The sequence below is a fragment of the Bacillus hominis genome, from assembly GCF_030348325.1.
GTDB lineage: Bacteria > Bacillota > Bacilli > Bacillales > Bacillaceae_G > Bacillus_A > Bacillus_A hominis.
Map to the genome: position 1 here is coordinate 2,612,780 of NZ_JAUCFS010000005.1, position 115,343 is coordinate 2,728,122.

The window sequence follows — 115,343 nt, forward strand, 5'->3', positions numbered from 1 at the left end:
ATTTTTTTATGATTAATTTACTATTTCGCTCTGTACAAAATAAAGTTTCAGATATATTTTGTATAGTTATTTCTAATTGTTCTCCCTCTGCTCTCCCTTTTCCATACTGGAGCCATAGGTGCATATATTGCTCCAAAATAGTCATAAAACGCCCCCTAAAAGATGAAAAATCTTCCTCTTTCATTCTACCCTTTTTCATTTCTAGCTTCCATCTTATCATTTCAATATAGAGAGGAGGAATTAACAATGAATCATCTTTTAAAACGTTATAATAAGCCCATCCTCATTCGGTTGTTCGGTGAATTGTTAGTCCGAACGACCGAAGCGATGTTAGCTATCATTTTTATTGTTCACGTTAATAAAGCTTTAAATGGTAATGTCATAGTTACAATGCTTCTTTTCGGATTACAGCCACTCGCTGATATTGTATTTACATTAATCGCTGGGGGTGTAACAGATAGATACGGCCGAAAGAAAATAATGTTACTCGGATTACTTTTACAAGCTTTTGCCGTAAGCGGATTCGTTTTTGCTGAAACGGTCGCCTTTTTCGCCTTATTGTATGTAGTTAATGGTATTGGCCGCTCTTTATATATTCCGGCACAGCGCGCTCAAATCGCTGACTTAACAAGAGAAGAACAACAGGCAGAAATATTTGCTGTTCTGCATACTACGGGAGCGATTGGCTCTGTAATCGGACCATTAATTGGTGCTTTTTTCTATACTAGTCACCCTGAATATTTATTTATTTTGCAAGGTGTAGCCCTTACGCTATATGCTATTCTCGTTTGGACGCAGCTTCCTGAAACGGTCCCACTCAGACAAAGCGTTAATAAAACTAAAGAAGTATATTCGCCAAAACAACTTATTTCAAAGCATTATGCTGTGTTTGGACTTATGGTTTCTACGCTACCTATTAGTTTTTTCTACGCTCAAACCGAATCGAATTATCGTATATTCGCCGAAAGTGTATTTCCAAATTTTTTATTCATACTCGTATTTATCTCAACTTGTAAAGCAGTCATGGAAGTTATTCTCCAAATTTTCCTTGTGAAATGGTCTGAACGATTTTCTATGCCTAAAATAATTGTTATTTCCTATACTTGCTATACGTTAGCTGCGATTGGCTACGGTTATTCCACAACAATATGGTCATTATTCTTCACATTGCTCTTTTTAGTAATTGGGCAAAGTATAGCTTTGAATCACTTACTACGATTCGTTTCACAAATCGCTCCAAGTCATAGACGCGGATTATATTTTTCTATATACGGTATACATTGGGATATTTCAAGAACTTGCGGGCCTTTTGTAGGTGCATTGTTATTAAGTAAATTAAGCGGTAGTACTCTATTTTATATTTGTGCCTTCTTATTAATAATTGGTGGTATCATTCAATCTGTTTTTGTTCAATCGTTAGAAAGAAACAAAGCAAAAGAGCTGTCCCTATAGGAGCAGCTCTTTCATTTAACCCGCCATTTTATTAATACTATCCTCCGGTGAAAACACAGAAATATGATGTACTTTACCAGTTGAATTTGGAATAACGAATTTCAATTCAAACTGGTTATTTACTTTATAAACGTAGATTTTGTCATTACCATTTACTTTAACCGACGTCGGTTTTCCTAAAGCCTTTTCTATTTCTTGTAACGTAATCACCTTAAGTTCTGAATGGTAAGATCGCACGTCAAAAACTTGTGATCCTTTATTAAAGCCAAATGCAACATTTTTATTTGTAAAAGTCGCATACGTCCCGTTCCCTGCTTGATCAGTTTTATCTGCTTTTCCCCACGCTTTTTCTATTTCCTCGATGTCACCTGTATGTGCTGCATATGGTACGTTAGGTACTTTACCTTCTTTCGCTTGCTCAAATAAATCTTTTACATGGTTAATTGATTTTTGATTTGTTGCTGTATTTTTCGAATTAGAATCTGCTGTAGGTTTTGCTGAATCTTGATCTTTTGGTTTTTCCACAGGTTCTTTCTCTGTTTTTGGAGCGGTGTCCTCATTTTTTTTACTCGCTTCCGGCGTATCGCTCTTTTTTTCTGTACTATTTTCTGATGTTGAATTAGTTTGTTTCTTTTCCTCAGCGTTATTACACGCGGTTAAAGCTACTACACACGTTAAAGTTAGGAACAATATAAGCACTTTCATATATATTTTCATCATTTTCAGCCTCCCTCTTCAACATATTCACTTTTGCAACCATTCCATAACACTTTCCTTTAAATTATTTTTGGTCCGTAAAGTAAGTGCTTCGGTTTCCGAAAGTTTTAAAAAGCTTGGAATTGTATTATTAATCCTCTTATTGATCTCCTTGTATACACTTTCTCACCTTAATTGTTATATCCTTCTTTTATTACTTGACATGCGCTGTCACAAAAGCTCATTTCAAGTAATAAAACAACAGTTATTGGTGTTGCAACTGAAACATAGCAGGAATAAACATCCCCCCGTAAAGATTGAATTTCCACTCTCAACTTGTTTAACCTATAGGGCTTGAGGAAACGGCACTTGAAATTATATCTTAATAAAATTAAAAAAACTGCCCTATTAAAGGACAGCTTCAATTATGTATTTTATACTTCGATAGATTTACCATCTTCAACGATATGGTAAAGTAAGTGCGCTAAATGATGAATTGGACCATTTTCTTCCTCTTCTTCATTTGTCTCACCTTGGAATTCAAGATCATTTAAGTATAGTGCTAAAAATTGATAGAACAATTTCAAATCAAATCCGTAGCAAGCACTTGGTTCTTCATGATCTCCTTCATATTGTAACATTAAGTATTGCTCGTTTCCTTCTGCATCTTCAGCGTCAAAGAATACGAAGAAACCAACGTTTGTATCTAAATCAAATAGATGACGAGTACCTTTTTCTGTTGCTTTATCAAAGTCCTCTTCACTTAATTTATGTACTGTTGTTGCCTTTGCATTATCCTCTTGATGAAAATTTACTGTAAATGATTTCAATGCTGACACCTCCTGATTGTATAAAAGTAGCATAACAGATTAAACAACATAATACAAAGGGACTGCTCACAAATGTAAACAGCCCCTTATTATTTATTTCCGTATAGCTCGTAATAAGAAGCTCACAATGAAAATTAATATTACTGCACCTATTAAAGCTGGGATAATTGCAAATCCCCCTATAACAGGACCGAATTTACCAAGTAATAACGACCCAAGCCAAGAACCGATAATACCAGCAATAATATTACCAATTACACCGCCCGGTACATCCTTTCCAGTAAGCAGACTTGCAAACCATCCTAATATACCACCGACTATTAAATACCAAATCATATCATTACCTCCTTTATTTTTGAACGATAAAAATTATAATCAGAAACAATTGCTTACCATTAGTTATGTTACATTTTTCATAAGTTATTCGCCTTATAAAAATCATTCAAGTCTACTCAACATATTAAGGACAATCTGGCTTCAATATCGTTCTCATAAATTCGTCTTTAAAAGCTTGATAATTAAAATCAACCGCAATTCTTTGTATAGGCCGATCATCAAACCTCGTCGGCTTCGCTATTTTTCTAAAATCTGCAACACTTTGACCTCTCGTTACATCATTTGTCGTACTTATCCAAACTGCTGATTTTTTATATTCAAAAATATCATCATTTATAAATGAAATGAACGGAAGTAAATCGTGAATGGGACTCCCCGCAATACCTGGATATTCTTTTTTGTAAAAGTTCTCGTAAGAAAAATCAATCATTGGTTTAATAAGTTTTGCCTGCCCTGTTCCTTCTTTGTCAATAATATCGACCATTTCAGGAGTAATAAGAGCGCGTTGCGTTACATTTAACGGGTATATAGTAGCATTCTGCGCATATTTCATAACGATATTTGCGGCAATTGGATCGCCGTAAAAATTAGCTTCTGACACAGGTATAACGTTTCCTGGAAAAAGAAAAGCACCACCCATTATATAATAGGAACATACTCGATTCATTAAATTGGGGTACAATAATAATAATGTTGCAAGTGTCGTTAATCGTCCCGTTGCTACAATAATAATATCTTCAGGACAAGGCTCAATTAATTTAATCAATTCGCAAAAATTTTCGCTGTCACAAATTCTCATTTTCGGTGGAATGATTGGACCTAAACCATGATCCCCATGAATTTCAGGGAAAAACAACGGCTCTTCAGCTGTCATTGGTCTACTGGCACCTTCGATAATTTTTACTTTCGTAGCATAGTATCTTTCTAAAAAATATACATTTTCCGTTACAATTTCTCTTGATACATTCCCATACTCTGCAACAATACCTATAATATCTAATTTGCATGTTTTATTCGCATAAATTAACGTTACTGCATCATCAATACCAAAATCTCCGAAAAAGATTATTTTTTTATTAACTTTCCTCCCCCTCCCCAGCATAATCTACTATCATTATTATGCGAAAAAGACAAGGCGGTGAAACAGAGATAATTAAAAAAGCCGCCTATTTATTGGCGACCTCAATCTTTTTATAAGATAAATATGCTAGTACACTTTTGCTTGCATCATATTTCGGATTATTCCCTTTTCTCGGTTCTCTCATATGTGTTTTTTCAAACCCAGGAATATCAGGCATTCTTTGCAAAAATTCAAGCATCTCTTCCTCAGTTCCTTCAATACGTACACGAATCATTATTGCTATTCCTCAATTCTCATTTTCTCTGTACTAAGTATATCGTACTTCAGAAAGTCTGCAAGAAATTTATCTTTTTAATGTTGAACTTTTTTTACATACGAACAGTGCCATTTCAGTATAGAACGATTCTATTTTATTGTTTTCAAATTGAATTTTGAAAAATTCCTGCATTTCATTTGATGTTTTCATCATACACTCTGTTAACTTTACACGTTTTTGCATAGGTACATCCATCATATCGCACCACCAATCAAAATCGAACTTCTTGTCAAAAGTAAGACATGACTGCATTTGCAAACCATGCTTTTCTAATAAAGTAATCCATTCTGTTTTTTTCAGAGCTCGTTCATGGCTTGGATCACGTTTCTTTTCGATAAAGTTATAAAATGTATCAAATTCATTATTTTCTGGTGAAACATTATCAATTAATATAAATAACCCTTCATCCTCTAACGTTCGATGTACTTCAAAAATAAATTGCGAAGGGTCAACAAAATGATGTGCTGCAATTCGGCATGTAATTGTATCAAAAAATTCTTCAGCAAATGGTAAATTTTCTGCATTTCCTGCTACAAAAGATACATTTTCATGTCCATTCCCCATTATAAAACCTTTTGCCTTTTCTAACATTTTTTCTGTTAAATCAAGAGCGACAACCTCTTTAAACATTGGGGCTAACAAATTGGCAACATGTCCACCACCAGTAGCAATATCAAGAAGACGAGTATTATGACGAGTTTTAACTTGCTGAACTACATATTGTAAATCCGGTCCTTTTGCATGAATTTTACTTTTCACATACTTCTCTGCATTACTACCAAATTGTTGTTTCACAAGTTCTTCTTTACTCATTTTTTATCATCTTCTTTCTATAACATATTATATTTAATTTATAAGTTCTCTTTATATAATTTCAAATCCTCTTTTAGGATCTATCCCTTATAAAAGAGGACAATTATCAATATAAAATAACTCGTGAATTTTTATTTTCAAAACAAAAAAAGGTTACGGGAACAAATCCCATAACCTCGAAAAATAACTCTTACATCGTTGTACCTATATATATATCTAAGTAATTTATATTCTCCTTTAACCTCATAAAAATTTCTACTTCGTTAGGTGTAGCCTCTCTTGCATACAATCCAAATTGATTCATGCCAACCCATATCCAGCCTGGTGAATTATAAAGCATATCAATGTTGAAATGCTCCAAATTAGTAAATTCTGACCTAATAAATTTATCCCTAATGGCGATTTGCTTATCTATCAAACCATATTCTTTTCCATTTTCGAATAGCGATATAACCTTTCCTACAAGTGGATGTTCACGAACAATAAAGTGATATTCCTTTTCATCTATATTCGCCACAATCATACGAGTATCAGATACATCAAATCTAAAATTCGGTATATTCATTTTGATCAGCTCCTTTATTGGTTTCACCAATATCATAACAAATGAATATTTAAATAATATTAATATAATGTAAAAAATATAAAAGCTGACTTCCCTTTAGAAATCAGCCTTTATACATTATTCACCTTTAAATTCTTTACAAATTTTTATAACGTTTCTTTCTCCTCTTCATTTCCGGAAACTAAATTCCCTAAAGCATCCGCAGTCACTTCAACTACAAATTCACAAATACCTGCTACAACTTCTCCAATTACTTCTTCCATCTTTATACCCCCTTGTTTTATGGAACTTATTTGTAGTATAGAAGATATTGGTTAATTTTAACTATCGGAAAAGATGACAAAAACATTACAAATTTGTAAGCTATTTCAATGCCTTTTTATGTTTATCATTTTCAACAGAAAACTCCTATCCTTTGAAACTTTAAGTATTATTAACAGTCAGATAGGCCATCATAATATAAGGTAAGTAAGAATCCTAATTTAGAGGAGGTGTGTAAAATATACTACGTAAAATTAATTAAAGGTCAATCTTTCTATGCTTTTGATCATCGTTTCTTAATATCTCAAGAAGAAGCGGTTTCGGAGAAAATTTTTAATTACTTACGCCGTAATGAATTCTTTGAAGTACGTAAAGAAGAACATTCTGCCTAAAATATAAACAGCATCAAGAAGTAATTCACACAATTGTGATTCATTTTTGATGCTTTTATATGATTTTCCTATATTCAACATTATTTTTTAATTCTAGCAATGTTTTCTATCATATGTCCAAGTTAACTCATCGTTACCTTCATTTAGCATATGAGGAGGTGACGAACATGACTCATATCATTGATTACCAAGCTACTCAGCCTATAAGTAAAACGGGTGAAACAACTTTTGCAATTCCTCATTCCCCAAACAAAGCAATTCTAGCTAATATTAAATTAAAAGAGACGTAGTATATACGTTCTTGCTTTTTTATTTTTTCTATGTTTATCTTTACTATCAATTGGTATTTAAGCATAAGTTTTTTTACATTTTGAATTGCTTATTTCAGTACTTAATAAAGAAAATTTTTTACAAATCAAAAAAATTGAAATCCACTAATGAAACACGTAATATAGACTCTGACTCTAAAAAAAGCACGTTAAAAAATAACGAATAAATAAGGAGGTTTTATATACGATTTTCAAATTATAAATGACTGTGAGGTTTTTAATTATGTGGCGTAATAAAAACGTTTGGATTGTATTAATTGGGGAGTTTATTGCCGGTCTCGGCTTATGGCTTGGTATCCTTGGTAACCTTGAATTTATGCAAAAATACGTCCCTTCTGATTTCATGAAATCAGTTATATTATTTATCGGACTGTTAGCTGGCGTTCTAGTTGGTCCAATGGCCGGTCGAGTAATTGATCAGTATGAAAAAAAGAAAGTTCTTCTTTACGCTGGATTTGGTCGTGTTATTAGTGTTATTTTTATGTTTTTCGCTATTCAATATGAAAGTATCGCTTTTATGATTGCTTTTATGATTGCACTTCAAATTTCAGCAGCTTTTTATTTCCCTGCATTACAATCTGTAATCCCACTCATCGTTAATGAACATGAGCTATTACAAATGAACGGTGTACATATGAATATCGGTACAATCGCTCGTATTGCAGGTACTTCACTAGGTGGAATTCTTTTAGTTGTAATGAGTTTACAGTATATGTATGCCTTCTCAATGGCAGCATACGCTTTATTATTCCTCTCAACTTTCTTCCTACAATTTGAAGATAAAAAGTCTACTACATCAAATAAACAATCAGCTAAAGATAATAGTTTTATGGAAGTATTTCGTATTTTAAAAGGAATCCCTATCGCTTTTAAAGCACTTATATTAAGTATTATCCCTCTTTTATTTATAGCTGGATTCAATTTAATGGTTATTAACATTAGCGAAATGCAACATGACCCCACAATTAAAGGATTCATATATACAATTGAAGGTGTAGCGTTTATGTTAGGTGCATTCGTTATTAAACGTTTATCTGATCATTTCAAGCCTGAAAAGTTACTATATTTCTTCGCATTTTGTACCGCTTTTGCACACCTTTCGTTGTTCTTTAGCGATATTAAATGGATGGCACTTGCCTCATTTGGTTTGTTTGGATTTAGTGTTGGCTGCTTCTTCCCTATTATGTCGACAATTTTCCAAACGAAAGTCGAAAAAAGCTATCACGGGCGTCTCTTCTCATTCCGTAATATGTTTGAAAGAGTTATGTTCCAAATTGTCTTACTCGGCACAGGCTTCTTCTTAGATACGATTGGATTACAGTATATGGTTCTAATTTTCGGAGTCATTTCATTGGTGATTATTTTTATTTCCCTATCTAAGCAGAAACAATTTGAAAAACAAACGTCGCAATCTGCGAATTTATAACATAAACACTTTAGGCATGGATTCAGTTTTATATTGATCCATGCCTCTTTGTTTTATAAAAAACCCATTTATTACCTTTATCGAAGTTATTTAAAGGAGTAGACCCTCTTGCTTTCGAATACATTATATAAAGGATTCTCTATAAAAAGGAGTGGTGGAAATGTCTAATGGCATGCAATTATTAATTATCCTTCTTTTTTCATTAGTTATGTTTGGCGTCCTTAATTTTTTAGCCATTTCCTTATCTCAAAATAACTTTAAAAGAAGGATTGTTGCAGGTTTCGTATTTTTATTGTTAACTCCCATTATCTTGTTGACTACTACAGCATTCGCTTCTATATTCGATAAAGGTGGAATTGGCGCAGCTAACTTAGCCTTTAGTATTGCAAATGTATATGTTGTAAATGGAATTGTCATTCTTCTTTCCGCTTCATTTATCCTCAAAAAACATAACTTAAGATAGACTGCTAAGCATGAATCTGGCATTACACTAGATTCATGCCTTTTTATTTTGAAATCCCCATCTTTCTCTAAATTTTTATGTGAAATTTAGTAATTCTTTATAAAAATTTAAACTTTATTTTTTACAATATTCCTATCTTATTCGCACGTTTATAAAAACTAATAAGAAAGGAGTACAAAATGAAAAAGTTTCTACTTATTTTTCCTATATTAATCGTTCTACTTAGTGGATGCAGTAATAATGATATATACGGCTCTTGGGAAGTCGTTGATAATAAAAATGGTGAATGCCCAGTATATTATAAATTTGAAACAGTTGTAAAAGAAGAAAAGAAAGAAAAGCTTGTTCAAAACTTAGTAGAAATGCATACAACAAATAAAAAAGAAGATCTATATAAAGGAACATTTGTGAAAAACTCTAATGTGTATCACATTGATTATGGTAATTCTTTTACATCGGATCAATCTATACAAATTGCCGATAGCAAATTAAATGTATACTTTAAAAATGCTGAGAAAATGTGTACATACAAAAAAACAAGTAACTAACTATTAGAATTCAGCAACTTCAAAATACTACAAAAGCGCAGAAAATATTTTCTGCGTTATTTCACTTTAGACGACTTCCTCTAGAAATATATTCCCCCTTTTAAATCCTTTGATTGGAATGTGAAATTATAGAATAAATCAAATCACTGTGAGGTGCTTATTTTGAGAAGCTTAAGTTCTTTAATTATATCAACAATTTGTTCAGTAACCCTTATCATATGGGACGCTATTTCATTTTATGAAAGGTTCACTACAAGAAATTCATACTATTGGATAAGCGGCGTATTAAGTATGTTTTTCGTGTTCTTTTTCATTCAAAACATGCTAGATTTTATTAACAAAAACTACAAAACCTCCTAAATGATATGGGATGAAATATGTAATAAACTTTTAAGTTAGCTAACTTATCATTTAGCCATCCTCTTCTAGAAAAATTGGAAGAATAACCACCTTGTGAAGTATGACATTTATTCCAATCCCTTCCTCTAAATTTGTCAATCGTTTTAATTTTCATAAAAAAATGATAAAATGTAAACATGTGTTTTCAGAATAATTAAAAATGCAGAAAGAAAACACTGTTTTTAGGAGGGGTTTTGATGACTTACACGTTAGCAACTAGAATGAAAGCATTCCAATCTTCTATTTTTAGTGAATTAGGGGCTTATAAAAAAGAGAAAATTGCAGCAGGTCATAAAATGATCGATTTAAGTATTGGGAATCCTGATATGCCTCCTGCTGATTTTGTAAGAGAAGAAATGGTACATACGGCAAGTGCAAAGGAAAGTTACGGATATACGTTATCTGGTATTCAAGAATTTCACGAAGCTGTAACTGAATATTACAATGAAACTCATAATGTTATATTAAATGCTGATAAAGAAGTTTTATTATTAATGGGTTCACAAGACGGACTCGTTCATTTACCTATGGTATATGCAAATCCTGGGGATATAATATTAGTTCCTGATCCAGGATATACAGCTTATGAAACAGGTATTCAAATGGCTGGCGCAACATCTTACTATATGCCATTAAAGAAAGAAAATGATTTCTTACCTGATTTAGAAGTTATTCCTGAAGAAATCGCTGTTAAAGCGAAGATGATGATTTTGAACTTCCCAGGGAACCCAGTTCCCGCAATGGCTCATGAAGATTTCTTTAAAGAGGTAATCGCATTCGCGAAAAAACATAATATTATCGTTGTCCATGATTTTGCTTATGCTGAATTTTATTTCGATGGTAATAAGCCGATAAGCTTCCTATCAATACCTGGCGCAAAAGAAGTTGGTGTTGAAATTAACTCTTTATCAAAAAGTTATAGTTTAGCAGGTAGCCGTATTGGGTATATGATTGGAAATGAAGAAATTGTTGGTGCACTTACACAGTTTAAATCCAATACAGATTACGGTGTGTTTTTACCAATTCAAAAAGCAGCATGTGCTGCACTAAGAAATGGCGCCGCATTTTGTGAAAAAAACCGTGGTATTTATCAAGAACGTAGAGATACTTTAGTCGATGGATTCCGAACATTTGGTTGGAACGTCGATAAACCAGCTGGTAGTATGTTCGTCTGGGCTGAAATTCCGAAAGGATGGACTTCTCTAGAATTCGCTTACGCATTAATGGATCGCGCAAATGTCGTTGTCACACCAGGTCATGCTTTCGGCCCTCATGGTGAAGGCTTTGTACGTATTGCACTTGTTCAAGATAAAGCAGTATTACAACAAGTCGTTGAAAATATTAAAAATAGCGGTATTTTCTCTCTTGAAAAAGTAGATGAATTAGTTAAAAATTAATTACAACTCCCCCTGCTTAACTTTTGCAGGGGTATTATTATTAACTGGAGGTACGGTATGAATATTAAAGATACTCTTCCCCATCGCTATCCATTTTTAATGATCGATAAAATCACAAACGTTAAAGAATCTCAATCAGCTACAGGATACAAACTAATCACAAATAGCGAGTGGTTTATTAATAACAATCAAAACTATATGCCTCATATGCTAATTGTAGAAGCACTGGCTCAACTTAGTGCTTTTGTAAGTACAAGTGAATCTGAAGGACTTGGTTTTCTCTCCTCTTTAGATGGGGTGGAATTTCATGAAAATGCGTATCCCGGTGATAAGCTTGACTTACATTATGAATTAACACGTAACAGACGAGGTTTTATTCTTGGGAAAGGAATTGCCTCTGTAAACGGTCAATCAATCGTTACTATTGAAAAGCTATTAATATATCAAGCTGATTAAACAGATTACATAGTAAGGAGTAGGAAAATGCGGAATGTTGTTGGTATTGATGCTGGGGGAACATTAACAAAAATTGCTTACTTTAACGAAATGCACAAATTAGTTTTTGAAAAATTTTATTCACACGAACAAGGAAAGATTATAGATTGGCTCAAGAAGAACAAGTCAATTACGAAATTATGTATCACAGGTGGGAAAGGTGAACAACTACAAAAACGCCTTTCAGATTCATACGAGACAGTAACGTTAAACGAATTTGATGCTACCATAACAGGTGTTCACCATATCCTTAACGAAGAAAAGCAATCTATTAACAATTTTGTTTTAACAAATATCGGTACAGGTACTTCCATTCACTACGTTCATGATAAACAATATGTTCGCGCCGGTGGAACTGGAGTTGGTGGCGGTACAATTATGGGACTTTCAAAACTATTAACAAATATAGATCATTTTGAAGATGTAATCCCACTTACGAAAACAGGATCAAGAAAAGGTTTAGATATTACGGTTGGAGATATTTATGGTGGTATTCTCTCTCCTATCGATAATAGTTTAACAGCTAGCAATTTCGGAAAATCAGCCATTACAGACTCAAATTATAGTAGCTCTGATATACTAGCTACCGTTCAAGGGCTTGTCGGCGAAGTTGTCACAGCATTAAGCCTTCAATTCGCCGAAGCGAAAAACATTGACCATATCATTTACATCGGTTCTACCCTATGTAATAACGTACACCTTCAAAATATTATCAGTAATTATACAGAATACGAAAACAAAGTACCAGTCTTTTTACAAGATGACGGTTATAGCGGTGCGATTGGCGCTTTGCTTCATGTTACGAATTAAAAAAGCTGACTTTTGTCAGCTTTTTTAAAGAAATACTTCAAATTCAATAATCGATTCTCCGTTCTCACCAATACGTTCCACACTAATTCTATCGATTATACCGTTTAACTTCTCATGAAAACTAGGAATATCCTTTGCTAGTTTAGTAGCTAACTGCGAGCTTTCTTTTCTTCCGACTGTTACATGGGGTATGTACGGAATGTCTTTTCTCAAAAATGGTAGTAATGGTCCTGTATATAATTTATCATGTAGCTCTTCTATTTGTTCTTTTCCTTGCTCAATTTCTAAAAATAAATAGTCTCCTATACTAGTTACACCATCAGATAAATTTTTAACAATCGCAAACACGTCGGAATTACTTCCAACGTATGTCCCCGTATATTTTTTAAAAGCCCCAGGTCCAATATGTGATATTTCCTTTATTTGTCCCCCATTAGAACAAGCAGTAACAAATAAAAAAATTGTTAGCATAACACCTGCTATTCTATTCATATACTTCATTGGATACCCCCATTTTCTATTTATACTTTAAGTAATACAATATACCCATTAATAGCCCTTCGAAATATACGCATTTTAATCAAAATTAAAAATTTTCAATTTTTATGTTTACAATTATCCATTAATTGTATATAATTACTAACGTAAGAAAAATATTCTAAAAGGAGGTCGAAGGAAATGATGAAATTACATTTACATGCTTTAACTTTAGCGTTAACTGCACCTGTGTTTTTCGGACAATTGAATATGAATTCGACCACCCTAACGGAGAATTGAAAATCGTACTTTATTTCTATTAATTCATAAATTCGCCACAGGAGGTCGTATACTTTCCTGTGGCTTTTTCACGCCCAGCCATAGGAGAACGATATCTTCCTGTGGCTTTTTTGTGCGATTTTTTAGTCTCTTACATTATTTTTTAAAGAAAGGAGCAACATTCGATGACTATTAGCGTATTGTTTTTAAGTATTACGATTCAAAGAAATACAATTTCCAAAGCTGAAATTTTTCATAATGAGCAAATTGAAAAAGCTATGAATGATGTTAAGGAGCGCCAAGTGCTGTATTGTGATCACCTGTAATTCCTTTTCGAAAGGAGGAATTCATCTATGACTTTTCATATTTTCTTTTTTACGACAGCACTTCAGAAAAAAACATTATCTGAAGCTGAAATCTTCCGTAAACAACAATTAAAACAAACTATGGATAAAATAACGGACATTAAAAGTTCGTATTATACACAAATGTATTAAAAATATTTTTTAAAGGGGTAATATCCTAATGAAATTTAAAGCTTTCTTTTTAACGATTACCATTCAAAAACGTAAACTTTCAAGAGATGAAATTTCACGTGAACAACAAATTAAAGATATTATGGACGGAGTAAAAGAGCGCCAGTCTTCTTATTACAATCGTCTTTACTAAATAAATTATAAAGGGGTAATATCCTAATGAAATTTAAAGCTTTCTTTTTAACGATTACCATTCAAAAACGTAAACTTTCAAGAGATGAAATTTCACGTGAACAACAAATTAAAGATATTATGGACGGAGTAAAAGAGCGCCAGTCCTCTTATTACAATCGTCTTTACTAAATAAATTATAAAGGGGCAATATCCTAATGAAATTTAAAGCTTTCTTTTTAACGATTACCATTCAAAAACGTAAACTTTCAAGAGATGAAATTTCACGTGAACAACAAATTAAAGATATTATGGATGATGTGAAAGAGCGTCAGTCCTCTTATTACAATCGTCTTTACTAAATAAATTATAAAGGGGTAAAAATCCAATGAAATTCAGAGTATTCTTTTTAACTATTACTATTCAAAAAAATAAATTATCTGAGTCTGATATGCTTCATGACCGACAAATTGAACAGGCTATGGACAACGTAAAAGAACGACAAAGTCATTATTGTAGTCACCTGTAATTCCTATTCGAAAGGAGGAATTCATGTATGAAGTTTCACCTTTTCTTTTTAACCATTACGATTCAAAAAGAAACTATATCTGCAAATGAAGTACAACAAGAGGAACAGTATAAAAAGATTATAGATGAAATTCGTGATCGTAGAAGCAAGTACTACACTCATCTATAATTGTTTGAACTTATATTAGAAATGAAAGGAGTCGATTATGATGTTAATGAAGCGGTGTAAAGAAATGATTTGGATAGTTCAGAGGGATTCCACATAGTTTAACAGGAATAATTTATATAAGTGTTGCAGTTAATTTGATGTGTAAAAAATATATAATAATAAGTATTTCATACACTCTAAAAAAATAAAAGATACACCACTAAGCGGTGTATCTTTCTCAACATATTCTATTTTCGTTTACTTCGTTTCGTCTTAAACAATCTCACTAAGTTCGAAACAACTGTTTTCGTTACCGCATAAACAGGCACTGCTAAAATCATTCCGATAATTCCCGCAAAATTACCTACCCCTAAAATAAGGATGATAATTGTTAACGGATGGATGTTTAATTTCGAGCTCATAATACGTGGCGATATAATGTTACTTTCAAACTGCTGTACGATTGTTACAATAATAATTACGTACAGAGCTTGCATCGGAGATACGAACAGCCCTACAATGACAGCTGGTGCTGCTCCGATAAATGGACCTAAGTTCGGAATTATATTTGTAAATGCTGCGATAATTCCTAAAACGAAAGCATATGGTAAACCGATAATTAAATAACCAGTAAATGTAAAAGCACCTATAAATAAACAAACGAGCGCTTGCCCTTGAATATATGCAGATAATGTTTCGTTCGTTTCCTTTATGATATGAAGTCCTTCTTCACGGTAAGACTCTGGTAATACACTAACAGCTTTCCCTGGAAATGCATGTCCATCTTTAAACATATAAAATAAAATGAACGGTACTGTAAAGATAACTAACGCCACGTTCGTGATAATACCAAATAAAGCCGTTGCACTCGACGTAATTGTGTTTGGTATTTCCTTTAAGTATTCAATCGCATTTTTCTCAATTGTTTCAATGGAAACGTAGTTTTGTGTAGATAACCATTCAAATAATCTATGATGGGATAGATCTTGTATGTATACTTTCCCCTCTTTTATATAAGTCGGCATGTTTTTCACTAAATCCATTAGCTGTTGTGAGATGGTTGGAACAACTACTCCAATAGCAACTCCAGTTAATGTGATGATAAAAAGATACAGTAGTAAGATCGCTAAACCTCTAGGTACTTTTTTATTCTCCAAAAAGACTAACAATGGGTTAAATATGAAGTATAAAAATAACGCGATTAAAATTGGGAAAAATAATGTTGATATGAAGATACCAATCGGTTGAAATAGAAACGATATTTTTGTGCAAATAAATATAATTCCTACAACCATTAGCACTTCTAATGTCCAAAAGTGCACTTTCGATTTCAAAAAAACGTCCTCCTTTAAACTAGCACTTCTCTTCATTGTACCAAATTAAACTTAGATTTTACATAATATTTTCCTTTACAATGTTCCAAAATCCTATTAAATACACTACAATGAGATTACAGACAAATTTGCAGGTAAAGGTGATAAATATGACACAATGCATCATTTGCAGAAAAGATACGAAAGAACTTAGTGAACAATATGTCATCCCAGAGATATTATGTGGATATTATTTCACAAACTCCATTTGTGATTCCTGTCATGAACATATGACAACAAATATTGACCGTCCTTTAATTAGGCATAAGCTAAGTCAATATAAGATTGAGCAAATGAAAAAACAAATCGACTCCCCTCTCTATACGAATGAACATGGTGAGGAGCTGGCGGCCGCTGAAACGGATGTTGTCGAAGTAAATGATGAAATACTTTATTCTAATGCATTAATTATGAAACTATGTAAAAAGCACGATATTTCATTACATAATGAAATTTGGAAAGAAGAGCGCGTAACAAAAGTAGCTAGTTCTATTCAACGTGAATTGCTTTTAGATAACCGTAAATATAAGATGAGTGTATTAAAAATGGCTTATACTTTTGCTGTACAAACAATTGATGGCTACTTTGACGATCCAGATGCGATTGATATTTCTATGATTCTATTAAATGCCGATTTCATGGAATTAAAGGAAAAGAGTATTGTTCGTGACTTAAGCAAAAGTTCTTTATGGAATACATTAAATACAACGAGCGAAAACCATTACTTTATTTTACTTAGTGATAAAGACGGTCTGTTCTGCTTCATTCGCCTATTTGATATTTTTGATGTTGTTGTTCATTTATCAGAAAAGAGATACAATCTTCCATCACCAATTGTCGGCGTAAATAATGTAGACAATAAAGGATTTTTTGTGGAAAGTTTAAAACAGTATATGGATGGGCTATTTAAAGAAACTACACCTTCTATTTAATCCACATAAGAACATACGGTCTCCTTTCTTCATGAAAAGACACTGTGTTATAATGAGTATGAAAAGAACAATACAATCACATAAAACAATTAAAAACTGTATATAAATAAAAAAGACTAGTGTGCGGCTACACACTAGTCCACGTAACTTAGCAGATTGGATTGTTCATTATCCTATTTGTTTCGTACAAACGCAACAACCCACATTCTATAGGCATAGGTGGGTTGTTATTTTTTGAGCTTGTCAATTAAGACGACAATAAACGTTAACAATGCAATGAGAAACAGTCCACCTTGCAGTAGCAACGCAATTTCACTCACTTATTATCACCCCCCTCCTACTCGGAGAAGTGATAATTGAACAACCAACCGTACCATAAGTTACCTCTTAATTTTACCATATTTTCTAATAGTTTACGATGGAAACCCGCAAGCTATTAAGTTGCGAGTTTTTTTATTTTTCATGTGAAAAAAATCTCTTTCTGTTTAAATATAGTCTCTGTTTCTAAAATCATTTGAGTTGAGACTCCCACGACTAAAGTCGCAAGCCCGAATCCTCACGGATTTACGGGTGGGATTCTTGAATGACTAAACGTTCGCAGTCCATTTCTGTTTTAAACAGCCTTCAAGATGAGGGCATCTCATTGCCCCTCCTAAACCAGACCATATAGGTGCTTAGGCTGATTGACTGTTACCATCAATCACAGTTGCGTAGCGAATATTCATCGCCCCAACGATATCACGATGTGTCCCAAACCCACATGGACACTTGTATTTTCTGTCTTGTGCCTTATTCTTTTCAGCACATTTCGGACAGCTTTGACTTGTATAAGCCGGATTTACATATTCAACCTGAATACCAACTAATGTTGCTTTATACGCAATAAATCGTGACAAACGATAGAATGACCAAGCGTGTAGGTTTTTTTCGTTTTTACGGCTTGTTCTTGCCGTCTGTCTTATATTCGTTAGTTGTTCTAAACGAATGACAGAAATATGATTAGCAATCGCAAAATCAATGATTTCACGACTTATTTTGTGATCTTTATCTTGCATCCATCTTTGTTCTTTATCATCAAATCGCCGAATCGCATTCACTTTTTTGTCTTTTCCTAACTTCTTACGAACACTACGAAACTTACGCTTCCTATATTTATTTTGCCTACCATTCCCAAAGAAGCGAACCTTGTCATCGTCTGTGATTGCTACCGCAGGGACTTTGAGACCTAGGTCTACTCCTAAAATTTTCGTCCCTGCTCTTTCATTTGTAGGAAGTGTGACAGATATTTGGGCCATCCACTTATTCGATTTCTTTGTGATACGAAGTGTACCTAACTTATGTTTTAACAAATCCAAATTGCGATTTTTTTTATCGATTAATAAAGCACGGACCTTTAAACGAGTTGACTTTCCTTTTACCTTAAACGGGATTGAAATATGAGTGGAGTCAAATGAATAATTTTGATTGTTCCATACACAAACAGGTCTCTTTAAAATCGGAATGATTTTATACTTGCTTTTCTTTACTTTTGCAGCAAATAAGCCTTTCGCGTCTTTAATTGCTTGATTCTTCACCGCACTTGGTATATTCGCTTCAATATCTTTCGTACTTTTTTTCGTACTTTCCTTTGTTTCAACCATTTCAGATATAAGTGTATTTATGAGTTTAATGTACTCTCGGCTACTTTGTTCCAATAAACGAATTTGTTCTTTTGTGGGAAGCAATTTCACTTTCACTGTTAGGGTCTGTGACATACGTTTCACCCCTTTGTTTTTGATTCTCAACATACTGTTTTATTGTCTCATTTGATACATTTCCAGCAGTAGAAACAAAATGGGAACGCGTCTATAAACTTTGCAAGTGCATGTGATGAGGGAATTCTTCTCTCAAACACTTTGATGTCACTCCTTTTATTTTTGCCATTGTATCAGCAGAACTAAGTGTTGACAGTGTATTTAAAAACAAATGAACGTGGTTGGTATCCTATTCCATTGTGATACTAACAATATCAAGATCGTTACATATCTCTTCAACCAACACTTTGAAACGTTCTTCTATAATCATTTATCATAGTTACAATGTATCATTTATTTTCGAAAAATTACAACAAACAGACCCAAAGAAACTACCTATTCTTTGGATACTTAAAGTACCACGAGCCTTACGATTTTTAGTGGTACTCCGTATCCAACCTCACTTTCATCCCATACCTAAAGGCAATGGGCTTTCTCGTTCGGAAAGGGCTGTAAGAATACATGAATTGTATCCGTTAATATGTTAAGAGCTTCTTTCACATAACCATTTTCAAATTGATCTAATAGCTCAGGTAATTCGTCTTCATCTAATATGAAGTACTCACCATTAGGAAGAACCATAATATCAATGATTAAATCTTCAAATGTTACTAACTCATTTCCTACATGTGTGTTTTTTACGATATTAAAATATGACCCTAAATAATGCCCTGCATCATCTCTCCATATGTATAAGTTATATGGACGATCTTCCCAATAATATGCGGTTGTACAACTACCTTTAGGAATAGTTACTTTTATTTTGTTTGCTGTCATTGTAAAAGGGTACTGTATCTCATGAAATAGTACGATTTTTTTCGGTTGTGCTTCTACTAATAAACAAATGTGATCTACAGTTGTAGAATCGTAACGTATTTTTCTTTCTATAATTTCAATCCTTGGTGTACGCAAACAATTCATTTTTTAGTTACCCCTTCTATCATATAATGCGTCCGTTTTAATTATATCCTTTACGCTCCTGATTAAGAAAGTATAAAAAACTCCTTCTACAATGGAAGGAGTTCATGAATCACTACTATTTTATTAACCACGATTCATATATGGCCTTTTATTTTTTTCAATACAAACTCCATATACACCAAACGCACGGTGATACTTTAGTATTTTACTCATATTTCAACTTCTCCATAACCTCATCATAAAATTTTCGTTCCTCATCCACATTTAAATGCACACGACTCACTGTTTTAGAAAATCCATATAACAACTGCGCTTTAATTGGCTCTTTTAACGTTATTTCAAAAGTTGCAGGTTCCTTTATAAATTCCATAACAGTTGCGTCAAGAACCTCTTTCTCTTCTTCTTTCGTTAAAGATTCGCCTTTATAAAACACAATGTTATCAATTTGTGTAAATGGTATAACGATTTTCTTTCCTAATCCAATTTGAATGATCAATTTTTCTTTCACAACGATAATTGGATTTTTACGCATCGCTTGTATTTCAGCTAAAAAATAAAACATCGCATATATGTTTAAGATGAGTAAAACCCAAGCTATTACTGGGTTCCATTGATGAAGTAAATAATGAAAACCGATACTTTCAATTAATGTTGCATGAATAATCATGATATAAACACCTATTGCACCGGTTTTTTTATGATATGAGTATATGGATTCACTTTCTGATACTTTTTCACGCCACGATAAAAAAGCATAATAGAGTAATTTACACTCTGTTAGAATAATATTTACAGCCTTACTTCTCTTCATATTAGCATCAAACGCTGCATCAATCGCATAAGAAAATGAAGAATACTCACTTCTATATTCTTTATATCGTTTTATTATTTTAGGAAGTACTCTTATAATTTTATATATAAGAAACAGTTCAAAACATACGAACACAATTTCTCCAGCAACTATTACATACGAAATAAATGAAAAAGCTTGTAAATAATCACTAGGAATTATAAATCTTGCGAATACGTATCCAGCTATAACTACAGGAAACATATACGTTAACGAATATCTTTTCCGTATAATAAAGAAATATGTGATGACCGGAATTATAAACATAAAATCTAATAATGAACCGAGAACTACTTCTTTCGGGGCATCTGGTACTATTGGAAGGGCATACAATAAATAGTTTGATAACATAATTAAAGATACGAGTCCAATCCAAATGCCTTTTCGCCTTCGTGAAATTGATGGATTCATTCCTTCTCTCCTCTATTTAAAGACCTCATTTAAATTATCTTTATAAAATGAGATAGCACGTTCAAATTCTTTTACCTCATCTACTTTCACAACTGTCTCTAACAGTAATTTCATCGCTTCTTCATGATCTTTCACATTGTATTTTGCTAATGATAAAAACACTTTCATCACGTCATTTTCCGGGAACTTCTTTATCCCTGCTTCTAATACAATAATCGCTTTATCATACTCCCCTATACAACGATACGTACTACCAAGACCGATATACGCACCACGAAGGGATTCCCCATCAAGTCCGTTCGCAATTGCCTGTTCATAATACGGAACAGCCTCTGTTTCAAGCCCCATTACATCATGTATCCAGGCGCATTGATATAGTACTTCTGCATCCCTTGTAAAGTTTGTTAATCCTATTAGTATCTCTCTAGACTGCGCATATTTCTTTTCATTTCTAAGTTTAATAGCTTGCTTTAATAAATGTTCCATAGAATCCACTCCTCACAAAATGTTCAATATGCATATATCATGTATTACACATTTACGAGCAGCTAATGGTCTATTCCATTGATTCGATTTAATAATTAGTGAGGGATACGTTCCCCCACTAATTTAATATTAACTCCATTACATACTATGCGACTGCATCTCTTTCTAAAAGCTTTAATTTACATAGTAATAATACGATTACATAAATGCTCTAACATATTGACAATTTCTTTTGCAGTTTCATCTTTCCCATTACATAACTTCACATTACCGTCTTGTCCAATAACGTGATGTACAGCACCGCGAGAATATAAAGAATGCGGTGAGTTCGCTACCATTACACTTGCTTTTGCACCTTCCATTCTTTTGCTTGCTCTTTCAATAAGTTCTGCTTCATTTACGTCACTTTCCAGTTTAAAACCAACGAGTATCGTTTCTGGATCCCAACTCTTTATTTGTTTTAATACTTTTGGTGCTTTTTGAAAATGAATAATTGGTGCGATATCACTTGAAATCTTTCCGTTCATATTAAGAATATTTCCATCTTGATCACAAATCTTTTCGACAACCCAATCTGAGCCAGCAGCAGCCATAATAACTGCGTCAACTTTTTCATGTGTAATAATACTTTTCATCTTATCTTGTAAATCAATAATCCCCTCAAATGGATGCAATTCTAATTGGTTATTTACATCCATTGGCTTCTCAGCAAAATAGCCATGCAAATATATAACATTTGCTCCTTTTGTCATTAGCTCTTCTGCAATAATTCTTCCAATCGTACCTTTTGCTAAATTTGTATGTCCGCGTACTTGATCCCATTTTTCTAGGCAACCGCCGCTCGTAATTAATACTTTTTTCCCCTGCATAATAACCATCCCTTACTTATTTTTCGCACGAAACCACTCTGATCCAAAGTCAACTGCATCACGTTGCCTCATAAAGCGGCACGTCGCATTCCCTATCTTCCCACGTGTAACTGTTCCTTTCCGCTCATATTCAACTCCAATTTCTACAAACGTGTCAGAATCGTAATCCATTTCAACGAATTCTTTCCATACTCTTACACCTTCTTCTATAATAGGCGCTCCTACCTTTATTAACTCGCGTGCACCTGTACGTACCTCGGATAAATGTATGGACGTATTGGAGTCATAACCGACACCAAGTAATAATATGTATCCATCTAAATCGTATATTTTTCGTAATGGCGATTCTTCCCCAAAACTTATGGAAAGTGAATGATTCGCTGTAATTTCTTCTGCGTATTTCCCCCATGCTGCAAAACTACTGAGCGGATGATTACTGCGCAATACATTCGGATATGTACGAAAACATTCAACTACTTTTCCCATTGCTCTTGTTGGTGTTATATGTGGATCAAATGCTGGGACGTTATCCCGGATAATTTGCCACCAGTCTTCTGGTACAGGTGGTCTTGCCCAGTTTTTCGGATCAGATAAATCCGAAGATTGCGTCGGCATAATAATTGTTCCCTCTTCTGTAACGACTTTCATTAATGCTTCTATTACCGCAACGCTACCACCTGATACCCAGCCAATTGAACTTAATGAAGAATGTACAATAACTGTCATTCCCTTTTCTATCCCTAATGTTTTTAAATCCTTTGTAATTGTTTCGATTGTATTTGGAAATTGTGTATTCGCCACTATTTCATTCATTTTCACGATCGTTCCCCCATTTGGCTTTAAACTAATACATACATATATTATCATATTTTTCTTAATTTTTAACATAATCATATAGATTACTATACACTTATCGTTCTTATCATATCGGAAACAGTTAAATTATGGTGTATTTTTTAAAAATTAATAAAGGAAGGTGAACACAATGAAACTGCTTTAATTAAGCTTACTTCACTCGGGCCGGTCGCATGCTTTAATACTTTCTTAATTAGATCTATTTCTATTTGCTCAACACGCTGTAACATCTTACTCCCATTCCTTCTCATAAAAAAAGACTAGCTCTTTATTAAAAAAGAGCTAATCTTTTTACGCCGTTATTTTTTCTTCTTTTTTCACAACTACAGCTACATAACTATGAAGTATCATTCCGACAATTACAAGGCTCATTCCAATCCACGATAAAGAAGACGGAATTGGAGCAGATAACCAGATAAGTTCTCCTACTAACGCAAATAAAACTTCACCAGACTGTGTCGCTTCAACGGTTGCTAATTTTTGCGGATCATCTTTTACAAGATCTGTCGCATAGAAGAATAATACTGTTGCAATTAAACCTGAACTAATCGCAACGATAAAACATTGAAAAACTTGGTTACTTGACGGTAATCCGCTTGCAGATACTTCGTAACCAGATAGTAATAACCAAAATGGTAAACTTGCTAATGTCATACCGAGAACTCGTTGGAATACATCTAATTCACCTTTACATACTTGCATCATTTTTCTATTCCCAAGTGGATACGCAAACGCAGCAATGAGTACAGGAACAACGCATAAAATGGTTTCACGAATCCCTAAAGAAGAAGCGTGTTCTACTTGCATGAGAACAACACCGAATAAAATAATACCTGACATTGCTAATTCCTTCATAGGAAGTTTTTTATGTAATGGGTCTACCGCGAAAAATGGTGTTAATAAAATCCCTGCGACTATCGTAATTTGCCAAGTTGAAGCAACGAGCCACCCCGGTCCAAACGCACCCGCAAAGCTAAGCGGTGCATAAAAGAGACCAAATCCAACAATACTCCATAACAACCATTCTTTCGGATTGTTTTTCATATATTGAAAGAGTTGTTTTAAGTTCCCTCTATACATGACAATAAGTAGTAGCATTGGAACCATAAAGTAATACCGTAAAGATGCACTCCAAATCCAACTTCCACCTTCTAAGTCCATCGATCGGTTTAACACAAAGGTAAAGGCAAAGAAAAACGATGCCAATATCCCAATTGCAATAGCTTTCATCTTAAAACCCCTTATATAGTTTCTCCTTTTACTATATAACAAAATGAATATAATTAATATTCAAAAATCTCATTATAGATGTAGTCTTTAAAGAAACAACACCATATTTTCATCATCACTATACACACCATTCATCTTTATAGCTCTTTTTTCAATTGCATACGTTTTAAAGCCCATTGATCCATACAATTTTTTTGCTGGTTGGTTTGTGGATACAACACCTAAGTTCAATTGCTCTAGTTCTATTTCTCTCGCTCTTTGAATTGCATTTGCAATTAACTCCCGTGCCAGTCCGTTCCGTCTGTTTTGTGCATCTACATACATCGCAACAATATGTCCTTTATGCTTATATGCCTGCTTCGCTTCTGTTAGTAAAGTGACAACTCCAATTAATTGATTTTCTTCATTAAAAGCACCAAATGTACAGCTCGTATTAGATGTTAAATTACTTACAACTCGCTCAATAGGATTTTCCTGACGGATCGCCTCTTCATAAGTTGTTACAAACGCCTCTGGGTTTACTTGTAGTGCTTGTAAACGTAACTCCCAATATTGTTCCGCATCCACTTTTGTAAGTAATCGAATCATTTTCCCCATCTCCTTTGAGTTTACATAATATTTTTATAGACTATTAATTAAAGATTGATAGTCTTCTTTTAACATACTATAACGATAACGATGAATGAACTTACCTTGACGTAATCGATCATTTCTCATTATTCCTTCACAAACAAATCCAGCTTTTTCATATCTCCTTCTTGCTTGTAAATTATCCTCATCTACACGTAGCCAAATTTTCTCTAATTCAAATTCAAAGAATCCCAGTTGTAACATACTATATAGGGCCGCTATTCCATATCCTTTACCCCAATATTCTTTATTACCAACCGCAATTCCTAGTTCTGCATTTTTATTTGTTTTATCAAAATTTTTAAGATCTATCCAGCCAATGTGTATACGGTTTTCTGTAACGATAGCCCTTTGTTCATAACCATTTTCTCGACTTATGCATGCTTCAATCCACCTTATCGTATCTTCACGAGTGAACGGTGGATATTGATCTGGTACGACTAAATACTTTGTCACTTCTGTATCTAATGACCATTGATATCGGTCTTCTACATCGTCTAGTGTCAATTCTCTTAATTGAACGAATGGTACATTCATTTCGCTATCCCCTCTTCATTTCCCTATAGAAAATCCTTCGAACATTCTTCCTCCGTATTGATCTAGCGTTTTTTCTACAAAAGCAACTAATTCACGTTTCTCTCCCGTTTTATAAAAATGATCAAAAGCCACTACAAACTGTTCTGCATATTTCTCATCATATCTTCTTAACACTCTAATAAACCATTTTGAATTTCCAAGCCATTGACCATTTACCCTTAATACATATTCATGTATTAAATCAGCTAATAAATTGGCGATAAATAATTCTTCTTCTCTTTTTGTTGCACCAATGAAGTCATCCAAAGTATCCGTAATAAAATAACGCTTCTGCTTCATCGTTTCTTCTGTCCATTTTTCTGGGCCTTTATTTAATAGCTCATTCGCTTCTCTTTTTAGTTCTGCTACAATTTCATCTTTTCCTTTTAATGCAATCCCTTCTGAAACTAATTGAGGTAATGAAGGTCTCCCGCGTTTGCAATCCATTTGGAAAAAAGTTTTATACGTTTCAAAATTATGTACGAATACTTCAACAGGCCAACCATTACTATAGAAAGATTCTCTATAACAAGATGACAAACTTTGGTCGAAAATTACAATATCAAGGTCAGATGTTTTCGTAGCCTCTCCTCTAGCAACACTTCCCCCTAGTAAAGCAACATCACAATTCGGAAATTTTGATGTAATTACGCTTTGTGCTGCTTCAATTGCTTTCATAGCTTTTTCCTCTTTTCTTATTTTACTTTCTTTTTTTCCGCTCTTTCCCGCGCCTTTTTAATATAGGCTTCTGCATCTGGTGTTTTACATGACGTTGCACCGTGATCAACTTCTACTTTTCCAATTTCGCGTGCAATTTCAATTGCTTGTTGTTCCAAGCTTTCATTTCGAATCCCTATCGCAATTAAAGCACTATTCATTGCTTCTCTTTTTCGATTTTTTTCATTATGTATATGAACTTTAATCTCTTCTAAATACGGTAAGAAAAACTCAACGTCTAACGTTTTACTTTTTATAGCGATATTTGCTAATAATGACCAACCTGCTCTTCCAATCCATTCATCGTCAGATCTCGTCCATTCTTCCATCCTATCTATAGCGATTGGTGAAGTGCATATAGCGGTCATAAGAACGTCCATTAAACAATAATAATCAACTTCCTCAACCCATTCATTTAGCTGTTCTGATGTTAGTTTTTTCGGATCTAAAATCATCGTTGCTAAAGTCATTGCATCCATATTTTTTGTTTCCCATAATGAAATTGCTAAATCATGATTCTTTTTTATCTTCTTTTTTAACAATTTTAAATTCGCAAAACTAACTCCAAATAATGGTTCTTTCGCCCCATGGTTTTTATACGTCTTACGAGTTTGTTCTGTTCCGTATTCCTCTAATTGTTGCATTACTTCTTCAAGTAACATATATCCACCTCTTTTATTTATTATGTTGACTTCACATAGGTATGTACGATGTATTCTACATTATTTTTTGGTTTTCCTATATTTATTTTTTAAATACGGTATGTGAAATTTTATTGATCTCTCCAAAAATATAATGTCTTCTTGATTATTTTCAATCAAACTACTCTTTCATTCACTACAAATCATTCTGTACTAGTACATACAATCAATTTCTTCTACAACAAATTTTGCGGATAATATATAATCTCTTAATTAGAAACAACATGATATCAATAATAGAAAAACCATCCAAATTTATAAACAAGCTATTCTTAAGGATCGGATTCATTTTCGATAAAATGAAAAAAGGAATAGCTATTGTAACAAATTTAAATGGCTACAAGAAAACAACGTTCTCTTATAAAAAAACGATGTATATCCTATACATGTAAAGTTAACATAACACACTTTATATAACGCTTAGAGAATAAACCTGTTTTATTACGTTGGAAAAGGAAATCTAACCGCTTCAAAGTGCATAAAATCTACGGTACCTCCAAGTGGTTCAGGAACAGTATTACCATCTGTAGTAGCTTGGGCAATAACTTGTACGTTAGATCCTGCAGATAATTTTAAGATAGTGGAAACACTTAATATATTAACAATCTCTAGTTCTTCACTTAAAAAATCATTATCAGCAACTACAGCTTCTCCGTTTATTGTGATAAATAACCTTGCGCTATAACTTGCAGGAACATTAGGGAAAAAACCAATACTTGCTATAATTAGATATACTCCATTTTGTTTTGGAGTAAAAGTTGAAGTAATGGGATTATATTCATTGTTCAAATCAAAGATTTCATTAGGATATGAAATTAAAGTTAGATCAGCGGGACCTACCTTTTGTTCCAGTTCCCTATTAATAGCTCGAAATCCTGATTGAGGTATTAATACAGATTCCGAAATAGGAAACGCACAAGGTATGAAGTTTCTTACACTATTTAAATTCAAAAATAATCAAACTCCTTTTAGTAAGATTTAATATAATATATTAGATGTAAAAAGAGTTTTTTTTCTTGTATGTTTGTCCGTTTCTTTCTATATATAATTTACAAATAGGAATATGATATACAACGCAAAAACAGCAAAAACGACTTTTGATTCAGAAGTTTTTGCTGTTTTTACATATTTGCAATTTAGCTTTTCTGATTGATGCTTCAGAACCTACAAAGCAGTAGCTACACGTTTCATTAATCTGTAACTACTCATTTTCTTTTTTCTCTTTTCTTTCTTCGGAAGGCTCTTCAGTTGGATCTGGCTCCTGTTCATCCTTTTTATTTAACTCATTATTTTTTTCTTTAGAAGGATCTTGCTGTTTATCCTTATCCTGTTCTCTTTGTTCAGAAGGTTCCTCCGTTGGATCTGGTTCCTGTTCATCCTTTGGAGCTGTATTACACCCAAATAGCAGTCCTACTGTAAATATGCTTGTCATACATATAGAAAGCATTTTTTTATACTTCAATTAAAGCACCTCCTAAAATTAATATCTTTTGTAGTGTTTCCTATTAACGATTCAAATTATCCATTTTTTTATCCCATCTATTCAAAACGCAATTATTATAAAATCTTGCATACTTTTGGACAAACTTTTTTGCGCTTGTAACAAAGTTTTTTTGCATTTACCTCTCTAAAATTGCTAATATAGTAGAGTAGAACTTTTATAGAGAGAAGGAAAATTATGCACAATGGAATTCGAATGACAACTTTAGTTAAAAGGGCTCTCTTGATTTGCGCTGGGGTATTATTTACATACGAGGCCGCTTACGGATCAACACATATTGCTCTAGCAAGTACAGAGGATGAAGCAAAATCTGTTCAACTTGTAAGTGAAATTCAAACATCTCTCGCTCCGAAAGAAGCTCCAAAGCACTATAACGGGCAAGTTAGAAAAGTCGCTTACTTAACATTTGACGATGGTCCTGGAAAATACACAGCTGAGCTTTTAGATATGTTAAAGAGTGAAAATGCAAAAGCAACATTCTTCCTAATTGGTTCAAACGTGAAAGCTTTCCCTGATCTTGTAAAACGTGAAGATGCTGAAGGCCACTATGTTGGGATGCACAGTATGACTCATAACTACAAGCAGCTCTACACAGAAGGTCATTACGTAGATGAAATGAAGGAAGACCAAGGATTAATCGCTGGAGTTCTAGGCAAATCACCAGTATTAACTCGCCCATCTTACGGCTCAATGCCAGGGTTAAATGAAGCTCTTCGAAACAAAGTTGTTGAGAATGGTTTAAAAGTATGGGATTGGACAATTGATTCATTAGACTGGAAATACAACAAAATGCCAGTTGACGCTGCTTCAGCTAAAATCGTAGAAAACGTTCTAGCTGGTGCTACAAATCCAACAGAAGTTATCCTTATGCACGATATTCATCCACAATCAGTTAAAGCAGTACCTGGAATTATTAAAGGGCTGAAAGAAAGAGGATATGAATTAGAAAGCTATCATGAGAACGAACACTTCCCATTAAACTTCTGGCACGATAATCGTATTTAATGAAAAAGACTTGATTCCCTCTAGTAGGTTATCAAGTCTTTTTTATCGTTTTGGAAATTTCCTTTGTTGTTCTTCAATAGAACGTATAATATTCTCTCTATCATCTTGCGTTACACCGATAGAAAATTCGTACTCCTCTTCCTTACACCATGAAGGATTAAGTTCCTGTGATAAGCGAATAACAATGTGAAACTCCTCTTCTTTTTCTCCCATAAATTCAAACGCTACATTTGGTTCTATGAAATCTAGTTCGTTATATGTAGGGTTCGGTAAAGATTCAAACCATTTTATCATGTACTGTAAGTCGTAAGTTTGTAAAAAAGGATCCATCGTTTTAAAAACTTTATTTTCTTCTGACAGTTTCGCTTTTACCATTAGCCAATTTCTATCACACTCGTCTTTTGCATCTTTATATTGGTAATTTACAACCTCTAAATGTAATGATATTTTTTCATTTTGAAAATTCATGCATAAGCCCCCTTTTATTTTACTCTTTTTGAAAGTTTACTTTTCTGTTTCAATATTGATCCTCAAGAAAAATCAACAAGTGTACAAACAATCAATACAATAATAACAAATGTTTTTTCAAACTAACTCCTATTTTCTATATTCAAATCCCCTTACTATCTTACACTATAATATCTACATTTAATAAAAAGACTTGAATTTATAATTAGAATTCAAGTCTTTTTATGCTCTATTATTTAGAAAATATTACCCAACAATTTCGCAATTTCACTAATTAAAATACCAACAACAGCAAAGTCAGAATCACCGAATGTTGTATTTTCAAATCCTAACCCACCTAATATAGGTAGTAATATAGCTGGTAGGAATGAGATTAATAATCCATTTACAAAAGCTCCTAATATGGCTCCTCGTCTTCCTCCAGTTGCATTTCCAAATACAGCAGCTGTTGCCCCTGTAAAGAAATGAGGGATTAGTCCTGGCACTATTACACTTAAGCCGATAAATGGAAGAATAAACATAGATAGTAATCCTGCAATAAAACTTGTTAAAAAACCAATAATAACTGCATTTGGTGCGAATGGAAAGATTGTTGGACAATCTAATGCTGGTTTGGCATTTGGGACAAGTTTATCTGCTATCCCTTTAAATGCAGGGACAATTTCTGCAATCAACATACGGACACCAGCTAGAATAATATATACACCCGCAGCAAATGTAATTGCTTGCATGAATGAATACACGAGATAATTTTGTCCGTTACTTAATTCTGTTTCGATAAAGTTTTTACCCGCAAATGGTGCAACAATAAAGAATAACACCGCCATTGTTAATGACATAGAAACTGATGTATCACGTAAAAACCCTAATGACTTCGGTACTTTAATTTGTTCTGTAGATTTTTCTTTATTTCCAAATTTACTACCAACAAACCCTGCTGCTAAATATCCAACTGAACCGAAATGGCCAATTGCGATATCATCCATTCCCGTAATTTTTCTAACATACGGTTGAAGTAGCGCTGGAAAAATGACCATAAGTAATCCTAAAATAATAGATCCAATAATAACTAGTGAAGCACCTTTCATCCCTGTAGTTGAAAATACAGCTGAAATTAAACATGCCATGAATAATGTATGATGACCAGTTAAAAATACATATTTAAATCTTGTAAATCGTGCAATTAGTAAATTAGCAATCATCCCAAATACCATAATTAATGCCGTTTCTGTCCCTAAAGTTTGCTGTGCTATCGCAACTACAGCTTCGTTATTTGGAATAATCCCTTTAATATGGAATGCTTTATCAAATATTTTACCAAAAACATCTAAAGCTCCTATTAATATAGTGGCTCCGCCTCCTAAAACGACGAAGCCCATAATTGTTTTTAATGTTCCTGAAACTGTATCTGCAACATTCTTTTTTTGCAATAGTAAACCGCACATAGCAAACAATCCAACTAATATTGCCGGTTGTCCCAAAATATCCTTCATTATTATATCAAACATAGCATTACTCCCCCTTTCACTGTTTCTACATCAGGTGTTTTTGTAATGCTTCTCTAATTTCATTTAAATCTAAAATGTTTGTTAATCCAGCAACTGTTCTAGTACCATCTTCAAGGTTGCAAATGATATCTTTCGCACCTAAATATAGATCTGCTTGTTCTGACTTACTTGATGCTAAATCCGTATGAGAAACTTCAGCTTGCAAGCCAAGTTCAGTTAATATTTTCTTCACATTCATTTCTACAATAAAACTACTTCCTAATCCATTTCCACATACAACTAATACTTTTTTCATTTCAATCTCCCCTTTAATTAGAATATTTAGCTATCATTTCTAGCATTTCATCTATTGAATTTGAATGAATTAACATTTCTACATTTTTCGGCTCAGATAACATCTCACTTAATTGTGCTAATGCTTTCAAATGTGTCTCATTATCTATCGCTGCTAATACAATAATTAAATTTGCAGCATGCTCTTGTTTTTCTGAAAATAACACACCTTCTTTTAGTTGTAATAAACTCATCCCTAATTTTTTGACACCTGCTTCCGGACGAGCGTGAGGTATTGCGATTTTAGGTGCAATTACAATATACGGTCCTAACTTCTTTACATTCGCAATCATCTCCGAAATATATTCCTCAGAAATATTTTCGTTTTGTAATAAAGGCTCAGCCGCAACACGAATTGCTTCCTCCCACGTCTCAACGTGATTCTCAAGCTGAATAAATTCTCTAGTTAATAGCTCGTTTAACATAGGCTTATATTTCTCCTCCTTATCAATATGTACCGGACCACTCATAAACTCTCTCAATTCATTTTTTAAAGATTTTTCATCTAAAATGTCTGCGTATTTTTGGATAATACCCATCATCATATCAACTGAATCATTTTGATTTTCGACATACAAAGCTACATTTACTTTTCGTAGTAACGATGCTTTTTCGGAATCAGTCAAAATTGGATTTACCATAAAGATAGGAATTTTCCCCTTCTCAAGTTCAGTTGTAGTAATGATACAATCTACATCAAATGCATTTGATTCATATTCCCGCTTTGAGATGGCTTTTAAAATATCTACACTCGAAAACAATTGCTCTAATTGGTACTGCAACATACGTGATGTACCAATACCATTTGGACAAACAAGCAGCGCAGTTTTTCTTGGACTGGGAACGATTCCCTCTTTCCTCATCCAAGCACCAAAGTGCATAGTAATATATGCCATTTCATCATCTGAAACTGGTTTTCCAACATATTCTTCAAAATGATGAATCACTTTTTTGGTAAGAGTATAAACTTCTTCATAATTTTGCTGGATTGTATAAAGTAATGGATTTTCTATTTCAATCCCGTACTTTACACGATAAAATGCCGGTTTCATATGCAGATATAGATCTGAAGCAAGTCCTTTAAAATCTTGAAATATAACACAAGCATAATGTTGAAAATCCTTTATCATATATCCGACCATTGAATGTATTCCATCAATCTCACTTTTTTCAAAGTCTTTTTGTTGAGCATTTACTTTTGCTCCTAACAAATGAGTCGTAATATAATAAATTTCGTCTATTGGAAACTCCACGAAAAATACTCTTTCAAACTGTTTTGCAATGTATTTTGCTGCTTCAAATTGTTTTGTTTCTCGTAGTACATCCTTTTCAGCATCTTCCATTTCAACACATTTTCCATTTACAATACGATTACGGAATAAATACATGTAAACGCTTAAACTTTCAAGTACCTCATCTGTATACTGAACTCCTAAAAGCTCTTCACAATTCGATAAAATATTTTTTATTATAAGTAGTTCCTCGTGATCTTTATTACCTTTTACATTTTTATTATCATTCGTAATATGTTTCACATGCGATATTAAATATTCCCATCCATGCTTTGAAATTATTTGTGAAAGATTTAAGATTAATATATTTCGTTTTCCATGTTCATTCCCATTAATATTGTAGCCATGTTTACGATCAAAGTTTAATGAGAGCTTAAACTTCACTAACTCTGCTTTTATTTTTTTCAAGTCAGCAAGAGCAGTATTACGACTGACTTGCACAAGTTCTATTAAGTCTTCTAATAGAATCCTTTTCTCCATTGTTAGTAAATAAAGAACCAGCAATATTTTTCGTTCTTGTGGAGAATATTCATATTGGCTTGTTGTAAATCCATTTAGCTTTTTTATCACTCTTTGCTTCGTTTCATTATCAAAACAGTAGCCTAAAGGGCGAATATATTCATATGAATTTAAATCCTCTGCAACTAACCAATCTTCTATTTTCTTCATATCATAATAAATTGTTCGCTTTGAAACCTGTATGGCTTCCATTAATTGAGATACAGAAACATAGCTATCTGTTTGAATAATTTGCTGTAATATACTTATACTTCGATTGTCTAATATCATATATGATGTACACCCTTTCTATACTTGTTCTTGAGTAGATTTGCAAGTATAGATACTAACTTTGCAAAATTAGAATTTGAAATCGCTTTCTATTAATATCTTATCTTATATCTTTCCTAAAATTAAGTCCAAATTCTCGTCTACGCACAGTGCAACGATTGGACTTTTGTTTAAAAATTTTATTATATACATACGATATATGAAATTATACAATACATATTTTTACTTTAAAGACATTTTGTCAATCTAAGTGCGACAATTCTTCCTGTAACGCTTCGTGGGCAGTTTTGCGTGTGAGTAAGTGAGTGGTGACTTCTACTTTATACGAAGCGAGATGGGCTTTTTTGTTTTTTCTTTAGGTGTCGCACTTAATAATACAATGCGTCAATACGTAAAATATTTTTAACTCATTACCCTTTGTACATGAAATAAATTTGATTTGCAATATAATCTGAACTAAAGTGAAGTCCATTCCTTATCCACCACATGATAATACCTACCAGCGAGGCTGTTTTAATATCAACCGCAACATAATTATCAGGTAAATCCTTTTTCGTATTCTCTCTTCTCGTTTCAATTAATTCTTTTAAAAATAAAAATAATTGCTCTTCAAATTGATTCATTTTAAATAATATAAATAAATAATTTCGGTGGATATATATATAATCAAGTAATTGTGTTAGCTTTTGTTTTTCTGATAAATCTTTTGCATGCATTAAATCAACAATTTTATTAGAAAGCTCATTTAAAATCTCATTCGTGATTTGGTCTATTAAATCTTGAATATCTTGATAATGTAAGTAAAATGTTGTTCGATTTAATCCTGCTTTAGTTGCGACTTTCTGAATCGTTAAACTTGAAATACTAGAATTCTCACATAAGAGTGAAATAACAGCATTTTTAAACATTTCTCTTGAACGTACTGTACGAGGATCTTCTTTTTTAGGTGTAGACATTTTTAAACCCCTTTATAGATTTTCTTTAACTTTATCGACATCATATACCATCTATGTCGAGTAGTGAACATTTTCAAAAAAACTGTTCATGGTCAAAGAAAATATATTTTGTTACCATTAATTTTATCGACATGATGTCGATAAATCAAGGCGATAATGAAGGAGTTTATCAATGAAAAAGGAAATATCAGAAAGAAATAAAAAAATTATATTAGTTGTGCTCATTGCCGGATGTTTTTTATCAACATTGAATCAGACGCTATTAAATGTGGCGATGAGTAATTTAATGGAAGTATTTGATGTTACGGCTGCAACAGTGCAATGGCTATCGACAGGCTTTATGCTCATAAATGGTGTTCTCGTGCCAATTACTGCATTTTTAATGAAACGATTTACAACAAGGCAGCTATTTATTAGCTCGATGCTCTCTTTATTTATTGGGACTGTTCTCTGTGCATGCGCCATGAATTTTGGTGTTTTGTTAACAGGAAGAATGATTCAAGCAGTTGGGGCAGGAATTATTATGCCGCTAATGATGACAGTTATTTTATATTTATACCCTAGTGAAAAGCGTGGAAGTATTATGGGAACCATCGGTTTCGCCATAATTTTTGCGCCAGCCATCGCTCCAACATTATCTGGCTTTATCATTGAATATGTATCATGGAGATGGTTATTTATTGGATTAGCTCCATTTGTATTAATCGTTATTATTCTCGCGCTTAAATATTTAATGAATGTTGCAGAGACAACAAAAGCAAACTTAGATATCGTAAGTGTCATTTTATCAACGATTGGCTTTGGTTGTGTTATATTCGGATTTAGTAGTGCAGGAAGCAAAGGATGGGATCATCCAGTTGTTATTACAACAATTATCATCGGTATAATCGTTACAGCTTTATTCTGTTTACGTCAAATAAAGTCTAACGATCCCTTATTAAATTTATCAGTATTTAAGTATAAAGTTTTCACTCTTACTTCAGTCATTAACGTACTCATTACGATGATTATGTATGCGGATTTAATTCTTTTACCGATTTACTTGCAAAATGGACGAGGTTTCACTGCATTTGAATCAGGTTTACTTCTATTACCTGGCGCTGTAATTAATGCCTTCTTATCACCTATCACAGGTAAAATGTTTGATAAATACGGGGCAAAACCACTCTTCATTACAGGTTTAATATGTATCATTATTTCGATGTGGGGTGTAATTCATTTGACCGAATCCACAACTTATATGTATTTAATGGTTCGTACCATTATTCTACGCATTGGACTAAGTTTCATTTCGATGCCTTTAAATACAGCTGGGTTGAATGCTTTACCAAGAGAACTGGGTTCACATGGTTCAGCAGTAAATAATACCATTCGACAATTAGCTGGTGCTATTGGAACAGCAGTTATTATCACGGTATATACAATTCAATCCACTTCACATGCTTCACAGTTATATAGCGGGAACGAAAGCATATCAGCTATGCAAGTAACAAAATTATCTTCTATCTTCAGCTCAAGTGATGCCTACGTATTTATGTTAGTTTTATCTTTTATAGCTTTGATTATTGCATGTTTTACGCCAAAAAAAGTAGCACTCCAAAAATCCGAAAGTAACTCTTAAAACAAAAAATCCTACTCGTTTTCTATACGAGTAGGATTTTTTATTATTTATTTTGTTTCCCCGTCTTCAGTCGTCTTCACCTTCGTTTTATTATTATCACGATTGTTATAGTTGTACTTAGAACGATCTACTGGAGTGAAGCCTTCTGGTGTGTAGAATCGTAATAAATCGCCGTTAACAACTTGGTCAGAGTATTTTAGTGATTTTTGAACCATTTGTTCATTTTGTTTTATTTCGTCTGTAAATTCTACTGGATTTCCAGTCGCTGTATCATAGTATTTGCCGTTCAGTGCAGTCACTGTTGGGCTTACGTAGTTACCGTTACGGAACGGAACAACTTGTTTATGATCTGGCGATAATAAATCTGATCCGAATTGGACATAATTCTTTGTATCTGTACCTAGTAAGTGTAATAACGTTGGAAGAACGTCAATTTCTCCACCGTATTGATGTTGTACGCCGCCTTCCATTCCTGGTACGCGAATGATTAAAGGTACACGTTGTAATTGAGCATTTTCAAATGAGTTCATTTCTTTACCCATTATTTGAGACATTGCTGCGCTATGATTATCTGAAATACCGTAATGGTCACCGTACATAACGATAATTGAGTTATCGTATAAACCAGATTGTTTCAAGTAATCAATAAATCCTTTTACAGACTCATCTAAATAACGTGCTGTTTGGAAGTACGTATCTACTGATGAATCACCTGTTTTAGCTGGTTCAATCGTTGCTTCCGCTTTATCAATAGGATAAGGGAAATGGTTCGATAACGTAATGAACTTCGTATAGAACGGTTGTTTCAACGTTTGTAATAACGGAATTGATTCATTAAAGAACGGTTTATCTTTTAAGCCATAGTTTACTACATCTTTTTCGTTCATATCATAGTATGACGCATCAAAGAATTTATTAAAACCAAATGATTTATAAATTTCATCACGGTTCCAGAACGTTTTGTAGTTACCGTGGAACACTGCTGATGTGTATCCTTGTTGACCTAAAATAGCTGGTGCTGATTGATACGTGTTATTAGCTTTATTTGTAAAAACAGATCCTTGCGGTAATCCAAACATTGAGTTCTCTAACATGAACTCCGCATCAGATGTTTTACCTTGTCCTGTTTGATGGAAGAAGTTATCAAAGTATAACGTATTCGCATCTTTTGTAAATGAGTTTAAGAATGGTGTAACTTCTTGGCCATTTAGCTTATAGTTTAGTAAAAAGTTTTGGAATGACTCTAAATGAATATAAATTACGTTCATTCCTTTTCCTTTACCGAAATACTCAGGATTCGGACTTGCATAAGTTGATGTAAGATAGTTTCTAACTTCTGTCATATTATCTCCATCAGCTAATGCACGTTCTGTTGATGCTTTCGCACTTTGAATACCATCATAAATCGTAAAGTTATACACTCCTAAATATTTCACAATATAATTGCGGTCAAATGTTCTAGTTAATAACTGAGGACGATCCGATTCTGCGAGTCCTAGGTTAATACTAAAGAATAAAATACCTGCTACAAATACTAGCGATAATTTATGCTTCGCAACACGGATTGGTTTAGGATTTACAAATTTCGTTGCTACTAAAACAATTAAAATGATTGTATCTAAGAAATATAGTGGATCATATAAGTGTAGCAATGCAAAAATACTACCACCTAAATCTCCAAAGTTATTCGTTTGTGTTAATGTCGGGAACGTAATAAAGTCGCTGAAAAAGCGATAATATACTACATTGGCATATAGAAGTATAGACATTAGCAAATTAATAATAATTAACCAAATGTAAGCTCGTTTCCCTCTTGCGAATAATGCAAGTCCTAAAAATAGAACTGCTGAGCTTAACGGGTTTAAAAACAGTAAGAACTTTTGGATTGTATTCGATATCCCTAAATTAAATTCCATCACATATGCTGCATATGTTTTTAACCAAAGTAAAATAACTGCAAATACGAAAAATCCAAAATGATTACTTAATACTCGTTTACTCTTTAATAAAAATTGTTGCATCTCTCCACCTCTTTTAATCATCCAAGGCTTATTTTGTATAAGTCTTTCTCTCTATTCAATTTTTCTTATTCACATAGATTTTATTTATTTAACTATATGAAGAATATTAGTAATTATAATTTGAAGTTATTATTTATTCAACTATTTCTTTCTAAACATTTTGACCTTGGTTTCTATTTAACAAAATACATTTGTAACATTTTCTGTTTTCTCCCAAGACTCATCCACTAATTATGACTCCACAAACTATAATCCTTTATTTCCTCATTTGCAAACTAATCTATCTCCAATTTTGGTATATATTTCACATAAGAAAAAGTGTAGTTTGAAGTAATTGCTCAAACTACACTTTTTCTACAATCCTATCCTTTATAACTAACTTCCCCAATTGCCCGGTAATCTTTTCCATCACGATGATCAACAATTTCCTAACTTCCTCCTACTTCAGGAGTATTTCCCGTTACTTTATTCGTCCCTTCCAATGTAAAAAACCATTCCTTCAGGTGCAACATCCAAATTTCTTATCATCGTTAATGTTATTTTTGAATAATTATTCATTTTAACTCTCCCCCACCTCATATTAAAACGAATGTTTTTTCTTGAAAATATTACACAAAACCCCCGCTCTCATAAAAGAGAGCGAGGGTTTTAATCATTCATTATTGACCTTTGTACATTGCAGCAACTTGTTTTTGAAGTTCTTCATTTTCTAAGAACTCATCATACGTTGCTTCCTTATCGACTACACCGTTTGGCGTTACTTCGATAATGCGGTTTGCAATTGTTTGTACGAACTGATGGTCATGAGATGTGAATAACATTGTACCTTTGAATGCAATTAAACCGTTGTTTAATGCAGTTATAGACTCAAGGTCTAAATGGTTCGTTGGATCGTCAAGTGTGATTACGTTCGCACCACTTAACATCATTTTAGATAGCATACAACGAACTTTTTCGCCTCCAGATAATACAGAAACGTTCTTCTTAACTTCTTCACCTGAGAATAACATACGGCCTAAGAAACCACGTAAGAAGCTTTCTGACTCATCTTGTGGAGAGAATTGGCGTAACCAATCAACTAAGTTGAAGTCACTGTTCTCAAAGTATTTAGAGTTATCTCTTGGGAAGTACGATTGAGATGTTGTAACACCCCATTTGAATGAACCGCTATCTGGCTCCATTTCACCCATAAGGATTTTAAATAATGTTGTCATCGCAATATCGTTACGACCAATAAATGCAACTTTATCACCTTTATTTAAAGTGAAGTACACATTATCTAACACTTTTTCGCCATCAATTGTTTTAGAAAGACCTTCAACAGTTAATAAGTCATTTCCTATTTCACGCTCAGGTGTGAAGCCAACGAATGGATAACGACGTGATGACGGTCTAATATCATCTAATGTAATTTTATCTAATAATTTTTTACGAGAAGTTGCTTGTTTCGCTTTAGATGCGTTTGAGCTAAAGCGTGCAATAAAGTTTTGTAACTCTTTTACTTTCTCTTCTTTTTTCTTATTAGCATCTTGTGTTAATTTTAAAGCTAATTGGCTTGACTCATACCAGAAGTCATAGTTACCAACATAAAGTTGAATTTTACCGAAATCAAGATCAGCCATGTGCGTACAAACTTTATTTAAGAAGTGACGGTCATGGGATACAACGATTACTGTATTTTCAAAGTTCATTAAGAAGTTTTCTAACCATTGAATCGCTTTTAAGTCCAAGTGGTTGGTAGGCTCATCTAGTAATAGAATGTCAGGTTTACCGAATAAAGCTTGAGCAAGTAATACTTTTACTTTCTCTGCCCCAGTTAATTCTGACAATTTCTTATCATGAAGGTCTTCACCAATACCAAGTCCTTTTAATAAGATTGCAGCTTCTGATTCAGCTTCCCAACCGTTAAGCTCAGCGAACTCACCTTCAAGTTCAGCAGCACGCATACCATCTTCATCACTAAAGTCTTCTTTCATGTAAATGGCATTTTTCTCTTGCATTACTTTGTAAAGTTGCGTGTGACCCATAATTACTGTTTCTAATACTGGGAACTCTTCATATTCGAAGTGATTCTGTTTTAATACTGCTAAACGCTCACCTGGCGTAATATGTATGTCACCTGTTGATTGGTCAACTTCTCCAGATAAAATCTTTAGAAATGTTGATTTACCAGCACCGTTTGCTCCAATTAAACCGTAGCAATTACCTGGCGTGAATTTTATGTTAACATCTTCAAATAATTTGCGATCCGCGAAACGCAAACTAACGTTACTTACTGTAATCATTTGTGTCCTCCTACTAATACCACTTATTTCAGCGTTTTCTCACCGATTGTCTTAAAAAATCGCATATTACGACTCAATTATTGTAGACTATAGCTATTATATAGTAGAAGCTGGATGAATAGCAACGGTTGATTGCTTTTATCGTGTGGTTATTACATTGATTTACTAGTTAATACAGCATTTTAAATAATACTAGTTAAATTCCATATATAGTGAATAAGGATTTCGCTATACAAATTCATATCAAAAAGATATTCACACAACCTCAAGAATATAATTGCCCCACCAAAACTTAACATACCATAAACGAATGATTTGTTTGTTACCCATAAATCCCTCCTACTACAAAAAAGGGCGTGAATATTTTCCGTATTTCCCTAACTATATTTCACCATATATTAGAAAGTATTTTTTTCGTTTATTCGCAAACGTTCTTCACTCTGTTTTCAATAAAAAACTGTAGAGAACACACTCTCTACAGTTTTTTTATTACTTCTTATCAATTATTTTCTTTTTATAACTTTGTATTTTACTCGTTAACCCTATTAAAGCTGGTAATAATATTGGCATAACAATTAAAGCTAATAATATAAGGGCAATGCCAACAACTAATGCTACTTGTATTAGCGTTAATACACCTGAAGGAATTAATGCTGCAAATGTCCCACCTAAAATAAGTGCCGCTGATAATACGACTCCTCCTATATGACGAGATGCATTTACAATTTTCGTTACTGAATCCCCTTCTATCTCATTGTATCGCATCATTACGAAGATGCTATAATCCACTCCTAAAGCGACAATCATAATGAAGCTAAAGAATGGAACATTCCAGCTTAATGATTCTACATGTAATATATGCGCACTAATTTGTTCACTTATACCAAGTGATGCGAAGTACGCTAATATTAATGATCCAATAATAAATATTGAGTTTAATAATGAACGGGTAATCACTATTAATACAATCGCAATTCCAATTAACATAATCGTAGCTGTACGTAAGAAATCTTGCCCGGTTACTTCTTTTAAATCAACGTTTCTAGCTGTTGTTCCGCCAATTGCTTTTTTCGCCGATTTTAATTCTGTACCATTTAACGTACCGTCTATCGTTTTATTAATTTCTTGAATAATAGGCATCGCTTCTTTTGAATACGGGTTTACGTCTAAAATGATTGTCATTTTAGCAGTTTCTCTATCATGTGACATATACGTATTCAATGCTTGTTGGAAGTCTTCTCCCTCCAAAACTTCTTTTGGAATATAAAACTTCTCTGAGCTTTTCGATTCATTCAGCTCACCTAAATATTTTTGAGCGTCCCCTAGACCGTTACTTACTTTTCCTAAACCTTCTGTACTTTTAGATAAGCCTGATTGTAATTGCCCCATCTTTTCTTGCAAATCTTTCAGTCCAGTTAATAATTGACCTTGCCCATCATTTATTTTCGTTAGTCCAGATTGTAACTCACCTGATTTGTTCGCAATTTGTTTTGAACCTGTAGCTCCTTCGTTCAAGCCGTTTTTCAGCTCGGTTGCCCCTTTTTGTAATTGCGTAACGCCACTGTTCATTTCTTTTAAACCACTATCTACTTTCAGTAACGATTGATTCGCTTCTTTAAATGAAATCATCGCTGCTTTGTGCTGCGTCGCTAATTGATTTAATTCATTTGAAAGGACACTTAATTGCTTCTGAGCTTCTTTTGTAATTCCTAATGTTTGCTGCACATTAGGATCATTTGCTAATTCTGGTTTTGTTTGAATGAAATTGTTCATTAACGTTTCAATTTGTTCATATCCTTTTTTCGCACCATCAATCGCTTGAGAAATACTTCCGAAATATTGATCGTACGAACTTAAACCTTTTTCTAACTGAGTATACCCAGCATGAAGCTGAGAAGTTGCATTTGAAAGGGCATTGATATTTCCGTTTAATGATGCTAGCCCATCCTCTATTTGCTTCGCCCCTTGTGCCCCATTGTTTATTCCATTCGATAATTGATTTAAAGCTGTTCCTAATGCTGTTACGCCATTTTTCGCCTCATTTGTTCCATCAATTAACTTTTGAACATTTGCGAGACTATTTGAGTCATTACCACCCATTTTGTCTTTCGCATCAGTTAATCCGTCATTAATTTCTTTTATACCACCATTTGCATCTCCTAAGCCTGTATTCAATTCTCCGGCTTGTTTATTTATATATAATTCTTTAATCTTATCTCCAGTTGGACGCGTCGGTGAATATACTTCTGAAACCCCTTTAACTTTCGAAAGTTTTTCAGTTAGTTCATCTAAAGTTTGTAGAGAAGTCGCTTCATCTAGCTTTTTGTCAGATTGAATAACTAGCGTACCCGGTGAAGAGAAACCAGGCGGGAAATGCTCTTCTATTACATTAATCCCCATTTTTGATTCATACTTATTATCTACTTCAAATAAATCATTGTAATTATGCGTGTTAGAATATTTTAATACGAAAGGAATCGATATCACAAACACAATAATTAAAGCAACAAATGGTCTTGCTACCGAGTTTTTCGCAAAGAATCCCCATAAACGACTATCCTCATGTCCTTTAAATGTTTTAACTGGATAAAACATTCCTTTTCCTAATAGCACCATGAAAAATGGATTTAAAGTTGTTAATACGAGTAGTAATACTGCGACACCAATTGCTACCGCTGAAGTAGATTGATATAATTTAAAACTCGCTAATGCAAGAGATGCAAAACCGATTAGTACTGCAATTCCGCTATATAAAACGGTTTTACCTGCTGATTTAAATGTTTCTTTCGTAGCTAAATACGCATTTTCTTGTTTACTTAATTCTTCTTTATATCTCGTATATAATAAAATGTTATAGTCTGTTCCTACTCCAAACAGGACGACAACTACAAACACTTGTGTAAAGTTTGAAAATGGAAAATTAAATTGATCAACCAAATGAGCAATAATTCCCATTGAAACTAAGTACGATACCCCAACTGTAAGAAGTGAAACGATCGGAACAATTGGTGAACGAAATACAATGATTAATACTACAAGAATGAAAATGATTGAAATAACTTCTGTCTTTTGCACTCCCTCTTGAGAGGATTTAAGAAAATCATCTCCGATTAAGTCACTTCCTGTTAAGTATGTTTTTACCCCTTTCGGTTTAACTTTTTTATGTAGCTCCTCTGCAACTTTTGATATTTCACCATGTTTTTTATCTACCGATATTTGCGTTAAAATAGTCGTATTGTCTTTAGAAATTAACTGTTTTTCCAAGTCTTTATTATCTAAATGTGAAACAACTTCCTTAATTCCTAATTGCTCTTTTTCACTTTGTAACGCATTGATCGTTTTTGTTATTTCCTCTTTTTGCTCAGTAGTTAAAGCTGCTTTATTACCACTATTAAAAACGGCTATAATTTCGTACTTTTCAACACCTTCTTTATCCATCTCTTTTATCATCTTGTCAGCAATACTACTTTGTTCTGTATTAGGAATCGTAATTTGCCCTTTTTCTTTCACTAACTTATCCATATTAGGCATCGTTACGACCATTGTAATAGTAATAACTACCCATAATAGAAAAGATAAACTTCTCCAACTTTTTAATTTGCTCATATGAATCATCTCCTACTTTTAGAATTTCATGTTGCATTCGGAATGAACGTTCATTCCTATTATTCTATTAAATTATTTTTAAATCTATTTACCTACCTCTATCGGAATGAATATTCATTCCTTTAGTTGTACGGATATATCATCTCCTGTTCTCATTTGATATATCTATTTCGGAATGAATGTTCATTCCTGTCCTTATAGAGCTATAGAATCAAATGATTCTAATAGCATTCCAAGAGCTTTCTTCCAATTCTTTTACTAATTCTTTTGAGTATTCTAATTGCCCTGTTGCCATTACTTTAGTTAATTTTTCTAGCGGTTGATATACAATAATAATTAAAGCAACTGGAGGCAATGGACGGAGCAAACCTTTTGCGATTCCATCTTCTATAATATTCATAAAGAAGCCTATAAAATCGTCAAATATTTTGTTACTCTGTTCATCAAGAAAATAACTATCACAGTGAGAATTTGTAAAAAGAAAAGCATCCACATTGTTTCTCGCAAATTCAAATAAACGGTTATAAATATGACTAAACTGTTCACGAATATTTGCTTCAACAGGAAAATCAGTTTTTAGTATTTCAGATAATTGCAACATGCTCTTTGAAAATAGTGAGTTAACGAGTGCCTCTTTATTTTCAAAATAGCGATAAATAGTACCAGCGCCAACATTTGCTTTTTCAGCAATCATCGGAATTGTCGTACCATCGTAACCACGCTCTGCGAAAAGTTTTATAGCAGCATCAAAAATATCCTCTTGTTTATTTTTAGCCATTTTGCTCACCTCAATTTCCAGGAATGAAAATTCATTCCGTTTTTAATTATAAATTACACGGATTAAAAGTCAAGTGCGTGACAAAGTAATACAGAATTTTTATAGCCCATGCTTGTGAATGAAATTACATCAGCGATTTTTAAGATATATCGACTTACCGACAAAAACTGACAAAATAAGAGGAAGCCATCCCAAAATTTTATTTTGGACAGCTCAATTTCATATATGTGAATTAAAAGAAATCATAAATGAATGCTTCTCGTACCGGTACTAAATTCTCAAATACTCGTATTTCCTCTTCGCTTCCGCTAATTAATTCAAGTTCTTTTAGCTCTAACGGACGTTTGTAGCCAAACATTATTGTAGATAACGCATTGATATCTAGTCTAATTCCTTTATGCAATGTCTCTTCGTTTATAATTGTTACTTCATGATTTGCAAGTTTCACAGTTACGTTATTCCAAGGTGCAAATGAATCTGTAATTTGTAAGATCACTTCTTGCTGCGCACTGTTCCAATTAAACTCATATTGATTTAAGAACTGCTTCACATCTACAATTCTACCCATAAAATATGGTTTCAGTTCTGCCTTCACTCGCGGTTCTTGCAATGTATATAACAACGGTTCTTTTTCACTTAATATCATTTCAAGTTCTTTAAGCATAGAATCATGCTGGCAAATAAAGTTCCATAGGCCATTTCTCGCTTCATTATGCAGTGGAACAAATTCTTCTACCGTCATTTTAGAATCCTCTATTTTATATAAAATGTAACCTGTCGCATTTTTATTTTCATCATAGTAAACTGCCAATGTTAAATCATGATACACCGCTTGTAGCCACCATTTACGTCCGCGAACTAACATACCAGAAAATCGTTCTGCAAATGTTTCATATAGCTTCTCTACGTCTTCTGGATGGTTTTCTTTATTAAAACGTTTCACAGTACCATTTACTTGTTTTTTCATAATTAAATCGCTCTTCTCCATATGACATACAAGGCGATTTGCACAAAGCTCCCAGCCATATTTGCGGTAAAATGAAACGGCAAATGGATGTAACATCGATACACTATATCCATCTCTTTTCATAGTTTGCAGTGAATGCTGAAGTAACTCTTTTACATACCCACTTCTTCTATATTCTGGATAGGTCGCTACCCCTGCAACGCCACCCATTTTAAATTTGTCTTTGCCTATGTAAATATGAAAAGGAATAAGGTGCAGTTTTGCCGCTAAATCTTTCCCTTCCATAATGCCGTATATTTCATGAATTTCTTTCATTCGAGTAAGTTGCTGCTGCAATCGTTCCTCATTTACTTTATATTGAAAAGCGTATTCTGATAAACGTAATGCTTCTCTGAACTTATCTTCTTTTAATTGTATGACGGTCATATAATTCTCCTCCATTCCTTGTTTGAATTGTATCATAATTCTTACTATTGTAGTTCGGTAAGTGAAATTACATTGACGTTTCAACAAAATATATCGATTTAACAACTATCTAACATAAAAAAGCAGATACATTACATACCTGCTTTTCATCCTACTATTTAGCTAACTTTTGAAGTTCTTCGAAGAACGTAGGATATGATACTCCTACTGCTTCTGCATCTTCAATTGTTGTTTTTCCTTCTGCTATACAGCCAGCAATCGCAAGCATCATTCCGATGCGGTGATCACCGTAACTATTTACTGTATGGCCTTTTAGAGCTGATTTTCCGTATATGATCATGCCGTCATCAGTTGCTTCTATGCGAGCTCCTAGTTTCGTTAACTCCGCAACGACTGTATCAATACGGTTTGTTTCTTTTACTTTTAATTCGTGCGCATCTTTAATAACTGTAATTCCTTCTGCTTGCGTTGCCGCTAAAGCAATAACTGGAATTTCATCGATTAATCTTGGGATAATATCTCCACCAATTTCAATTCCTTTTAATGAAGATGTTTCGATCGTAATGTTTGCAGCTGGTTCTGATGCACCTTCATGAATTGGTTCTACAGTGAACGTAGCACCCATTTTCTCTAAAACATCAATAATACCTGTACGAGTTGGATTCATTCCTACATTTTGTAATACTAGTTTACTATTTGGAATAATTGCTCCTGCTACTAAGAAAAATGCTGCTGATGATACGTCACCTGGCACTTGAACGTCTGTTGCTGTTAACTTTTGTCCACCTGCTAATTTCACTGTTTTTCCTTCGCGAGTTACCTTAACACCAAATGCTTCAAGCATTCTTTCCGTGTGATCGCGTGAAATATGTGGTTCTGTAACAGCTGTTACACCTTCTGCACGAAGACCCGCAAGTAAAATAGCTGACTTTACTTGTGCACTTGCAACAGGAGAAATATATTCAATTGCTTTTAAATCTCCGCCACGTATTGTTAGCGGTGTAAATGTTCCTTCTTCTCGGCCATCAATGTTTGCACCCATTTGTTTTAATGGGTTTGTTACACGCTTCATCGGTCTTTTTGCGATAGATTCATCACCTTGTACGCAAGAGAAAAATGGTGTGTTTGCAAGTATTCCTGACATTAATCGGATCGTTGTACCAGAATTACCAACATCTAATACAGCTTTCGGTTCTTGTAAACCTTCTAATCCTTTACCAACTACAGTAACCTCATCATCGTTTTGCGTAATTTCTACTCCCATTTCTTTAAAACATGAAATCGTACTTAAACAGTCTGCACCGGGCAAGAAACCTTTAATTGTTGTTTTCCCTTCTGCAATCGAACCGAACATAACAGCACGGTGTGAAATGGATTTATCACCTGGGATTGTAATATTGCCATTCAATCCGTTATTGACAGGTTGTATTGTTCTTTCTTTCACGTTTTTCACCTTCTCATTTAAATTGTTTCATAAGTTTGGTATTCTTCTTCTCCAAGCGCTAGCTTTGCTTTCATACGATCTTCTTCCCTTTGGAAGCTAATACGTAATACCCCAAGCAGTCCTTCACGCGCTTCTAATATTTGCAAGTTTGTAATGCTAATTTCTTCTTCTGCTAAAATACTCGTAATATGAGCTAAAGCCCCTACTTTATCTAAAACATCGACGTATAAGTCGTGATAGGCAGGAATTGCCCCCCTCTTTCGCACTGGTAAAGAATCACGGTATTCTTTTGCGTCAGCAAAATAGTTTTGTATTTCACCTGCATCTCCTTTAGAAACAGTCTTATATAACTCTTCCATTTCTGAGATCCATTCTTCTAATAGTTCCAATAAATGCCCGCGATTTTGCTTTACGATATCACTCCACATTTTCGGACTACTTGATGCAATGCGTGTTATATCTTTAAATCCGCCTGCCGCTAGTTGATGAATAAGCGGATTATCCCCGGCATGTTTCTCAACTTGTTTTACTAATCCTGCGGCGATAAGATGCGGAAAATGACTAACAATTCCTGTTACATAATCGTGTTCTTTTGTATTTAAAACGAGAAAATGCGAGCCTGTTCCTTTTAACCACTCTTTTAGCTCATCTACTTGATCCGTTGGCACGTGATTCATTGGCGTTAAAATGTAAAATGCGTTTTCGAAAAGGTGCGCCTTTGCACTTTCAACGCCAGTTTTATGAGAACCTGCCATTGGATGTCCACCGATAAAAGAAACTTTCTTTGATAATAAAGCTTCTGCTTCATTCATAATTGTCCCTTTCGTACTTCCTACATCGGTAACAATAACATCTTCTCGTAAATGAAATGATGCAAGTTTGTGTAATAACTTTTTCGTTTCTTCAACTGGAGAGGCAAAAATAATTAAATGTGCCTCCTCACATGCACTCTGTAAATCTACTGCTACTTCATCAACTACATGTAATTCTTTTGCGCGCTCTACTTGCTCTTTAAATATGTCATAGCCAGTAATCGTTACATCGTGCTCTTTTTTTATCGCTAATGCAAGTGAGCCTCCTATTAATCCTGTTCCAATTAATACTACCTTTTTACACATTTGTCTCATCTCGAGACTTACTTTTTTTATTTTCAAAGTGTTGTTTTAACACTGAAATCACTCCCTCATTTTGTTCCCTAGTTCCGATTGTAATACGGACGCCATTTGGAAACGGACGAATAATAAACCCCGCGTGCGCACAAGCTTCATAAATTTCCCCAGCATCATCTACTGGTAAGAAGATAAAGTTCGTTTGCGACGGATAAAACGGGATTTCATTTTCTGTACAAAAACTTTCGTACTGTTGTAATCCCTCTTCGTTAACACGTACTATTTCTTCAATAAACGCTTCATCACTAAAGGCAATCGTTGCGGCTTTTTGTGCTAATGAAGACACGTTAAACGGCAAACGAACGACATTTAATTTCTCGATTAATTCTACTTGTCCAATCGCATACCCAACGCGAAATGATGCTAAACCGTACGCTTTAGAAAACGTTCTTAATATAAGAAGGTTTTTATGTTTTTCTAGAAGCTGTACTGTCTCTGGGAAATCTTTCGCGGTTACGTATTCATAGTATGCTTCGTCAATGACAATTAACGTCTTTTCACTAACTCCCTCAATAAATTGATTTAATTTTCGCTCATCAACATATGTGCCTGTCGGATTATTCGGGTTACAAATCCAAACGATTTTTGTATGTTCATCAATCGCTGAAGAAATTCTATCTAAGTCATATACACCGTTATTTAAAGGAACTTCTTTCACTTCACATCCTTCAATAACCGCATGATGACGGTACTGAGGAAATGTCACGCCAGCAGTTACGATATTATCTCCTTTACAGAGCACTGCACGGCTTATAATTTGAATAACTTCATCGAGCCCACTACCACAAAGTACTTGTTCCATTTGCACTTGTAATTTCTCTGCAATCGTTTGACGGAGCGTTGTAGCTCCGCCATCTGGGTACAATGCATGTTCTTGCCACGATTTTTGTAATTCTCCTAAAACACGAGGTGAACAGCCAAATGGATTTTCATTTGATGCTAACTTAACAAATGAATGGTCCCCGTATACTTCTTTCATTTGCTCTGGTGATTTACCTGGTTTATATGGTTGTAATGATGATAGTTGATCTTTTACTTGCATGTTAAACCCACCTTTTTTAAAATTCTTTTGCGTATTTGTTATGTTGCGAAATGTTTTGCTTTAGTAATTCCATGCGATCTTTTCCGAATTGTTCAACTAGTGCATCTGCAAGTTCCCATGCAACGACAGCTTCAGCTACAACACCTGCTGCTGGTACTGCACAGCTATCAGATCTCTCAATACTCGCTTGGAACGCTTCTTTCGTATCAATATCTACGCTTGCTAACGGTTTATATAATGTAGGAATTGGCTTCATTACGCCTCTTACGACAATTGGCATACCTGTTGTCATACCGCCTTCTAAACCGCCGGCATTATTTGTTTTTCTTGTGTAGCCTTTTTCTTCATCCCACATAATTTCATCGTGCACTTTACTTCCAGGCTGTCTTGCCGCTTCAAAACCAATTCCGATTTCAGCACCTTTAAATGCATTCACGCTCATAATAGCTCCGGCAAGTTTTGCATCTAATTTACGGTCGTAATGAACGTAGCTACCCACTCCAATTGGCATACCTTCTGCAATTACCTCAACAATACCACCGATTGAATCTCCGCTACTTTTCGCATCATCAATCGCATCCATCATTTCTTGTTCTACTTCTTTATCTAAACATCGAACTGGTGAGTTTTCAGTAATCGTTTTAATTTCTTCAATTGGTAAGTTTGAAATACGCTTCGCTTGCACCCCACCAATTTCAAGAACATGCCCTGCAATTTCCACACCTAACTCTTTCAAAATTTGTTTCGCAACTGCACCAGCCGCAACTCTAACTGTCGTTTCCCTTGCAGAAGAGCGCTCTAATACGTTTCTTATATCACGATGACCGTATTTAATTGCTCCGTTTAAATCCGCATGTCCTGGACGTGGTTTTGTAATTGTACGTTTCATTTCTTTACTTTCTTGCTCCGAAATCGGGTCTGCACCCATTACTTTCGTCCAATGTTTGAAATCATCATTTTTTACGATTAACGTAATCGGCGAGCCAAGTGTCATCCCGTGACGAACACCACTTACAATTTCAACTGTATCAGTTTCAATTTGCATGCGTCTTCCGCGTCCATGCCCTTTTTGTCTTCTTAATAATTCTTTATTAATATGTTCCGCCGTAAGTGTTAAACCTGCTGGTACACCTTCTAAAATAACGGTTAACTGCGGACCATGTGATTCTCCAGCTGTAATGTATCTCATTTCTCTTGCCCCTTTACTATTTTTTTGTACAAAAAAGTCCCTACTGAGCGCTCAGTAGGGACGATATTTATCGCGGTACCACCCTAGTTGTAGACAACTTTCGTCTACCTCTCTTCTTCTTTAACGATCGTTTGACCGTCTTTCCCTCCAAAAGTTGGCGGGAAAGATGCTCCAAGGCTGTAATTCATGCTTACCTTTGTACTGATTCACACCGGCCATCAGCTCTCTTTAACAGTGAGATAAGCACTACTGTTTCCTCTTCAGCGCATATATGATATGGAATTAAGATAATTTATTTTTGAAACCTTTTAACTCATCCATGAATCTATGGAATTCTGGAATATCCATTTGTTGTGCAGAATCTGATAATGCAACTGCTGGGTCTGGATGAACTTCCGCCATTACTGCATCCGCACCAATTGCTAGTGCCGCTTTCGCTGTTGGTAATAATAGATCTCTACGTCCTGTTGAATGTGTTACGTCAACGATAACTGGTAAATGTGTTTCTTTCTTTAAAATCGGTACTGCTGAAATGTCTAATGTGTTACGTGTCGCTCTTTCGTATGTGCGAATACCGCGCTCACATAGAATAATTTGGTCATTTCCTTGCGCAATAATGTATTCCGCTGCATTGATGAACTCATCAATTGTTGCTGCTAAACCACGTTTTAATAATACTGGCTTGTTAACTTTACCTACAGCTCGTAGTAAATCGAAGTTTTGCATGTTACGCGCTCCAACTTGAATTACATCAACGTATTCTAATGCCATTTCCACATCGTTTGGATTTAAAATTTCACTAATAATCGCTAAGTCGAACTCATCTGCCACTTGGCGTAAAATTTGTAAACCTTCTACTCCTAAACCTTGGAAATCGTATGGAGATGTTCTCGGTTTGAAAGCACCACCGCGCATTAATTTAAGCCCTTGATCTTTCATCGCTTGCCCTACTTGGCGAACTTGCTCTAAGCTTTCTACCGCACAAGGTCCCATAATGAACGTTTGTGTTCCGTTTCCAATCAATTCGCCTTTCACATTAACGATTGTATTTTCTTTTTTCTTTTTACGTGATACTAGTAACGCTTTACGGTTATCATCTTCTTGTAATTCTAAGCTTGCTTTGAAAATCGTTTTGAAAATATGTTGAACCGTTGACGTTTCGAATGGTCCTTCGTTATTTTCTGCGATCATATCAAGCACTTCACGCTCACGTACTGGATCAAAACGTTTCGTACCTTGTACTTGTTTTTGCTCCCCAATTTTTTGAACGATTTCACCACGTTTGTTTAAAAGGTGTAATAGTTGTAAGTTAATTTCATCTACCTGTTTACGTAATTGATCTAATTCATGATTTGCCATTTGGAAATCCTCCTCTAATGTTTTAAAAGTATAGTAAGAGAATGGAAAATTCTCTATTTTCTGAACTGATAAATTATACAAATTTAAAGTGGAATCGATACCTCTTCTTATTTTAAACTAATAATTACCATAAAGACACTATCTACTAGTTAAAAACCCACATTTTTTGTACAAAAAATCCCTACTGATCCAATCAGTAGGGACGATATTTATCGCGGTACCACCCTAGTTGTAGACTTATTTCGTCTACCTCTCTTCATTGTTAACGATCAATGCGACCGTCTTCCCCTTCATAAAGACAATACTATCTTTACTACGAAAAAGATGCTCCAGGACTGTAATTCGCTCTTGTTTTTGTACTGGTTCGCACCAACCACCAGCTCTCTGTTACAGGGAAACAACAACTACTCCTTTTCCTTTCAACGCATATATATTTTATTTTCAAGTTGGACCATTAAAATACAAAAAGTCCCTACTGAATAAATCAGTAGGGACGATATTTATCGCGGTACCACCCTAGTTGTAGACTAACTTTCCGTCTACCTCTCTTCACTGTTAACGATCATTTGACCGCTCTTTCTTCATAAAGACAATACTATCTTTACTACGAAAAAGATGCTCCAAGACTGTAATTCATGATTATCCCTGTACTGGTTCACACCAACCACCAGCTCTCTGTTACAGTAAGATTAACCACTACTGTGATCTCTTCATTGCACTTTGTTTATTCAAATGTTTTTGAAATTGAATAAGTATGATTCGTATTATAGAACGCTTTTCAAAACACTGTCAACAACTTTTTATTCATTTTTTAAAATTCCATTTTTGCCCTATGATTCCTCTTGTAAATTCTCCGTTACAATTCCGATGCGAATCATCTCATTTTCTATTAAATTTAATACATGTCTTTCTAACCCATACGTGGTTAATAGTTCTTTTATTTGTATGATCTCACTTTCAAGTAAATCGGCTTCTTGACACGTCTGAAGTAAAGTAAAAAACACATTTGCATACAATTCTTTATACGCTTTCATACGCTCTTTCTTTTCAAGTATCTCGATAAATAATTGTTTCATTTCTTCTTGATTACATTGTCCTTCCACACCTTGAAATTTACTCGAAATAATATTTAGTCCTTTTTCTAAAACCTCATCCATGCATAAAACAATACGTAAAAGCATCATATATTCTCTCGTTGATATTACGCCCATTTTCGGACGTTCTCTTAAAAACACACTAAGCCACGCTGTCCAAAATTTTTGTTGTTCCTTACCACTTAACGTTTTTACGTAGTAGCATAAATACTGCATAAATTTAATTTTATTCTCTTCGTTTTCTTGCATCAAAAGTGGGTATAACCAATCTGTTTTTTGCTCCCAATATAATACGCATTTAATAAATACAAAGCTAAGCCATTTTAAAAATGCTTCTCTCGTATATGGATGTAGTGCATCTAAATGTTCTACCGCATACTTAATATATCGCTTTATCTCTGTAAATAAAGGCACATTAATTTGCGTATTACATAATCCCGCCCATGCATATTTCGTAAACTCACTTTCTTTCTTTAAATCCAAGTAAGGTAATACATTTTTTCGACACCATTGCTTCTCAATATGGTATAAAAACGTAATATCTGCTGTTAAACGCGCAAACATAAAGTTCGTTCTTTCCGAAGTAACTCTTACCTGTTCCTCAAATAAAAATAAATATTCATACACGTTGCGATCGTATAAATGATCATATGCTAACAGTTTTAGTAATACAGCAGTCATTTTCCCAACAGGATGCTGGATAGATTCATTGTAAAATTCTTGTTTTCCAATCTTAAAATCCGTTTCCCCTCTCATTACTTGTGGAAATACGGAAAATGCAAATCGTTTTACAACACGTATACTATTCTCCTCTAGCTCTTCTAATCGATTACTAATTTCATAAAGAAAACTACTAATTAACCAATGAAAAGCAGTATTTCTAACAAACTTTTGCAATAACGGAATAATCTTTTGGATTTGCTCATCTGTCAAATTTCTGTTATTTCGCCACTCTCTAATACAAACAAACCAAACTTCATTACTTATTTCGTGCACGCCAATTAGTTGGTATGCAAACGAAATACTCCACTCTACATTCAATTTACATGCTTTTGATAACATTTCTAAAAAATGGCGTTGTTCAAAAACACCATCTTGAGAAAATTGCTGCACTTGCTTCATTATTTCATCGTCTTTCAGCTGCAGTAATCCATCAGCTGTTACATTACACGTAATACTTTGTTCAATAGATTCTTTCTTTGGAACACTGTATCGATCAGAAGAAAAATGAGGATGCTTCTGTTTCATTAATTCATATCCTTCTATCGTACATCGACTATTCGAATCACATGCAAATAATAAATCTAAAACGAGACAAGCATCAAACGCCCTTTCCTCTGCAAGGTGCTTTATTACAGTTTGAATAATTTCTTCTTTTGTTTCTTCTAAAGCATTTGCGTAGTAACCCTTTAAAATTTGAAAAACTTCATGTTTATATGTGAAGTCTAAAAGAAGACCTTCATACAACAACCACTTCATTTTATCGTCCACAGTAACGAATACATTTTTACTCATTGCTTCAATCGCAATTCGCTTTTGAAGTACACTATCTGTTTCTATCATTTCTGTAATATAATAATTCGCTTTTTTCTCATTGTTTTCACATAAATATGTAAGACACTCTTTTACAATTTGAATTAAAAACGTAAAATCATTTTGCTGTAACTCTTGCTCTGAAATTTCTCTATCTCTTTTTTTTAGTACACTTTGTCTTAATGACAATAGTTGTATCTTTTCTAATCCCATTACCATAATAGGAGCAGCATAGTATGAAATATGTGGTCTCATTTTCTCTTTCCAAATTCGCTCTACATGAGAAAAAATAGGCACCGGCAAACGACTCGATTCCTCAAGTTCTATGGATTCTTGCGTATCATTTCCCCATCTTCTTACACGTTTTAATTTAAGTTTCCCGTCTAAAATAAACGTTAACAACAACAAGCCAATTTCTTTATGCTCAGGAAAAGAACATTTTTGCAGTAAGTAAGAAATCTTTTCTATAGAGCTACTATCTTTTTCTGCCGTTTCTAATACAAGCAATGTCCATTTTGCAAATAACAAAGGATCCATCGTTTCCTTCGTTTCGTTCAAATAAGTACAAATTGTTCGCCACAATAACGGGGATATTTTAGAATGATTTTTAAAAATCAATTGAAATAGTTCTTTTTGATGACTAAATAGAAATTGCTCCACTAACCATTCCGCAAGCAATTCATCTACTTCATCATAATTTGCTGTAAGCAGAAATAAATTTCTTAGTTTCCCCTCTGCTTCAAGCCATTCCACCCATTCGTAATCACGAGCAAATTCAACAAAGTACCGAACGGTTTCTATTTTTTTTATTGATTGTTTTATATAGGATAATTGCTCCTGCTCTACTGATGGAGGAACGGTTACAATATCACGAATACGCATTCTTTTCGTAATATAATTATCCCCCATTAATTCCGCCCACCGCTTCACCGCTTTCACAAGTGCCTGATGATTATTTGCTTTATTCGGATACACAATCGGTCGTATCCCTAAATGTTCCCAATGATATGTATTATCACCTTGTGCGACGAAAGCATAACGCCTTGTACTCGGTGGTAAGCCTGTTGCTAAATACTTCATTACAGGATCATTATGACTATACCCAACGAATAAAACAGTGTAATTTGAAAATAAATCAACTAAAAATCGTCTCGCCCATCCTTCCGTTAAGTAAGCCCTTCCAAAATCACCATCCGTTAAAATTAACGCTTCTTTCTCTTGCTCTATATTCCCATGTATGTAAGCCAACCCTTTAAACGCTCTCCCTGTCGGTAACGCAGGTGCATAATAAATATTCAGCTCTCTATTCATTTCTGTAATTACAGACGTAAAATGTTGATCAAAGTTTGTCGTTACAATTCGAACATCCGTATCTAACGGAAACAGCCTTGGAATCGCATAGTGTAATGGATTTGGTTTTGATTTTTCTATATTAACAAGGTCTCTTGCAACTTGATGCACATCTTTCGTTTTCGCAATTTTACCGAGATAATAATCGTGGGGTTCTGTCATCTCACGCTTTTCGACATATAAAGCTTTCGAAATTTCATCAACTAAATCATCGAAATTCGGTAAGTTTGATTTCCCCTTCATAGAAACTCCTGCTCCAACGAATAATACTAACTTCCCTTGTTCAAGGTGATCGATTAACTCATCTGGAATTTCTACTTCTGAAGTAATCCACATCCCGGATTCCCCCTTACCTAAAAATGTCATACGCTCTCATTTCACTATAACATTTTTTGGTTGTTTTTTTAATATTTAGATAAAATTTCGACGTGATAAATTTTTATCTAAATTAAATAGTTCCAATGTATGAACTCCTGAATTTATTGCAAAACTATGTATAAATCGGAGGTGTAACTATTGAATGGTTTTACTGTAGTACTTATCAAATTCATATCGTGCATTATCGCATTTAGTATCGGACTAGCTTTATTTTTCCCTGCAACGTTCGTCCAAATTATTTCATTCAGTCTTTTTGTGACAATCGTATCTTATATGTTCGTTGATAAAATTATTTTAAATCGCATTGGCAATACTGGTGCCATTATGACAGATTTCTTATTAGCGTATTTAAGCGTTTGGATTTTCGGTAATATTTTATTAGACAACTACATGCAAATTGCATGGGGAAGTATCCTTTCAGCGATTGTCTTCACATTATCAGAAGTAATTGTACATCGCTTCTCTAACTCACACACAAGACATCACAACGATAATATTCATATTAATCGCCGTTTTGCATATGGTACGGAGTTTGCTGAAGAACAGAATGTGTTGGATAAAGATAAGAAGAAGTAACATTTTGATGAAGGAGCTCCCTTTTTAATCGTGTGGGCTCCTTTTTCTGTACTGTCATTTCGGTACATGAAATTACATAGACCTACCGACAATATTTGATACGTTATCTTCAAATAAAAAACTGCCTCTTATTTAGAGGCAGCCACTTTCAAATCTTTTAACGTCACAACATCAGCAAACGCTCCAAACACTACGTTATGATGCTTCACAATATCTTCAGCACGTAACACATCTGTATCAAACGTACTATGCGCATCACTCACTAATGTTACTTTATATCCTTCACTAAACGCTCTTCGCGTTGTCGTATCAACACAGTACTCAGTTTGCATTCCTGAAATAATAACGTGCTCAATGCCTTTTTCTTGTAAAACATCGTTTAAGTTTGTCTTATTGAATGAATCCGGAGTCGTCTTTTCAACGATATTATCACCCTCTTGCGGGGCAATCGCCGTATGTACTTTCCAACCATCTGTCCCTTTTTCTAAGGGATGATCTTTTGGCCCGTTATGTTGTACATAAATAACCGGAATACCATTCGAACGACATTCCCCAATAAGTTCTTGCAACGTTTCTAAAAACTTTTCCCCATTATGTACTGGGATTCCTGCTGTATACATACCCACTTGCACATCAATAACTATTAATGCTTTTTTCATTTCACACAGCTCCCTTTGTTTGTATAAGCCCCTTGCATATTCATTAGAATTGTTTATATTCCATCATCCAACAATCTTCTAATTTCCCCTCATGTAACTCATGTTCCTTTAAAATCTTCACTTTTTTAAATCCGCATTTTTCATAACAGCTTATCGCACGCTCATTATTTACTCTAGGATCCATCGCTATCGCTTCTGCTCCTAAGCTCTCTATAATGTATGTGCTTGCTGCTTGAACAAGTTTTGTACCAATTCCTTTTCCCCAAAAGATCGGTTCACCGATGAATTGGTCCATACCCCATATATTTTTTGATTCTTCATATCCATATAAAGCTTTCCATTCAGCATCAACAGGATACATTTGTATGTAACCGATCGGTATTTCATTGAACTCTACTAAACATCTTTTTTCATTACTATTTGGATTATATATAAAATGATCGAGTACCTTTTCTACAGACTGCGGATTAGCTCTTCCTTCGTAATACTGTAAAACTTTTGGATCTGTTAACCATTTTGAAATGATAGGCGCATCGTTTTCTATTACATACCTAACCGATACATTTTCTTTTTGAAATAGCATGTGGTACCTCTTATAAATTATTTATATTTTTTCTTAAGTTTAAATCTTTAATTGCTCCTATTAACGCATTTGGTAGTAATGTTATCGCAAAAAACACTGTAAATACATTAAATTGCGGGATTTGATATGGCGCGAACCATTCCGTGAAAAATCGAGAGTTTAATATTCTATTAAAAAATTCTCCACCAGGTCTAAAGTTTGGTGCCCATGTAGTAACTTCACAAATAATAAATAGTAATTGAACAATTAAAAATGCCCCTAAATAGCGAAACCATGTCCGTTTCCATATAGGTTGTGTTTTTTTTAATGTATCTTCCACCTGCTTCATCCCCCATTTATTTTTCATCACATTGATTATACACTTTATTTTGTATAATTGTAAAAAATTTCAAAACAACATACAGACCAATACAATTGTGAACTACTTCTACTTATATTATTTATCAATAAGGCTTCTATGCAAGAATTATTTAACTGTTCAGCTTAGAACAAATACCATAAACTATTACTTAACCAACTAAGAGATTGTCCCACATAGAGCGATTAAAAAACTAATACAATTTGGAGATGAGAATTTGAAATCGACTTTAATCATTCTTCGAGGAAACTCCGCAAGTGGCAAAACAACAATCGCAAAAGAACTGCAAGAACATTTCGGGCAAGGTACACTGCTAGTCTCTCAAGACGTTGTGCGTAGAGATATGCTAAGGGTGCACGATACAATGGGTAACTTATCTCATGATTTACTATTTGAAATTACGAAGTACGGAAAAGGAAAATGTGAATTTGTTATTTTAGAAGGTATTTTAAACTGTAGTAGATACGGTGATATGCTGGAAGAACTAATTCATTATTTTGACGAAAACGCGTATACATACTACTTCGATTTATCATTAGAGGAAACAATTAGACGGCATAATACAAGAGAAAAACGGCATGAATTTGGTGAGGATTCATTACAAAAATGGTATAATCCTCACGATACCATTGAAGTTGCTAGAGAAACTGTTTTTACAGATAATTTCACGCAAAAAGATATATTTCATGCGATTCTTAATGATGTTACGATGCAAAAATAAGACTGACAGAATGAGTCAGTCTTATTTTCATTATGTACTTTGTATTTCAGTTTTCATGACAGAGCAATCTTTACATATGTCATAATAGATATGCATTTCCCCGAACAGAAAATCAACTACTGAAATAAGTTCTCGTTCTTTAATATCTTGTGTAATTGTAGCAATATAATTCATCTCTTTAGAACAAGTTGGGCATACCAAATCTTCTGGAAGATCTTCATATAATGGTGCCCCTAATAATCTACATACACATTCCGAACCGAACAAATCGAAAGCTTCCCAGTAGCTATCTTCATCAGTAGGTATAACTTCATTTTTAGTTTAGTATGTCCCAGTTTAGGAGCTTGGTTACAAAGAGTTAAAACTTTTCAACAGAACCAATTTTTATTTGATTTTAAGTTACTTTTGGTTAAATTAACCATACAATATATTATCGCATTTAAATTTATTGGAGTTAGTATAGTCTCATATGTACACAGCTTAGTTAAATCCTTACACTGAATTTCAAGGAGGAAGTGTCCGTATGAAAAATAAAAAATTCAATCTAGAATTCAAAAAGATGATTGTTGAATTCTATTATTCAAACCGTTCTGTGAAAGAACTAAGCAGCGAGTATAATGTATCGGAAGTAACGATCTATAAGTGGATTAAAAAATATTCTCCTATCACAACGATTGACGAGGTAGAAATGACTTTAGAAGATTTGAAACGAATGCAATCAGAAATACTTCGCTTGGAAGAAGAAAATAAGATTTTAAAAAAAGCAATGGCCATACTAGCGAAAAATAAATGATACAGTATTGCATCTATTTATCAATTTTCAAAAATACTCTCTGCCCATACAATGTGCCAAGCACTTGAAATAGTGAAAAGTTCACATTACCAATGCAAAGCGAAGCAAAAAAAAGACATTGTCGTAAAAACAAAGAGTTATTCACAAATATAATACAAATTCTAGTAGAGCCTGCTTTCTCTACTATTGCAATTTAAGCAAAAATCTGTTTTTCTAAATTAACTTAGATTTAACTTGTTTGTGTCTAAAATGTTGACTTACAACTCCATCAGTAAAATTAAAACAAAATTTCACCTTCACTATAGCTCATCCTCTCCTTAAAATGCTCTGTAGAAAAATAGGAGTTAGTTTTCGCTTTTCTAACATGTCTAAATAATATTTTTGTTCGAAATCTCCCTTTATCTGCTTAAATAAATTTACCACTAACGTTTCCCTGCAATTAGTTCTATTCTTCAAATAACTAGTCAAACCGGTCATTTTTTGACGAATACTGTTAGAAGCCCTGTAAACAAACAGGGCTCATTATTATTTAACTTTTCCCTAATTACGAATAGAAAGATTGATATTTTATTATGCAACAAAGAGAGGAGGCTTAAATGATTAATCGAACAATTTAACAGGATGTACATTCACGATTTTTTGTTATTTTATCTGTCCATAAAAATCCAATTACCCTTTTTCATTACTTCACATATATTTTTTAGATTTGACACACAGTCTTATCCCCCAATCCCCAACTAAACCATCTCCCATGCCCTTCCATTTCCCCAACAGTTTCACAATATTCGTTTCCGTTAATATAATAATCAATATGAAGGTCCCGGTCCCACATGTTGTTATATAGGTGGAATACATCACGTTTTGCACCAATTTCTTTAATTTGTTTTTCTAACGTATGTTTTACATTTTCAGGTATTTGATTTGCTACATGTGTATGAAAAATACAGATTACAGCATCTTCCCTTATTTGATTTGCAATGGCCGGAAGAAGCGCTACACCCTCCCCTTCTATTAATCTTACTGATTTTTCTTTTACAAGCGTCGCTGCTTGATCGAATAATTCAAGTCTTTCTTTATGTTCTGGCCAAATAAGCGCGCGTAACCATAAATAATCTTCTTCATCATTTAAATCGTTCACATGTAAATCTAGTCCGATTCTTTCTACGACAGGTGGACTTTGTTTTAAAAAGGATGGCTTCTTTTCCCCTTTTATTACTGATTGTAAATGAACATTAGACTGTGTGTTTCCAAATACCTCTTCCGTTCCATATGAATAACGATATTGATCCCAAAACAGTTGTAATCCCGCACTTGTACCAATTTCTATTAACGCTAACGGTTTGTTCACTTTATTAAATATGTAACAGAAACTTGGATATAAATAGGCACATCGCCTTACTTCATTAGTTTGAACGAGTTTTGTTTGTAATAAAGAGATAATTTCTTCTCGATATTCATGGCAAAAATCTTTAAATTGATGAAAGGCATTTTCAAAATTTGTATCAGCATTTTCAACTAAACTATAATAATACCTTTTTAAACTGTGTTCTTTTCCTTTTAACAATAAATAATGGACTGCACCTAATAATAAGTTTGGGATTGGTTGACCAGGTTGTGCATAGGAAGCTAACGTAAGAACTTCCTCATCTTCAGAAATTTTTATTGATAAATATTCGTATAAATCACTTGATCCTTTACATTCATTCACAGAAAAATTTCGAAATAAGTTTGCGATTTGTTCTCGTGTAAGCATTGGTATCCCTCCTGTTTTATTTTCAGAATAATCTTATCATTTGTTTGTTATTTACTCTATTTTTTCAAATTAAATGTTTCAAAAATAGAATTTTACTAATTTCCAAAGATAAAACATAAAAATAGAAGTTTTTTTGGGATAACATCAAACTGGAATTCTTCTCCAAAATCCGCTTTATTACTATGCTTTTACCCTTATGACAGAAGAATTCTATGAAATAAAGCGTTAAATAGTTTAAAATTATCAGATAACACTAGATATTTTAGTCTATTAATTATTATAATAGACTATGAGATGGTTATATAATTGAGACAAAAAAGGTAAATACCTAGGTGGGGCCTAGGCGGTGTTTTCTTTTTACGGCTTAGATATAAAAACACCTACTCTTTTTTGCCAATATAGGGGATGGAGAGATTATCATGAGCAACATGCAGCAAAAAACAGACGTTATCTTAATTGGTGCTGGAATTATGAGCGCCACGTTAGGATCATTACTTAAAGAATTGGCACCTGAATGGGAAATTAAAGTATTTGAAAAACTCGCTAATGCCGGAGAAGAAAGTTCTAACGAATGGAATAATGCTGGTACAGGACATTCTGCGCTATGTGAGCTTAACTATACATCCGAAAAATCTGACGGGTCTATAGATATTGGTAAAGCTGTAAAAGTAAATGAGCAATTTCAACTTTCAAGACAATTTTGGGCGTATCTTGTAAAGAGAAACTTAATTCGTAATCCACAAGATTTTATTATGCCACTACCTCATATGAGTTTGGTGCAAGGAGAAAAAAATGTGGAGTTTCTAAAAAATCGTTTTGAAGCGCTTTCAAAAAATGCTCTATTCCAAGGAATGGAATTTTCTGATGCTCCTGATACATTAAAAAAATGGCTTCCACTCATTATGGAAGGCCGTACCTCTAATGAACCGATGGCTGCAACGAAAATTGATTCTGGAACAGATGTTAACTTTGGTGCGTTAACACGCATGTTGTTTGATTACTTAAAAACTAAAAATGTCGAACTAAACTACAAACACAGTGTTGAAAATATTAAACGTGCGAAGAACGGTTTGTGGGAAGTGAAAGTACACGATATGAATAGTGGTAAAATCGAACACCATACTGCAAAGTTCGTCTTTATCGGCGGCGGTGGCGGTAGTCTACCTCTACTTCAGAAGACTGGTATTCCTGAATCAAAACATATTGGAGGATTCCCAGTAAGTGGACTATTTATGGTATGTAAAAACCAAAAAGTTGTAGAGCAGCATCATGCAAAAGTATACGGAAAAGCTAAAGTTGGTGCTCCGCCAATGTCTGTACCTCACCTTGATACAAGATATATAGACAACAAAAAAGCTTTACTGTTTGGACCATTTGCAGGCTTCTCACCTAAATTCTTAAAAACTGGCTCAAACCTTGATTTAATTGGTTCTGTAAAACCGAATAACGTCTTAACGATGTTAGCAGCTGGTGTAAAAGAAATGGGATTAACAAAATACTTAATCCAACAAGTTATGTTATCACACGAAAAGCGTATGGAAGAATTACGTGAATTTATTCCGAACGCTAAAAGTGAAGATTGGGATATTGTCGTTGCTGGACAACGTGTGCAAGTAATTAAAGATACTGATGCAGGTGGTAAAGGAACACTTCAATTTGGTACAGAAGTTGTTAGTGCATCTGACGGATCAATCGCTGCGTTACTTGGCGCTTCTCCAGGTGCTTCTACTGCGGTTCACGTTATGCTTGAAGTATTAGAAAAATGCTTCCCAGAACGTATACTAGCATGGGAGCCAAAAATAAAAGAAATGATCCCTTCTTATGGCGTATCACTAACGGAAAATCCAAGACTGTTCCAAGAGCTTCACGCTGCAACAGGACGCACACTTGGGTTAAATGAAAAAGAAGCTGTTCACAATTAATGAATAGATTAAACAAACGACATAATAAAAACGTCCGATATATTCGGACGTTTTTATTATGTCTGACGAAGAAATATAGTGACTAAAGTTATAACGGAGATTTTTTCAATCTGCCAGCGATTCGACAAGGGATATCGACTTGCCGACAATAAATGACAAATCCCCGTTAAATCTCGACTAGAAATTATACTTATCCATGTTATCCTTCGTAAATACAACTCGTTCAGGAAGTACGATAATACCGTTTCCTTCTGCCTCATAGTCATACCCTTGAATAGCGTTTGGCTCTACTTATTTTGTAGCATTGTATATTTCTTTTTTCATATCTAGAACACTTTTTTCACTGGACTATTTATCCCGCTATTTGCGGGCAATAAGACTCCCATCTCAAAATTCGGCTTGAGCAAAGAAGTTAGGTGGGAGCCCTGCTGCCCGTAAACGCCCGATTGGTTCAACTGGAATAAACAAAATAACGAACACATATGTTTAAGCAGTGGTCAATTGTTGAAAGGGATGACGAGTATGTCACAGCTGAACTTTGAAGACAATTTGTTAATAAAAGTAGCTTGGTACTATTATAAAGATCAATTAACCCAGCAAGAAATCGCTTCACTTCTTCACATTTCAAGAAATAAAGTCGTTCGATTGTTAGATAAAGCACGAACGGAAGGTGTCGTCACATTTCACGTAAAAGGTACTGGTTTACACTGTTTAAACATCGAACGTGACCTTATGAAAAAATTCCATCTAAAAGATGCTTTCGTTATTCCAACGCCAACTGAAAATTATACATCATCACTCGGAAAAGCCGCTGCACAATATTTAGAAACTCATCTGCAACAAGGTGATTTACTCGGCATTGGCTGGGGCGAAACGATAAGTAAAATGTTAGAAAACATTCATTTTGAAACTTCTATGAATCTTTCAATCGTTACCCTTACAGGCGGTGTTAACCACTATATTCCGAGAAAACAAAACTACTTGAACTACATGCAAGGAGATCTTCACATCATTCCTACCCCTTTTCTAGCATCCACTAACAAAATGGCACAAAGTATTCTATCAGAGCCGAGCGTGAAAGATATGCTTCACGTCGCTTCACTTGCCCATACAGCAGTAGTTGGCATTGGAAGCTTATCTCAAGACGCCACAATTGTGAAAGAAGAAAAATTAACACTACGTGAAATGACTTATATACGTAGTCAAAACGGGGCCGGAGATATTTTAGGGCAATTTTATAATACTGATGGAAAACAATTAGAACTTCCTCATCATGATCGTCTTATCGGCACACCACTCTCTGTTCTTCAAAATATGAAACATGTCGTTGGTGTAGCTGGCGGTACGGAAAAGATAGATGCAATTTATGGTGCCTTAAAAGGAACATTCATTCATACATTAATTACCGATGAACATACTGCCCTCTCCTTATTAAGAAAGGAAGGTGACTCTTAATGTCTACTCTATTAGCTTACGACGCTGGTACAGGAAGTATTCGAGCAGTCCTTTTTGATTTACAAGGGAATCAACTTGCAGTCAGTCAAAAAGAATGGGTTCATAAATCAGATAGCCGGTACCCTGGTTCTATGAATTTTGATGTGCAGAAAAACTGGAAACTCGTTCAAGAATGTACAAGAGATGTTCTTCAAAAAAGTAATACATCCCCCTCTTCTATTAAAGGCATAAGTGCAACAAGCATGCGCGAAGGATTTGTTTTATACGATAAAAATGGGCAAGAAATATGGGCTTGTGCAAATGTTGATGGCCGAGCATCAGCTGAAGTTAGTGAACTAAAACGAATCCGGTCACAACTTGAAGAAGAGTTATATAAAAAGTCAGGTCAAACATTTTCGTTAGGTGCTTTACCTCGCTTGCTTTGGATAAAAGAGCATGAGCCAGATGTATACAGCAATATTCATTCTTTCACGATGTTAAACGATTGGATTTTATATAAATTGTGTGGTGTACTGCAAATTGATTCTTCAAATGGATGTACGTCCGGTATATTCGATTTACAAAATAGAGCTTGGGATAACTGGGTTGCTGAGCAATGCGGTCTTACTCTAGCCTTTTCTCCAAAAGTAAATGAAGCTGGTACAGTTATCGGGAATATCACAAAACGAAGTTCTGAATTAACAGGATTACATGAAGGAACACCGGTCGTTGCTGGCGGTGGAGATGCACAAATGGCATCGCTTGGAACTGGAGTTGTAAAGCCTGAACAAACATTTATATGCGGGGGCAGCTTTTGGCAACAAGAAGTAAATATAACAAAACCAGAAACTGATCCAAATGCGGCGATTCGTGTAAATTGCCACGTCATTCCTAACCTATGGCAATACGAAACAATCGCTTTTTTCCCTGGCCTTGTTATGAGATGGTTTCGAGATGCTTTTTGCCAAGAAGAAAAAAAGCTCGCTGAAAAACTCAGTGTAGATGCTTATGAATTACTGGAAGAACAAGCAAAAGATGTACCTGCCGGCTCACACGGTATAATCCCTACTTTCTCAAACGTAATGAATTATATTTCTTGGCGACATGCTGCTCCATCCTTTTTAAATTTAAGCTTAGATGCTGAAACATGCGGTAAGAAAGAAATGTTCCGCGCAATTGAAGAGAATGCAGCCTTCGTTACATTAGGAAACTTGAGATTAATAGAAGCCCTCACAGGAACTTTTCCTTCTGAAGTGGTCTTTGCTGGCGGTGCCGCTAAAGGAAAGCTTTGGCCGCAAATTCTTTCAGACGTTCTTGGAATTCCAGTGAAAGTACCCGTTGTAAAAGAAGCAGCTGCTTTAGGAACTGCGATCGCTGCTGGAGTTGGTGCTGGAATATATAAATCTATGGCAGAGACTGCCGAACAGTTTGTACAGTGGGATAAAACATTTGAGCCAAACACTGAAAATCATGAGCTTTATAAAGGATTCTATGAAACATGGAAAACAGTGTATGCTAGCCAACTTTCTTTAGCTGATAAAGGTTTTACATCACATATGTGGATTGCCCCAGGTGCGCTGTAACTCATTACATAAAGTGAAACTTTAATCAGTGGGGGTTTTGTTCCTCCCCCACTGATTATTAGTTGAACCAATCGGGCGTTTACGGGCAGTTGATCTCCCCCTAACTTCTTTGCTCCAGCCAAATTTTGAGATGGGAGTTTTACTGCACATTAACGCGGGATAAAGGAGTGATTTCTATGCTTAAGGTAAATGAAGATGACTTCACCTATCGCTTCGGTGATAACGGACCTAAATATTTATTACAAGGTCCAAATATTGATCTTGGCCTAGTCGTTATTCAGCCTGGGCAAGAGTTTCAAAATCATTATCATACAACGTGCGAAGAAGTCTTTTATGCGTTAGAAGGCGAAATAGATTTCTATATAAATAACGAAAGAGTTCCAATCAAACAAGGTGATGTCTTGCAAGTTCGCCCTCATGAATCACACTATCTTATTAACCATTCCGATAAGCCTTTTAAAGCTGTTTTTATAAAGTCACCGCATTTACCAAATAAAGATACTGTACAAACTGAAAATCCAACATTAACGAAGGAGTGATTTCGAATGACTTGGGGATTTAAAAATCGATTAAATACAATTTTACCTGATGGCAGAGCGGTGATGTTAGCGATCGATCACGGTTACTTTTTAGGACCGATTCACGGACTAGAACAACCGTTAGAAACAGTTAAAAACTTGCTTCCATATACAGACTCCCTCTTTTTAACGAGAGGTGTACTCAGCTCTTGCATTCCTGAAAACTGCAGCACACCGATGGTTATGCGTGTATCAGGCGGAGCTACTGTCGTCGGCAAAGATTTAGCGAATGAAACAATTGTTACACCTGTGAAAGAAGCAGTAAAACAGAACGCAATTGGCGTCGGTGTTTCTGTCTTTGTTGGATCAGATTATGAAACACAAACTGTTTCAAATCTCGCAAACGTAGTCTCTGAAGCTCACGATTACGGCCTGCCAGTACTCGGTATTACCGCAGTTGCCAAAGAGTTGCAAAAACGAGAGGCACGGTTCCTCGCACTCGCTTCCCGTGTATGCGTTGAAATGGGCGCTGACATTATTAAAACGTATTACTGCGAAGGATTCGAAAAAATAACGAGCACATGCCCTGCCCCAGTCGTAATCGCTGGCGGGCCGAAATTAGATTCAATCGAAGATGCATTAAACATTACGTACAATGCACTGCAAGAAGGTGCAATTGGAGTAGACATGGGCCGAAACATATGGCAGTCCGAGCATCCAGCTGCGATGATTCAAGCGATACATGGTATTGTTAAGAATGGATTGAATGTAAAAGAGGCACTCCAATTATATGATGATATAAAAAATTAATGTGAAAGACAGACTATTACACTTAAATATATACGAAATCAATATTTTACTATAAGGAAAATCCCCTATGTTAGATGACTGAGTAATCTAACATAGGGGCTTTCTTTTACATTTTTCATTGTTCCGAATTTAATCAGGATCTCTACAGATCGCGCACGTTCCAAACAATCTCACCGCGCTCGTCCCACGTACTGTGATGCCGCTTAAATCCTATCTTTTCTAATACCCGGAAGGACGCAACATTCCAAGCACCTACAGTCGACCAAAGTCTTTGGCGCCCCGTAGCAATCGCAGCCTCCAGCACAGCGGATGCTGCCTCAGTCGCATAGCCATTACGATGAACACTGCGGAACAACTCATATGCAATCTCTGGCTCTTCAAGTGTGGAACGACCGATAATTAAGCCACAATATCCGATTATATCGCATTCGTCTCGCCTACGAATCGTGAGAAGGGATATGCCATTTTCGGTTGCTTTCTTGCGCATCTCTATAAGATTGCTACGAACGGAGTCAATGGTTGGCATGTTCACACCACGTTCGCCAATTAATTTTCTCAGCCAGACTGCATCGGACTCCTCCCACATATTCAGGTCAAGTCGTTCAGTTTTCAGCTGGAACGCCATAGCTTTATATGAAGCTGTCATAATGAAAACCTCCTAGTTATTTCACTGCACTCATAATCGTTTCGCACCTCATCACCACATCAGGTTGAAAATCCGGTTCATTTGCGAATCTATTTTCCAACTCTCGCAAAAGTTTATAGCAACAGAATACAAAAAATTAGTTTTATTTTATGCATAAGTAATTCCCCTACAAAATAGACCTTTTATCAAATTTTATTTTAAACCTACAATATTTGGTTTAAGGTGACTACACTCTCGTTCACAAATGATTTAGATTTTCACTTATCATACAAAACATCTTCCTCTATTTCGTAAAATAATGATAAACTCCCAATCATTTGCTGCCATAATCGGTGTATCCTTACTATATTCACGCTTACTATTTATATTTTTGGCTCTGCTAAATTTTAATGTTGAAAATTGAGTAAATTAGAGGGAAACCCAAATATAATGGTTTCCCGTTTTTATACTTTCGACTTTTTCGCTGTTAAGAAACATTTTTTAGCCAAGTAATAATTCGAAGTACCTGAAATGGTTCAAACCAAGTAATTAAAAACATCACAACTTACATTATAGATTAATAAAGAAGCTGTCTCACAAGTCAGATTTCTGACTAAAATTCGTTTATTTTTTACTTTGGTATTCCATTAAAAAAGCGAATAAAATGATCAAGCCCCTTTCCAAACTGGATAAGGGGCTATATTTACCTCTTCAAACAATTACTCTTGTTGATTGCTATTGAGTTTTGAGACTTTCTTACCATCTCTATAGTCAAGGCAAGATACTTCAATTAACAAACCATTAAACATTGTAAAATAAAAACCATAACTACTACCTCTCATTGAATAAGGTTCCTTGTCTATTTCAATACCACCAGCTACTAAACGATTATATGCTTGATCAACTTCATTTGAAGTTTCCACTAAAAAACCAATATGAAAAGCTTCAGGATATGTAACGTCGTTTTTCCCCTTGAATGCTTTTGGATCACTTAACACGAGTATAAATCCACTCTCATCACTCATTACTACAAGTGCCTTTCCCTTTTGTTCCAAAAATTGAAAATCAAAAAATGTTTCAAAGAAATGTCTAGCTTCTGATAAATCATCAACACAAAGATTCAAATGATTTAACCTCATTCACTCATCTCCTTTTAAACAGGAATTATATAGCCCCCTATTGATAACACTTAAATATTTAAGGAAAGGTATTCAAGTGTTCAGTCTAAGACTATTTTTTAATAGTCTAATACTTTTCCCTATAGTCTAGAACGCTTTTTGAAATGCAATATTTGGAATACAGTTAATGTAATTATATGAAAAATTAGACATATAATATCGATTTACCCATATAAGATAACAATTATAATAGCCATTCTATTCTCCAAATTGAGTAAAACCCACTCAATCAAGAAAACTGCTGAAGAGATGCGCTCTCTCGTATCCCCTAAAAACAGTTTATTTATTAAGTCATCAAAGATGCACACTGCTAATTGTTACATACCGAGCTCTATTTTATTTTCACATACTTGTGAAATGCTTAATCAAATTGCTTTCTATTAAGCCTTCGTGCAATTGGGTGCTCATTCTTTAGTTGCAACAGATCCCATAAATTCCCGTATAAATCCTTAAACACTGCAACAATTCCATATGATTGCTCTTTCGGTTCTCTCACAAATTCTATTCCTCTTGAAATCATTTCATTATAATCTCTCCAAAAATCGTCAGTATTTAAGAAAAGAAATACTCTACCTCCTGATTGGTTACCAATAAAGGGCTCTTGCTCAGGTTTAGATGCCCTAGCTAATAATATTGTGGTGCCGACTGAACCTGGAGGAGATACCACTACCCAGCGTTTGTTTTCCTCTGGCTGATAAATATCCTCAACTAATGTGAAATTTAGTTTCTTTGTATAAAACTCTATTGCCTCATCATAGTCTTTTACTACTAATGCAATATGAACTATCGATTGAACCACTATTACCACTCCTAATCTTCTCACTGATCGAGTCACATTATAACATTTCTAGTTTTAACCTGTCCGTTAATTCTTCTTACACCACATGCAATTCATTCTCTTTATTCAATGTTAATAACCATCTATCAATAAACAGATAGATGGTTATATATTTGAAAGAATATAGTTAAACAAATGTATTTTTACGACTGCTGATAAGCCGCTTTCGATGATTTCACATAATAAACACCATGTTCAACGTTAATGATATGATCAGGTTTCGGTTTACCGCGGCCTGCTCTATGTCCAGCTAAATGTTCTTCACTCGTTTCCCAGTTTTTCCATGCTTCTTCCGATTCCCAGCGGATCATAACTACAACTTCTTCGTCTCCTCGTCTTACTTTTTTCACGAGCACACTTAAATCGATGAATCCTTCAAATTTTTCAATAATTCCTTCTCCAGTGAAATGCTGCACTACTATATCAGATGTACCTTCTTTTACTGTAAATGTCTTAGTTTCGATAAACATATATCCCACTCCCTTTTTGTAATACGAATACTAGTATTCTTCCATTATAATTGATTATGATAATTATTTTCAATTATAAAGTTTTAAATTTTTAGAATTATGCTGACTTCTCCTCAATCGCCTCATCTAAAAATTTGAAATATGGAAGCAATATTCCTATTAAAGAAGTGAAACATATAATCGAGCCGATGATAAAGTATAATACTCTTACTCCCCACATTTCACTCAGTATTCCCCCTAATAACACACCTAATGGCATAGCGGATCGTATGAAAAATAGTCGCACTGAAAATACTTTTCCTATCATATTGTTCGGGACTGTTTGTTGGCATATCGTCGTGTTATGAACATTGAAAAATGCAATGCAAATACCTGCAATCACTTCAATTATTACCGCAATTACAATACTATGATTAAAGCCTAGCGAAATGTAAGTAAGTCCCCCTATAAACAATCCTCCAAACATAAGTATGCGCCGACTTTTATATGTTACTTTTCCGACTAATATTGATCCAACTACATAGCCAAGTGGGAAACCTGCCATGAAGTAACCGTACTCCGCATATCCTGCTGACAACTCATCTTTTATATAAGGCAGGTTTGTAACCATCGTTACTCCTACTCCAAATTGAACGAAAGTAAGAAAGACACCGAGCCAAACAATTACTGGTTTTGTGAAGAAGTATGTAAAACCGTGAAGAAATTGCTCTAGCCACGTTTTTCGAAGTTCTTGCTTTGTCCTCTTTTCTTTAATGAAAAGTAATAATCCTCCACTAATGCATAGACAAACGCACACAAAAAATAGTGTAAGCTTCATTCCAATAAAATTAATGACGATACCACCTAATACTGGCGCAAAAAACATCATGAGACGAGTCATCCCATCTATATACGCGTTTGCGTCTTGAAGCTGCTCTTTACTTACAATGCTCGGTGTAATTGCTTGACTTGCAGGTGTATAAAGCGGTGTAATGAGCCCGATTATTATTTGAACGACATACACGTGCCAAACTTCTATATTACCAGTAACTAACATCATTAAAGGTAGTAAGAAAGCAGATGCCCGCATCCATTGCGAAAAAATCATAATCCACTTTCGGCTCCATTTATCTATAAATGGTCCGCTTATTAGTTGCAGTATGAGAGACGGGATAAAATATAATAACCACATACTGCTTAATGCTGTTTTTGATCCTGTTAACTCATATACAAGAATTGAATTACATAACGTTCCGAAAGCCCCGCCCAATTCTGAAATCGCGCTACCAATCCACATAAAAAAGAATGAACGATTTTTCAATACATTTTCCACTATAACGCACCAACTTTTCTATTAAATTCCTCCCTTTATGTACATTCTCGTTGTATATTATCTATTTAAAAATACTTCTAATTCTTTCGCTAAAGACTGGACTGCTTTCTTTCTCAACACATATTTGCCGTCATGAATATCAACTAACTTTGCGGAACGTAATAATTTTAAGTGGTGATGTACTGTTGATTTCCCAAGTTGTAATCTTTCCGTTATTTCTTGCAGCGTACGCTCTTGTTCAAATAGTAGTTTTACGATACGGAGCCTTGCCTCATCCCCGAGCGCCTTATGTTTATGTACTAAAAAATAGCTCGGCTCATATGGGTCTTCCGGATGTATACTTTCGTTTGCGACCGGATAATGAAACACTTTCGTATCTTCAATATCTGCTTCGATGTTCCACGGCCTATATGTTATTTGCGGAATAAGGAGTACGTAATGCACACTTGGCTCTGGCATATATATAACTCCACCTGTTGCCCACTCAACAAACTCTTCCGGTTTCATCTTTTTATTCATTTCAATCTTTGCTTCATAATCTCTCTCTATTATAGAGAGTAGTCGCTCCTCCTCTTTCTTAATAACACCCTCATACCATCCTGTCATAACATTAATTAAATGCCTCTTTAATAACTGGACGTCTACATTACATATAAACTCAATATACGTAGAAAAAAATTGATGTTCATGCGTTAGCTCCACTAGTTCTTGTACAGCTGAAACTTCACCGCTAGCTGCTAAACGTCTTTTCGCCTGATACATCTCTCCTAAAAACGGTAAACATATATATTTCAAATCTTCTTCTGAAAATGCATCAATATTTGCAATAAACTGTGATAATTTCTTATAGTCTCCCTCATACAATAACTGAAGCAATGCTTTCCACGTATTATGTTCTTCGACAAACTGTAAATGCTCTCTCATCTCTTCTGATAATGATTGTCTTATTTCTTCCCATTCGCTTTGAGATTTTTCAAGCGTGTCTATTAACCTCTTATGAGTAATTGCTGCTATGCCAAGTGCACATTCGAAAAGTATCGAATACTTCATTTGAACGTTGTATGTTTCCCTTTTTCTACTCGTTACGTGAAAGACTTCCATTTTATCCCCTCCTTATTTGCTATGTATTAAATTCTACATTTATCGAATTATACCTTCTAAATTTTTAGAATTTTGAAACATCCCGAAATTTATCCCGATACAATTTTTAAAATTTAAGCTGCAGTTGATTTTCTTGTTCAACTATGAGGCAGGTTTCTTGAAGAGAAAGGAGAATTTAGTGCAGTAAGAAAAATGATTTAGAAAGCATAAGTTTATTTATGCAATTGCTACAACGGCGTCATATTGTTCTTTTAGAAACTTCCAAATATCAATCAGATGATAAGTATGTACGTTTCTACCTAATTTCTCTAACACTTATTGTTCGTCTATCTCATAGTTAAGGAGGCTATACGAATGAGTAAAAAAGAAATGTTGCAAAATGGAGTCAAGCAAGTTTTTTACGAAGAAGAATGGTACCCACCGATATCAGAAGCGTTAAAGAATCTTACCGCTGCACAAGCATGTTGGCAACCAGAAGGAAAGGCCAGTAATACGATTTGGGAAAATGCAAACCATTTACTAACCTTTAAAGAGCGCTTACTTTCCCGCTTACATCAAGATGACACATTTGTTGCTCCACAAAATAATGATGACACGTTTGTCCAAGGTGGACCTAATGATGAGGATGCTTGGCAGCAAACAGTGAAGCGAACGCTTCAAGTACATGATGCCTTACAATCTTCATTAACATCCCTTCAAGAAGCAGAACTGGATCAACCAAGTCCTTCTCTACCGGTTTGGCAACAATATATGAATATCCTATTGCACGATGCTTATCATACAGGTCAAATTATACAAATTCGTAAACTCCAAGGTTCGTGGCCATCTCATCGTTCCTATTTATAAACGCTGATTAAAGATGATAGACAAGCATATGATTCTATATTTAGCAGAATAAGTACAAAAAAAGAAAATGAGATTCTAACTCTCATTTTCTTTTTTTTGTTGGAGAAACGTCCTACATAAAACTTTAATCAGTGAGATTTTGTCCATCCCTCACTGGTTATTAACCCAAACCACTCGGGCATTTCCGGGCCATTAATACGGGATAAAAAGTTCATTCACACCTATCGATTCATCTGCGCATCGTTCAATAGCCCAATGATTTCACTCAACATTTCTTCTGTGAAAGCACCTGCACTAAAATTTACTAATGCTCGTAATGGCATATAGTTCAGCATAGCATCCATCATTTCAGAGGCATCACTATCCCCTTCAGTCATACTACCAAACGGGCTATCTTTTAATGCTTTTTCCATAAGTCCTTTTGCGATTGGTGCTAAAATTGGGTCCGCAAATATGTCCCCTAGTAAAGTATTACGATGTACTGGTTTTCGAATTATAGTCGTTGATTGAATATACACGTTATCTTGTAAAACGATCTCTTTTGAAGACTTTCCTACTAAAATTTCAAATTCACCTGTTTCCACATGCCAGTCCTTCAATTCAACATTATAATAAGCAAATGACCTTTTATTTAAAGTAAAGTTAACTGTTTTTTCTTCTCCCGGCTGCAATTCTACTTTTTCAAATCCTTTTAGCTCTTTTTCAGGACGAGTCATACTGCTTTCAACATCTTTTATATAAAGCTGAACAATTTCTTTCCCCGCCGTACTACCAGTATTTTTCACGTTAACACTGACAGAAACAGTCTCCGTATCCTTTATTTCTTTCTTATTTATTGAGAGATTACTATACTCAAAATTTGTATAGCTTAACCCAAAACCAAATGGGAACAACGGTTTAATATTTTTCGCATCGTAATAACGGTATCCGACGAACATACCTTCTTTGTATTCCACTTTGTCAACTTCACCAGGGAAGTTTAAGTAAGACGGATTATCGCTTAAAACTTTTGGGAATGTTTCTGCTAATTTTCCGCTTGGGTTCGCATCACCAAATAATAAATCAGCAATTGCTCCGCCTAATGCTTGGCCACCTAAATATCCTTCAAGTATTCCTTTTACTTTACCTATCCATGGCATTTCAATTGGAGCACCATTACTTAAAACTACAACGATATTACTTTGAACTTCAGCGATAGCCTCAATTAATTGCACGTGATTTTCTGGCATCTGTAAATGTTTCCGATCAAATCCTTCAGATTCATAACGATCTGGAAGTCCAACGAAAAGGACCGCTGTATCTGCTCGCTCTGCTATTTTTTTCGCTTCATTAACCATGCTTTCATTTACATCATCACTAGCAATATCATAGCCTTGGGCAAATAATATGTTCGTTTTTTCACCTGATACAGTTTCAATTTCTTCGAGAATACTTTCAAGTTTTGTTGGATTAATATGAGAGCTTCCGCCGCCTTGAAAACGTGGTTGCTTTGCAAATCCTCCAATTACCGCTACCGTTCCCTCTTTTTTCAGCGGAAGAATGGAATCTTCATTTTGTAACATAACCATACTTTCACTTGCAACTTCTCTTGCAAGCTGATGATGTGTGTCCTTACTATATACAGCGTTTTCTAATTGGTTATCATAAGCTTTAAAAATAATGTAAAGTAGTCGTTCTACTGCTTGATCAAGCTTTTCTACAGATAGCTCACCACAGTTAACTGCGTCGACAATTTTCTTCTCACCAATTCCAAAGCTTGAAGGCATTTCTAACTCCAAACCGTTAGCTAAACTTGCAACACGCTCATTTACTGCACCCCAATCAGAAACGACAAAACCTTCAAATCCCCATTCATCTTTTAAAATATCATTTAATAAATAGCTATTTTCCGAAGCGTATTCACCATTTACCTTGTTGTAAGCGCTCATTACTGTCCAAGGCTGTGCTTCCTTAATGACATCTTCAAAGCTAGCAAGATAGATTTCGCGCAATGTTCTTTCATCGACAATTGCATCTATAGACATTCTACGATGCTCCTGATTATTAGCAGCGAAATGTTTTAATGACGTTCCAATTCCTTGACTTTGTACGCCTTTAACATGATTTGCAGCCATTTGTGATGATAAATACGGGTCCTCTGAAAAATATTCAAAGTTTCTTCCGCATAACGGCGAACGTTTAATATTTGCGCCTGGTCCAAGGAGAACACCTACATTTTCAGCCTGACATTCTTCTCCTAATGCAACTCCTACTTGTTTTATTAAGTCTTTATTCCATGTACTTGCTAATCCTACTGCTGAAGGGAAACAAGTCGATGGAATACTGTCATAAATCCCTAAATGATCTGCCCCCTCTGCCTGTTTTCTAAGCCCGTGTGGCCCATCAGTTACCATAATGGAAGGAATCCCTAATCGCTCAATTCCTTTTGTATTCCAAAAGTCTAATCCAGAACATAGACTTGCCTTTTCCTCTAATGTCATTTGTGAAATGATATTCTTAATATCCCTTTTCATGATAGCCCTCCTAAAAAATAATTAAGTAAACGCTTTCTTATCGTTATTATAGTTATTATTATTTAGATATTATGGTATATTTTTTAGAATACTGGTAAAAATTTTAGCTGATTATATTTGTGGTTACTTTGCAGAGTAACCATGAGCTGTACCCTCTTATTGTAAAACCTTTGCTTAAGAGAGGAGTTTATGTTGCTTTTAATTTGTACACTTATCGGCTGATGTTTAATGAATAGAGGTTAAAATAATGAATTGCTCCAAACTTGAAGATTTATATTATATTTGTAAGCTGGTCTTTGACATACATAAAACACCTATCTTTTTCATTGATAACAAGGGAGATTTGGCATTTGAAAGCTCGCCCAATTTTCAGCATAACCCGTTGTATTCTTCAAAAGAGGCGTTATTTAATCAACTATTTAGTGGAAATGCACCCTATACTTTTCCGGTACTTGAAGAGACTGCCTTTCTTGAAAATTTTTTCTCAATTAACTTACGTTTAAACGATCAACTGAGTGGGAATATCATCGTTGGACCAGTCCTTTATTCCAGGTTATCAGAAATCTCAATTAAAGGAATCGTTAATGATCTTCAACTAAAAATAGACAAAGAGGAAATGATTCGATATTATCAATCTCTCCCTGTTTTAAGCAACTTGAAGTTTTTAAATATAAGTATGGTTCTTTATTACATGCTGTATCAACAAAAATTAGATGTTGCTGATATTTTGCAAAAAAATATACTGTTAAAAAAGGATGATTTTGAGATTGAACAGCCCGATATACAAATATCGGAGCAACGTCAAAGTACATTAACTCATATCGATCCACTAGTTGAAAGGAAAATATTTGAGTGTATTAAAGAAGGAAAAAAGGATGATTTAATTCAAAACCTAAGAAGATTACCTGAATCAGGAGCTCTTGGGGTGTTATCAAAAACAAGTCACCTGCGAAGCCAGAAGAATTCTGCTATCGCAGCAATTACACTTGCGACTAGATCGGCTATAGATGGTGGACTATTCCCTGAAATCGCATATACCCTCAGTGATTTATTTATTCAAAAACTCGAAGAAATAAAAAAAAGTGAAGCCATTTCCCCATTTTTGGAGAATGCTTTACTTGAGTTCTCAGAACGAGTTAAAAATGGGAAGATGCAAAAACATTCAAAACCCATAAACATATGTCAAAATTATATATTTACTCACCTTTACGAAGATATTACACTATCCCATCTAGCAGAAATAGTCGCATTAAATCCTAGTTATCTATCTTCCCTTTTCAAAAAAGAAGTAGGAATTTCATTAGGCGAATATATTCAACATGCTAAGATAAATGAGTCAAAAAGCTTAATGGCCTATACAAAACATTCTATATCCGAAATCTCCACACTATTAAATTTCCATGACCAAAGTCACTTTACAAAGGTCTTTAAAAAACATACTGGTATTTCACCTAAACAATTTAAAAATGGATGCAATTATTAGTTGTCCTTCGTTCCGTCAATATATTTATTTTGTTGCTTTACATTACTAATAAATATACTTTATAAAGTGAAAAAACATTAATTTTTAGTACATTAATTGAAATAGATTGATCCCAAACATAATTTACATTCTTCATAACTTCTGATCATAATCCAAATTTGGAAGAATAGAGGCTTTTTTATATACAAATAATAAGCCTCAAGGAGTTGTTGATATGCATTTTATATTAAATATGTTAGGGATTTTCGTTGTCATATTAATCGTTTTCCTATGTTCGCCTAATAAAAGAAAAATAAAATGGAGACCAATCGTTATTCTCATCATATTGGAGCTTTTTATTACGTGGTTTATGTTAGGCACAAAATTGGGCAGTATTATCATTAATAAAATTGCGTCATTTTTCAGTTGGTTACTATCATGTGCGAATGAAGGAATTCGATTTGCATTTCCTTCAGCTATGGAAAATCAAACAGTTGATTTCTTCTTTAGCGCATTACTTCCGATCATTTTTGTTATCACTTTCTTTGATATTCTCTCGTATTTTGGAATCTTAACTTGGATTATTGATAAAGTTGGTGCGATTATTTCAAAGATTTCTCGTTTACCAAAGTTAGAAAGCTTCTTTTCCATTCAAATGATGTTTTTGGGAAATACGGAAGCACTTGCAGTTGTTCGTGATCAATTATCTGTGTTAAAAGAAAATCGTTTGTTGACTTTTGGAATTATGAGTATGAGTAGCGTCAGCGGATCCATTCTTGGTGCTTATCTATCAATGGTTCCAGCAACGTATATTTTCAGCGCTATTCCTTTAAACTGTATAAACGCATTAATTTTAGCCAATGTTTTAAATCCTATTGAAGTTACGAAAGAAGAAGATGTTATTTATAAACCTTCAAAAAATGAAAAAAAAGATTTCTTTTCTACTATTTCAAACAGTATGTTAGTCGGGATGAATATGGTTATCGTTATTTTAGCTATGGTAATTGGATATGTAGCTTTAACAGCATGTTTAAATGGGATTTTGAGCTTTTTTGTAACAGGATTAACAATTCAAAAAATCTTCTCAATTATCTTTAGTCCCTTCGCTTTTTTACTCGGTTTATCAGGAAAAGATGCTATGTATGTAGCTGAACTAATGGGGATTAAAATAACAACGAATGAATTTGTTGCCATGATGGATTTAAAATCAAATTTAAAGTCTTTACAACCTCATACGATTGCCGTTGCAACAACGTTTCTAGCTTCTTTTGCTAACTTTAGTACAGTAGGTATGATTTACGGAACTTTCAATTCATTATTTGGCGGGGGAAAATCAGCAATAATCGGTAAAAATGTTTGGAAACTTCTTGTGAGCGGGATGGCTGTTTCTTTATTAAGTGCTATGCTTGTAGGGCTTTTTGTGTGGTAAATGAATAATTGTAATAACAAAAGACACTCAAACTGAATTGGGTGTCTTCATATTATTACTTGTTCTTTTATTTTCGAATCTGTCCATTTCCACGAATCACATATTTTGTAGAAGTCAATGCAGGAAGCCCCATTGGCCCCCTTACATGTAGCTTTTGTGTACTGATACCAATTTCTGCGCCGAATCCGAATTCAGATCCATCTGTAAAACGAGTCGATGCATTATGGTAAAGCGCCGCGGCATCAACAGATGTGAAAAACTTGCTGACGTTTTCCTCGTTTTCTGTAATAATCGCTTCGGAATGCATGGATCCATACGTATTTATGTGATGAATCGCTTCTTCAACTGAAGAAACCACTTTAACTGCCAGCGTGAGAGATAAAAATTCTGTTTCCCAGTCCTCTTCTGAAGCTAATGCAATAGATGAATCAATTGCCAATGCATTCTTATCACCACGTATCTCCACGCCTCTTTCCTTCAAGGAAGAAAACAATTCGCTACCAAATTGCTGCGCCCACTTCTCATGAAGTATAATCGTTTCAATCGCATTACATACAGATGGACGTTGCGTTTTTGCGTTTATAATAATATTAAATGCCATTTGTTTATCCGCTGTTTCATCAATGAAAATATGACAATTTCCCGCACCTGTTTCAAGTACTGGAACAGACGCTTCTCTCACTACAGTATCGATTAACTGCTTGCCACCTCTTGGGATAAGAACGTCCAAGTACTCATTTAATGTAAACAACTGCTTTGCACTATCTCGCGTTGTATCTTCTATGAGCTGTACGCTTTCTGGAGGCAAGCTCGTTTGTTTGAGCGCTCGGTGAATTACAGCAACGATCGCTTTATTAGAATGAATAGCAGAAGAACTACCACGCAGTATTACTGCGTTTCCTGTTTTCAAACAAATTGTAGCAGCATCCACTGTCACATTCGGCCTTGCCTCGTAAATCATCCCGACAACACCAAGTGGTACACGCATCTCCTGAATAGATAGTCCATTTGGTCGTTCCCATGCACTTACACATTCTCCAACAGGATCACGTAAATCAATTAACTGCTTAATACCCTCTGTCATATCAACAATACGCTGCTCAGTCAGCATAAGGCGATCAAGGAGTGAATGAGAAAATCCTTTCTCCTTACCTTCTTCAATATCCCGTTTGTTTTCTTCTAAAATATAAGCTGTTTCTACTATCAGCTGATTAGCAATTGCAGCAAGTGCTTCATTTTTTTGATCTGTAGTTTTAAGCACAAGTTCTCTAGCAACCTCTTTTGCTTTTATCCCCTTTGCCAACACTTCATTCATTTTCATTTCCTCCTTTTTAAAGTGAAACCCAATGATCCCTATGGATGACTTCATAACTATGTCTCTCGCCTCTTACTTGAATATCTTGGCTTTGCATACCTTTTACATCTCTTAGTTCCTCTGCACTATATGTGCATTGTCCTTTTCCTATTACGCGCCCTTGTTGCGTTACAACCTCTACAACTTCACCCACTTGGAAAAATCCTGATACATTCGTAACACCAGCTGGAAGTAAACTCTTACCATGCTGAATGATGGCAGTAGCCGCCCCAGCATCTACTTCAATTTGTCCGCTAACAAGCGAATGCAAGGCAATCCATTGCTTGTTCATCTTAATTACTTTTTGAGGAGCATTACCGATATACGTTCCATCACCTTTGCCCTTCAAAACATCTAAAAACTTCTCCTGTCCACGTCCTGTTCCGATAAATACACTTACTCCAAGAGATAGTGCCGTCTTTGCAGCATCGATTTTTGATTTCATACCGCCAGTCCCAAGTTTTGAACCAGCATCTCCAGTAAGAGAAGCAATTTCTTCTGTTACCTCAGGAAGGAAATAATATTTTTTCGCGTCCGCATTTTTTTGAGGATTTTGGTCATATAAACCGTTCACATCGGTAAAAATCATAAGTATATCCGCCGACACAAGTCCGCTTACTAAAGCTGACAGCATATCATTATCACCGAACGTCAGCTCCTCTAAAGAAATGGAATCATTTTCATTGATTATAGGAAGAGCGGAACGGTTTAGTAACTCTCCTAAAGTAGCGTAAGCGTTACTGTATTGTTCTTTTCTAGAAAAATCACTTCTCGTTAGTAAAAGTTGTGCAGTAACGATACCGTATTTACGGAATTCCTCCGTGTACGCCTGCATTAATAAACTTTGTCCGACAGCTGCTGCAGCCTGTTTCCCTTTAATTGTCACAGGTCTGCTAGGATACCCTAGAGCAGAAAAACCTGCAGCGACGGCTCCTGATGTAATTAACAAAACTTCATGCCCTTCCTGTTTCAGTCGTGCCAATGCGGCAACGTGATCTGAAAGTTGTTCTTTAGAGATGCCTCCATGACTCGCTGCCAAGGAACTGCTCCCAATCTTTACAACAATTCGTTGTTTTTTCACTTTTATATCCCCCAAGTCTAAAATCAAAGTTTTTTATCAATCACACTTTTATTCATACAATTTGCTGCTATGTCTCTTCTCATCAATGCTGCACCTATCGTATTAGAGGACAAAATAAAAATGACCGCTTCGCCCTTAATAAAATAAAAAGGACGAAACGGTCATTGTTCCGCGGTACCACCTTAATTGATATACATAGATATCCACTTGGTGCCTATAACGCAGGCGAACGCCTAAACTTTCATTTAAGACTCAGAGATAGGTTCGATATATTCTATGCGAGGAATCTTTCAGCCGGTGAATTCCACTCTCTTTCGCAAGAAGACATATGTACTATTTCCCTTCAACGATTTTCGGTTTAATTTTTTTATATTATGCGATATAGTTTGATTTGGTGTCAAGTAGTATTTTTAAAAATAAATAGAGCCGCAAGTTACTTGTATGAAATTATTGATCTACTGAATGAAAATACAAATCGATATAATATTAAGTCATATACATAAATATAAAACCTTAAATTATAGTGTATATATTTACATAATGTCGAATATAATTGATTTTTAACTTTTGGTGTTGCAAAAAGGAATATATTCTCTTAGAATGTTTCTTTATATTGCATGAAGATATCATTATTATTTTAGAATAACAATATCAGACCGATATAATTTATGATAAAAGGAGCAAGATTGAGTTATTATGGACAAACAAATTGGATTTATCGGATGCGGAAATATGGGGATGGCTATAATTGGTGGGATGCTAAACAAAAATATAGTGTCTTCTAATAAAATCATTTGTTCAGATTTAAACACGACGAATTTAAAAAATGCTAGTGAACAATATGGACTAACTACAACTACTGACAACAATGAAGTCGCTAAAAATGCTGATATTTTAATTTTATCAATTAAACCAGACTTATATTCTTCAGTAATTAACGAAGTAAAAGAGCAGATAAAAGACGATGCTATAGTCGTAACAATCGCTGCTGGAAAAAGCATCCAAAGTACAGAGGAATCTTTTGATAAAAAATTAAAGGTTGTAAGAGTAATGCCTAATACACCTGCTCTTGTTGGAGAAGGAATGTCTGCATTATGCCCTAATGAAATGGTTACAGAAAAAGATTTAGAAGATGTGCTAAACATTTTCAATAGCTTTGGTCAAACAGAGATTGTAAGTGAAAAATTAATGGACGTTGTAACATCTGTAAGTGGCTCTTCACCAGCATACGTATATATGATTATAGAAGCGATGGCAGATGCTGCTGTACTAGATGGTATGCCAAGAAATCAAGCATATAAATTCGCGGCCCAAGCTGTATTAGGCTCTGCAAAAATGGTACTGGACACAGGAATGCATCCAGGTGCATTGAAAGATATGGTTTGTTCTCCAGGCGGGACAACAATAGAAGCTGTAGCAATATTAGAGGAAAAAGGCTTACGAACAGCCATCATTTCAGCTATGCAACGTTGTACGCAAAAGTCTGTTGAACTATCTGGACAAACGAAAAAGTAATAAATATATGTAAAGGAGATCACTTTAACTAACTATATTTAAATAGTGGTTTACATACTCCCCCACTGTTAATAAAAGATAAACGGACAAATTCATGAATAATTGAATTTGTCCGTTTATCTTTTTATTATCTTAAAATAATTTAATAACTCATATTGTCATTTTTTTTTGCAGATTAAAGTACTCTTGTTATTACGATAACATCATTTTCATGTCTATTGAAATATTATCAGAGACTAAGCGTAATATCAGATGTTCCCCATGGTTAACATAATATATTTACCGTCTTCTTTTATTAATTCCTTTGCATGAGTATGTTCTATCCTCCGCAAATACAATTTGAATCATTTAAGTTTGCTGCTTATCGGGCATTTACCATTTAAACAAAGACTCCCCTTAAATCAAAAATGATTAAGGGGAGTCATTCATATACGATGAAGTTATAGTTCAGATTTCACTTGAATAGAAACATTGTTTTTCACTAATTTTTTGAGGTCTTTAAAGCTAACAAAATTGTTACTTTGCTCATCCCAAAGACGGAAACGGATTGACCGCAAGCTAGTAGCAAGAGTAATCGTTGGTACATTTTTTAAAGGAAGCGTATTATTGTGTGCCTCTTCTAGCTTATAGTTAGGTACTCTTGGACTTAAATGGTGAACATGATGATATCCAATATTACCAGTTAGAAATTGCAGAATTTTTGGAAGTTTATAAAAAGAACTTCCTTCCACTGCCGCTTTCACATATTCCCACTCTTTATCTTCTTCAAAATAAGAATCCTCAAATGTGTGCTGTACGTAAAACAACCAAATACCTATTGAACCTGCTATTAAGAATATGGAACCATGTACTAAAAGAAACGATTGCCATCCGATTGCCCAGCAAAGTAATCCTACTAAAGCAACGATTAAAACATTCGTCAAATAGGTGTTCATACGTTCTTTTTTTCTAGCACCTTTTCGGTTAAATCTATTTTTAAGCAGGAAAACATAAATCGGACCTAACCCAAACATAACCAATGGGTTGCGATATAAACGATATGCTAAACGGAGTCTAAATGGCGCTGCTAAATATTCGTTCACTGTAAGCGTCCAAATATCTCCTGTACCTCGCTTATCCAAATTACCACTTGTAGCGTGATGAATGGAATGCTCATGCCCCCATTGATCAAACGGGAATAAAGTTAAAACACCCATACACGTACCAACTATTCTATTTGCACGTCGACTTTTAAAAAAAGAATAATGGGTGCAATCATGAAAAATAATGAAAATTCGTGTCATAAATCCAGCGGCTAATAGAGATGGAACTAATACTAACCAATAAGAAACGGACAAACTTTTATAAGCAAGGTACCATAAAATAATAAATGGTACTATTGTGTTGATAAGTTGCCAAACACTTTTTTTTATCGTTGATTTTTCAAAAGGAGCAACTTGTTTTTTTAAATTTTTAGTATTTTGTAAGGTCATTTTCTCTAATTCCTTTCCTTTATGTTGCTAATTCATATTATAACAGAAGAGAATCGAAATTGTTAGTAGTAGGTATTATGTTCAGGGTATAATTTTTTTCCAGAGTGATAGCAAATGAACCTATTTAGTTTGGTGAAGTTCAAGCTGAGGACGGTTATGTACCATCCTTTACAATGGGGATAAGCTCTTATAATGGAAGACTTAGATTTACGATTGGTTATCATACGCTGGATACATCAAAAAAAAATAGACCAATTTAAAGTGTAGTTAATCAACTATCCTAATTGTAATAATCATTACCAAAATAAAAGCTACTAACATATTAGTCATATACAATATGTTAGTAGCTTGATATTTCAAGTGTTTTTTTGAATTTATTTCTTGATAACGTACACTAAGCGATCTTTTATATAAAAAAGCCGATTTCCCGTAATCTAAAGGATAATCGGCCGTGTTACTATGCATTTATTTGTAGTAGTTGTAGCAATTCTAAAAGCATAATCATATTAATTATTATCTATAAAGTGAAACTTTAATCAGAGGGGAGTTTTTCCATCCCCTCTGATTATTAGCCCTCACCAATCGGGCTTTTACGGGCAGTTACCTCCCGCCTAACTTCTCGTATTCACCGAATTTTGAGGTGGGCGTTTACTGTCCGTTAATGCGGGATAAAACAATCCGTTTCTCAGTTTCTGAATCGAAATAATGAACTTTGTCCATATTTAAACCGAGCTCTATATTTGATTGACTTTGTACATCTAAAGAAGTGTCCACACGAGCTACAAAGGATTGGCCATTAATATTAGAATATAGATATGTTTCTGCCCCCATTAATTCTGCTACATCAATCGGTACTGTTACTTTTGCGTTATATGATAAAGCCTCGATTGCTTTTCCATAATAAAAGTCTTCTGGACGTATTCCTATTATGATTTCTTTATTCGTATAGCCGTTATTTCGCAAGCCTTTCATCTTCTCTTCCGGCACTTCAATTTTCCACTTATCAATCATAACTGCATTATCTGTTAATACTCCTTTGAAAAAATTCATTCCAGGAGAACCAATGAATCCGCCAACAAATACATTCTCTGGATTATCATACACTTCTTTCGGTGTACCGACTTGTTGTACAATACCATCTTTTAGCACAACTAGGCGCGTTGCCATCGTCATAGCTTCTATTTGATCGTGTGTAACATACACAGTTGTTGTTTGCAGGTGCTTGTGTAATTTTGTAATCTCAGCACGCATTTGAACGCGCAATTTCGCATCTAAGTTTGATAAAGGCTCGTCCATTAAAAATACCTTTGCATTTCGAACAATCGCTCGACCTAAGGCAACACGCTGGCGCTGCCCACCTGAAAGTGCTTTTGGCTTTCGGCTTAAATACTGCTCAAGCCCAAGAATTTTTGCTGCATGTTGCACACGCTTATCAATTTCTTCTTTACTATACTTTCGTAGTTTTAATCCAAATGCCATGTTTTCATACACACTCATATGCGGATAAAGTGCATAGTTTTGAAACACCATTGCAATATCTCTATCTTTCGGCGAAATATCATTTACACGTTTTCCGTCAATATAAAAGTCTCCCTCTGAAATCTCCTCAAGTCCTGCAATCATACGTAATGTTGTAGATTTCCCACACCCTGAAGGGCCAACCAAAACGATAAATTCTCCATCATTTACTTCTAGGTTAAAATCTTTTACGATTGTCACATCATGATCATATTTTTTGTAAATGTTTTTGAATGATAGTTGAGCCATAATATCCTCCTAGAATTCGAGCTGTTTTTATAAATACTGTTTTTGAAAATACTCAGGGCACGTTTTATAAAATCTTCGAAATATCCTTCATACTGTCTAAAATATAATCCGCTTTCCCTTCTAAATCTTCCTTCCTGCTCGCACCCGATAAGACGCCCACTACTTTAATGTTACTATTTCTCGCAAATGTAACGTCTGTTAATGTATCACCTACCATTAGCACATCTTCTTCAGTTAATGAAAATTTTTCTTTAAACATATGATAAAAGTCACTTTCAGGTTTTGTTCTATTCACACCGTCATCTGCACCTAAAAAATCTACATAATCATATAACTCAGTCATTTTTAGAGAATGAATCGCTGCATCAACATCGTCTGCCGTAACAACCCCAATAATATATTCATTGTCTTTTAAATATCGTAACGTTTCCTTTGCACCTTCCACTTCTGTAAATACAAGATCATCTGCTGTAGAGTACTTTTTAAATAGAAGACATACATTTTGAATAAAATCTTCTTTATTCACATATTGATTTTCTAATAACGAATACCATGCAGCCGCAATAAAGTAATTTGTGCGACAAGCTAGTAAACTCGTACTCTCAAAATCGTTATCATTCATACCAATAATCGATAAGTAATCATCTCGTTTACTTTTTTCATTTGGATACGTTTGAAATATATCATCTAACACACGATGCACAATTTTGTACCAAACTGAATCTAACTGTATTAATGTTCCATCTTTATCAAAAATAATTGCTTTATTCACCTTTTATTCCCCCTATAACTTCATTCCATGTTTTTATATTTTTATACTGAACTTTATTATGAATAGGATTAATAAACGCTACTAACTCGTCCTCTTCCCATCCTTCAACTCTAGCGTACATCCCTTCATTTAAAGAAAATGCAAAAGTTACGTTGCTGCCAGATTTTTGTTCAATCATTTGCCCATTTATTATTAGTCTCCACTCACACAGTTTGTCAGAAGAAATGTTGTAAATAATATTTCCTTTAGCCTCATCACCGACATAAATCGTTTCACCCTCATTTTGAATGTCTATCGCTAATTTTCTAAATCGAGAGAAATAAATTCTTCCGTTTTTGATCGCAAATTTTAAGTTTTTAATTGATAAACCGTTACATAATACATATGTTCCTGGATCACCGTAAATTGATGGGTCTTTTGATCCTGGGAAGGTTTTAGACGGATGTAAATGAGAATCACTTCCTCCTATTCCCCAGATTTTAAGACCATTTGACCACATTTGATCGAAACAACGCAAAGCTTCTAAAGTAGATGATTTACTTTTTTTATAAGTTGGATCACACATAATTTCCATCGTATGAACATTTTCTAAGTTAATATTCACTTGGTTCGCCCAAGGCTTCATAAACGGATGATTCACACTCAATACATAACCTTTTTCTTTCATGAGTGAAAATAGTGCATTCATTTTTTCAGCGCTAAATGCTTCATCTACATACTTTGTAAAATCAACGTATTCCCTCATACCAAAAATGTTGTAATGGCCGTAAGGAGTTGTAAGTTCCATAGATGGTATAATTAATGTGTTTCCTTTTTGATACGATGGCATAACAATATTGTGCTCCGTCGCATATAAAAAATCTAATTCTTGTTTTTCACATACTTGCATTCCAAGTTCATCATCTATCTCGCCGTCTGTTAAATCTGTATGTTCATGAAAATCCCCTTTGTACCAGCGATGTTCTTCATTTACTACCTTATTAAAACGGTCTTCATTAATAAAAACATTTCCCTTACAAAAATGATCTCTATTATACTTTCGTTCCAACAGATCATTCACTACTATATTTACTGTGTAGTCAACTTTTTCTCCGGTAAACTTTACTGCTTTCTTTGCACAATGAGGAATATAGACGACTTCTAATTCCCAATTACCTGACTCTATTTCTCCTCCAATACAACCAGCAGAGCAAAACATTGAATCTTTCGAAACGATTAGTTTTTCATTTACAATTGGAGTTTGATATTGTATACGTACATAACCGTTAGGGTCTCTCAAAATTAATAATAGCGGGATTTTCCGGCTGTCCCCTTGATCAATAGTTAATGTGAAATTTTTAATATCAATTTCATCCATTTGGAAACAATGTTTATTTTTTACGAATGGAGAAAGTGTTATCATACTTGTTATTTCGATCATCATTCTCACACCTTTTACGTTTTAATGAAGGAATTTTAGAGGCACTTCCTTCGTTCAAAAGCACCTCATGTTGGTAATATTACTTCTTCTTTTTCAGAACTTTATCTAACTCTTCTTGCGCAACTTTAGCTGCTTCATCTAATGCTTTTTTCGCTGGAACTCCTTCAATCTCTACTTTATCTTTAGCTACATTTAAAGCGTCATTAATTTTCCCGCCCGTTGGATCTACAAATGGTCCCACTCCATTATTGTTTGCTTGTTCTAATGGAACTAATGCTTGTGGTTGTTTTTTAACAAATTCAGCATATGGACCATAATCTGTTACATTGTTACGAACAGGGATATAACCCGTTGCCATTGACCATTCAGCCGTTTTCTCAGTACTTGTCGCAAATTTCATAAAGTCATACGCGCCTTTTGCTACTTCTGGATCAATGTTTCTCGTTAATGTGAATAAATATGTTTCTAGTTTTGGCGCTGGTTTATTATTACCCCAAGCAGGCTGAGGTAATGCTTCAAATGTGTTAAGGCGTTCTTCTTCCGTCATTCCTTTTCCTAATGATTTAAAAACAAATCCTTGATCACCAGATGAGCCTGTAAATCCTAATGTTCTACCTTCAACTAAATCAATTACAGTTTTATCCCAATATTCCCATCCAGTTCCACCTGAATGTATTTTCATAATTTTATCTTCATGTAGCCATGTACGGAATTTCTCCCATACCGAAACCCAAGTGTCATCGTTAATTAATACTTTTGTACCATCTTCGCTTAATACATTTCCACCAGCACTGCGAACCGCATCAATTAAGTTTGATGTGCCCCACATCGGCATCCAGCCCGCATATGTTACATTTCCATTTTCACCACGTTTTGCGACTGTTTTTGCTACCTTTTCTACACCTTCCCACGTCTTTAAATCATCTTTTGTAAAGCCATTCTCCGCTAATGCTTTTTTATTGTAATAAAAAATTTGCGTTGTACCGTAAAACGGAATGCCATATAACTTATTGTCAATTGTTGCTTGCTCCATAAACCCTTTTCCATAATCTTCTTTTTTGAAATTAGTATCATTTTTAACATATTCATCTATAGGTACGATTAACTGCTTTTTAGCATATTCTTGAATGACATCTGAACCTAGTAATGCAATTGCTTCTTGGTTATTCGCTGCAAATCCACTTTGTAGCTTTTGATATGACTCATCGTAGCTACCTGCTTTTGTCGTTTTCACTACATATTTGTCCTGACTTTTATTGTATTCTTCCACAATCTTATCTACACTATCTGCAAGAGAGCCCCCTACTCCATTAATGAATGGAACAACAACCTTCTCCCCTTCTTTACTCGCTTTAACCGTACTTCCTTTTCCGCCTGAACAACCCGCAAGTGCACTAACAAACAATGTTATAACTGTTAGAAGCATGAATAGTTTTTTCATCCCACAAATCTCCTTTAATATTTATTTACCCCTTTATTCCTGAATCAGTAACACCAGATAAGAACCATTTTTGCAGAATCAAAAATACGATTAAGAGCGGAACTGTTGCGATTGTACTTGCAACCATAATGTGTGACCAATCTCGCCCTAAGGAACTATTAATGAAATAATCAGCAATTCCATTCGTAATTAACTTTTGCGTATTATCTTTCAATATAAGAGCTGGCCACATGTAATTATTATAATTACCAATAAATGTGACCAATCCTAGTGTTACAAATGATGATCGTGTCATTGGAAAGATAATCTTCCAAAGAATACGCCAATCACTTGCCCCATCAATTTTGGCTGCTTCTACTATTTCAAAACCAACTTTGTGGAACGTTTGTTTTAAATAGAAAATACCGAATACGCTAACAGCCATAGAAATCATGTATCCAAAATGTGAATCAAGTAGCCCAAATTTCCCTAACATTACATATACAGGAACATATGATACAGCTCCAGGGATCATATAGGTTGCCATCACAACACTAAACGTAATATTTTTACCTTTAAACTTATAAAATGCCAACATATAAGCAAAAAGTGCTGACGAAACAAGTACATATATAGTAATGATGAAAGAAGTATAGAAACTATTAAATAAATATGTGCTAAATGGTAGGATATCTAATACTTGACGATAATTTTCCCAGTGAAATTCCTTAGGCCAAAAACCTCCTTGTAACACTTCACTAGATGTTTTAAACGAACCAAGTACCATCCATATGAATGGAAAAACAAATAGTATACTTGATAACGCTAGAAAGAGATGCTTTACGATTAATGGACCTTTTTTCATATTATTCACCTTAATAGTTCACCCACTTATCACCTATTATTTTGTTAATAACAGATAGTAAAATTGTAATGATTAGTATGATAAATGCGATTGCCGTTGCAGATCCCATATCAAACTGTTCAAACCCTTGTTGGAAGAATAAATACAGTAACGTACGCGTTGAACCACTAGGCCCACCTTGTGTTAAAATTTTTATTTGATCGTAAGCCTGCACCGAAGAAATTGTATTAACGACAACTAAGAAGAAAGTTGTTGATGAAACCATCGGCAGTGTTACATATCGGAATTTCTGCCATGAATTTGCTCCATCAATACTAGCTGCTTCATATAAACTATCTGGAACTTTTTCTAATGCACCGATATAGAAGATCATTGTCCAACCAACTAATTTCCAAACCGTCATAATAATGACTGCTAACATCGCTGTTTGACTACTTTGAAGCCAGTCCAAACCTGGTATTCCGAAAAAGTTTAGAACTTTATTAATAACTCCAAATTGAGGTTCATATAAGAGTGACCACACAATGGATACAGCTATTGTTGGCGTTACCCAAGGTGAAAAGATCATTAATTGGTACAATGCAGAACCTTTAAATTTTTTTCGGAAGAATAATGCGAAACCTAAGCCCAATGCAATTGTTGGAATGACTGTTCCAATTCCGAAATAAAACGTATTGAGCAATGCTTGCATAAAAGAATCTTGTGTAAATAAATTAAAATAGTTTTCTAAACCAACAAAGTTAAAATCATTCGTCATAAAATCCCAATCAGTAAAACTAATACCTAAACTAATGAAATTCGGAATAATCCAAAACAAAATTAGAGGTATTCCAACTGGTAGTAAAAAGAACACAGCTTTTGATAGTTTTATTTGCATTCTTGCCACCTCCTAATTCATATTGTACGGGTACATTATTAACGCAATGTTGTTAATTTGTTAACTAATTGTAAAAACAACAAATTAACAAAACAAAACAACATATAAACAAGAAAAGAAGACTATTTCTCAACTTACTAAGAAATAGTCTTCTTTTAGCTTTTCTATACTGTTATTACTTCAACCCCATTACTTGTTAGCATATTTTGCCACGATTCATCGAGCTTCGCATTCGTATATAACGCATCTATATCACTAAAACTTCCGCTTTTATAAAACTTTGTTAAATTAAACTTTGATTCATCAGCCATCATTACAACTTGTTTTGCATTATTCTTTAGCTGCTTAAATATTTGTGCATCTTCAATATACGAACATGTCAGTTCTTTTTCTAATGAAATACCATCACAAGAAGCAAATAATTTATTAACAGTGAAATGATCCAGATAGTTTAATGTCATTTCTCCAGACAATGCTAAGGAATTCGTATTCAATATTCCCCCTATGACTATTAACCTACAATCAAAGGAATCATACTGGTCTTTCAGCTCAATAATTTTATTTACAGCTGGTATCGAGTTTGTTAAAATTGTCAAATTCTTTTTATCGTATATGTAATCTAAAATTTGCATTGTGGTTGTCCCAATTTCAATTGCGATAATATCATTATCTTCTACGATTTTACTTGCTTCCATTGCAATTTTTCGTTTTTCTTCAATATTCTCAGATCGACGTTTATCAAAATGAAATTCTAGTGTTTGATCTTTCTTCTTAATTGCACCACCATGTATTTTCGTAAGCTGCCCTTCCTTGTGCAACATATCTAAATCTCTTCGTATCGTTTCTGTTGTAACATTTAATACCTTCGCTAAATCATTCACCATAACTCGGTTGTACTTTTCTAACTCATCTAGTATGTGTTTTCTTCGTTCAAATTGCGTGTACGATTTCATTTCATTAACACCTCTTCAAATTACGAAAAATATTGATTTTCTAAAAACTCTTATTATAAAGTGAAACTTTAATCAGTGTGGGTTTTGTTCATCCCCCACTGATTATTAGCCCTCACCAATCGGGCGTTTACGAGCAGCCCGATTCCCACAAATAGCGGGATAAAAAAGACTGAATCGTTACTTTTAACATAACATCATTTACAGAAAGAAGGAACGATTATCTTCATTAAAATTTAAAATTGGTTCAACAATAAAAACACGATTAAAATAAATAAAAATTTATTGTTAAACGATAAATATCATGTTAGATTAAATAGATAATATTTAAATGAGGTGCTTTATATGAAACAAGGATCGACACTCTTTTTAAAGACAGCTATTATTCTTATGGGAATCCCTGTTCTTGCTTTATGTATATTTTTAGTTCCTAACATAGGGAACTATGCAGCGGAATTGTATCCCGATATTGCATATATAAAATATCTTATTTTAATCAATCTGTATGCAACGGTGGTACCTTTTTATTTCGCTCTGTATCAAGCTTTTAAACTTGTGAGCTATATTGACAAGGGTAACGCCTTCTCGAAATTATCTGTTAGAGCTTTAAAAAAGATAAAACACTGTGCAGTAACAATCAGTATTTTATATGTGGTCGGCATGCCACTCTTCTATCTTGTAGCAGAGAGAGATGACGCACCAGGTATTATTATATTGGGCATGCTTCTAATCTTTGCTTCAATGGTTATCGCAGTCTTTGCTGCCGTTCTCCAAAGACTTTTAAAAGATGCGATAGATATAAAGTCAGAAAATGATTTAACGGTCTGAGGTGAATAACATGGCAATTATCGTGAATATTGATGTAATGCTAGCGAAAAGAAAAATGAGCGTAACTGAACTTTCAGAGAAGGTTGGAATTACAATGGCTAACCTTTCTATCTTAAAAAATGGAAAAGCAAAAGCAATTAGAATTTCAACTTTAGATGCTATTTGTAAAGCATTAGAATGCCAACCTGGGGATATTTTAGAATATCAACCTGAAGATACCGAATAAAAAGAGTCCTTCTTGTATGAAGGACTCTTTTATTGCTTATTACGGTGCAAAATTAATTTGACCAGTAAATAATAAAATAATCGCGATTATCCAAAATATAAAGAACGATGAGGACAGTATTAATGAAATAATAGCAATCCCCTTCTTCTCTGTCTTTTTCGTCATTGTGATTATTGAAAGTATGATACCTATACCTGTTAGGGCAATCGTTATATAATCTCCAACTATATTTCCGGCATTTGCTATTCTCGTTGGAGTTATAAAAACGAATAAAAAACACATAATTCCGATGAGTAAAGATACATAGCTTATTATACTGTACTTCTTTTTGGGAACTATTTCGGTGTCCATCCTATCATCCCCCTTCTATATAATTATGAAATTATTTTAGCACAGATAACCAAAATTTGGATGATATAAAAAACAGATAAAGTGGACACTACCACTTTATCTGCCATTATATTTCTACTTAATAACTAATCCTGCTATTTTCAAATCATTTTATGACTAAGTCCGCTCTCTTCTCCGGTGTTTCACTTTCCAAATAATAATCCTCTGCTTTCCAATACCTGTTTTTAAACTTTGAAAGGTTCTTCTGCGTTTCCTCACTCTCACGAAGAAACCTTGTCTCTCTTGGACAATCCAAATACACCATATAGTGAAAGAAATCTCTCCATTCTTTTCGCTGCAAAAAGACTCCTTCAATTACAATTACACCTACAATAGGAATCTGTACTTTTTTCATTTCACATGTATCGGTATCATCGCGGTAGAAAGGCAACTTCAAATTTGTTTCACTTTGTAACTTTTGAAAAAATTTCTGCCGCAGCCATTTAATATCCCATTGTAAATAATAATACTCATACCATTCTTCAAATCCTGTATGATAGCGTTTATTTCGCTCCACTATATGATCATCAATATGGAAAATATGAAACGGGATGCCTTCTTGTTTCATATTTTCCTTTAAATTTGTTACAAATGTTGTTTTTCCCGATCGACTTAAACCATCTATACCTAAAATAAATCTGTTTTCTGTATATTTCTTCATAACATTTATAAGTTCACTTGTACTCATTACTTCTGCCATTCTTCTTTTAATAATGAGTATAAAATTGTATCATGGGCAACACCATTTTGAATCATATGTTTTCGAAGTAATCCTTCTTCTTGAAACCCTGCTTTCAATAACAATTTTTGAGAAGCTTTATTTTCTACATATACGACAGCAGCGATTCTTATGAGCTGTAACGATTCAAATCCATAAGTTAAAATGGCCTGAAGCGCTTCAGATGCATATCCCTTTCCCCAATATGTATCATCTAATTCATAACCAATTTCAGCCCTTTTGTGGTGATTGTTAATTAAATGAAATCCACACGTTCCGATTAATTGGCCGGTCCCCTTTTTCTCAATTCCCCAGCGAAACACACTTCCCTCTTCATAACGATTTTTGAACATTTGAATCGTTGTTTTCGCTTGCTCAATATTTTCGAAAGAATCCATTCCGAAATAACGAATAACGGATTCTTTTGAAAAATAATGGAACATTGTTTCTGCATCTAACAGTGTAAGTTCTCTTAATAGTAAACGTTCTGTTTCTAATTTCGGAAACCCCATCCTCTTTATCTCCTTCTATTCTAATGAACTACAAATTTCAATATAATTACCGTCTGGGTCAGCAATGTAAGCAATTGTTTGTCCCCACGGTTTCGTCATCGGTTCAACTAGCACCTTAACTCCCTGTTCTTTCAATTCCGCAATTGTTGCTGTTACATCCTCTACAACAAACCCTAATTCAAAATGAGAAGACTGTAATACCCCTTCAGTAAGTGGTAATCCAGTTAACTCCTTTACATCCTCTCGCGTATTCATTGCTAAAATTGTAGATCCTGTTTCAAATTCGATATATGTACCGTGTTCAGCTCTTATTGGTAATTTTAAAATTTCTTTATAAAACTGAAGACATTGTTCAAACTTTTCTACATATAAAATAATGTATTTCATTTTTAAATTCATAATAATTCCCCCTTTACCTTCACCTCTAAAAATTCGACAAATGTTTTTAAAAACCTTGTATCTTATAGAGCCGAGCACAAAAAAATGAGGCCGATTTCTCGGCCCCCAGCTTATTGGCATAAAACAGGAGATTTGGTTTGGACATAACCAGTTCTTACATAGTATTATATTTTATTTTTTCTGAATTTTAAATATAATATATACCTATTTATGTTGAGAAAGTTTTTTCTACATGACCATAAAACTATGTGCATAAATTCATATCATTTAAGAAATGCTACAAATGGAGGTGTATACATATGGAACCAATGTTATGTCCAAGCTGTAAAACGAACCGCACTCGCTTTAATATTCTTGAGCAACAAGTAAAACCAGTAAAATTAAATCCACAAACTGGCCAAGTAGAAGAAGAATACACAAATGAAACGATGAACGCTTTTCATATGGCTTATCAAGGACCTACTTACCGCGTCCAATGTGCTGTATGCGGGCTTGTTGAAAACCCAGAACAATTTATTAAACCGGCTCAAAATCAGTCTTTCTCTTAAACATCTTTATTACCCCCTACCAATTTTCTATAGGGGGTTTTTTCTGTTTTACGTAAGCAAGATGCACAATTGCTGTTTAATTAAAGGTTCCTAATTTATCTACATGTCTACTATACGTACACCGTCATATATATTTCTGTTCTACACAAAAATAGCGGCCCAATAGAATCAAAGAACAGCTAAACCTTGCGACCCAAAATAAGGCACATTGGATGAAGCAACAACCTGCAACCTTACTAGACTACCATCACTTTGAATATTAAATACTGACACTGTCCCCTGATTTCCGTTAAGGGTGTAAAAATGTTGTCCATCTTTACTCACTCCAACATCCATCGGAAGACCTGGCGCAGTCCCCGGCGGTGTACTAGTATTATGCCTTACTACCGACAGTGCTCCATTCGGGGCGATTTGGTAGGTGGATATGGAGCCACTTAAAGTGTTCGTAGTGTAGGCAAAACGTTCATCCTTCGTTGTTATAACCCAACAAGCAGTTTTATATCCGTTTTGTACAGAGCCGCTGATTACATGAAGAGTACCGTCATTTCTCAATGAATAAGATGACAACGCATTTGAAACCGCTTCTGTAACTAAGAGAATTCCGGACGATAGAAAGTAAGCACCCAATGGGCCTTTACCGTAAGAATCATTAACAATTGGTCCTGTAACCGTACCATCTGTATTTACATGGAAGACACTGAGATGGTTTGATGTAAGCTCGGAGACAACAATTTTACTACCATCCGGTGTGAAGAGAACTTGTGCAGGTTGAGCATTAAAGGTACTGAGAGCATGAGTGGATCCTGGAATATGTGTAAGGTTTCCCTTATCATCTATGTGAAATCCAGTAATATTTGATGCAAAATTGTTTGCAGCATTACCTACATTGGAGACGTAGAGAAGATTATCATACACACCAATGCTATTGGGCTGAGCACCTCCTGATGGCTTTACATCCACGAAAATCGGCACCCCGTTATCTGCTATGATAAAACTACTAATACTATGACTGCCTGCGTTAACTGCAAATAGGAAACGACCATCACGGGACAATGTCAGAGAACCTTGTGATGCTAGAGGATCTATACCATCGTTTGCCGTTTCTGTAGAAACTTCCTTTATACCAGTACCTCTTCCGTAAGTTCGGTAAGAACCTAAAAAGGTGAGCATTCCATTCGTATCCATATGAAAAGCAACAATGTGATTCATTACTTCATTATTAGTCATCATGTATACCATACTCGCACGAGCACGAAAATAATTGTTCATTCTCTGCATTTTATGACTTTCCCCCTTCATAATTTTATATGGTTCTTTTTCCATTTAAATTCCCATGCAAATGGAAATTGATTTAGGAACAAATGCACTCACCTTGTAATTTCTTTAAGTGAAAACCTTATTCACTTCCATATTATATTTTCAACTCCACACTCTTTTGGTAATATTTACACAAGAGAGGTGAAATAAATGATTTTAAATAAAAAGTTAATGATTCCATCTACATTTCTACTATTAACTTGTCACATAGGCATTTTTTACTTTTGGATTTTCGATTGGAAGAAGGTAACAACTCCTTACGGTCTAGCTATATGGATTGTTTCTACTGTTTGCAGCTTTTTACTTTATTACCACTTTAAACATCAAAACTCTAATAAAATAGTATTAATCAGTAGTTCATTATTATTAATCGTTTCTTCATCATTTATGATTTTTTTAGGTATTATTACTAGTATTATCTTTGTAACTGTTAGTTCTATGCCTTAAATATATAGTCTTTTATTGTGTAAAAAAGAATGAACAAAATAGAATCACATAAAAATTAAAGAAGATGATTCCGGTAATCATCTTCTTTTAAAATCCAATCTTTATTATAATATTTCGCTTTTCAATTTCTTAATTTTCCATAAGAGCCTCATAAAGAAATAAGCATACATACAACCTACAAGCCCTGTCATAACTTTCGCCCAAATTGGCACTCTTGATTCTGTTGAATTTAAAAATACGCTATACATTGAGGGTAATATAGTTATTGAAATCAATGCGAAGAATTGTAATAACTCCTTCATTTTTTGCACCTTTGTGTCCTTCTCTGAATATATGTCAGGTAACTCAATTCCCTCCTCTACTTCCTTACAAAAATAATTCCATCTTGTAAAACTTGTGACACGTTTCCAACCAGACATTTCATATATTTCAAAGTACTCTTGTTGTTTTTCTTTTGAATCCCTGTAAACCAATCTAAAATCCGCTTTATATATTACATCTTTTGGTTCTGTTTTCTTAAACGTATACATCAAATTATACCTTTGTAACGCCCAGCCTTTTTGATGCATTTTCCGTAAAAAAGCTTCTTCTTTTTCTAAACTCCATGCCATGAAAAATTTGAATACCTTTTTTGTCTTCATCTTTCATTCACTCCCCTAATATACTATTTCCATTTCTTACAGATCGCTGTAATCTATTGTACTCCAGTTCCAGTACTTCCCTCCCAAACGGCGTTAACTCATAACACTTCTTCCTGTCTGTAGAGGCAACTTCAACAATTAACTTCTCTTTTAGTAACTTCGTTGTATTCCCATATAAAGTACCAGGACCGAGCTTTACTTCTCCATTTGTCATCTCTTCTACCATTTGCATAATTCCATAACCGTGCATAGGCTTCACTAATGACAACAATATGTAATATGTCGCTTCAGTTAATGGAATATATTTTTGCGCTTTCCCATTCATTATAACTACCTCCGATACATCGCTTTGTGATATATCGACTCGCGATACATCGTATAACGATATTGTATAATCATATTCCAAAATATGCAAGTGTAATTTTAAAATTAAATATCCATTTCTTTGAATTAAAAAATCATATCAATTTTCTGAATAATTTGTTAAAATATAGAAATATTAGCTCTTTTATTATGAAAGGAATGTTACATATGATTAATAAATTAAAAGAAAATATAGGATCTGTGTTTGTTGGTAAGGAGAATGTAATTGATTTACTACTCGTTTCATTGCTTGCTGACGGACATGTACTTCTGGAAGACGTGCCTGGCACCGGGAAAACATTACTAGCAAAGACAATTTCAAAAAGTATTGGTGGTAGTTTTTCTCGCGTTCAATTTACACCTGATGTACTTCCGAGTGATGTAACAGGTATTGAGTATTTCAATCCAAAAACGAGTGAATTCGAATTAAGACTTGGACCAGTTATGACAAACATACTACTTGCTGATGAAATTAACCGCGCGATGCCTAGAACACAGTCTAGTTTATTAGAAGCAATGGAAGAACGACAAGTAACGCTTGAAAAACAATCTACTCCTCTTCCGAAACCGTTCTTTGTTATCGCGACGCAAAATCCAATTGAATCACAAGGAACTTTCCCTCTTCCAGATGCACAGCTTGATCGATTTTTAATGACAATTTCAATTGGGTATCCGGCTCCGGAAGATGAATTAAAAATGATGCGCCGTTTTCGTAACAATGCACCGTTAGAAAGCGTTACTTCTGTCATTTCTTTAGAAGACATATTAGAATCACAGAAACAAGTGAAGGAAGTATTCGTATCTGAGGCGCTAGAACACTACATTATTAAACTTGCACATGCTACAAGAAATCACGATTACATCGCTAACGGTGTAAGCCCGCGTGCCACATTAGCTTTAGTACGCACAGTTCAAGCATTAGCCTTTTTACGCGGCAGAGAATATTGCACACCTGAAGATATACAATTTTTAGTTCCTTCTGTTTGGAATCACCGTATCGTCTTATCAATGGAAGGTGCCTTACGAACTACAAAAAATGAACTCATGCAAAGGATATTAAAAGAAGTTGACGTACCAGTGGAGATTGAGCAAGCATGAATGGACAGCGTGTTGTAACTGTACCTTTATTTTTTCAACTTCATATTATTCAATTAACTGTGCCAATCGCTTTACTTTTTACGTTTTTTCTACCGCAACGAATTCTTATGTTTCTCTTTTTCTTCTACTATTTATTTGCGATTTTTATTTATAAATATGTCGCTTACATAGAGAAAAAATTTCAAGTTATAAATGAGAAACAAACGACTCGGCTTTTCCCTGATGAATCTGGACAGTTTTTTATTCATTTAAAAAATGGTGCAAACATACCACTCGTTAACGGTGTTTGTTACTTTCATTTGAATTCGTCCCTCATACCGCATAAGGATCAAGGAATTGAACAAATATCAAAAACACTATTTTCTTTCCCGTTTTCACAACCTGCACATTCAGCGCAAAAATGGGATTTAACATTAACTGCAACGAAGCGTGGTGTGTTCCAAATTGAACAGTTCGAATGTGTATTAAAAGATCCTTTTCATTTGTTAACTGTACATTTACCTGTTTTCGATAAATTAAGAACAGAAATTATTGTGTATCCTTCACCTAAAGAAGTAGCAGGTTTGCAAGAACTTCAGCAACTATTAAACGGTTCTTATCGAACGAATTTCTCTTTTTACAATGATGAAACATCTATTATCGGTGTAAAAAGATATGAACGTGAGTCTTTCCGCTCTATCCATTGGAAAGCATCTGCTAAAATGCAGGAATTACAAGCAAAGCAATATGAACCAGTAAAAAATTATAGTTGGACGCTTTGTCTTTCTTTAGCTGCTGATCGTGGGTTTGGTTGGAAAGAGAATGTAGAAGACCTTATTTCATTTACAACATACATTTGCCAATACGCAACGAAGCATCAAATTCCGTTTGAATTATTTATTAGTGTATTAGCAGAAGGTGGTGCATTACATATACCGTTAAATGAAGGACAAACGCAATATGCAAAGGCGTTAGAGGAATTAGCACGTATTACAGATGATAGTACGCTACTTCCGAAACAAGGATTTCTTCACTATGTAACGAGAAAAAGAGAACGCTCGTCTACAATGATATACATTGGTTTGCAGAAAAATGAGCTTCCTCTTCTAACACAACCTACGTTTCTCATTAATAATGAAGGGATGGTGGAATCAGTTGAAAACTTGGCTATATCACATTCATGATTTCATTCTGCTCCTCTTGCTTTCATTATTAACAGAAAGAGATGAACTAATTGGCATTGCTATATTTTTAACAACAGGCTATATAGGAGTATTTCTTATTTATAAATTAATGAAGAAAAAAACATCAGGATTTGTAATACTGTTAGTTCTTCAAATAGTCGGTTTTTCTTTATTTCTACCTTTTTCTCTTTTTGGCACAATCATATTACCACTATTTTTCTTTATCGTACATGCGGTCGGACCAGGATATCCAGTTCAAAAATCGTTAGGAGGTATTGTATGGTTTGTCGTTTCAGCAATATTTTATGCACCCTTTCCACCGTTATGGAAATTATTAATGTTAGCTTTACACTTAATGATTACATTTTGGCTAACAGGGGCTAATCGCAAACAACAACTATTACGTTTTGCTTCTATCATTACCATTGGCATAATGAGTATATTAATTATTCAAGTGTTTCCTTTCATTCGACTTATGTTTGGTTTTATGACTGAATTTATCGCATTAGGAGTCGGCTATGCTCTAATGCCATTAATTAAAGCAGCTGAAATGAAAGATACAGAAGGAGTTTGGGCGAATAAAGGACACCTCTTAAAACCACAAATTGAAGACGGGAAAAAACTTCCTGATTTTGACCCCATACTCATAAATAGCGCTACAATAATAGTCTGTACAGTCATTGCTTTTTATGTCGTTTGGAAAATAGTAAAAAAACGAAAACATTTAAGTTTACCAAATATACCAGTCTTCGAATCTACAATCATTACTGATAAAGAAGGTATGAGCCAAAAACGAATGAAGCGAAATAAACCACCACATAATGAAATTCGAAAAGAAATTTTCAAACTTGAAAGTAAACTATCACCTCCTTTAAATCGTGAACGAGGAGAAACTGTTGAAGCTTGGCTTGAAAGAATAAATCTTGAAGAAGATGTAAATATTCAGAGTCATATTATTATAGATGCTTATAATGCGGTACGATATTCGAATCGTGAGGATATGATACTACTTCAGGAATTTAAGGAAGAGGTTCATAAGCTTTATGCTTATCAGAAGAGTTTGAAGAAGAAGAAGAGAAAATGATATATACAAAAAGAATCTAGTCAAAAGTTAGACCTTTGACTAGATTCTTTTTCTTCTTACTTAAGATTGTACTAGTAAATGAAATTATATCGACGTAAAATTAAATATATCGAACACAACTTGAATTATATCAACGTTTCGACAAGAAATATCGATTTAACAACAAATTACTTTTCAAACTTAAGCATTCTTCCCTGCTTCAATTTCTAAAGATTCTTCATGCCACCAAAGTGTTTCTTCAGGGTCTTCTTTAGCGATTAAGTGTGCTTCTTTTTTCGATTCTACTGTAGGATACGAACCTTTTAGCGCACGTCCTGATGTTGTAACGAATAGTACACTAAATGCAATTAATCCAATAATACTTACACCTGTTAAATAAAATGCCGGTGCGAGCGGATTACCAGTCGCATGAACTAAGTATGAACATACAAGCGGCGTTGTTCCACCGAATATCGATACAGAAATATTAAAGGAGATCGAAAGTGCTCGATAACGCACATCGGTGAAAAAGAGCGATGGTAATAACGAAGGTAATGTTCCTTCATATACACTTAGGAAGAAACCTAAAACGAAAATACCTGCAAATATAGCGGCAATATGTCCGTTACCTATTAATAAAAATGCCGGAATGGAACATACTGTTAAACCTAGTAAACCAATTTGCACTACGCGTTTATTACCAATTTTATCACTTAATTTACCGAAATAAAGTGCCAATGGAATCATAAGTGCCATCGTAATTGAAATAATTAATAAGCCAGTTGTTTCTTTGACTTTAAGTACTTGAGTTAGATAAGAAGGAATATATGATAGGATCATATAGTTTGTAATGTTAAAGAAGGCAACAATTACTGTGCTTAATAAGAAGTCTTTTTTGTGATATTTTAATATATCCATAAATGAAAATTGTTCGTTGTCTTCAGATTCCTCTTGTGCTTTTTCCATCTCTTCAAAGATGGGAGATTCATCTAAATGACGTCGTAAATATAAACCGACCAAACCAATTGGTGCAGCAATTAAGAAAGGAATACGCCATCCCCAGCTGAGCATTTGCTCATCTGTTAATAATAACGTCAAAATGGTAACAATTACCGAAGCAGCAATGTAACCTGAGAGTGTTCCAATTTCAAGACCACTACCGAGTATACCACGCTTTTTATCTGGAGAAGATTCTGCGATATAAACCATTGCTCCTGAATATTCGCCGCCTGTAGAGAAGCCTTGAATCATTCGAGCAACTAAAAGTAGTATTGGTGCCCATACACCAATTTGTTCATAGGTTGGTAGTAATGCGATGAATAATGTAGACAGTGCCATTAAAATAATAGTTGTACTTAAAACAATCTTTCGGCCGTATTTATCTCCTATTCTACCAAAGAAAATACCTCCGATTGGTCGAACGAGAAAGGCCGCTGCAAATGTACCAAATGTAAGTACAAGTTGCAAACCACTATTATCCACACCTGAGAAGAATATTTGACTTAAAATAACCGCTAAATACGCGTATAATCCAAAGTCAAACCACTCCATTGCATTCCCAATGCCAGTAGCAACCACTGCTTTCCTAGCTTGTTTAGGATTGACAATATTAACGTCTTGAGGTTCAAAATTTAAATCATTATTTTGTTGCATATAGTAAAACAGCTCCTTATTTAATTTAACTTCTTTAAGCACACCTTCTCTTACTAGAATAAATTCAATACGAAGCACTTAAGGAAAAGCAACGTCTCCTTATCTGTTATTATTGTTTCACATAATTAATTATTTGTCCAATGAGATGCTTCCTTTGTTAAGTAATTAAGTATTTTAAAAAGCTGAAAAAGGCGCTGTATGAGTGCCTTTTTCAGCTTTTTATTTTAATACGTAAATTTATTTTTTTCACCCCTATTTTCTTCCTGCGCGAATTAAAAATAAGGTACTTTTTATATTTGTAGTTTCGTAAAGATTTTTAAACATTTGCTATAGCTGCCACACTATGAATAGCGAATATAAATTCATTAATAAATGTATCAATTTCCTCTTTTGTAATTATATACGGAGGAAGTAAACGGACGATATTGCCTTGTGTAACATCGACTAACATCCCTTTCTCCATTAATTCGAGCTGTAATTTCTTCACATTTTCATTCGTATCGTTCACACTAATACCAAACATCATACCAGCATGGCGTACTTCCTTAATATAATAAGAGTTTTCTTTCTGAATTTCTTGCAGTTTGTCATTTAAATATAGTGACGTTTCATAAGCTTCTTGCATTAATCCATCATCGAGTAATATATTTAATACCGTTAAACCTAAAGCTGTTCCCATCGATGAATGAGCAAATGTTGTTCCGTGATCTCCTGGTGAAAATACATCACATAACTTTTCACCTACAATAATTCCTCCAAGCGGTATCCCGCCTCCTGCTCCTTTACCAATTTGAATAATATCTGGTGTAATATTGAAATTTTGATAAGCAAATAGTTTTCCAGTTCTGCCCATACCACTTTGTACTTCATCGACTATTAGAAGTACATTGTATGTATCACAAAGATGTTGAACACTATGCAAATATTCACTTGATAAAGGATAAATCCCCCCACTTCCTAAAACAGGCTCAATCATAATTGCAATAGGCTTTTCATTTATGATTGTTTCTTCTAATTGCTCTATATTCTCGCGCTCTACTTCATATACAGGAATAGATGTTTTAGGAAAATTTTGATATACATTTTCTTGTCTCGTGAAATGAAGTGCCCCTAACGTACGCCCGTGGAAACTATCTTTCAGCACAACGACTCCGTTACGTTCTTCATTCGTAATAAATCTATACTTATCAATTAATTTTAAAGTCGTTTCTGTCGCTTCCGTACCAGAGTTTGTAAAAAAGACTTTACCATTTTTTAAAGAGTAATCAACTAATTTCTTTGCATACTCAATCGCAACTGGATTTAAAAAATGAAATGGAAGATGCAACGATTTCGTAACTTGCTCCATGGTCGTTTGCACAATTTTAGGATGATTGTACCCTAACACATTTACTCCAACACCAGAAAACAAATCTAAATACTCTTTTCCACCTACATCATAAAGTTTACAACCTTCTCCTCTTTCTATCGCAACCTCCGTACGACAATACGTAGGCATCATATATTCTTTATCTAATTGAAACCAATCCGACATAATAAATTCCTCCTGGCTATTTTCCCGTTTTTCATGTTCATTATCTATAAATTCATTTACAAATTAATTTTTAAGATTGAAATTTTAATAGTGGTTTTCTTCCACCTCTTAAATAAAACGTGTTATTTCTCTTCCCGATATTCATTTTTCCATAATTTCTTCTATTTCAACAGGTCCACTGCATGTGCGTTTTTTTCATCTAGCGGTATGTAACTAATTTGAACTTTGTATGTAATACATAATCAAGACTAAAGAATCATATTTAGTAACAATCGACGAAAAAGATTTGGAGGCTAAATCGATGAATGAAAAATATGATAAACAGAGGCCATCTTTATTAGGAGAAGACTTTAATCAAAATCGAGAACGTAATGAACCAGCTAAACTTCACTCTCAAACAGTTGGTTCACGTGGACCTGTTTTAAAGCAAGATAGTGTACTGCACGAGGCGTTACAAGAATTTATTCATGAAAAAATTTTAGAAAGACCTGTTCATGTAAAAGGTTACGGTGCATTCGGTTATTTTCAAACAATATATCCGATGTCAGAACATACTAAACTAAGTTTTTTACAAAATTCTAATGAGAAAGTTCCTGTTATGGTACGGTTTTCATTAGCTGTTAGTACGAAAGGAACACCTGATACTTCTAGAAATGTGCGCGGTTTTGCTACAAAGTTTTATACAAATGATGGAATTTTTGACCTTTTATGTAATCACATTCCTGTCTTTTCTGTTCGTGATCCGATGCGTTTCCCTGAAACTATTAAAGCACTCTTGCCTTCACCTAAAAATAACTTAATAGACCCTGATAGATTTTGGAGTTTTGTCGCTAGAGCACCCGAATCCATTCATTTTGTTGTCCATTTATACTCTGATACTGGTACCGCAAAAAGTCTTCGCCACATCCCAGGACATAGTGTAAATACATACGTTTGGAGAAATGCGGAAGGTAATCGAAAGTATGTAAAGTATCATTGGTATCCATTTGAAGGTGTACAATACATTACTAGTAAAGAAGCAAATATACTAGCTGCCGAAAATCCTGATTATAGCGGGAAAGATTTATATGATGCAATTGCAAATGGTAAACCAGTGGAATATGGTTTATATGTCCAGCTCATGGATCCGAAAGATGAAGCTCATCTTTCTTATGACCCTTTAGATGATACAAAAGTATGGGATGAAAAAGCGTACCCTCTTATACCAGTCGGTAAAATGGTATTAAATAAAAATCCTGAAAATTATATGGAACAAGTAGAGAAAGTCGCCTTCTCCCCTTCTAATTTACTAGACGGTGCAGAACTATCAGACGATAAAATGTTGCAAGGACGTGCGAACATTTATAGTGATTCTCAAAGAAGAAGAATTGGTCCTGAATTTCGTAAATTAACGATTAACCAACAGCAAGATTGGACACCTGCTAATCAAATTACAAGCGGTGACGGAAGGTATGTTGAAGGTAAACTTGAAAGGGCTTCTATATCTAAACAGGATGACTTTCAGCAGGCTGGTGAATTTTATGACAAGTTACAACCGATAGAAAAAGAACATCTTACTGAAAACTTAGCTAGTGATTTGAAAGTTATATCCGATGATATTAGGAAGATAGTTTTGGGGTATTTCGATCAAGTATCAACTGATTTGAAAACAAGCATTGAGACAAAAATGAAAGAGCATTAAGAAGATTAAAACATGCTTTACGAATGAGAATTCAAATCTATATTAATTATTTTCTTGTCAAAATCCAATAAGGTTATTTAATTTAAAAATATAAAGCCAATATATCCCTGTTCTATAATTAGAACAGGGATATATTGAAGTAGTTTAATGTTTAACATTAAATACTTTACCTAGCTAAAAAATGCAATAAGTAGCCTTTCAAAACAAACTATAGTAAATTATTTTACTTGCACTGTATAATTCCCTGTTCCACCGCCATACTTATATACACTTAAGTAATATTTCCCTGGCTTCGCATTATAATTTCCAAGCAATTTGTTTCCATCACGTTTTGTTGCATAAGCTACATAATTATTTAGATCTGATTCAGAATATAATACCCAGTTCAGTCCAAGGTTTTGTTCGTTCGTAACAGAAATCTGTAAATCTTTTTGATCCTTTACATCGATAACAAATTTATCCCCCTGATCTTGATCGCTTAAGTTCCCTCTTAATAAAATGTTCAAAGATAGTGGATTCGCTGTATCAAATGAATTATTCGGTTCTTTTTCTACAGCCGTACCTTCTTCCGTATTCAGCCCGCTAAATACAACATCATATTCAAATTGTCCAGCATTATTTACACGGTAATTTACAAAATAAGCAGTCAATGTTTTATATCCCGTCCACCCTTTTCCTGAAAGACGTTTCAACATATCATTCGTTGCTTGATTCATTACTTTCCAGTCCTCAATTTCTCCTTTTGCCGCACTTCCTGTATATGTCCCCTGTAGTGTAAATGTATTAAAGAATTGTGATTTATTTTTTGTTACTTTCACATCTTTTAACTTTGCTTCATTAATGATATCTGACGAAACATCTGAAAGCGATTTTGGATCATGCTGCGCTAAGTAATCATCTGATACTTGTGGAATTGTATACTTATCACGATTATCAATAAGCGTTTGCATATAAGATTGATATTCTTCATTTAATTTATTATCTTTGCTTAATGTAGAACGGTATGCGTCGTAACTTGAAACATCATTTGCACGAATTAAATCATGCACTTTATCGAACATTTCAGGACGGTTATTATACATATATGATTGCAATGCAAACGAATAGTTATAAAAATCCCACGTTCCATATTTCGCATTTAATGTTTGTGCTGCTGTATAACGTTTCGCAGGATCATAAGATAATCCACCAATTATACTTTTTCGTGGTACTACACTATCTAATCGCGTTGAACCTGCAAAGAACTCTGCATTCCCTTCTTCAAACCATGTTAAACGTTCATTTTGATACATTTCCCCTTGGCCCCATAATCCCTGAACCTCGTATCTTCCCTGTAAGTAGTGCGTAAATTCATGGCGGAACAATTCTTCCAAACTATAAATACTTTGCTCTGGTGTACGTTCATATGTAAAGAAAGTTCCCGTTCCTTCAATGTACATTCCACCATTATTCGTTTCATATCCATACAATTGACGGTTAAATTGATATTCATCTGGACTATTATAAATAACCATTGTTAACACATCATCAACATGTCCACTTTCAAGTGGTTTATCACTACCAACTGTACGATAAAATTGAGAGCGTACTTCTTTTGCCGCCCAGTATAGACGTTTAATTTTCTCTTCGCTAACTTTATCCCCAGCCTTAAAGACAATCGCTCCATCATCAAATGTATACGTTTTCGGTAAATATTTCTTTTTTCCATCTTCTCGGATTTGATCTAAACTTATTGTTTTTCCGTTCGCATCTACTCCTCCGTAATTTGTAGTAATTTGTTCTGCTGCAACAAAATATTGCTCCCCTAAATGTGGATAAATCCTCATCGCTTCTGTAACAACTTGCTGTCCTTTTGTTGGTGTACTATGAAGCTTGCCTAGTCGGCCAGCATAGTAAATTCCGTTATTAATTAACCATCCATTTTTATCTGATACAGTACCAATTAGTGCAAAACGACTTACTTCATTAATAAAGTTATCGATATTTCGATACCACATCGTATCTTTTGGCTCTTTTCCAGTCGTGTACATATCCGTCTGAATATCAAAGTCAATTCCCTTCATCAACTCATAAATAGCGTCTCCTTTCGTTCGGTCTTCAATGAAAGTTGCAAGATTATCGTTATATTGTTTAAAAATTTCACCTGCATATAAAACCGTTTCAACATCAGCCGATGCATTTCCAATTAATTTTCCATATGATGAAATAACTTTATTTTGTTCTGATGTACCAAGTTTGAAATTCGGATTTTTTGCAATTGTTTTTAAAGCCGGTAAACATTTATCATGGTAGCTACGCTCATTTAGTTTGCTTAATTCATCATGGTAAAAACCTAAATAAAATGCTGCACGTAGAGCTTCTACTAATGTTTCAATCCCTTTTGAATCATCTTTCGTATAAGCTTGTCCTTGTTCTGCTAGTTTATTAATAATCGCTTGCATTCGGCTATCATCTTGATAGAATTTGAGACTATCACTATTAAACTGAAATAATTCCGGAATTTGATACCAATTAATTGTCACAAGAAGATCAGTTAATTGTTTGTTACTTAATTGATTTAACTCAGCCATCGAATACTTTTTTTCTTCAGCTAACGGTTTAACATCCTCGTTTGGTGCTAGTGGACGCTGCGATAAATCCGATAACTTTAACCGTTTTGTAAAAGATGCATTTTCTTGTACTTTTGAAGAGTGTGCCAACTCATCAACGGATTTCTGTATGCCTACCGGCTCCATTTGTAATACGTTCTTCACATTTTTTTCTTTTGTCTCTGCTTGAATTTGTAAACCATTGCATGATATTGTCACTAGTCCAACACCAAGAATCAACTTAGAAATTTTCGAATATTTAACCATATCTTTACCCCTCTCTTACTTGAAAGAAAATTCTGAATTTTAATACCGGAACATTCTTATTTGTACGTATAGTTCTCATATAAATACAAGTATGATCAATGATGCAATAGCAGCTGATTTTTTACTATTACCCATACAGATTTCTTACATTCAATCCTCCTTCCTTACATTTAGTACTTGCAAAAACCGTGCCAACGATATTTCTTGCGAATAGCAAACATTACTTTATTAATACTGTGGAATAAAATATACACAGATAGTTCACCAATGTACAAATCTTTTGACACAAAATCCTCATTTTATGAAGAATGAACCCAAAGAATACTATAAGCACATTAGCCAGCAAGTATTTTGTAACATACTCCATTCCGAATTTTAAAAACCTCATTAAAAAGGTAAGTGAACATATTACCTAAGGCTAATATGTTTACTTACCTTCTTCTATAACAAGCCATCAGTGGCTCATTCGTTCATACTTTGTCATATCAGTTTACATGATGGTATTCATTTCTCTTGTTCATATAGTCCTTTTCACATTGTAACGGTCTGTATTCCACTATTTTCCCCTGCTTCTTTTTCGTTTCGATTACTACCCATTCCCCTTTTTGTAGTTTGAGATGCTTCATAACATTTGTATCGTCTATTTCTTTATATAATAAGAATGCCTCGAACGGTTTTACGTATAGTCTCAAATCCCCTCTATATCCACCACTAGAAAAAACTTTCGTTAACGAATTATAATAAGAATCATTTTCCCGACCACCATACATCAAATGCGCAGCCTCTAAATCTCTTTGACTGACTTCCATAAAGCTACTGTCATCGATATTTAAATCGAAAGTAGATTTGATATCCTTCATTATGTTTTTCACATACTTTTCATCACGTATTTTACTTTCTTCCAGACACTCCGAAGACAGCTTTGGTACATCTGATTGGGAATGTACTACATGTTGAATAGATACACATAAAACAAATACGCTTAAAATATACAATAGTTTTTTCATATATACGTATCACCTCAAATGATTTAGATACTATATTATTTGAGGCTTAGAATATTCTTATGCTAAGAATGAGAAAGGTCCTATAAAATAGACTTTTTATAGGACCTTTCCTTTTAATATTGATTTATCAGTTTCATCGGCGAAGCAAGTACCTTATTACTTTTCACATCATATAATCCTATAGGTGTTACCCGTATAAATGGCAAGTGCGTCGCAGAAAAGAATAAAATCGTAAATGCTGGATCGTTATAGGTGTATCCTCGCTCTTGTAGTAATTCCACCATTTTTTTCTCTTTATGTATCAATTCGCTCATTTTTAAATCGGACATAATCCCGAGCAACGGTAATGCAATTTCGTGTAACACTTCATTTCCTTCCGCTATTACCATACCGCCACCTAGCTCTTTTACTCTATGAAAAGCTGTAAGCATATCTTCTTTCCTTTTTCCAATAAGAATGATGTCACCTGTACCGGAATAAGAGCTAGCAAGACCTCCTAATCCATTCGCAAAACCTTTCACAACTGTATTCACTCGCCAAGTGCCATCACGAGCAATCATCATAAGGAAACATTCATCATGCTCAATAGAAAGTTCCTCACCGTTTAAGTCGATTTCAGTTACATATGGTTTTGAAATAACATCATTTAGTAATTGTATACCGGTTGTTTCAGAAAAAATCATATCTTCTTTCTTTAAAGACCAGTCTAGTTGTAGAGGGGTTACTTGAAATTCATCCCATTCTATACGTAAGGATTCATTTTTATTTTCTCCATCACGTTTCATCCATTGTCCTTTTGCAATTACACTAATTGGCACCGGGTTTTCTTTACTTTCCAAAATATTAATATTGGCGATTCTCCCTGTGGCAATCGTACCATGTAAATGCTCCATATTATAATAACTAGCAATGTTATAACTTGCCATATTATAGGCATCTATAACTGGTATCCCTTGCTTAATCGCTATTTCTATCAATCTATTTGTCATTCCGTTTTCATAAAATGACGGATGCGAACCGTCTGTTGTGAAAATGAATCTATCAAATTGTTTAACACCTAGTTCTAGCAATTCTTTTACTAAAATTTTTAAATCTGGACGGATAGAAGAATTTCTAAGAGAAACGGTGTAACCTTGCATAAGGCGTGTTAATGCTTCCTGCCCTGTCATCGCTTCATGATCACAATCCGTACCTAACAATTTTAACTTTGCTAAAGTTGTTTCAGACGCTCCGGGAAAATGACCTTCTACTTTTTTTTGTAATCGCTTCGTTTCCTGTACCCAATTTAACATGTCCTCATCGCCATGTAATAGTTTTGGCCATGCTGTTAACTCCCCGCCTTGAAGAACATTTTCATGATTAAGCCATTCCATTATTTCTTCACTATTAAATAAAGATTGACCATTTTGCAGCTCAGTTTGTCCATCGAAACGACACCACCAATACATACTTGCTGGAATCTTTTTAAATTCATCTAATAAACGAAATGCTTCTTCACGTTGTAATGTGAAAAATAAAGTTAAATTATCATTAATAAAAGTTGTTGTCCCAAATTGCATTGCATGATTTGCTAAAGTCTCTGGATTGTATAACTGGTATGGATGTGCATGCGGTTCTATGTAACTAGGAACTACATACTTCCCTTCGCAATCAATAACTTCACATTCATGTAGTTGCTCTGGTAATTTTTCTCCTACATATACAATGCGGTCATCATAGATCCAAATATTTGCTTTCATCCACTCACGCATATAGGAATTTAAGTGTATTGCATTCCTTAATAAAATGTGTGGACTTCTTTTACCATCTAATACTTCAACATGCTCTCGTAATTGCCTGTTAGTCCATTTAAAATGATTTTGTTCCACTGTATTCAACTCCAAATCAACTCATAATTATTTTGCTTAAAATGAGAAATATTTAACTAACTAAAATATTTTTCATTCATAATTCCCCTATTGATGCCCCTATACCCTTCATTATATGGAATGATTCCAAAAATAACAATTTTCAGAATCATACACATACTTCTTTTATCCAAAATAAAAAGAATGTCATGTAACTGACATCCTTTTTATTTTTATAGTAAGCTATACGATTGATTTTCACTTTGAAATACACTTGATGCCATATCATAAATGCAACTACTGTCCATAGTTGCGAATTTTAAAAAGCACCTCTTTTATATACAACTATAACAAAATCCCATTCATTTTCTTTTCATCTATTTTTCAAATTCAATTTTCATCATTTTATTAAACTGCGGAGCAATATCGATCCCACCTATAGAGTTAATACTGATAGCCAATGTATGTTTTCCTCCAATTACTCCCCCAGCAAAAGTTGTAAATCCAGGAATTCCTCCTCCGTGCCCCCAAACTGAAACACCGTTGGGAAGTTTAGTCTCATAGATTCCAAGACCATATCCATCACCAACCTCTTTTCCTTCTACAGGAACTGTAGTAAGCATTTCTTTTAGCTCGCGTTCCTTCAGTAACTTACCACCGAGTAAAGATGAAAAGAACGTATTTAAATCGTCCGCATTAGAAATCATATCTCCAGCTGCGTTAGCTAAACTCGGATTATAATACGTAATGTCTTTCAACTCGCTTGTTCCTTCAATTTTCACATACCCACGAGCATGATTCTTTCCTGGGATAACTGGTGAATTTCCTGGTAAAAACGTATTTGACAGATCCAAAGGTTCAATAATTCGCTTTTCGATTTCTTCCGCATAACTATTACCAGTTATTTTTTCAATTAGCATTCCCAATATG

Annotated in this window: 110 protein-coding genes, 8 pseudogenes and 4 other annotated features (2 of these 122 running past the window's edge); of the genes and pseudogenes, 39 read left to right on the forward strand and 79 right to left on the reverse strand. The window is 34.4% G+C overall.

Annotated elements, in window-relative coordinates; all coding sequences use genetic code 11:
- Window positions 1–184, reverse strand: the 5' portion of a protein-coding gene (locus tag QUF93_RS16055) for an ABC transporter substrate-binding protein (RefSeq protein WP_289360988.1). 1,592 nt of this gene lie to the left of the window's left edge; 184 of the gene's 1,776 nt are visible here — the first part of the coding sequence; it begins with the start codon at window positions 182–184; its stop codon lies beyond the left edge, outside the window.
- A gap of 62 nt (window positions 185–246) precedes the next feature.
- On the opposite strand from QUF93_RS16055, the gene QUF93_RS16060 reads away from it, so the two are divergent.
- Window positions 247–1,452, forward strand: coding sequence for an MDR family MFS transporter (locus tag QUF93_RS16060; protein WP_289359431.1), 1,206 nt, complete (start codon window positions 247–249; stop codon window positions 1,450–1,452).
- 15 nt (window positions 1,453–1,467) lie between these two features.
- Here QUF93_RS16060 and QUF93_RS16065 read toward each other — a convergent pair whose 3' ends face one another.
- From QUF93_RS16065 to QUF93_RS16095, 7 genes are all read right to left on the reverse strand, one after another.
- Window positions 1,468–2,172 (reverse strand): YjgB family protein, encoded by a 705-nt coding sequence (locus tag QUF93_RS16065; RefSeq protein ID WP_289359432.1) that lies wholly within the window; start codon window positions 2,170–2,172, stop codon window positions 1,468–1,470.
- Between the two features lie 410 nt (window positions 2,173–2,582).
- Window positions 2,583–2,978: a hypothetical protein gene (locus tag QUF93_RS16070; RefSeq protein WP_002110404.1), complete on the reverse strand. Its 396-nt coding sequence runs from the start codon at window positions 2,976–2,978 to the stop codon at window positions 2,583–2,585.
- A 93-nt stretch (window positions 2,979–3,071) separates the two neighbouring features.
- Window positions 3,072–3,314 carry a GlsB/YeaQ/YmgE family stress response membrane protein gene (locus QUF93_RS16075; protein WP_002120110.1) on the reverse strand — a complete coding sequence of 81 codons (243 nt, stop codon included), beginning with the start codon at window positions 3,312–3,314 and terminating at the stop codon, window positions 3,072–3,074.
- Window positions 3,315–3,438: 124 nt separating this feature from the next.
- Window positions 3,439–4,416 (reverse strand): nucleoside hydrolase, encoded by a 978-nt coding sequence (locus QUF93_RS16080; RefSeq protein WP_289359433.1) that lies wholly within the window; start codon window positions 4,414–4,416, stop codon window positions 3,439–3,441.
- Window positions 4,417–4,480: 64 nt separating this feature from the next.
- Window positions 4,481–4,669, reverse strand: coding sequence for a DUF3970 family protein (locus tag QUF93_RS16085; RefSeq protein WP_002120114.1), 189 nt, complete (start codon window positions 4,667–4,669; stop codon window positions 4,481–4,483).
- A gap of 69 nt (window positions 4,670–4,738) precedes the next feature.
- The gene (locus tag QUF93_RS16090; RefSeq protein WP_289359434.1) at window positions 4,739–5,524 is read right to left on the reverse strand and encodes a class I SAM-dependent methyltransferase; all 786 of its coding nucleotides are present in this window, start codon (window positions 5,522–5,524) and stop codon (window positions 4,739–4,741) included.
- A gap of 190 nt (window positions 5,525–5,714) precedes the next feature.
- Window positions 5,715–6,089: a hypothetical protein gene (locus QUF93_RS16095; RefSeq protein WP_289359435.1), complete on the reverse strand. Its 375-nt coding sequence runs from the start codon at window positions 6,087–6,089 to the stop codon at window positions 5,715–5,717.
- A 500-nt stretch (window positions 6,090–6,589) separates the two neighbouring features.
- Here QUF93_RS16095 and QUF93_RS16100 point away from each other — a divergent pair, with 500 nt between their 5' ends.
- The 8 genes and pseudogenes from QUF93_RS16100 (at window position 6,590) to coaW (ending at window position 12,609) form a co-directional block, all read left to right on the forward strand.
- A complete protein-coding gene (locus QUF93_RS16100; protein ID WP_080018498.1) occupies window positions 6,590–6,742 on the forward strand; it encodes a YqbF domain-containing protein in 153 nt (50 codons plus the stop codon).
- A 167-nt stretch (window positions 6,743–6,909) separates the two neighbouring features.
- Window positions 6,910–7,023: pseudogene (gene exsC / locus QUF93_RS16105) on the forward strand (exosporium protein ExsC); the annotation flags it as partial.
- Between the two features lie 271 nt (window positions 7,024–7,294).
- Window positions 7,295–8,497 (forward strand): MFS transporter, encoded by a 1,203-nt coding sequence (locus tag QUF93_RS16110; RefSeq protein ID WP_289359436.1) that lies wholly within the window; start codon window positions 7,295–7,297, stop codon window positions 8,495–8,497.
- A 160-nt stretch (window positions 8,498–8,657) separates the two neighbouring features.
- A complete protein-coding gene (locus tag QUF93_RS16115) occupies window positions 8,658–8,960 on the forward strand; it encodes a hypothetical protein (protein ID WP_289359437.1) in 303 nt (100 codons plus the stop codon).
- 179 nt (window positions 8,961–9,139) lie between these two features.
- Window positions 9,140–9,508, forward strand: coding sequence for a hypothetical protein (locus QUF93_RS16120; RefSeq protein ID WP_289359438.1), 369 nt, complete (start codon window positions 9,140–9,142; stop codon window positions 9,506–9,508).
- Between the two features lie 596 nt (window positions 9,509–10,104).
- Window positions 10,105–11,304, forward strand: a complete 1,200-nt coding sequence (locus QUF93_RS16130; RefSeq protein WP_289359440.1) for an LL-diaminopimelate aminotransferase — start codon at window positions 10,105–10,107, stop codon at window positions 11,302–11,304.
- 57 nt (window positions 11,305–11,361) lie between these two features.
- A complete protein-coding gene (locus QUF93_RS16135) occupies window positions 11,362–11,760 on the forward strand; it encodes a 3-hydroxyacyl-ACP dehydratase FabZ family protein (protein WP_289359441.1) in 399 nt (132 codons plus the stop codon).
- Window positions 11,761–11,787: 27 nt separating this feature from the next.
- Complete coding sequence (coaW, locus tag QUF93_RS16140) at window positions 11,788–12,609, forward strand: type II pantothenate kinase (protein ID WP_289359442.1); 822 nt, start codon at window positions 11,788–11,790, stop codon at window positions 12,607–12,609.
- 24 nt (window positions 12,610–12,633) lie between these two features.
- Here coaW and QUF93_RS28890 read toward each other — a convergent pair.
- Together QUF93_RS28890 and QUF93_RS28895 are read right to left on the reverse strand one after the other, a co-directional pair.
- A pseudogene (locus tag QUF93_RS28890) lies at window positions 12,634–12,924 on the reverse strand (2'-5' RNA ligase family protein); the annotation flags it as partial.
- Window positions 12,919–13,110, reverse strand: a pseudogene (locus QUF93_RS28895) (DUF4825 domain-containing protein); the annotation flags it as partial. The pseudogenes QUF93_RS28890 and QUF93_RS28895, both read right to left, overlap by 6 nt.
- A gap of 440 nt (window positions 13,111–13,550) precedes the next feature.
- Between QUF93_RS28895 and QUF93_RS16150 the strand changes: the two are divergent.
- From QUF93_RS16150 to QUF93_RS16180, 7 genes are read left to right on the forward strand one after another with little or no spacing between them, the layout of a single operon-like run.
- Window positions 13,551–13,691, forward strand: a complete 141-nt coding sequence (locus QUF93_RS16150; protein ID WP_000156185.1) for a YrzI family small protein — start codon at window positions 13,551–13,553, stop codon at window positions 13,689–13,691.
- A 27-nt stretch (window positions 13,692–13,718) separates the two neighbouring features.
- Window positions 13,719–13,862 carry a YrzI family small protein gene (locus QUF93_RS16155; protein WP_000142704.1) on the forward strand — a complete coding sequence of 48 codons (144 nt, stop codon included), beginning with the start codon at window positions 13,719–13,721 and terminating at the stop codon, window positions 13,860–13,862.
- Window positions 13,863–13,890: 28 nt separating this feature from the next.
- Window positions 13,891–14,034 (forward strand): YrzI family small protein, encoded by a 144-nt coding sequence (locus QUF93_RS16160; protein WP_289359444.1) that lies wholly within the window; start codon window positions 13,891–13,893, stop codon window positions 14,032–14,034.
- A gap of 26 nt (window positions 14,035–14,060) precedes the next feature.
- Window positions 14,061–14,204: a YrzI family small protein gene (locus QUF93_RS16165; protein WP_289359444.1), complete on the forward strand. Its 144-nt coding sequence runs from the start codon at window positions 14,061–14,063 to the stop codon at window positions 14,202–14,204.
- A 26-nt stretch (window positions 14,205–14,230) separates the two neighbouring features.
- Window positions 14,231–14,374, forward strand: a complete 144-nt coding sequence (locus QUF93_RS16170) for a YrzI family small protein (RefSeq protein ID WP_289359445.1) — start codon at window positions 14,231–14,233, stop codon at window positions 14,372–14,374.
- A 26-nt stretch (window positions 14,375–14,400) separates the two neighbouring features.
- A complete protein-coding gene (locus tag QUF93_RS16175) occupies window positions 14,401–14,541 on the forward strand; it encodes a YrzI family small protein (RefSeq protein ID WP_002120147.1) in 141 nt (46 codons plus the stop codon).
- A 27-nt stretch (window positions 14,542–14,568) separates the two neighbouring features.
- Window positions 14,569–14,709, forward strand: coding sequence for a YrzI family small protein (locus QUF93_RS16180; RefSeq protein WP_212936222.1), 141 nt, complete (start codon window positions 14,569–14,571; stop codon window positions 14,707–14,709).
- Window positions 14,710–14,936: 227 nt separating this feature from the next.
- Here QUF93_RS16180 and QUF93_RS16185 read toward each other — a convergent pair whose 3' ends face one another.
- Window positions 14,937–16,022, reverse strand: coding sequence for an AI-2E family transporter (locus QUF93_RS16185; RefSeq protein ID WP_289359446.1), 1,086 nt, complete (start codon window positions 16,020–16,022; stop codon window positions 14,937–14,939).
- A gap of 149 nt (window positions 16,023–16,171) precedes the next feature.
- On the opposite strand from QUF93_RS16185, the gene QUF93_RS16190 reads away from it, so the two are divergent.
- The gene (locus QUF93_RS16190) at window positions 16,172–16,993 is read left to right on the forward strand and encodes an HNH endonuclease (protein WP_002120154.1); all 822 of its coding nucleotides are present in this window, start codon (window positions 16,172–16,174) and stop codon (window positions 16,991–16,993) included.
- A gap of 227 nt (window positions 16,994–17,220) precedes the next feature.
- Here the strand turns inward: QUF93_RS16190 and QUF93_RS16195 are convergent, their stop codons facing one another.
- The 16 genes and pseudogenes from QUF93_RS16195 to QUF93_RS16270 all read right to left on the reverse strand — a co-directional run bounded on the left by QUF93_RS16195 (window position 17,221) and on the right by QUF93_RS16270 (window position 28,494).
- The gene (locus tag QUF93_RS16195; RefSeq protein WP_001289318.1) at window positions 17,221–17,313 is read right to left on the reverse strand and encodes a putative holin-like toxin; all 93 of its coding nucleotides are present in this window, start codon (window positions 17,311–17,313) and stop codon (window positions 17,221–17,223) included.
- A 354-nt stretch (window positions 17,314–17,667) separates the two neighbouring features.
- Window positions 17,668–18,747, reverse strand: coding sequence for an RNA-guided endonuclease InsQ/TnpB family protein (locus QUF93_RS16200; RefSeq protein WP_289359447.1), 1,080 nt, complete (start codon window positions 18,745–18,747; stop codon window positions 17,668–17,670).
- A gap of 7 nt (window positions 18,748–18,754) precedes the next feature.
- A pseudogene (gene tnpA / locus QUF93_RS16205) lies at window positions 18,755–19,051 on the reverse strand (IS200/IS605 family transposase); the annotation flags it as partial.
- 152 nt (window positions 19,052–19,203) lie between these two features.
- Complete coding sequence (locus QUF93_RS16210; RefSeq protein WP_289359448.1) at window positions 19,204–19,707, reverse strand: ribonuclease FAU-1 family protein; 504 nt, start codon at window positions 19,705–19,707, stop codon at window positions 19,204–19,206.
- Between the two features lie 205 nt (window positions 19,708–19,912).
- Window positions 19,913–20,968 (reverse strand): hypothetical protein, encoded by a 1,056-nt coding sequence (locus tag QUF93_RS16215; RefSeq protein WP_289359449.1) that lies wholly within the window; start codon window positions 20,966–20,968, stop codon window positions 19,913–19,915.
- A gap of 12 nt (window positions 20,969–20,980) precedes the next feature.
- Window positions 20,981–21,454, reverse strand: a complete 474-nt coding sequence (locus QUF93_RS16220; RefSeq protein WP_289359450.1) for a tetratricopeptide repeat protein — start codon at window positions 21,452–21,454, stop codon at window positions 20,981–20,983.
- A gap of 179 nt (window positions 21,455–21,633) precedes the next feature.
- A complete protein-coding gene (locus QUF93_RS16225; RefSeq protein ID WP_002120167.1) occupies window positions 21,634–22,323 on the reverse strand; it encodes a phosphopantothenoylcysteine decarboxylase domain-containing protein in 690 nt (229 codons plus the stop codon).
- A gap of 12 nt (window positions 22,324–22,335) precedes the next feature.
- On the reverse strand, window positions 22,336–23,217 hold the full coding sequence (locus QUF93_RS16230; RefSeq protein WP_289359451.1) for an AAC(3) family N-acetyltransferase: 882 nt from the start codon (window positions 23,215–23,217) through the stop codon (window positions 22,336–22,338).
- An 89-nt stretch (window positions 23,218–23,306) separates the two neighbouring features.
- A pseudogene (locus tag QUF93_RS16235) lies at window positions 23,307–23,408 on the reverse strand (GNAT family N-acetyltransferase); the annotation flags it as partial.
- Between the two features lie 61 nt (window positions 23,409–23,469).
- A complete protein-coding gene (locus QUF93_RS16240; RefSeq protein WP_002120174.1) occupies window positions 23,470–24,408 on the reverse strand; it encodes a DMT family transporter in 939 nt (312 codons plus the stop codon).
- An 87-nt stretch (window positions 24,409–24,495) separates the two neighbouring features.
- Window positions 24,496–24,996: a GNAT family N-acetyltransferase gene (locus QUF93_RS16245; RefSeq protein ID WP_289359452.1), complete on the reverse strand. Its 501-nt coding sequence runs from the start codon at window positions 24,994–24,996 to the stop codon at window positions 24,496–24,498.
- Window positions 24,997–25,029: 33 nt separating this feature from the next.
- Window positions 25,030–25,575, reverse strand: a complete 546-nt coding sequence (locus QUF93_RS16250) for a GNAT family N-acetyltransferase (RefSeq protein WP_289359453.1) — start codon at window positions 25,573–25,575, stop codon at window positions 25,030–25,032.
- A 15-nt stretch (window positions 25,576–25,590) separates the two neighbouring features.
- A complete protein-coding gene (locus QUF93_RS16255; RefSeq protein WP_289359455.1) occupies window positions 25,591–26,292 on the reverse strand; it encodes a nucleotidyltransferase domain-containing protein in 702 nt (233 codons plus the stop codon).
- 17 nt (window positions 26,293–26,309) lie between these two features.
- Window positions 26,310–26,993, reverse strand: a complete 684-nt coding sequence (locus tag QUF93_RS16260; RefSeq protein WP_289359456.1) for a DNA alkylation repair protein — start codon at window positions 26,991–26,993, stop codon at window positions 26,310–26,312.
- A 480-nt stretch (window positions 26,994–27,473) separates the two neighbouring features.
- A complete protein-coding gene (locus QUF93_RS16265) occupies window positions 27,474–27,983 on the reverse strand; it encodes a hypothetical protein (protein ID WP_002120180.1) in 510 nt (169 codons plus the stop codon).
- Between the two features lie 250 nt (window positions 27,984–28,233).
- Window positions 28,234–28,494, reverse strand: coding sequence for a hypothetical protein (locus QUF93_RS16270; protein WP_289359457.1), 261 nt, complete (start codon window positions 28,492–28,494; stop codon window positions 28,234–28,236).
- A 216-nt stretch (window positions 28,495–28,710) separates the two neighbouring features.
- Here QUF93_RS16270 and QUF93_RS16275 point away from each other — a divergent pair, with 216 nt between their 5' ends.
- On the forward strand, window positions 28,711–29,538 hold the full coding sequence (locus QUF93_RS16275) for a peptidoglycan-N-acetylglucosamine deacetylase (protein WP_289359458.1): 828 nt from the start codon (window positions 28,711–28,713) through the stop codon (window positions 29,536–29,538).
- Window positions 29,539–29,580: 42 nt separating this feature from the next.
- On the opposite strand, the gene QUF93_RS16280 is transcribed toward QUF93_RS16275, so the two are convergent.
- The 5 genes from QUF93_RS16280 to QUF93_RS16300 form a co-directional block, all read right to left on the reverse strand.
- Window positions 29,581–30,006 (reverse strand): WapI family immunity protein, encoded by a 426-nt coding sequence (locus QUF93_RS16280; RefSeq protein ID WP_289359459.1) that lies wholly within the window; start codon window positions 30,004–30,006, stop codon window positions 29,581–29,583.
- A 236-nt stretch (window positions 30,007–30,242) separates the two neighbouring features.
- The gene (gene ulaA, locus QUF93_RS16285) at window positions 30,243–31,514 is read right to left on the reverse strand and encodes a PTS ascorbate transporter subunit IIC (protein WP_289359460.1); all 1,272 of its coding nucleotides are present in this window, start codon (window positions 31,512–31,514) and stop codon (window positions 30,243–30,245) included.
- Between the two features lie 25 nt (window positions 31,515–31,539).
- A complete protein-coding gene (locus tag QUF93_RS16290) occupies window positions 31,540–31,809 on the reverse strand; it encodes a PTS sugar transporter subunit IIB (protein ID WP_098266395.1) in 270 nt (89 codons plus the stop codon).
- 13 nt (window positions 31,810–31,822) lie between these two features.
- Complete coding sequence (locus tag QUF93_RS16295) at window positions 31,823–33,928, reverse strand: BglG family transcription antiterminator (RefSeq protein ID WP_289359461.1); 2,106 nt, start codon at window positions 33,926–33,928, stop codon at window positions 31,823–31,825.
- A gap of 410 nt (window positions 33,929–34,338) precedes the next feature.
- Window positions 34,339–34,884 (reverse strand): TetR/AcrR family transcriptional regulator, encoded by a 546-nt coding sequence (locus tag QUF93_RS16300; RefSeq protein ID WP_002120186.1) that lies wholly within the window; start codon window positions 34,882–34,884, stop codon window positions 34,339–34,341.
- A 172-nt stretch (window positions 34,885–35,056) separates the two neighbouring features.
- Between QUF93_RS16300 and QUF93_RS16305 the strand changes: the two genes are divergently transcribed.
- On the forward strand, window positions 35,057–36,505 hold the full coding sequence (locus tag QUF93_RS16305) for a DHA2 family efflux MFS transporter permease subunit (protein ID WP_289359462.1): 1,449 nt from the start codon (window positions 35,057–35,059) through the stop codon (window positions 36,503–36,505).
- Between the two features lie 47 nt (window positions 36,506–36,552).
- Here the strand turns inward: QUF93_RS16305 and ltaS are convergent, their stop codons facing one another.
- The 11 genes from ltaS to QUF93_RS16360 form a co-directional block, all read right to left on the reverse strand.
- A complete protein-coding gene (gene ltaS, locus QUF93_RS16310) occupies window positions 36,553–38,526 on the reverse strand; it encodes a lipoteichoic acid synthase (protein WP_289359463.1) in 1,974 nt (657 codons plus the stop codon).
- Window positions 38,527–39,185: 659 nt separating this feature from the next.
- Window positions 39,186–40,811 carry an ABC-F family ATP-binding cassette domain-containing protein gene (locus QUF93_RS16315; RefSeq protein ID WP_289359464.1) on the reverse strand — a complete coding sequence of 542 codons (1,626 nt, stop codon included), beginning with the start codon at window positions 40,809–40,811 and terminating at the stop codon, window positions 39,186–39,188.
- Between the two features lie 489 nt (window positions 40,812–41,300).
- Window positions 41,301–44,417: an MMPL family transporter gene (locus QUF93_RS16320; RefSeq protein WP_289359465.1), complete on the reverse strand. Its 3,117-nt coding sequence runs from the start codon at window positions 44,415–44,417 to the stop codon at window positions 41,301–41,303.
- Window positions 44,418–44,628: 211 nt separating this feature from the next.
- Window positions 44,629–45,195, reverse strand: coding sequence for a TetR/AcrR family transcriptional regulator (locus QUF93_RS16325; protein ID WP_002110452.1), 567 nt, complete (start codon window positions 45,193–45,195; stop codon window positions 44,629–44,631).
- A 232-nt stretch (window positions 45,196–45,427) separates the two neighbouring features.
- Window positions 45,428–46,603, reverse strand: coding sequence for a GNAT family N-acetyltransferase (locus QUF93_RS16330; RefSeq protein ID WP_289360989.1), 1,176 nt, complete (start codon window positions 46,601–46,603; stop codon window positions 45,428–45,430).
- 139 nt (window positions 46,604–46,742) lie between these two features.
- Window positions 46,743–48,032, reverse strand: a complete 1,290-nt coding sequence (gene aroA / locus QUF93_RS16335) for a 3-phosphoshikimate 1-carboxyvinyltransferase (RefSeq protein ID WP_289359466.1) — start codon at window positions 48,030–48,032, stop codon at window positions 46,743–46,745.
- A 17-nt stretch (window positions 48,033–48,049) separates the two neighbouring features.
- The gene (tyrA, locus tag QUF93_RS16340; RefSeq protein ID WP_289359467.1) at window positions 48,050–49,150 is read right to left on the reverse strand and encodes a prephenate dehydrogenase; all 1,101 of its coding nucleotides are present in this window, start codon (window positions 49,148–49,150) and stop codon (window positions 48,050–48,052) included.
- Window positions 49,143–50,243: a histidinol-phosphate transaminase gene (hisC, locus tag QUF93_RS16345; protein ID WP_289359468.1), complete on the reverse strand. Its 1,101-nt coding sequence runs from the start codon at window positions 50,241–50,243 to the stop codon at window positions 49,143–49,145. Before hisC ends, tyrA begins: the two co-directional genes overlap by 8 nt.
- A 16-nt stretch (window positions 50,244–50,259) precedes the next feature.
- On the reverse strand, window positions 50,260–51,432 hold the full coding sequence (gene aroC, locus QUF93_RS16350) for a chorismate synthase (RefSeq protein WP_212935403.1): 1,173 nt from the start codon (window positions 51,430–51,432) through the stop codon (window positions 50,260–50,262).
- A gap of 53 nt (window positions 51,433–51,485) precedes the next feature.
- Window positions 51,486–51,705: a binding site (T-box leader), on the reverse strand.
- A 9-nt stretch (window positions 51,706–51,714) separates the two neighbouring features.
- Entirely contained in the window at window positions 51,715–52,791 is a 1,077-nt protein-coding gene (locus QUF93_RS16355) for a bifunctional 3-deoxy-7-phosphoheptulonate synthase/chorismate mutase (RefSeq protein ID WP_002120208.1), read from the reverse strand.
- A 195-nt stretch (window positions 52,792–52,986) separates the two neighbouring features.
- Window positions 52,987–53,223, reverse strand: a binding site (T-box leader).
- 54 nt (window positions 53,224–53,277) lie between these two features.
- Window positions 53,278–53,514, reverse strand: a binding site (T-box leader).
- 107 nt (window positions 53,515–53,621) lie between these two features.
- Window positions 53,622–57,134, reverse strand: a complete 3,513-nt coding sequence (locus QUF93_RS16360; protein ID WP_289359469.1) for a DUF4020 domain-containing protein — start codon at window positions 57,132–57,134, stop codon at window positions 53,622–53,624.
- 150 nt (window positions 57,135–57,284) lie between these two features.
- On the opposite strand from QUF93_RS16360, the gene QUF93_RS16365 reads away from it, so the two are divergent.
- Window positions 57,285–57,722, forward strand: a complete 438-nt coding sequence (locus QUF93_RS16365) for a YndM family protein (RefSeq protein WP_001013100.1) — start codon at window positions 57,285–57,287, stop codon at window positions 57,720–57,722.
- 128 nt (window positions 57,723–57,850) lie between these two features.
- Here the strand turns inward: QUF93_RS16365 and QUF93_RS16370 are convergent, their stop codons facing one another.
- From QUF93_RS16370 to QUF93_RS16380, 3 genes are read right to left on the reverse strand one after another with little or no spacing between them, the layout of a single operon-like run.
- The gene (locus QUF93_RS16370; protein ID WP_289359470.1) at window positions 57,851–58,381 is read right to left on the reverse strand and encodes a cysteine hydrolase family protein; all 531 of its coding nucleotides are present in this window, start codon (window positions 58,379–58,381) and stop codon (window positions 57,851–57,853) included.
- Window positions 58,382–58,424: 43 nt separating this feature from the next.
- Window positions 58,425–58,964, reverse strand: a complete 540-nt coding sequence (locus QUF93_RS16375) for a GNAT family N-acetyltransferase (RefSeq protein ID WP_289359471.1) — start codon at window positions 58,962–58,964, stop codon at window positions 58,425–58,427.
- 10 nt (window positions 58,965–58,974) lie between these two features.
- Window positions 58,975–59,283 (reverse strand): YfzA family protein, encoded by a 309-nt coding sequence (locus tag QUF93_RS16380; RefSeq protein WP_289359473.1) that lies wholly within the window; start codon window positions 59,281–59,283, stop codon window positions 58,975–58,977.
- 256 nt (window positions 59,284–59,539) lie between these two features.
- On the opposite strand from QUF93_RS16380, the gene QUF93_RS16385 reads away from it, so the two are divergent.
- Window positions 59,540–60,043, forward strand: a complete 504-nt coding sequence (locus QUF93_RS16385) for a kinase (protein WP_289359474.1) — start codon at window positions 59,540–59,542, stop codon at window positions 60,041–60,043.
- Between the two features lie 30 nt (window positions 60,044–60,073).
- Here the strand turns inward: QUF93_RS16385 and QUF93_RS16390 are convergent.
- Window positions 60,074–60,361, reverse strand: a pseudogene (locus QUF93_RS16390) (hypothetical protein); the annotation flags it as partial.
- Between the two features lie 205 nt (window positions 60,362–60,566).
- On the opposite strand from QUF93_RS16390, the pseudogene QUF93_RS16395 reads away from it, so the two are divergent.
- A pseudogene (locus QUF93_RS16395) lies at window positions 60,567–60,997 on the forward strand (transposase); the annotation flags it as partial.
- A gap of 539 nt (window positions 60,998–61,536) precedes the next feature.
- On the opposite strand, the gene QUF93_RS16400 reads toward QUF93_RS16395, so the two are convergent.
- Window positions 61,537–62,589: a DUF2332 domain-containing protein gene (locus QUF93_RS16400; protein WP_289359475.1), complete on the reverse strand. Its 1,053-nt coding sequence runs from the start codon at window positions 62,587–62,589 to the stop codon at window positions 61,537–61,539.
- 419 nt (window positions 62,590–63,008) lie between these two features.
- On the opposite strand from QUF93_RS16400, the gene QUF93_RS16405 reads away from it, so the two are divergent.
- Entirely contained in the window at window positions 63,009–64,511 is a 1,503-nt protein-coding gene (locus tag QUF93_RS16405; protein ID WP_289359476.1) for a malate:quinone oxidoreductase, read from the forward strand.
- A 177-nt stretch (window positions 64,512–64,688) separates the two neighbouring features.
- Here QUF93_RS16405 and QUF93_RS16410 read toward each other — a convergent pair.
- Window positions 64,689–64,802: pseudogene (locus QUF93_RS16410) on the reverse strand (autoinducer 2 ABC transporter substrate-binding protein LsrB); the annotation flags it as partial.
- Between the two features lie 231 nt (window positions 64,803–65,033).
- On the opposite strand from QUF93_RS16410, the gene QUF93_RS16415 reads away from it, so the two are divergent.
- The 4 genes from QUF93_RS16415 (at window position 65,034) to lsrF (ending at window position 68,856) form a co-directional block, all read left to right on the forward strand.
- Window positions 65,034–65,966: a sugar-binding transcriptional regulator gene (locus QUF93_RS16415; protein WP_289359477.1), complete on the forward strand. Its 933-nt coding sequence runs from the start codon at window positions 65,034–65,036 to the stop codon at window positions 65,964–65,966.
- A complete protein-coding gene (lsrK, locus tag QUF93_RS16420; protein ID WP_289359478.1) occupies window positions 65,966–67,528 on the forward strand; it encodes an autoinducer-2 kinase in 1,563 nt (520 codons plus the stop codon). Before QUF93_RS16415 ends, lsrK begins: the two co-directional genes overlap by 1 nt.
- Before the next feature lie 176 nt (window positions 67,529–67,704).
- Window positions 67,705–68,067 (forward strand): cupin domain-containing protein, encoded by a 363-nt coding sequence (locus QUF93_RS16425; RefSeq protein ID WP_002120251.1) that lies wholly within the window; start codon window positions 67,705–67,707, stop codon window positions 68,065–68,067.
- A gap of 6 nt (window positions 68,068–68,073) precedes the next feature.
- Window positions 68,074–68,856, forward strand: coding sequence for a 3-hydroxy-5-phosphonooxypentane-2,4-dione thiolase (gene lsrF / locus QUF93_RS16430; protein ID WP_000219777.1), 783 nt, complete (start codon window positions 68,074–68,076; stop codon window positions 68,854–68,856).
- A 142-nt stretch (window positions 68,857–68,998) separates the two neighbouring features.
- Here the strand turns inward: lsrF and QUF93_RS16435 are convergent, their stop codons facing one another.
- The 6 genes from QUF93_RS16435 to QUF93_RS16460 form a co-directional block, all read right to left on the reverse strand.
- Window positions 68,999–69,502 (reverse strand): GNAT family N-acetyltransferase, encoded by a 504-nt coding sequence (locus QUF93_RS16435; RefSeq protein ID WP_289359479.1) that lies wholly within the window; start codon window positions 69,500–69,502, stop codon window positions 68,999–69,001.
- A 698-nt stretch (window positions 69,503–70,200) separates the two neighbouring features.
- Window positions 70,201–70,620 carry a VOC family protein gene (locus QUF93_RS16440; protein WP_289359480.1) on the reverse strand — a complete coding sequence of 140 codons (420 nt, stop codon included), beginning with the start codon at window positions 70,618–70,620 and terminating at the stop codon, window positions 70,201–70,203.
- A 400-nt stretch (window positions 70,621–71,020) separates the two neighbouring features.
- Window positions 71,021–71,458, reverse strand: coding sequence for a VOC family protein (locus tag QUF93_RS16445; RefSeq protein WP_289359481.1), 438 nt, complete (start codon window positions 71,456–71,458; stop codon window positions 71,021–71,023).
- Between the two features lie 182 nt (window positions 71,459–71,640).
- On the reverse strand, window positions 71,641–71,967 hold the full coding sequence (hmoA, locus tag QUF93_RS16450) for a heme-degrading monooxygenase HmoA (RefSeq protein WP_289359482.1): 327 nt from the start codon (window positions 71,965–71,967) through the stop codon (window positions 71,641–71,643).
- Window positions 71,968–72,064: 97 nt separating this feature from the next.
- Complete coding sequence (locus QUF93_RS16455) at window positions 72,065–73,279, reverse strand: MFS transporter (RefSeq protein WP_289375755.1); 1,215 nt, start codon at window positions 73,277–73,279, stop codon at window positions 72,065–72,067.
- Between the two features lie 57 nt (window positions 73,280–73,336).
- Window positions 73,337–74,380, reverse strand: coding sequence for an ArsR/SmtB family transcription factor (locus QUF93_RS16460; RefSeq protein WP_289359484.1), 1,044 nt, complete (start codon window positions 74,378–74,380; stop codon window positions 73,337–73,339).
- Window positions 74,381–74,734: 354 nt separating this feature from the next.
- Between QUF93_RS16460 and QUF93_RS16465 the strand changes: the two genes are divergently transcribed.
- Complete coding sequence (locus QUF93_RS16465; RefSeq protein WP_289359485.1) at window positions 74,735–75,226, forward strand: DinB family protein; 492 nt, start codon at window positions 74,735–74,737, stop codon at window positions 75,224–75,226.
- Between the two features lie 221 nt (window positions 75,227–75,447).
- On the opposite strand, the gene QUF93_RS16470 is transcribed toward QUF93_RS16465, so the two are convergent.
- A complete protein-coding gene (locus QUF93_RS16470) occupies window positions 75,448–77,739 on the reverse strand; it encodes a glycoside hydrolase family 3 C-terminal domain-containing protein (protein WP_289359486.1) in 2,292 nt (763 codons plus the stop codon).
- A gap of 247 nt (window positions 77,740–77,986) precedes the next feature.
- On the opposite strand from QUF93_RS16470, the gene QUF93_RS16475 reads away from it, so the two are divergent.
- On the forward strand, window positions 77,987–79,222 hold the full coding sequence (locus QUF93_RS16475; RefSeq protein WP_289359487.1) for a helix-turn-helix domain-containing protein: 1,236 nt from the start codon (window positions 77,987–77,989) through the stop codon (window positions 79,220–79,222).
- A gap of 214 nt (window positions 79,223–79,436) precedes the next feature.
- On the forward strand, window positions 79,437–80,630 hold the full coding sequence (locus QUF93_RS16480; protein ID WP_289359488.1) for a purine nucleoside transport protein NupG: 1,194 nt from the start codon (window positions 79,437–79,439) through the stop codon (window positions 80,628–80,630).
- 67 nt (window positions 80,631–80,697) lie between these two features.
- Here QUF93_RS16480 and QUF93_RS16485 read toward each other — a convergent pair whose 3' ends face one another.
- Window positions 80,698–81,945 (reverse strand): glutamate-5-semialdehyde dehydrogenase, encoded by a 1,248-nt coding sequence (locus QUF93_RS16485; RefSeq protein ID WP_289359489.1) that lies wholly within the window; start codon window positions 81,943–81,945, stop codon window positions 80,698–80,700.
- A gap of 16 nt (window positions 81,946–81,961) precedes the next feature.
- Window positions 81,962–83,065, reverse strand: a complete 1,104-nt coding sequence (gene proB, locus QUF93_RS16490) for a glutamate 5-kinase (protein ID WP_289359490.1) — start codon at window positions 83,063–83,065, stop codon at window positions 81,962–81,964.
- 145 nt (window positions 83,066–83,210) lie between these two features.
- Window positions 83,211–83,421, reverse strand: a binding site (T-box leader).
- A gap of 340 nt (window positions 83,422–83,761) precedes the next feature.
- On the opposite strand from proB, the gene proC reads away from it, so the two are divergent.
- Complete coding sequence (gene proC, locus QUF93_RS16495; RefSeq protein ID WP_289359491.1) at window positions 83,762–84,580, forward strand: pyrroline-5-carboxylate reductase; 819 nt, start codon at window positions 83,762–83,764, stop codon at window positions 84,578–84,580.
- Between the two features lie 440 nt (window positions 84,581–85,020).
- On the opposite strand, the gene desA is transcribed toward proC, so the two are convergent.
- From desA to QUF93_RS16535, 8 genes are all read right to left on the reverse strand, one after another.
- On the reverse strand, window positions 85,021–86,052 hold the full coding sequence (gene desA, locus QUF93_RS16500; RefSeq protein ID WP_289359492.1) for a Delta(5) desaturase DesA: 1,032 nt from the start codon (window positions 86,050–86,052) through the stop codon (window positions 85,021–85,023).
- A gap of 648 nt (window positions 86,053–86,700) precedes the next feature.
- The gene (locus QUF93_RS16505) at window positions 86,701–87,819 is read right to left on the reverse strand and encodes an ABC transporter ATP-binding protein (RefSeq protein WP_289359493.1); all 1,119 of its coding nucleotides are present in this window, start codon (window positions 87,817–87,819) and stop codon (window positions 86,701–86,703) included.
- A gap of 64 nt (window positions 87,820–87,883) precedes the next feature.
- On the reverse strand, window positions 87,884–88,591 hold the full coding sequence (locus QUF93_RS16510) for an HAD family hydrolase (RefSeq protein ID WP_289359494.1): 708 nt from the start codon (window positions 88,589–88,591) through the stop codon (window positions 87,884–87,886).
- A complete protein-coding gene (locus QUF93_RS16515) occupies window positions 88,584–90,011 on the reverse strand; it encodes a CehA/McbA family metallohydrolase (protein WP_289359495.1) in 1,428 nt (475 codons plus the stop codon). The genes QUF93_RS16510 and QUF93_RS16515 overlap by 8 nt, the downstream gene beginning before the upstream one ends.
- A 79-nt stretch (window positions 90,012–90,090) precedes the next feature.
- On the reverse strand, window positions 90,091–91,452 hold the full coding sequence (locus tag QUF93_RS16520) for an extracellular solute-binding protein (protein ID WP_289359496.1): 1,362 nt from the start codon (window positions 91,450–91,452) through the stop codon (window positions 90,091–90,093).
- Between the two features lie 25 nt (window positions 91,453–91,477).
- Window positions 91,478–92,296, reverse strand: coding sequence for a carbohydrate ABC transporter permease (locus QUF93_RS16525; protein WP_289359497.1), 819 nt, complete (start codon window positions 92,294–92,296; stop codon window positions 91,478–91,480).
- A 10-nt stretch (window positions 92,297–92,306) separates the two neighbouring features.
- On the reverse strand, window positions 92,307–93,173 hold the full coding sequence (locus QUF93_RS16530) for a carbohydrate ABC transporter permease (protein ID WP_078182215.1): 867 nt from the start codon (window positions 93,171–93,173) through the stop codon (window positions 92,307–92,309).
- Window positions 93,174–93,337: 164 nt separating this feature from the next.
- Window positions 93,338–94,126: a DeoR/GlpR family DNA-binding transcription regulator gene (locus QUF93_RS16535; protein ID WP_071746369.1), complete on the reverse strand. Its 789-nt coding sequence runs from the start codon at window positions 94,124–94,126 to the stop codon at window positions 93,338–93,340.
- A gap of 342 nt (window positions 94,127–94,468) precedes the next feature.
- Here QUF93_RS16535 and QUF93_RS16540 point away from each other — a divergent pair, with 342 nt between their 5' ends.
- Both QUF93_RS16540 and QUF93_RS16545 read left to right on the forward strand, forming a co-directional pair.
- A complete protein-coding gene (locus QUF93_RS16540) occupies window positions 94,469–94,951 on the forward strand; it encodes a DUF2975 domain-containing protein (protein WP_289359498.1) in 483 nt (160 codons plus the stop codon).
- 10 nt (window positions 94,952–94,961) lie between these two features.
- Window positions 94,962–95,177: a helix-turn-helix domain-containing protein gene (locus QUF93_RS16545; RefSeq protein ID WP_048374789.1), complete on the forward strand. Its 216-nt coding sequence runs from the start codon at window positions 94,962–94,964 to the stop codon at window positions 95,175–95,177.
- A 39-nt stretch (window positions 95,178–95,216) separates the two neighbouring features.
- Here QUF93_RS16545 and QUF93_RS16550 read toward each other — a convergent pair whose 3' ends face one another.
- From QUF93_RS16550 to QUF93_RS16565, 4 genes are all read right to left on the reverse strand, one after another.
- A complete protein-coding gene (locus QUF93_RS16550; RefSeq protein ID WP_289359499.1) occupies window positions 95,217–95,528 on the reverse strand; it encodes a hypothetical protein in 312 nt (103 codons plus the stop codon).
- Window positions 95,529–95,673: 145 nt separating this feature from the next.
- Window positions 95,674–96,255, reverse strand: coding sequence for a kinase (locus tag QUF93_RS16555; protein ID WP_002120305.1), 582 nt, complete (start codon window positions 96,253–96,255; stop codon window positions 95,674–95,676).
- On the reverse strand, window positions 96,255–96,797 hold the full coding sequence (locus tag QUF93_RS16560) for a GNAT family N-acetyltransferase (RefSeq protein WP_289359500.1): 543 nt from the start codon (window positions 96,795–96,797) through the stop codon (window positions 96,255–96,257). The genes QUF93_RS16555 and QUF93_RS16560 overlap by 1 nt, the downstream gene beginning before the upstream one ends.
- A 15-nt stretch (window positions 96,798–96,812) precedes the next feature.
- Window positions 96,813–97,196 carry a VOC family protein gene (locus tag QUF93_RS16565; protein ID WP_128854260.1) on the reverse strand — a complete coding sequence of 128 codons (384 nt, stop codon included), beginning with the start codon at window positions 97,194–97,196 and terminating at the stop codon, window positions 96,813–96,815.
- A 299-nt stretch (window positions 97,197–97,495) separates the two neighbouring features.
- Between QUF93_RS16565 and QUF93_RS16570 the strand changes: the two genes are divergently transcribed.
- Window positions 97,496–97,744 carry a hypothetical protein gene (locus QUF93_RS16570; protein WP_000433610.1) on the forward strand — a complete coding sequence of 83 codons (249 nt, stop codon included), beginning with the start codon at window positions 97,496–97,498 and terminating at the stop codon, window positions 97,742–97,744.
- Window positions 97,745–97,912: 168 nt separating this feature from the next.
- Here QUF93_RS16570 and QUF93_RS16575 read toward each other — a convergent pair whose 3' ends face one another.
- Complete coding sequence (locus QUF93_RS16575; protein WP_289360990.1) at window positions 97,913–99,022, reverse strand: lactonase family protein; 1,110 nt, start codon at window positions 99,020–99,022, stop codon at window positions 97,913–97,915.
- Window positions 99,023–99,211: 189 nt separating this feature from the next.
- On the opposite strand from QUF93_RS16575, the gene QUF93_RS16580 reads away from it, so the two are divergent.
- Window positions 99,212–99,508: a hypothetical protein gene (locus tag QUF93_RS16580; RefSeq protein WP_144507647.1), complete on the forward strand. Its 297-nt coding sequence runs from the start codon at window positions 99,212–99,214 to the stop codon at window positions 99,506–99,508.
- A 104-nt stretch (window positions 99,509–99,612) separates the two neighbouring features.
- Here QUF93_RS16580 and QUF93_RS16585 read toward each other — a convergent pair whose 3' ends face one another.
- Both QUF93_RS16585 and QUF93_RS16590 read right to left on the reverse strand, forming a co-directional pair.
- Entirely contained in the window at window positions 99,613–100,149 is a 537-nt protein-coding gene (locus QUF93_RS16585) for a DUF2812 domain-containing protein (RefSeq protein WP_016105215.1), read from the reverse strand.
- Window positions 100,150–100,156: 7 nt separating this feature from the next.
- On the reverse strand, window positions 100,157–100,474 hold the full coding sequence (locus tag QUF93_RS16590) for a PadR family transcriptional regulator (protein ID WP_001013435.1): 318 nt from the start codon (window positions 100,472–100,474) through the stop codon (window positions 100,157–100,159).
- 206 nt (window positions 100,475–100,680) lie between these two features.
- Here QUF93_RS16590 and QUF93_RS16595 point away from each other — a divergent pair, with 206 nt between their 5' ends.
- From QUF93_RS16595 to QUF93_RS16605, 3 genes are read left to right on the forward strand one after another with little or no spacing between them, the layout of a single operon-like run.
- Window positions 100,681–101,610 carry an AAA family ATPase gene (locus QUF93_RS16595; protein WP_088059237.1) on the forward strand — a complete coding sequence of 310 codons (930 nt, stop codon included), beginning with the start codon at window positions 100,681–100,683 and terminating at the stop codon, window positions 101,608–101,610.
- The gene (locus QUF93_RS16600) at window positions 101,607–102,773 is read left to right on the forward strand and encodes a DUF58 domain-containing protein (protein WP_289359501.1); all 1,167 of its coding nucleotides are present in this window, start codon (window positions 101,607–101,609) and stop codon (window positions 102,771–102,773) included. The genes QUF93_RS16595 and QUF93_RS16600 overlap by 4 nt, the downstream gene beginning before the upstream one ends.
- Complete coding sequence (locus QUF93_RS16605) at window positions 102,745–103,857, forward strand: DUF4018 domain-containing protein (protein WP_289359502.1); 1,113 nt, start codon at window positions 102,745–102,747, stop codon at window positions 103,855–103,857. Before QUF93_RS16600 ends, QUF93_RS16605 begins: the two co-directional genes overlap by 29 nt.
- A 180-nt stretch (window positions 103,858–104,037) precedes the next feature.
- On the opposite strand, the gene QUF93_RS16610 is transcribed toward QUF93_RS16605, so the two are convergent.
- Together QUF93_RS16610 and QUF93_RS16615 are read right to left on the reverse strand one after the other, a co-directional pair.
- Window positions 104,038–105,489 (reverse strand): MFS transporter, encoded by a 1,452-nt coding sequence (locus QUF93_RS16610; protein WP_289359503.1) that lies wholly within the window; start codon window positions 105,487–105,489, stop codon window positions 104,038–104,040.
- 316 nt (window positions 105,490–105,805) lie between these two features.
- On the reverse strand, window positions 105,806–107,023 hold the full coding sequence (locus tag QUF93_RS16615; protein WP_289359504.1) for an aspartate aminotransferase family protein: 1,218 nt from the start codon (window positions 107,021–107,023) through the stop codon (window positions 105,806–105,808).
- Window positions 107,024–107,324: 301 nt separating this feature from the next.
- Here QUF93_RS16615 and QUF93_RS16620 point away from each other — a divergent pair, with 301 nt between their 5' ends.
- Window positions 107,325–108,704, forward strand: a complete 1,380-nt coding sequence (locus QUF93_RS16620) for a catalase (protein WP_289359505.1) — start codon at window positions 107,325–107,327, stop codon at window positions 108,702–108,704.
- 218 nt (window positions 108,705–108,922) lie between these two features.
- Here QUF93_RS16620 and colA read toward each other — a convergent pair whose 3' ends face one another.
- From colA to QUF93_RS16640, 4 genes are all read right to left on the reverse strand, one after another.
- Window positions 108,923–111,559 (reverse strand): collagenase ColA, encoded by a 2,637-nt coding sequence (gene colA, locus QUF93_RS16625; protein WP_289359506.1) that lies wholly within the window; start codon window positions 111,557–111,559, stop codon window positions 108,923–108,925.
- A 485-nt stretch (window positions 111,560–112,044) separates the two neighbouring features.
- Window positions 112,045–112,566 carry a hypothetical protein gene (locus QUF93_RS16630; RefSeq protein WP_289359507.1) on the reverse strand — a complete coding sequence of 174 codons (522 nt, stop codon included), beginning with the start codon at window positions 112,564–112,566 and terminating at the stop codon, window positions 112,045–112,047.
- Window positions 112,567–112,679: 113 nt separating this feature from the next.
- Complete coding sequence (locus tag QUF93_RS16635) at window positions 112,680–114,434, reverse strand: adenine deaminase (protein ID WP_289359508.1); 1,755 nt, start codon at window positions 114,432–114,434, stop codon at window positions 112,680–112,682.
- A 356-nt stretch (window positions 114,435–114,790) separates the two neighbouring features.
- A protein-coding gene (locus QUF93_RS16640; RefSeq protein WP_289359509.1) for a serine hydrolase domain-containing protein crosses the window boundary here: on the reverse strand, window positions 114,791–115,343 show its end. 614 nt of this gene lie beyond the right edge of the window; only the last 553 of its 1,167 coding nucleotides appear in the window; its start codon lies off the right edge, out of view; it ends in the stop codon at window positions 114,791–114,793.

Excerpts from the sequence above, each read along its gene's own strand:
- QUF93_RS16065 (WP_289359432.1), bottom strand. The coding sequence starts at position 2,172 with ATGATGAAAATATATATGAAAGTGCTTATATTGTTCCTAACTTTAACG.
- QUF93_RS16210 (WP_289359448.1), bottom strand. The coding sequence starts at position 19,707 with ATGAATTGTTTGCGTACACCAAGGATTGAAATTATAGAAAGAAAAATA.
- QUF93_RS16355 (WP_002120208.1), bottom strand. The coding sequence starts at position 52,791 with ATGGCAAATCATGAATTAGATCAATTACGTAAACAGGTAGATGAAATT.
- lsrK (WP_289359478.1), top strand. The coding sequence starts at position 65,966 with ATGTCTACTCTATTAGCTTACGACGCTGGTACAGGAAGTATTCGAGCA.
- QUF93_RS16250 (WP_289359453.1), bottom strand. The coding sequence starts at position 25,575 with ATGAATGTACCATTCGTTCAATTAAGAGAATTGACACTAGACGATGTA.
- QUF93_RS16165 (WP_289359444.1), top strand. The coding sequence starts at position 14,061 with ATGAAATTTAAAGCTTTCTTTTTAACGATTACCATTCAAAAACGTAAA.
- desA (WP_289359492.1), bottom strand. The coding sequence starts at position 86,052 with ATGACCTTACAAAATACTAAAAATTTAAAAAAACAAGTTGCTCCTTTT.
- QUF93_RS16315 (WP_289359464.1), bottom strand. The coding sequence starts at position 40,811 with ATGATTACAGTAAGTAACGTTAGTTTGCGTTTCGCGGATCGCAAATTA.
- QUF93_RS16570 (WP_000433610.1), top strand. The coding sequence starts at position 97,496 with ATGGAACCAATGTTATGTCCAAGCTGTAAAACGAACCGCACTCGCTTT.
- QUF93_RS16215 (WP_289359449.1), bottom strand. The coding sequence starts at position 20,968 with ATGAATCCATCAATTTCACGAAGGCGAAAAGGCATTTGGATTGGACTC.
- QUF93_RS16590 (WP_001013435.1), bottom strand. The coding sequence starts at position 100,474 with ATGAATGGGAAAGCGCAAAAATATATTCCATTAACTGAAGCGACATAT.
- QUF93_RS16150 (WP_000156185.1), top strand. The coding sequence starts at position 13,551 with ATGACTATTAGCGTATTGTTTTTAAGTATTACGATTCAAAGAAATACA.
- QUF93_RS16120 (WP_289359438.1), top strand. The coding sequence starts at position 9,140 with ATGAAAAAGTTTCTACTTATTTTTCCTATATTAATCGTTCTACTTAGT.
- hisC (WP_289359468.1), bottom strand. The coding sequence starts at position 50,243 with ATGCAAGTAAAAGATCAACTATCATCATTACAACCATATAAACCAGGT.
- QUF93_RS16555 (WP_002120305.1), bottom strand. The coding sequence starts at position 96,255 with ATGAGTACAAGTGAACTTATAAATGTTATGAAGAAATATACAGAAAAC.
- lsrF (WP_000219777.1), top strand. The coding sequence starts at position 68,074 with ATGACTTGGGGATTTAAAAATCGATTAAATACAATTTTACCTGATGGC.
- QUF93_RS16540 (WP_289359498.1), top strand. The coding sequence starts at position 94,469 with ATGAAACAAGGATCGACACTCTTTTTAAAGACAGCTATTATTCTTATG.
- QUF93_RS16425 (WP_002120251.1), top strand. The coding sequence starts at position 67,705 with ATGCTTAAGGTAAATGAAGATGACTTCACCTATCGCTTCGGTGATAAC.
- QUF93_RS16170 (WP_289359445.1), top strand. The coding sequence starts at position 14,231 with ATGAAATTTAAAGCTTTCTTTTTAACGATTACCATTCAAAAACGTAAA.
- QUF93_RS16225 (WP_002120167.1), bottom strand. The coding sequence starts at position 22,323 with ATGCAGGGGAAAAAAGTATTAATTACGAGCGGCGGTTGCCTAGAAAAA.
- QUF93_RS16230 (WP_289359451.1), bottom strand. The coding sequence starts at position 23,217 with ATGATTATGTTAAAAATTAAGAAAAATATGATAATATATGTATGTATT.
- QUF93_RS16530 (WP_078182215.1), bottom strand. The coding sequence starts at position 93,173 with ATGCAAATAAAACTATCAAAAGCTGTGTTCTTTTTACTACCAGTTGGA.
- colA (WP_289359506.1), bottom strand. The coding sequence starts at position 111,559 with ATGGTTAAATATTCGAAAATTTCTAAGTTGATTCTTGGTGTTGGACTA.
- QUF93_RS16610 (WP_289359503.1), bottom strand. The coding sequence starts at position 105,489 with ATGCAACAAAATAATGATTTAAATTTTGAACCTCAAGACGTTAATATT.
- QUF93_RS16360 (WP_289359469.1), bottom strand. The coding sequence starts at position 57,134 with ATGACATTTTTAGGTAAGGGGGAATCCGGGATGTGGATTACTTCAGAA.
- QUF93_RS16575 (WP_289360990.1), bottom strand. The coding sequence starts at position 99,022 with ATGCAGAGAATGAACAATTATTTTCGTGCTCGTGCGAGTATGGTATAC.
- QUF93_RS16620 (WP_289359505.1), top strand. The coding sequence starts at position 107,325 with ATGAATGAAAAATATGATAAACAGAGGCCATCTTTATTAGGAGAAGAC.
- QUF93_RS16460 (WP_289359484.1), bottom strand. The coding sequence starts at position 74,380 with ATGGAAGTCTTTCACGTAACGAGTAGAAAAAGGGAAACATACAACGTT.
- QUF93_RS16115 (WP_289359437.1), top strand. The coding sequence starts at position 8,658 with ATGTCTAATGGCATGCAATTATTAATTATCCTTCTTTTTTCATTAGTT.
- QUF93_RS16305 (WP_289359462.1), top strand. The coding sequence starts at position 35,057 with ATGAAAAAGGAAATATCAGAAAGAAATAAAAAAATTATATTAGTTGTG.
- QUF93_RS16280 (WP_289359459.1), bottom strand. The coding sequence starts at position 30,006 with ATGAATTTTCAAAATGAAAAAATATCATTACATTTAGAGGTTGTAAAT.
- QUF93_RS16525 (WP_289359497.1), bottom strand. The coding sequence starts at position 92,296 with ATGAAAAAAGGTCCATTAATCGTAAAGCATCTCTTTCTAGCGTTATCA.
- QUF93_RS16155 (WP_000142704.1), top strand. The coding sequence starts at position 13,719 with ATGACTTTTCATATTTTCTTTTTTACGACAGCACTTCAGAAAAAAACA.
- QUF93_RS16300 (WP_002120186.1), bottom strand. The coding sequence starts at position 34,884 with ATGTCTACACCTAAAAAAGAAGATCCTCGTACAGTACGTTCAAGAGAA.
- QUF93_RS16475 (WP_289359487.1), top strand. The coding sequence starts at position 77,987 with ATGAATTGCTCCAAACTTGAAGATTTATATTATATTTGTAAGCTGGTC.
- QUF93_RS16090 (WP_289359434.1), bottom strand. The coding sequence starts at position 5,524 with ATGAGTAAAGAAGAACTTGTGAAACAACAATTTGGTAGTAATGCAGAG.
- QUF93_RS16550 (WP_289359499.1), bottom strand. The coding sequence starts at position 95,528 with ATGGACACCGAAATAGTTCCCAAAAAGAAGTACAGTATAATAAGCTAT.
- QUF93_RS16400 (WP_289359475.1), bottom strand. The coding sequence starts at position 62,589 with ATGCTTACACGAGAACAAATCGCAAACTTATTTCGAAATTTTTCTGTG.
- QUF93_RS16255 (WP_289359455.1), bottom strand. The coding sequence starts at position 26,292 with ATGAAAGCAATTGAAGCAGCACAAAGCGTAATTACATCAAAATTTCCG.
- QUF93_RS16565 (WP_128854260.1), bottom strand. The coding sequence starts at position 97,196 with ATGAATTTAAAAATGAAATACATTATTTTATATGTAGAAAAGTTTGAA.
- QUF93_RS16075 (WP_002120110.1), bottom strand. The coding sequence starts at position 3,314 with ATGATTTGGTATTTAATAGTCGGTGGTATATTAGGATGGTTTGCAAGT.
- QUF93_RS16160 (WP_289359444.1), top strand. The coding sequence starts at position 13,891 with ATGAAATTTAAAGCTTTCTTTTTAACGATTACCATTCAAAAACGTAAA.
- QUF93_RS16435 (WP_289359479.1), bottom strand. The coding sequence starts at position 69,502 with ATGACAGCTTCATATAAAGCTATGGCGTTCCAGCTGAAAACTGAACGA.
- QUF93_RS16470 (WP_289359486.1), bottom strand. The coding sequence starts at position 77,739 with ATGAAAAGGGATATTAAGAATATCATTTCACAAATGACATTAGAGGAA.
- QUF93_RS16440 (WP_289359480.1), bottom strand. The coding sequence starts at position 70,620 with ATGAGGTTAAATCATTTGAATCTTTGTGTTGATGATTTATCAGAAGCT.
- QUF93_RS16545 (WP_048374789.1), top strand. The coding sequence starts at position 94,962 with ATGGCAATTATCGTGAATATTGATGTAATGCTAGCGAAAAGAAAAATG.
- QUF93_RS16560 (WP_289359500.1), bottom strand. The coding sequence starts at position 96,797 with ATGGGGTTTCCGAAATTAGAAACAGAACGTTTACTATTAAGAGAACTT.
- QUF93_RS16110 (WP_289359436.1), top strand. The coding sequence starts at position 7,295 with ATGTGGCGTAATAAAAACGTTTGGATTGTATTAATTGGGGAGTTTATT.
- QUF93_RS16615 (WP_289359504.1), bottom strand. The coding sequence starts at position 107,023 with ATGTCGGATTGGTTTCAATTAGATAAAGAATATATGATGCCTACGTAT.
- ltaS (WP_289359463.1), bottom strand. The coding sequence starts at position 38,526 with ATGCAACAATTTTTATTAAAGAGTAAACGAGTATTAAGTAATCATTTT.
- QUF93_RS16370 (WP_289359470.1), bottom strand. The coding sequence starts at position 58,381 with ATGAAAAAAGCATTAATAGTTATTGATGTGCAAGTGGGTATGTATACA.
- QUF93_RS16415 (WP_289359477.1), top strand. The coding sequence starts at position 65,034 with ATGTCACAGCTGAACTTTGAAGACAATTTGTTAATAAAAGTAGCTTGG.
- QUF93_RS16585 (WP_016105215.1), bottom strand. The coding sequence starts at position 100,149 with ATGAAGACAAAAAAGGTATTCAAATTTTTCATGGCATGGAGTTTAGAA.
- QUF93_RS16465 (WP_289359485.1), top strand. The coding sequence starts at position 74,735 with ATGAGTAAAAAAGAAATGTTGCAAAATGGAGTCAAGCAAGTTTTTTAC.
- tyrA (WP_289359467.1), bottom strand. The coding sequence starts at position 49,150 with ATGTGTAAAAAGGTAGTATTAATTGGAACAGGATTAATAGGAGGCTCA.
- QUF93_RS16275 (WP_289359458.1), top strand. The coding sequence starts at position 28,711 with ATGCACAATGGAATTCGAATGACAACTTTAGTTAAAAGGGCTCTCTTG.
- QUF93_RS16190 (WP_002120154.1), top strand. The coding sequence starts at position 16,172 with ATGACACAATGCATCATTTGCAGAAAAGATACGAAAGAACTTAGTGAA.
- coaW (WP_289359442.1), top strand. The coding sequence starts at position 11,788 with ATGCGGAATGTTGTTGGTATTGATGCTGGGGGAACATTAACAAAAATT.
- QUF93_RS16485 (WP_289359489.1), bottom strand. The coding sequence starts at position 81,945 with ATGAATGAAGTGTTGGCAAAGGGGATAAAAGCAAAAGAGGTTGCTAGA.
- QUF93_RS16240 (WP_002120174.1), bottom strand. The coding sequence starts at position 24,408 with ATGAAAGCTATTGCAATTGGGATATTGGCATCGTTTTTCTTTGCCTTT.
- QUF93_RS16130 (WP_289359440.1), top strand. The coding sequence starts at position 10,105 with ATGACTTACACGTTAGCAACTAGAATGAAAGCATTCCAATCTTCTATT.
- QUF93_RS16375 (WP_289359471.1), bottom strand. The coding sequence starts at position 58,964 with ATGCTATTTCAAAAAGAAAATGTATCGGTTAGGTATGTAATAGAAAAC.
- QUF93_RS16330 (WP_289360989.1), bottom strand. The coding sequence starts at position 46,603 with ATGGAGGAGAATTATATGACCGTCATACAATTAAAAGAAGATAAGTTC.
- QUF93_RS16515 (WP_289359495.1), bottom strand. The coding sequence starts at position 90,011 with ATGATCGAAATAACAAGTATGATAACACTTTCTCCATTCGTAAAAAAT.
- QUF93_RS16630 (WP_289359507.1), bottom strand. The coding sequence starts at position 112,566 with ATGAAAAAACTATTGTATATTTTAAGCGTATTTGTTTTATGTGTATCT.
- QUF93_RS16080 (WP_289359433.1), bottom strand. The coding sequence starts at position 4,416 with ATGCTGGGGAGGGGGAGGAAAGTTAATAAAAAAATAATCTTTTTCGGA.
- QUF93_RS16320 (WP_289359465.1), bottom strand. The coding sequence starts at position 44,417 with ATGAGCAAATTAAAAAGTTGGAGAAGTTTATCTTTTCTATTATGGGTA.
- QUF93_RS16135 (WP_289359441.1), top strand. The coding sequence starts at position 11,362 with ATGAATATTAAAGATACTCTTCCCCATCGCTATCCATTTTTAATGATC.
- proC (WP_289359491.1), top strand. The coding sequence starts at position 83,762 with ATGGACAAACAAATTGGATTTATCGGATGCGGAAATATGGGGATGGCT.
- hmoA (WP_289359482.1), bottom strand. The coding sequence starts at position 71,967 with ATGTTTATCGAAACTAAGACATTTACAGTAAAAGAAGGTACATCTGAT.
- QUF93_RS16175 (WP_002120147.1), top strand. The coding sequence starts at position 14,401 with ATGAAATTCAGAGTATTCTTTTTAACTATTACTATTCAAAAAAATAAA.
- QUF93_RS16580 (WP_144507647.1), top strand. The coding sequence starts at position 99,212 with ATGATTTTAAATAAAAAGTTAATGATTCCATCTACATTTCTACTATTA.
- QUF93_RS16535 (WP_071746369.1), bottom strand. The coding sequence starts at position 94,126 with ATGAAATCGTACACGCAATTTGAACGAAGAAAACACATACTAGATGAG.
- QUF93_RS16505 (WP_289359493.1), bottom strand. The coding sequence starts at position 87,819 with ATGGCTCAACTATCATTCAAAAACATTTACAAAAAATATGATCATGAT.
- QUF93_RS16290 (WP_098266395.1), bottom strand. The coding sequence starts at position 31,809 with ATGAAAAAAGTATTAGTTGTATGTGGAAATGGATTAGGAAGTAGTTTT.
- QUF93_RS16060 (WP_289359431.1), top strand. The coding sequence starts at position 247 with ATGAATCATCTTTTAAAACGTTATAATAAGCCCATCCTCATTCGGTTG.
- QUF93_RS16260 (WP_289359456.1), bottom strand. The coding sequence starts at position 26,993 with ATGTTACTTGAAGAAGTAATGCAACAATTAGAGGAATACGGAACAGAA.
- QUF93_RS16595 (WP_088059237.1), top strand. The coding sequence starts at position 100,681 with ATGATTAATAAATTAAAAGAAAATATAGGATCTGTGTTTGTTGGTAAG.
- QUF93_RS16220 (WP_289359450.1), bottom strand. The coding sequence starts at position 21,454 with ATGGAACATTTATTAAAGCAAGCTATTAAACTTAGAAATGAAAAGAAA.
- QUF93_RS16325 (WP_002110452.1), bottom strand. The coding sequence starts at position 45,195 with ATGGCTAAAAATAAACAAGAGGATATTTTTGATGCTGCTATAAAACTT.
- aroC (WP_212935403.1), bottom strand. The coding sequence starts at position 51,432 with ATGAGATACATTACAGCTGGAGAATCACATGGTCCGCAGTTAACCGTT.
- QUF93_RS16480 (WP_289359488.1), top strand. The coding sequence starts at position 79,437 with ATGCATTTTATATTAAATATGTTAGGGATTTTCGTTGTCATATTAATC.
- QUF93_RS16295 (WP_289359461.1), bottom strand. The coding sequence starts at position 33,928 with ATGATATTAGACAATCGAAGTATAAGTATATTACAGCAAATTATTCAA.
- QUF93_RS16095 (WP_289359435.1), bottom strand. The coding sequence starts at position 6,089 with ATGAATATACCGAATTTTAGATTTGATGTATCTGATACTCGTATGATT.
- QUF93_RS16245 (WP_289359452.1), bottom strand. The coding sequence starts at position 24,996 with ATGATTCGATTACTTACAAAAGTGGATGCGGAACAATATTGGGAGTTA.
- QUF93_RS16200 (WP_289359447.1), bottom strand. The coding sequence starts at position 18,747 with ATGTCACAGACCCTAACAGTGAAAGTGAAATTGCTTCCCACAAAAGAA.
- ulaA (WP_289359460.1), bottom strand. The coding sequence starts at position 31,514 with ATGTTTGATATAATAATGAAGGATATTTTGGGACAACCGGCAATATTA.
- QUF93_RS16520 (WP_289359496.1), bottom strand. The coding sequence starts at position 91,452 with ATGAAAAAACTATTCATGCTTCTAACAGTTATAACATTGTTTGTTAGT.
- QUF93_RS16600 (WP_289359501.1), top strand. The coding sequence starts at position 101,607 with ATGAATGGACAGCGTGTTGTAACTGTACCTTTATTTTTTCAACTTCAT.
- QUF93_RS16405 (WP_289359476.1), top strand. The coding sequence starts at position 63,009 with ATGAGCAACATGCAGCAAAAAACAGACGTTATCTTAATTGGTGCTGGA.
- QUF93_RS16085 (WP_002120114.1), bottom strand. The coding sequence starts at position 4,669 with ATGATTCGTGTACGTATTGAAGGAACTGAGGAAGAGATGCTTGAATTT.
- QUF93_RS16180 (WP_212936222.1), top strand. The coding sequence starts at position 14,569 with ATGAAGTTTCACCTTTTCTTTTTAACCATTACGATTCAAAAAGAAACT.